Below are 95,573 nucleotides of genomic sequence, written 5' to 3' on the forward strand. Positions count from 1 at the left end.
AGTTTAAGAATCTCACTGAACTGGAAGACGCAATCAGAGACTACATTGAGTATTACAATCAGAATAGAATCAAAATCAAACTAAAAGGACTAACTCCGCTTGAATATCGGAAGCTAGTCCTCAGTTAGCAGCTAATATAAAGTGTCCTAATTTTAGGGTTCACATCATAGCACAATGCTTTTTTACATGCTTTTTCTTACTTTGTACATTATAAATAAACTACATACTATTTATAAAATATAAAAAATGTTCACAAGGTGATCGACTTTAGTATTTAATTTACACAGTACCATTCGTTTTTTAAATTAAACGAAGAACTGCTAGTGAAATCATACCAACTATCACAATGATTAAGAGAGACTTACTAATAATTGCGGAAATAAAAGTTGGCAGTGAAGCCAAAGCGTACTGCATGTTAAGTTGAGGCAAATGACCTGGGTTTGCTATTAATAAGTTACTAAACCAAAGAGCAGCCATTATCACTATAGGCACAAAAGACAAAAATTCAACTAATTTTGGCGGCAAGGTAAATTTTTTCAACAAGACAAATGGTATCACTCTAGATAACAAAGTGGTGATTCCACAGAAAATGATTGTCGTTAAAATGTATTCAGAAGACGACATGCTTTATTACCATTCCTAAACTACAACCAATTAAGGTTACAACTATTACCACTAAATTGCCAGGTAAAATAATTGTCAGTAAATATGTCAGCGCAAAAGAAATCAATATCACAATTATTTGGAGTACTTTATTTAGTTTTTTGTCCCCAATTACTTGCAAATAAAGCAAACCAATAAACATTGCTACTATAGCAAAGTCAAGCCCTAATTTTTTGGGATCAGTTATAAAACTGCCCAATACTGCTCCTAAAAGTGTTCCAACTTGCCAAGTTAAGTAAGAAACAATATTTACTGTATTAAACCAGGTAAAATTTAACTTGTCATTTGTATAATTGATTTTATTCATACTTAGAGCAAAACTTTCATCGGTGAGAAAAGTTCCTATCAAAATATTTCTTTTTAAATTTTCTTGTTTCAAATAACCTGCTACAGTCGTGCTCATAAGAATTACTCGAGAGTTGACCAAGAAAGCGGCTAAAACAATTGAAGCTATTGGGCTTCCCGCAACCAGCATATTCAGAGTGGTTAATTGAACGGATCCGGCATAAATCAGAATAGACATCAAACAAACTTCCAAAGTAGAAAAGCCACTGGCTTTGCCAATAATTCCAAAAGCCGTACTTATGCCAATATAGCCGAAAATTGTTGGAATTGATTCTTTAATTGCAGATTTTTTGGTTAAGTAAGTATCCATTCTTTCACCCTCTTTTGTGAAAAATCATGAAATGATGTGGTAGTTCTACCATGAGTAATGTAGTTAAATTTATCTAAATTATCTCGTAGCTTAACATTTGTTTTTAATTTTTACAACATTATATTTTAAATGGAAATAAATTTTATGTTGCGTGTAAATTATGTAAGCTATAAAATAATTGTATAAAGTCATTAAAATATAAATATTATGTTATTGGTATAATATTTGTACACAAATTTTATTTAGAAAAGGAATATCATGGATTTTAGCACATATGATAAAGAAAGACTGACTAATCAGATAGATTGGTACGATAAAAAGAGCCAAAAAGAAAAAAAGTACTACTGCGCATGTAAAGTGCTCGCACTACTTTTTTCTGCTTCTATACCTGTTTTAGCTTCCTTTGTATTAAAACTTCATTATATTTTAACTGTTATTTCTGTTTTTAGCGCATTAATAACTTTTTTGGAAGGCTTATCGTCACTTAAAAAGTTTCATGACAATTGGATTCAATATCGTTTCATTTGCGAAACACTAAAAAGAGAAAGACAAATGTATTTATATTCAGCTGGTATTTACGATGACCCTGATACAGATAAATTAAAAACTCTGATAGAAAGATGTGAGTCATTAATTTCAAGTGAAAATATTAATTGGACAAACATGAATAACAATGAAAAACCTAGAATCAAATCTAGTCAGAGTACAAAAAATGAGCATAATAAAAAGGATCCCAATTACGAGAAGGTTAAATATTCGAAAACTTATAGGAAATCTTTTTTTCATCGCCAACATTAAGAATTTATTCTTTATATTTTTCATATGTTTTTTCAAAAATATCTTTTTTTACCGGCCATTTTTCACCATCAATGCCCGTTAATATCCAGTCACCAACATTGGCATGCATTACACCTTCATTTGTTTTTATATCGACTGGTTTTTTAGTTTGAAAAGCTTCTACAGGTATTGGCTTTTTGATATATTTCATAGTTAGAATTCTCCTAATAAAAATATTTACGTAATTGTATCACATACAATTTTAACAAAAGCAAGCAAAATTATTTTTGAATAAAACATTTATATTTTTATATTCGATTTTGATTAAAATTTATTTAAAAATAAAAAAGTTCATATTTAAGACCGTAAAATAGCCACCCTAGAGAACAAATCTTCGGAGTGGTTATTTATTTAAAAACACAATTAGATGTTTTCATCATTAATCAAATTACTATTTTTGAAAAAAATCTTACTACTTCTATCAATCTTAAATTGTCCATTTATTCTAAAATTTTGTTTTATGACTGGTTCTATAGCCCTATTAAAAAAAGTCAAATCAACAACTTTATTCATCATTAACTGCTATCAGATTACGCATTAAAACACATATTCAACTATGAAATGCACCTAAAAATTCAATAATTTTTATCTTAAATCTCTGATGAGCGTTTACTAGATAAATTAATTTTGTTTTTTTAAAGTTTGCTGTTAATCCCTTCTAATCAGGACATTTGCCTTTCAAACCTAAGAAAATCAAGTATCTTAAAATATTTTTAGAATCTAAAACGTTAGCTTGACAAGGAATAAAATTCTATAAGTTTATAAAAATTTTGAGTCTGAGGGCTAAATTTATAAGTCGAATCAATACGGATAAATTTATAAAAAGACGCTTGAATCAGGCTTTATTGTTATAAATTTATAAATTGCTGGCGTTTTATTTCAGTGATAAAATTTAACGGAAGGTGAGAATAAAATGAAATTAAAGAAAACATTGGTAATATTAGTCTCTATATTAATATTAGTTGCCACTGGACTGGTCTTTTCTTAAAAGTAGAGGCCAAATATGTAGGGCATAATGCTACTCCCACAGAACTAAGAGGTACTTGGTACGAATATAAAGGGCATAACAAATGGAATCATATAAAGATTACTAAACATGCATTTATACAAAATGGTCAAGTCCTTTGTAGTTTGAATAAAAAAGGATATAAAAAATTACATGTCACGCGTTATAAGCAAAATGGCAGACCCTATTATGTCTTGAATAAGTTTAACTATCATTATCAAGAAGTTGGTTCTTTTTGGTTATCCAAAAGAAAAATTCATGGCAAACGTGTAATGAAATCATATTACAATATGGGATATTTCTCTGTCTGTACAAGAAACAAAATAAAGCATGATTATTCTTATCAAACCAAAGGTAATTATAAGAAACAATTGGGCAAATAGTCAGTTGCCCTCGGACAGTCCTCTTACAACTTTACATATATTTTATTTTATAAAATAACTCTTTTTCAGTTCGTGTTGATAAGGAGTAAATTAAAGAGAATCAAGCTGCTAATAAACTGTTTGATTCTTTTTCTTTTACTTTGTTTTTTGCCAATCTGATCTTGCTTAAAACAAACTTCAGTGCATTTTATCCCAATCATATTTGGTATTCAGATGCGATAGAGTTCAATATCAAGGGACAGAAGACTTACTTGACGCCTATTCTTGACGGTTGCATCCATAAGATTATTTCCTATACCATTTCGTTGCTTAATTCTTAAACTTGCTATCGACATGTTAAGGCAGGCTTCCCTCAGGTATCCAGCATTGGATGGCCTAACTTGTTATACTTAAACGGAAAATGTTTTATGGATTTGAAAAGAAGTTTTAAAAATCTGAATGAACTAATATAATGCAAAAATTCAGACATTGTTCCTGCTTTTTTCACAATATAACTCCAATGAGAATTTTTTATTCTATTGTCTAACTTGCTTTTTATTCAAGCTAATTATCTAAAACTTCATAGAATCAAACTTTATAAGCAAATCTGCTCTCAATATTTAAAAAGCCAGTAAAAGAAATTACTTTTACTGGCTTATCTTTGTATCAGTGTCCTCATGGTCAAATAAATTCATACTTAGTTCTGCATTTAAAAGACTCTGACTTTATGTAAATATTTGTATTGAAATCCAGTTCCAACTATTGCTACCAATGTTCCTAACAGGTTTGCCGCTAACCAATTGATTGAATTGCCCGTGAAAAGACACACTGCAACCCATGGTGCAATGGCTATCAGATAGCCGCGCGCAGCCGTCATTAATAAAGTACCCCACTTAAATCCTTTACTTATATTATTTGTAACAACTTTATTGTGTAAAAACCTTTGAAATAGAACTGTACCCAAAACTATTAAAATAGTAATTAAAACAAATTGCCAAGCTTCAAATTTAACTAAGATGAATTCTTTATAAGAAAAATGATTTGCCAAAAGCGCAAAACCACACGCAATATCAAAGAAAAAGCCTTGGTTGACATAACCCTTTTTGCAAAATTTAATACTAAAATCAACAGCATTTTTGCAGGTCTTGTTTGGTGATTCCTTTTGCCTGTCAATGACTTGATGATTAGTCAGGTAATGATATTGACAAGTTATTCCAATCAAAGCAGTAATTAAGCCAACCAGCAAAGAAATGGAGAGGTTAAATTTTCCCTGAGTATGCATACTAAGAGCTAGTAATGGTGCGTTTCCGATTACAAAAGACCTCACCCCAGTTGAAATCAAACTAGTATTTACAAAATACAATGTCATTTTTTGAGAATCAACCTTGTGTCGCAAGAAGTTTTGATAACGTATTACGCTAATGATTGCAACAACTGCTAACAATACAAACAGCCAGTCAAACCAAATATCAGAAAGTAACAGTGTCAAAAGATAAAGGGTGCCATAAACAACGAGATCACCAACATGGTTAGTAGAATTATCAGCTAAAGCAAAGTTATGTTCATGGTGAGCAATATCACGTATAGCTTCACCCACAGTCTCTTGCTTAGAAGTGTGATTATTATTCATTTTTACCCCCTAAATTACGCCCTAACTTGATAATAATAATTTTAAGTTGGTTTTAATTAAAGTCAAGCTTTCTTTTAAAATAATTACCTTGCTAAAACTAATTTTAATAAAGCTCAAATTCTAAATTTCCTTTAAATTACAAATCTTAAGTTTTGCTCAAGAGTAGATTTTAATTTCTATGCTTTGCCCTGTTACTGTTAAAATACAATCGAATATAAATTATAGGTAGGGATTCGATTTGAATATCAACTTTTGGGTAGCAACATTGTCTGCTCTAATACTAATACTACTTATCTTTAATGTCAGAAATTCACGACGTTTCAATTTATTTGATCACTGGCTTCATCATAAATTAATCAGAAGACGCGACGGAATCGGCTGGCAGATTATTGCATTTATAAACGATCCCAAACTTTTAGTTGTTTTGGATGTATTTCTGGCAAGTTTTTTAATCAGTAATAATGAAAATTTACTTGCTTTTTGGGCATTATTTACTTTAGGCTTTACTGATCTGATTGGTATCTTTTTAAAAAAATGGATGCGCAGAAAACGTCCAATCCTACATTCAGATTTAGAAGAAGGCTATAGTTTTCCAAGTGGTCATGTCCTAGGAAGTACTGTTATGGCTTTAATCATCTGGCGACTTTTTGCAGGACAATTAGGTAATAGACTTTTATGGATTTTGCTGGCAATTTGGCTAATGGTCGTCATTTCTCGTATCAGTCTTAAAGCCCACTTTCCATCAGATATTATCGGGGCTACTTCTCTAGCTGTCTTTTGCTTTAGTATATCTCAACAATTACTTTTAATGGTTATTTAAAAACAACCCCAAACTTTTGGTTTAGGGTTGTTTTTTCCTTTATCGATAATTTTTTAACAATTAAATTATAGGAAACTAAGCATCTTTCCTAACACAAACACTATCACACACAATAATGCAGTGTACCATGCACAATGGGGTAGAGCTTTCTTAAGAATAACTCCTTCTTTACCCTCAAGACCAGTAGCTCCTGTAGCAATTGCGATGTTCTGTGGTGAAAGCATCTTACCAGCAGTAGCACCAACCATGTTAGCAGCTGCCAGCCAGTATGGACTTACTTTCAGCGCGTGGGCAGCTTGTACTTGCAATTCACCAAAGAGAACGTTAGCTGAAGTATCACTACCAGTGATAAAGATTCCTAACACACCGATGATTGGTGAAATTACTGGGTAAAATGCGCCAGTCAAAGTTACGAGACTAACCGCGATGACATCAATCATCCCGCTGTAGCCCATTACTTTGGACAATCCCACAATAGAACAAACCGTGATAATTGTTTTAACCAATTGCTTGATCGTACTGGTCAAAACGGAAAACATTTCCTTAAATGACAAACCTTGAATAGCACCACCAATGATACTTGACAATAAAATCAAAGTACCCGGTGATGACAGCCAGTCAATGTCAACCGGCTTGGCATTTGCACCATTGTAGAAGTGGAAACTAGTTTTGACACTTGCCAGTGCATTATGAATTGCAGGAAACATTGATGAGGTAAAAATGATAAAGCAAAAGACCAAAATGAATGGTACCCAAGCCTTGATTTTATCAGCAGTGGAAATAGGAGCTTTATCGTCCTTTTCAGCACTAGCGGATGCAACTTCATCTTTGCTGCTGTATTTCTTAATAATAATTACTAAACATAGTAAACAAACTATTGAACCTACAATTGATGGTAGTTCAGGACCTAAATATTTAGTAATGAAAATTTCTGGAACCGCAAATGTTAAACCAGCTACCAAGGTGCAAACCAAAACACCTTTTCCTTTAAATGACTTAAGTCCCTTACCTTCAGTCATCATGACCAAAACGAATGGAACTATCATCATTAAAACAAATAATTGTATAGCAATTAAATAACCTAACTCAGTAACTCCTAGACCTGTTACTTTAGCCAGAGTTGTTACTGGCAAACCAACGGCACCAAAAGCAGTAGGAGCAGTATTTGCTACCAAACAAACCACGGCTGCTTTAATAGGACTCATACCCAACATAATTAGGATACTTGCAGGGATCGCTACCGCAGTACCGAAACCGGCAATGGCTTCCAAAAATCCGCCTAATCCCCATGCTAAGATCAATACTAAGAATCTCATATCCTTAGTAATTGAAGTTAACATAGACATTATTGTATCCATTCCCCCTGATTTTCTACTGATATTGTAGATAAACAGAGCGGAAATAATAACATAAATTATTGGCCATAAAGCCATAATTATGCCATCAATTCCGGCAGTAATACTGTTTGAAAACGAAAAGTGGAAACCGACAATACTGAGAATTATTGATAAAGCAAAGCCGATTAAGCACGACAAATCTCCTCGAATGCGAAAAACACCCAAGGAAAGTATCAGCCAAACGATAGGGATGATCGCAAGAACTGTTTTAAGTATATCCATTTTTATTCCTCCGACGAAATCAATTTAACAAGTGCTAAATTAATTTCTCTCACTTTCTAACATAGAACTTGATAAAACTTATTAGACAACACTATATGAGTTTGTGATGTAAGCGCTATCTAATTTCATTATAGCACTATGTAATGCGCTTTTGAAGATGAATTTAACTTCACAAGCTTTTATATTTAAGCGCTTTCATTAACCAACAAAAAAATAGTCCTAACTTTATTAAGCTAGGGCTAAATCACCTTTTTTTATATTCTGTTAGATAGAGAACAAGTGTAAAAAAGGAATTTTTTATTTGCCAAAAAATTACAAATCGTCAAAACCAACCATCAAACTGCCTTCTTCGGCATAAAACGTGCAAAGTCCCCTCATTGAGCGAATTTTGATCTCTGCTTCTGGATAAAGTGCTAAAATTTTTGCTTTTAAACTTTCAGCATCTTTTTCATTTTTACAATGATCAATAATTAAATTACCACCCTTGTATTTCATTTCACTCATTAATTTCAGAACTTCTTTAAAGGCACGCTTTATTCCACGTACTTTTGCTAAAGGCTCTAGCTTACCCTCTTCACTGGCAGTACCTACTACATCAATATTTAAAACTTTAGCGACTTTAGCCACGGCCATATTAACTCGCCCATTGAGTGCTAAATTATGCAGTGATTTTAATACGAACAACAAATGAGTGTGTGTCTTATAATCAGATATTTTTTGTTCCAAATCTACAAAACGAGTTTTGCTATTAACCAATTTCCGAATTTCTTGTAGAATAACTGAAATCTCCGGGCCAGCAGTCCTTGAATCAATCACAATTACATGGCTATCAGGATGATCTTTTTCATATATTTGTTTAGCTTGAAAAGCAGATGAAAAGCTGCCACTAAGTCCACTAGTAATTGTCATCATTATTGCAAATTCAGATCCTTTTAAGGCCTCAAGCCACTCATTAATGCTGGGACAGGAAGTTTTGCCCTCCTCCGTGTTTTTCTCCATGCTGCTAATGAATTCATTGATATCAAGATTTTCGTCATCGACAAAATCTTTTCCTGCAATTGTCATAGTTAATGGCACAACAGTCAGATTTTCATTTGCTCTGTCATTTGCGCCAGAGTCTATTATTAACTTTACTTTATCCATATTTGTGTATCCTTATATAAATAAACTATATATTCAAAAAGATATATAGCTAAATAATAAATCAAATACCAGAAAAAAGCGATAAAAATTTTTTTAATATTTTTTAACATTAGAAATCGGTTACAAATGTTTACATAATCACAAACTTAAGCTAAAATTTGTGATGTAGATATGGAGCGTGTGCTCCACTAATGTATGTACTTATAAAAATTTGTACAGCATTTATTATTTAGGAGGTTTTTAGATGTTAAAATCAGTCATTGAAAATGTTCATGCACTGGAAATCTATGATTCACGTGGTAATCCAACTGTTGAGGCTTTTGTAACCTTATCAAACGGTGTTGTTGGTAAAGCTGAAGTTCCATCAGGCGCTTCAACTGGTGAAAATGAAGCAGTTGAATTACGTGATGGCGGCAGTCGTGTAGGCGGTAAAGGTGTTTCCAAAGCCGTTGAAAACGTAAATACTAAAATTGCTAAGGCATTAAAAGGTCTGGATCCACATGATCAAGCAAACATTGACCGTGTAATGATCGAATTAGATGGCACCCCTAACAAGGCTGAGCTTGGTGCTAACGCTATTTTAGGCGTATCAATGGCTACTGCAGCTGCTGCAGCAAAAGACAGCCACCAACCTTTATATAGATACCTTGGCGGCACTGATCTTGAAATGCCACAAACTTTCCACAACGTTATTAACGGTGGTGAGCACGCTGACAATGGTATCGACGTGCAAGAATTCATGATCACTCCAGTTAAGAAGACTTCTTTCCGCGATGGTTTTGAAAAGATCGTTAACACTTACCATACTTTGAAGAAAGTTCTTGAAGACATGGGTTACGAAACTGGCCTTGGTGATGAAGGTGGTTTCGCACCTAATATGAAGAACTCTGAAGAAGCTTTGCAAGCTTTACACGACGCTATCGTTAAGGCTGGCTACAAGCCTGGTGAAGATATTGCCATTGCTTGTGACTGTGCTGCTTCCTACTTCTACAACAAAGAAGACGGTAAGTACCACTTCGAAGGTAAAGTATTTAACGATGAAGAATTAGCTCAATATTACGACAAGTTACTTGACGAATTCCCAGAATTAATTTCAATTGAAGACCCATACGATGAAAATGATGTTGACGGCATGATTAAGTTTACTCAAAGCCACAAAGACAGAATTCAAATTGTTTTGGATGACTTCATTTGTACTAACCCTAAGCTTTTGACTAAAGCTATTAAGGAAGGTGCCGGCAATGCTTCATTGATTAAGTTAAACCAAATTGGTACTGTTACTGAAACTTTGGAAACTATCCGTCTTTCACGTAAGAACGGGTACAACACCATGATTTCTCACCGTTCAGGTGAAACTGGTGACACATTTATCGCTGACTTCGCAGTTGCAGTTAACGGTGGTCAGCTTAAGACTGGTGCACCTGCTCGTTCAGAACGTGTTGAAAAATACAACCGTTTGCTCGAAATTGAAGAAGATCTTGGTGAAGGCGAGCGTCTAGCTACTTTCCCAGACAGTGTTGACAAAGATTAATTTGTTAGCCTAAAAAAAAGCCTGCATTGCTGCAGGCTTTTTTTGTGCTATTTTTATGGCTAGTCGTCTTTTTGACTAATTGCTTTTAAGTAAGTACTTTCGGAGATATAGTCAATTTTTCTCACGTACTGTCCCTTGTGGTCGATCTTAATATATTGTCTACTTGGATCAAAACCACCTACTCTTTCAATTTTATATGGTAATTTCTTACCAGTATCAGGATTATAGGCCTGAACGTTTAGATAATTTTGCGTATTTTTTGGCACCTGCGCATAACTAATTACTTCTGGAATAGCAGGATCAACTCTATCAATCCAAGAATTATGATCTAATGGAATTTGGTTAGTTATAATCAGAAAAAAGACATAAACTGGAACCAAAAATTTTTCGAACATGGTATCTCCTTCTATCTAACTTTTAGGAATGAACTTTCTTTTGAAATTCTTTTTTGGAAATATATTTAATTTCTTTCACATACTGGCCTTTATGGTCAATTTTAATATATTGCCTGCTTGGATCATAGCCTCCTACTTTTTTTATTTTGTATGGAAGCTTTCTGCCGGTTTTAGAATCATAGGCTTGAACATTAAAATACTTTTGCGTATTTTTTGGTACTTGCGCATAACTATATGTTTCAGGAATCGCAACGTTGAAATAATCTATAATCTCATTGTGAACGAAAAAGGGTAAACAAAATAGAGCTGTGAGCGTTAATAGTGAAGCCACAATAAATTTTTTAACTGACATGAATTCCACCTCCTAGATTAAAAGCGAATAAATTCGAATTTTTTAAAATGATATATTTAAATTTAGGTGTACTAATACACTGCTATACCTATTTTACACTTTTCTATAATCATTTTAAATACAAAATTAAAACAAACTTGCAAATGATAATATTTAATTTGCTAGCAAAAGTCTTATTTTTATGCTACTTTAAATTAAGTATTTATAACTAAGGAAGTAAAATTATGGCTGAAAAAATTACTGGCTTAAGTCAAGCCGAAGCAGATAAACTTCTGCAGAAAAATGGATTAAACGAGGTTCCTGAACCTCAATTCAATTTTTTTAAAGAATTTTTATCCAAGTTATGGAATTTATCAGCATGGATTCTCGAAGCTGCCCTACTTTTAGAGTGTGTGTTAGGAAAATGGATACAATCATTATTTGTGTTATTGATGCTACTTTTTGCTGCATGGAATGGAGCTTCTAAGAAAAAGCAATCAAGGCGAGTGCTGAATAATATTTCACATAAATTAACTCCTACTATTTCTGTTCAAAGAGATGGGGAGTGGCAGAATATTGACTCAAAATACTTAGTCCCTGGTGACTTAATCAGTATGCAAGCTGGTGATGTTTTGGCTGCCGATGTGAAGCTGATTGAGGGACAAATTTCTACTGATGAGAGTTCAATTACAGGCGAAGCAAGAACAGTGCGGAAAAATCCACAAGATACAGCCTTTGCCGGTACTACTGTAACAGAAGGCAATGGCTTAGCAGTCGTCACTGCTACCGGTGCTGATTCTCGTTCCGGTAAGACAATTAACTTAATTAATAATTCTGCAGCTCCTGGTCACCTGCAACAACTGCTAACTAAAATTATTTACTATTTGTGCATTCTTGATGGAATTCTGACCTTAGTAATTGTCATTGCTTCTTTCTTTAAGGGTGGTGACCTGAATAATCTGATTAACATGCTGCCATTTTTAGCAATGATGTTTATTGCTTCAATACCAGTTGCTATGCCTTCCACATTTGCTCTTTCTAACTCGTTTGAAGCAACCCGTTTAAGCAAAGAAGGAGTTTTAACTTCTGATTTGACTGGTATTCAAGATGCAGCAAACCTTAATTTGATTTTGCTCGATAAAACAGGAACAATCACGGAAAATAAAACGGCGGTGGGTCAGTGGACTAATTTCAGTTCAATGAATAATAACGATGTTTTAATATTAGCATCAGCTGCTACGGATCAAAGAAACAAAAAACTCATTGATACTGCGATTGATGAATATGTTAAAAAACAGGGATTAAATATTAAGTCTGCATCAGATTTCACACCTTTTACTTCAAGCACTGGCTATTCAATGGCAAACTGTGATGGTCATAATATTAAACTTGGTTCCTTTAAACAACTTTCGCTAATTGATAAAGACGCTAGCGAAAAGGCAAAAGAAATAGATTTTGGTGCCGGACGTTCAGTAGCTTTATTAATTGACGACAAGTTAGCCGGTGTCTTCATTTTGCAAGATATGGTAAGATCCGACTCTAAAGAAGCTCTTGGAGAACTCAGAAAACGGGGAGTAAAACCGATTATGCTAACTGGTGATAACCAGAAAACTGCTATTGCAGTCGCTAAGCAGGTTGACTTGCAAGGTGAGGTAATTTCTATTCGTGATTTCACTGACCAGACTGATACCAGCAAATTGGCTGGTATTGCGGATGTTTTACCAGAAGATAAATTGCGCATGGTTAAATTCTTCCAGAAAAAAGGTTATATTGTAGGTATGACAGGTGATGGCGTAAATGATTCCCCCGCTCTAAAGCAAGCTGAGGTTGGCATAGCGGTCTCTAATGCTGCAGATGTGGCCAAACGATCTGGTAAAATGGTACTTTTAAATGACGGTCTGTCTTCGATAGTAAAAATACTTGATGCTGGACACAGAGTATATCAAAGAATGACTACCTGGTCCTTAACAAAGTTAGCCAGAACTGCACAATTAACAATGCTTTTAACATTTGGCTACCTTTTCTTTAACTATATTCCAATGGCGCTAAACGCTATGGTTATTTACACAATTATGAATAATATGGTGACAATGATGATTGGTACTGATAGAACCCATATCACCTATAAACCAGAAAACTGGAATATGGCTAAATTAGCTAAAATTGCTTTTTCATTAGCTTTTGGCTGGACAGCTATTGGTATTGCTGGTATTGCCTATCTTAACACGCACGGCTGGGGGCATGGCACTATCTCAACGATGGTTTATGTTTACCTGGTTTTGAGTGCTATGTTTATAGTTTTAATCACCAGAACAAAGAAATACTTTTGGCAAGACTATCCTTCTAAAGCAGTTGGGTTAACACAACTAGGCGATGTGCTGTTAACTGTGATTTTGGCATTGTTTGGTATAGCTATGACAAAAATAAACTGGATGAACCTATTACTTACTTTTGCTATTGCTCTGATTGCGGCAGTTGTTATTGATCTATTTTATCAACCAATAATGAAGAATCGCTAATTTTAAATTTAAATAAAGAAAAACCTGATTGCAGAAATTTTCCGCAATCAGGTTTTTTAAGGTTTACCGATGAGTTCCTGACTTTTCCATCACACCGGTAAAAAGGTTTTGTATATGCTATTTGGTATAATAATTTAGAATAGGAAAAAATAGTTAAATTAATCAGGAAAGTTAATTTTTTAATAAGAGGCGAGCCAATAACAAAGATAGATAATTATTTTGCTAATCGACCCTTGAATCCCCCCTTTCACTGGTTGTACGTTTATAACAAATGCTTTAAATTACATTCGTTATGTTTATATTAATACATAAAATAACCAAAGTAAACAATTTAGTCTAATTTTTTACTTTTAAAGCGCTATTTTGGGTATATTTAAATAACAATTAATCTTTTTTTACTTTTTTAATTCATACACATATGATGTTTCATTAGGACGATAAACACCATGTAACAGGCCAACTTTTGTAAAACCCATTTTTGCAATCAAATGCTGCATTGCTTTATTGTCTTCGTGAGTATCAATTCGAATTGAATCAATATCATCACGATTAACTTTGATATCATTAATTACAGCTTGTAATAGTTTAGTAGCATAACCTTTACCAGAATGTTGAGAATGAATTGCTACACGATGAATAACAACATATTTATCTGTATTGCTTAACCACTTACCATCCAAGTGATCGTATACATGGTCAGGTCCATCTACTATAGCAATTGCACCAACAGTTTCTTTATCCTCAGAAACGGCTAAAAAGGCCCAGCCGTTTTCAATGTCTTCTTTAATTTGACCCTTTGAGGGGTAGTCTCCTTGCCATTGATTGACACCATGTTCAGCTAATTGATTAGCTCCATCTTTTAAAATAGCGATAATTTGGTCAAAATCGGCCATTGTTGCTTTTCTTAATTGCAAATTACTCTATTCTCCTTTTTTGAAATACTGTATCATTATATATACCTGACTTGAGCTTGTAAAAAATTTGGACTCAAAATTCAAAGTTTTTTTCATATTTCAGAAAGCGTTTTTATTGCTCTAAATCATTAAAATTTGCTAAGCCTGAACCAATTGCCCCTTTTATAGCCGGCAAATCTTTTAGATAAAAAATACCCTTTAATAGCTGATTCCGAAATTCAACTATTAAAGAGCATTTTGTGTATATTTATTTTTGAAAACTTGATCCTTAAGATCCAATCAATAAAAATTAAGCACCATGATATTTAACTAGAGAATAGACGTCAAGTCCTGGTAATTTTTCTTTTCCCTTTAAATCAGGTAATTCAATATAAAAACAAGAACCAACTAACTCTCCACCAAGGTTTTCAATTATTTGCTTGCACGCTCTTAAAGTTCCTGCCGTAGCAAGTAAATCATCACAAACTACAACACGCTGGCCAGGTTTAATAGCATCTTTATGAATTTCCAAACTATTTGAACCATATTCCAGGTCATAAGAAGCACGCTCGACCTCCCGCGGCAATTTATGTGGCTTTCTAGCTGGCACAAAACCAATACCTAATTCTGTTGCTACCGGACAACCAACAATAAATCCACGAGCCTCGGGACCGACAATTATATCAGCATTTTTACTTTTAACGTATTCAGCTAACTTGTGTGTAGCTGCCTGAAACAATTTGCCATCCTGTAGCACAGGAGTGATATCCCGAAAGATTATACCTTTGTTCGGAAAATCCTTGACACTTGCAATATGTTTCTCAAAATCGTTTGCCATAAGAAGAAAAACCTCCAAAAACTTAACTTTCTTGCTAAAGCTTATTCGACCTTTATATTCTAACAAATTTTGGGCTTAAAAGCATTAAAAGCAAGAAAAATTAATGTTGCTTTAATTGCCCATTCACGTACATTAGTAATTTTTGACTCGGCATTTGCCGCAATTCGTTTACAAAAGAAATCTGTGACTTGGTAGCTTGAAAATATTTCGAATTTGTTAGTTTATTTTTGACAGGATTATTAACGCCAAATATTTTATTATCTTCTAACTGAATAAAGTTCAGTTCAAAGAATACTCGCAAAATAAAGAGAATGTTATTGTAACTTAATTTTATAAATTTACCGACCTTGCGGTAATCTTGCAGTGTCAGACCAGGGTGAGAGTATATATATTTTAATAAAATTTCAAAATCAGATTTTAGCGGCAAATGTTGTACTGGCAATTGATCTATAAGAAAGTGTAAATAAAGCTGCTCATAATTATTATTCAATGCAAAATCTAGCTCTTTTTGATTACGAGGGACATCAAGCAAGACGGCTACTTCACCTTCACTGTCATAATCATTGACCAATGTAATTTTTGCGGGATCAATATCAAATAAACTAGAAGCAGCGATCTTATTTCTTTTATCAAATAATAGATATCTGTCTGCAAAACCCATCACATATTTTTCATTGCGCAAATCAACCACTGGCTCAGGAACTGCTAATTTTGGTGCAGCAAAAATGATTCCCTTTATAATGCCTTGTAATTTTATTTGATTACGAAAACAATTTTCCTGTAGCTCTATGAATAGCTGATCTATGTAAGGCAAAAGAATTTTTGTAAGGAACTTCTTATTAAATCCTACAACATCAACTTTATTATGGTCTTTACTAATGTTCAATTTGATATGATTTTTCTCTTTACCCATGTAAAAGCAACTGTTAATTTTCGGATGAGTAATACTAAAAATGGGTTTAACATTATCAGTGCCAAAAGGACCGACTTGTTTGATATCAGCTATAATTTTCAAATCCAGATGGGAAAAAGGTAGTTCGCAATCATAATAACGAATGTTTTGATTAAAAGTACCTGTAAAACTGTCCTCAAATGATTTGCGTAACGCAGAAATTTTGCTTTCGGTCATAGACAAGCCACACGCAAAATCGTGACCACCGAATTTAAGAAAAAGTCTATCCTTTAAAGGTTCTAAGGCATTAAAAAGGTTAAAGCCATCTACAGACCTTCCCGAACCTTTGATAATTCCCTCTTCATTCTTTGTCAGAACTATGGTTGGCTTATGAGTTTTCTCAACTAATTTATTTGCAACTAATCCCAAAACCCCTTCATTAAACTTGGGATTATATAAAACTAAAGTTTTATCTCTTTGCCAACCATTATTTTTAATCTGATTAACGCAAGATTGATAAACTTCAGCTGTTAAATTTTTACGTTTATCGTTTAGACCTTCAATCTTTTCTGCTATTTTTTCAGCTTCTTCGTCACTCTCACATAATAGTAAGTCAACGGCTAAACTAGCATTATCAAGTCTGCCAACAGCATTCAATCTTGGTGCAATGTTAAAGCCAACATCTGTTTCATCAATATGTCCTAATTGTAAACCTGCTTTTTTTATTAAAGCCCATAGTCCCGGCCGCTCAGTCTCATTAAGCATTTTTAAACCGCGTTTAACGATAATATGACCTTCTCCGGAAACCTTGACCATATCTCCAATTGTGCCAATCATTGCCAGTTCCAATAATTCTGGCATTGAATCCTGCATTAAAGCTCGGCAAATAGTATAGGCCACTCCAGCACCACAATAATCATCAAACGGATATTTTTGGCCAGGGTAGTTGCAATGCACTAACGCATAGCTTTCAGGAATTTTATCTTGAAATTTATGGTGATCTGTAATTATTGTATCTACACCTTTACTTTTGGCAAAAGCAACCTCGTCAACTCCAGTAATACCGTTATCTACAGTAATGATCAGTTTAGTCCCATCTGCTACAATTTTCTTGTAGGATTCAATATTTGGTCCATAGCCATCTTTAAAACGATCGGGAATGAAAAAATGAACATCGGCACCTAAAATGCCCAATGTTTCAACCATAATAGTAGTGGCAGTGATACCATCTGCATCATAGTCACCATAAATAGTTATTCTTTCTCCTGCATCAATTGCTTGATTAATTCTGTTAACTGCCTTTTTCATGTCATGCATTAGAAAAGGATCAGCCAAATCAGCTTCAGTGGCATTAAACCAAAATTCAATTTTTGCTGCAGTATTTATTCCGCGCAAAGAAAGCAGCTTAGCCGTAATCGGGCTAAGCTGATACTTTTCAATCAATTCCGGAGCTAATTCTTCACCTATACGCTCACGCCATTCAATCATATGTTTAATTCAGCCTTTTATATTTATTTTCTATTTTGAATTTAAGTCATCATCATTCATTTTTAAAACAGCCATAAAAGCATCTTGAGGAATTTCAACATGACCTACAGCTTTCATGCGTTTTTTACCTCTCTTCTGCTTTTCCAGCAGTTTTGCCCTTCTATCAGGATCTCCCGTATGGATTTTCCAAGTAACATCCTTGCGGTAAGGCTTAACAGTGGCACGAGAAATAATTTTTGCTCCAATTGCCCCTTGAATATCAACTTCAAAGTTCTGCCGGGGAATAAGTTTCTTGAGCATTGAGGTCATTTGTCTTGCTCTATTTTGAGCTTCATCCCGATGTGCAATGAAACTAAGAGCATCAACCACTTGTTTATTCAACAGAATATCAATTTTAACTAAATCAGTTGCCCGATAACCCGTAATTTCATAATCAAGTGAGGCATAACCTTTAGTGGAAGATTTCAAATCATCAAAAAAATCATAAATAATTTCGGCTAGCGGCATATTGTAAATTACGTTAACCCGATATTTGTCTAGATAGTCCATTGTCACAAACTCGCCCCGTTTACGTTGACATAATTCCATCACAGGACCGACAAAATCATTCGGAACCATCACTTCCGCTTTAACAAAAGGTTCCTGTACCTCCTTATATTCACCAGCTGAGGGCAAATCAGAAGGATTATCAATTACTTTGGTTGTGCCGTCATTCATAATGGCATGATAATCAACAGAAGGAGCGGTCATAATTAAGTCCAAATCAAATTCCTGTTCTAGTCTTTCTTGGACCACATCCATATGAAGCAAGCCTAAAAAACCGCACCTAAAGCCAAACCCAAGAGCGGTCGAGGTTTCAGGTTCAAACTCCAGAGCAGCATCATTTAACTGCAATTTTTGCAAAGCTTCTTTAAGATCTTCGTATTTAGAATTATCAACGGGATACATACCTGAATAAACCATTGGTGGTATCTGACGATAACCGGGAAGTGGTTCAGCAGTTGGATGCGCAACCGAAGTAATGGTATCACCAACACGAGTTTCACGAACGGACTTAATGTTGGCAGTTAAGTAACCAACATCCCCAGCAATCAAAATATCTTTTTTAACCGGATGTGGACTAGAAACTCCAACTTCAGTAACCTCGTATTCTTTGCCAGTATTCATAATTTTGATTCTGTCGCCAGGTGCAACAGTACCTTCTTCAATCCGTACAGATAAGACAACACCGCGATAGTCATCATATTTTGAATCAAAAATCAACGCTTTTAACGGTGCTTGGAGATCTCCATTAGGAGCTGGGATATCTTTAACTATGCGTTCAAGCAACTCCTTAATTCCTTGCCCAGTTTTACCGGAAACTTCAACAGCGTCGGAAGCATCTAATCCCAACATTTCTGTGATTTCCTCTTTAGCCTGCTCTGGATTAGCTGAAGGCAGATCAATTTTATTTATAACAGGCAAAATTTCCAAGTCATCATCAATTGCTAAGTATGTATTTGCCAAAGTTTGTGCTTGCACACCTTGCGAAGCATCTACAACTAACAGTGCACCTTCACAAGCCGCTAAGGAACGGGAAACCTCATAAGAAAAATCCACGTGTCCCGGGGTATCAATTAGATGAAAAATGTAGTCTTCGCCATCTTGAGCATGATATTTAATTTCTACTGAGTTCATCTTGATGGTGATGCCGCGTTGGCGTTCCAGCGGCATATCATCTAACATTTGGTTTTTTAGTTGTCGTTCAGATACAGTATCAGTCAGTTCTAAAATACGATCCGCAATTGTAGATTTCCCATGATCAATATGAGCAACAATGGAAAAGTTGCGGATATGTTTTTGGTAATCTTGTAATTTTTTAATATCCATAAATAATTTGCACCCTTTACTCTATCTTTACTATTATAACAAAGTAAATGAAACAGTTAAAAGCAATTAAGTAAAAAGTAGAGGTAGTCAAAACTATTTTATTAATTAGATTTGTTTTTCTATTTGATAAAAAATTTGGGGATTTTTGTACTAATTTTATTTGTAAATTATATTTAAAACCTATCTCCTTTATTTAAATAAATCGTTTTGTCAAACTTATTTTGAATCTTCTGATTCAAATTGTGCGCTATCATAAATACCGTAACAGGACTATTAAGAATATTGTTAATTATTACCGCACTATTTTCTTCATCTATTGCCGAAGTACCTTCGTCAATTAACAAAAATTGATTTTCGTGAATCTCTGACCGAGCTAAAACTATTTTTTGCCTTTGTCCCCCAGACACATTCAAATTATTTAAGTTAATAATTGTCTCTTCTTTTGCAGCAAATTTATTAAGGTCCTGATTAAAACAGGTATTTTTAATTACTTGGTTTAGATTTTCTTCTAGATCTTTATTAAACATTGTTATATTGTCCTTGATACTAACGGGAAACAAAACGGGAAATTGAGGAATATAACCTAACTTTAAGTTTTGCGGATTAAGCATGGTTTTATTCTGATCAAAAAAATTCACCGCACCAGTTGTAGGTTTCAATATACCCAAAAGCAATTTAAAGAAAGTAGTCTTGCCACTACCAGAATCACCAATTAATAAAACTTTTTCATGTGGTTTAATAGTGATATCTGGAAAAGTTAGTTTTTGACCGTTAGAAAAAATATAGCTTAAGTTGTGGGTCTGCAAACTTATAGGCTCTATACCCTCTGTTACATCAGTCACTGGAACACGATCTTTGGCAATTTTCTGATTTAATTGACCAGCAGAAGAAATTTGTCCAACTTCATTTGTAAGGCTTTGCATTGCTTCTAACAAATTTGCACTAAAATTTTCAACGGTAACGATCACGCCAAAAGGAATAATTTTCTGTGTAATTAACAGAGCAGTGCCAATCAATAGAAAGAAATTTAACAAAACTGAACTTGCTTTATTCAAAACTGATAAGAATTGCATAGTCTTTGTGCGGTTAATATTTGCTTTTTCCAGTTTTTTCGAGGCTTTTGCCATTACAATTGAAAGTTTTTTTCCAGCCATAAAATTTTGCAAGTCAGTTAATCCATCGAACCAATTTTCTGCAGTTTTTAAATATGACGCGTTAGCTGAAGATAAATTTCGAACAGCTTTTTGCAAGGGTTTTCGTAAAAGGCGCGGGAGCAACAAATTTAAGCTGCCTAAAAATAATACTATTATTAACAAGCTCCAATGAAATGACCAGAGGGCTAAGATAACAAAAAGAATTTGCGCAGCATAATACGGAATATCAGTATAAATGCTCAAAGAAGAGGATTTAATTAAGTTAAGATCATTTGTGAGTATGTTTTGTACTTTATTTGGACTGTGGTGAGCGTAATCATTAAAAAAATGGGCAATAATTTCTGCTCTTACTTGATGATTATATTGTTGAATTTGTTTTTCAATTAAATACTGACACAAATTCATGCCTAAATAACTAGCAAAATATAAAAGTAACACGATTATGCAAAACAAAAGAAACTCATTTATCATTCTTTTGCGAATGAAAGAAAAGATATACGTACTGATATAACTTGTACCAATAACTAAGCCAGAAGTAATAAATTCTAGTAGTAAAATGACTAACATTCTAACTTTATTAGTTGAATACAATCCTTTAAACGTCATAATTAGCTTCACCTCGATTAGGGTCAATATTTATCACTCTATCAAACAATTTTTTAGTATCTTTAGTAAGATTATGAGCAATAACTATAATAGTTTGATCACTATTCAAAAGATTACTAATTATTTTGTTTGTTGCATTCTCATCAATGGCACTAGTAGACTCATCCGCTAAAATTACGGGCTTATTTTGGATCTCGTTACGTGCTAAAACAATCTTTTGTCTTTGACCACCAGAAAGATTATTTTTGTCAACATCAGCCAGCGTTTCTAGGCCAGCGGGAAAGGCAGCCAAATCTGACTCCAACTGAACTGATTTTACATATCTTTCAACAGCTTTATCTAATTTACTATTGAACATGGTAATATTTTCCTTGATAGATACTGGAAATAGAAAATTGTCTTGCGCTAGATAACTTATCTGACTGCGGTCAACTTTAACCTTATTACCCTTTTTATCACAAAAATATATTTGTCCACTGGTAGGCTTTAATTCTGCCAAAAGCAGTTTGAATAAAGTTGATTTACCAGAACCACTTCTACCCTGCAATAGAATCTTCTCGCCCTTCTTGATAGTCATGTCTGGATAGGAAATTTCTCTGTTATTAGGATATTTATACTTTAAACTTCTAGTTTTAATTGTAGAAAAATTTGTTTCATTTGAGTATTCGACCGGTATTTCTCTTTGCAATTTATTTAGTTGTTGGTTAATATTTCTAGTTGACTGCATTCTTGTTAATGCCGTAGTAATAGTCAACGCTGCATTAAAAATACTAGATGCAAAAGTACCTGCGGCAATAATCGTACCGAAAGAAACAATTTTAGCAAAAAATAATATTGTTGCTAGGAAAGTCACAGCTACTTGAGAAAAAGAATTTGCGCAGCCATTAATAAACTGCGCAAGTCCCATGACTTTTTGCCTGTCAACATAAGTCTGCTCCAAATCTGCTCCCTTTTTTGTCAAATAATGATTGAAGGCATCAAATGCCAAATATCGTCTTAATTCAGCCAGACCATTAAACCACTGAAAAATTGTGTTTAAATATTTTTTATTTTGCTCAGAAATTTTTCTAGTCGCTTTATTAGCAGCTTTACGCGTTAATTTTGGTATCAATAAAGTGACAAAGACCAAACAAATCACTAATACAGCTATTGACCAATGAAACATGACTAAAGCAATGGTCGAAGTAACCATTACAAAAAGGGAGCTAAGTATACGCAAAACCTGATTACCATATTGATCGGTTAATAACTGCAAATTATTATTTAAATTATTTATCATTGCTTCTGTAGAATCAGATTCACTATGGAAATAATGCTTAACCAGCTTTTTTCTGATCAAGCCAATATATTGTTGCAGTTGCCTACTGTATAGCCACGTTGCCACAGAATTAATTATAAAGGCCACTAATCCTGTAATTAGACTAACCAAAATAAAGTATAAAAATTGAAAGAAATGACTTTTACTCAGGCTATTATAAGCGAACTTAATAACGTATGAGCTGAAGGCAGAACCACAGCCATAAATTACCACTAGAAATACGATCAAAATTGAATTTAAAACATTTGCTTTTATTAAGTTACTTAATTTCATTTTTATTGCCCATATTATTAACAAATTATTAAATATTTATTACATTATAGCGCGTAAAAATTTAAAATCAATTAAATCAGAAAAAACTATTTCTAGACCAAAAAAAAAGGCATTGAGCTATACTGTGATATGATCCCCAAATTTGTCCTAAATTTGGGGGTCATATCACTGCTCAGTGTCTTTTCATATACATTTTCTTCTTTGTCTTGGTATTATTTATTCTTTATAACTAGACTTTGGTAATTGATGACACTAAATATCCAATTAGTCCCACAAAAAATCATTTTCCCGAACTTAAAGGACTAATCCCATCAAATTTGAAGAATTAGTCCTTTACTTAAACTTTCAATTAATACTAATAATATCTTACAATGCCGTTTTTATCTGGCTTGCCATTCTCTTTAAAAAGTCTCATATAATCTTTGAATTCTTTTTTGGCCCAGCAAGGGGCATTAGATTTAATTGTCAAGCCAGTATCATTTTGATGCCAGTATTTATAACCTTTTGGGCAACTCAACATCATAATTCTCCATTTTTGCAGACCAACATTCACAGTAATAATAGCATATTTTTTACTGCAATTTTTCTTTTAATCTCTCAAAGAATCCTTTTTCCTGTGGTGTTATTGACCCACCACCGGCTTTGACAAAATCAACCAAAGCCTGTTTCTGCTTTTCATTGATTGACTTTGGAATCTGTACTTGAACAGTGGTTATTTGATCACCTTTACCATTGCCACGCAAATATGGAACACCTTCGCCACGCAAAGTAAATTCTTTATTAGGCTGTGTACCAGCAGGAATTTTTAATTTCTTTTCTCCATGCACGGTTTTAACATTAATTTCATCGCCTAAAGTTGCCTGGGCAAACGAGATTGGAACAGTAGTATAAATAGTAGTACCTTTGCGTTCGAAATCTTTTGATGGCTTAATACGATAACTGATATAAAGGTCACCATAAGGACCACCATTTTTACCCGCTTCTCCCTGGCCTTCATAACGTAATTGTTGTCCATTATCTATTCCGGCAGGAATATTAACTTCAATAGTATTTTTGCCATCAATTACGCCTTTGCCGTGACAAGTTTGGCAAGGATGCTCGATAATTACGCCTTTGCCGTTACATTTATCACAAACTGTCTGACGACGAATAACTCCCAACATAGATTTTTGAGTTATTGTCATGTAGCCAGTACCATTACATTTATCACAGGTTATCGGATGCGTTCCTTTTTCAGCACCATTACCTTTACATGTAGGACATGTTTCACTCCGAGTGTATGAAACCTGAGTCTTCTTGCCCGTGATTGCATCCATAAAATCAATTGACAAAGTATAGTCTAGATCTTCACCACGAGTTGGTGCTGTTGGGTTGGCGCGACGCTGATTTGCTCCTGTTGCACCACCGAAGAAATCATTAAAAATATCACCAAAATCACCAAAGCCGCCAAAATCACTATATCCTTGACCTGCACCGCCAAAGCCTCCCTGACCATTGACTCCGGCCGAACCAAATTGGTCATATTGTGCTTTCTTTTGCTGGTCATGCAAAACTTCGTAAGCTTCATTAACCTTCTTATACTTTTCTTCAGCACCGGGTTCATGATTTAAATCAGGGTGGTATTTTTTGGCAAGTTTACGATAAGCAGAGGTAATTTCCTTATCACTGGCATTGCGATCAACACCCAGAACGCTATAGTAATCTTCTTGTGCCATCTATAAGCTCCTTAACTTTACAAAAGAAAAGAACTACTTTTTGGCAGTTCTTTTCTAATTTATTCAATTATAAACCCTTTACTTATCTGGGTCTACCTTATGAAACTCGCCTTCACCTGCGGAACCACTACCTGAATTGCCATCTTGGGAACCAGGATTTTGTGGTCCTGCTTGAGGTCCAGCCTGTCCTTGTGCACCTTGAGCCCCACCATTAGCTTGGTACAATTTGACTGCTAAGTCTTGGGCAACTTTAGACAATTCATCCTTCTTGGACTTCATCTCATCCAAGTTGTTGTCCTTTTGAGCCTTCTTCAAAGCATCAAGTGCATCTTGAACCTTCTTAGTATCATCATCTGATACCTTGCCTTTGACATCCTTCAAAGTCTTTTCAGTTGAGAAGATTAATTGATCGACTTCATTACGAAGATCAACTTCTTCTTTCTTCTTCTTATCCTCTTCAGCATGTTCTTCAGCTTCTTTTTGCATCTTCTTGATTTCTTCGTCAGATAAACCGGATGAACTCTTGATGGTAATCTTTTGTTCTTTACCGGTTCCCATATCTTTAGCAGAAACATTAACGATGCCGTTTTTGTCAATATCGAATGTAACTTGAATTTGAGGAACACCACGTGGAGCGGCAGGAATGTCTGTTAGTTCAAAACGACCTAATGTTTTATCGTCAGCAGCCATTGGGCGCTCCCCTTGCAAAACGTGAACATCAACAGCCGGTTGATTGTCTGCAGCAGTAGAGAAAATTTGACTCTTTGAAGTTGGAATTGTCGTATTCTTTTCAATTAACTTAGTAAATACGCCACCCATGGTCTCAATACCTAAAGAAAGAGGAGTGACATCAAGTAAAACTACGTCCTTAACATCACCAGAAATAACTCCACCTTGAATTGCTGCACCTAAAGCAACAGCTTCATCGGGGTTAATTGAGTGATCAGGCTCTTTACCAGCCCACTTCTTAACTGCATCCTGAACAGCAGGAATACGGGTTGAACCACCATTCAAAATAACTTTATCAATGTCATTAACTGTTAATTCAGCATCTTTCAATGCATTGTCAAATGGAATCTTTGTCTTATCAACTAAATCAGCAGTTAATTCGTCAAATTTCGCTCTAGTTAAATCAGCTTCCAAATGTAATGGTCCAGATTCACCAGCAGAAATAAATGGTAATGAAATATGAGTTGAAGACACACCAGACAAATCTTTCTTAGCTTTTTCAGCGGCATCCTTTAACCTTTGTAAAGCCATTTTATCTTTAGAAAGGTCAACACCATTTTCATCTTTAAAGTTCTTGATCAGCCAATCAATAATTTTATTATCGAAGTCATCGCCACCAAGGTGAGTATCACCGTTAGTTGAAAGTACTTGGAAGACTCCGTCACCTAATTGCAAAACAGAAACATCAAAGGTACCACCACCAAGGTCATAAACCAGAACTTTTTCATCTTCAGCATCTTTATCAAGGCCATATGCAAGTGAAGATGCAGTTGGTTCGTTAATTATTCTCTTAACGTCTAAGCCTGCAATTTTACCGGCATCCTTAGTAGCTTGACGCTGAGCATCGTTAAAGTATGCAGGAACTGTAATGACTGCTTCAGTAACCTTTTCACCAAGATAATCTTCAGAGAATTTCTTGATATATTGTAAAATCATGGCAGAAATTTCTTGAGGAGTGTATGCTTTATCACCAATCTTGACCTTATAATCAGCTTCACCCATATGACGCTTAATTGAAGAAATAGTATTAGGATTAGTAATAGCCTGTCTCTTTGCGACTTCACCGACTTGAATTTCTCCATCCTTGAAAGCAACTACTGAAGGTGTAGTACGGTTTCCTTCTGGATTGGTAATAATTTTTGGCTCTTTTCCTTCAAGAACAGCAACTGCCGAGTTGGTAGTTCCGAGGTCAATTCCGATAACTTTTGACATTGATATGCTTCCTTTCAATTATTGTGCTACAACAACCATCGCTGGTCTTAAAGTACGATCTTTGTACAAGTATCCTTTTTGCAAAACCCGCACAACATGATCTTTTTGATCTTCATTTTCAGCTTCAACTGTTTGGACAGCTTGGTGTAAATTAGGATCAAACTTTTCACCTTCAGCAGTGATTTCACTGATTCCATGATCTTTCATGGCTTTAACCAGAGAATCAAGTGTCATTTGCACTCCCTTTTTAAGCTGCTTTGATGCTTCATCATCAACCTTTGTTGCCAAAGCTCTTTCTAAATTATCCATTGCTGGCAAAACATCTTTAGCTAAAGATTGTGATTCATATTTAATAAGTTGCGCTCTTTCATTATTGTAGCGATTTTGCATATTTTGCATTTCAGCTTGACTGCGCAAGTACTTATCTTCTAAATCATCTTTTTCTTTTTGCAACTGGGTCAAATTGTGTTGCAGTTTGCTTTCCAAAGGTTCGGACTTCTTTTTTTCGTTAGCCTTAGCTTGAGAATGCTTTTTAACTTCTTTTGATTCAGTTGATTCTTTTTGCTCTTTTTTTGAATTTTTACTGTTAATTTCTTCTTTACTCACGGCTAACCTCCTTTATTTAAATCTACCATAATAATCAAGCAACTTTTTAGATAGCTCATTTCTGAAATATTCAAGCAATCCTATCACTTGAGAATACGGCATATTATCAGGGCCAAGTAAAGCAATTATGCCCTTTCCGTGAGGACCAACGCTGTACTCTGCCGTAAGCAGACTATAATCCTTTAACAAATCATTTGATAACTCAGACCCTAGACTTACCCGAACTGGATATCTGTCACTTTTTAAGTTTTGCCTGTTATCCAAAATACTAGAAATTAAGTCATTATGCTCAATCATTTCATATAATGACCGCAAATTAGAAACGTCACTCAAAGAAATATTATTGAGCAAATTAATCTGACCATCGACATACATTTGCTCGCTGGCAGCATCACTGATCACATCTTCAACTAAATCTATTAATTCAGACACATGAGCAGCTTTAAGCTTTTGTCCTAAAGTCTTCTTAAGAAACTCAGGTGTAACCTGATCTAGCGACTTTCCTACTAATTCATCGTTAATCATACGAACGGCACGTTCAATGTCATCACCATGAATATTGTATGGTAAGTTATAAACCTGGTCATGAACATCGCCATCACTGGTACCAAGAATAGCCATAATCTGTCTGCCAAATAAAGGTACTATACGAAATCCGGTAATAGTTAAATCACTATTCTCAGGCCCCTCCGCAAATGCAGTGTAATTTGTTAGGTCAGATAAGATCTTAACAGCTTCCTGTACGATGTCGTTAACTTGATGAAACGGCTGATCAAGCTGATTAATAATTCTTTTATAAACAGAAGATGAAATCTGTAAAGGCTCAACTAAATTGTCAAGATAGTAACGGTAGCCTTCTGTTGAAGGTACTCGACCACTTGACAAATGAGTTTTTTCAATCAAGCCTTTTTCTTCTAAAACCGCCATTTCGTTACGAATAGTTGCACTTGAAACTTTAATAGGTAACTGATTCATGACTGTTTTAGACCCAACAGGATCATGTGTCTGCGTAAAATCATTGATAATTGTTTTTAAAATTAATTCTTGACGTTCGGTCAACATAAATATCGCCCTCACTTTTAGCACTCAAACTTATTAGGTGCTAACAATTAATATGATACTAGCTTTTAGCAGAATGTCAAGTTGAGTGCTAACTTTTTTACAAAAAAACGCTTATCCCCTTTAAAATTGAAATTAACCAATGCCGGCAAAATAAGCTTTGATTTCTGCCTCATCACCACTCATTTGTTTTTTTAATTCTTTTAAGTTATCAAATTTAATTTCGCCACGAGTATACTTATACCATTTAATTACCATTTCTTCATCATAGGCTTCTTGATTAAATCCAAATAAATTCGATTCAATATAAAGCTTTTTACCCTCATTAACAGTTACGTTATAACCCACGCTTGTCATTGAGTCATACCACTTGCCTTTAATCTTGGTTTTAGTAGCGTATACTCCAATTTTAGGAACCACCTTGTCTTGAGACCAAACTAGATTTGCTGTAGGAAAACCCAGTTTATGGCCATTACGTAAACCGTGCCCGACCTTACCGGACATGACATACGGAAACCCTAATAATTTAGCTGCCAATTCCATATTTCCACTGGTAATGGCCCTTTTTATTTCCGTAGAGCCAATTTTTTGGCCATCATAAGACTGTTTTGGAACATCAATAATAGCAAATCTTCCCTTAGCAAACTTAGGGAAATTTTTCATATTGGCAATCTCTTTGGGACCATAAGTGTAGTCAAAGCCGGCTACAACTGTATCAGCATTTAATTTAACAATAATTTTATCTACAAATTCCTGTGCAGTCAGTTTGCTAAATGCCTCATTAAAATGCATCACAAGCAAAAAATCAACTTTTAGTTCCTGCATCTTATAAGCTTTTTCAGACAATGTATCTATATAGCTGACTTCTTTATTTTGATAAATTTCTTTAGGATGTCGATCAAATGTCATTACTACTAATGGTAAATGCTTTTGAATTGCTTTTTCTTTTGCGATTTTGATTAATTCCTGATGACCACGATGAACACCGTCAAAGAATCCTAAAGCAAGGATTATCTTTTGTGGAATAATATTTTCCTTAAACGGGTATGTTAAATGGATAATTTCCATAATAAAACCTTCATTCACTCATTCATTTTGTAAAAGCATTAAATAAGGGCGATACATGGTACCATCTTTTTGATAAATTGCCTTAACTCTATTATTGTATCGTAATGCCACTTTTTTTGCATTCGTTTTCAAAGAAATCGTTGCTCCATTTTTAACTTTGGCCCACAGATCTGTATCAATATCCTCATGAGCATAATTAGTAAAAAAAGAGTCAATTGGTTGAAGTAATTCATTTACCATATCTGGATTTTCTGAAATTTCATTCAATTTAACAGCTTGATCTATATCAAAGCCTGAACTAGAAGTGCGCCGCAAATTTTTCATTACTGCCGGCACACCAAGGTTTGTTCCCAAATCATTTATTAAAGAGCGAACATAGGTTCCTTTGCTGCATTCAATTTTAAAATCAAAAGCTTCTTGACCATTTTCTTTATCAAAAACAGGTTCATTTGTAAGATCGTAAGAAAAAACTTCAACCCGTCTTTTTGGCCTTTCAACTTTAATACCTGCTCGCGCATATTCATATAAATGCTTGCCATTTACTCGGACGGCCGAATAAATAGGTGGTACCTGTTCTATACTGCCCACAAACTCTTGCATAGCTTTTTGAATTTGATGGTGTTTAATTTTACTAGTTATTTTTTTAAATTCTGTTTTTTTGCCACTAATATCGTAACTATCAGTGGCAAAGCCAAAAATTCCCTGACCTACATATTTTTTGTTTTCCTCGTGCATCAATTCAATCAATTTTGTGGCCTGACCAATTGCAATTGGTAGCACTCCCGTAACATCAGGATCTAGGGTACCAGCATGGCCTATTTTTTTAATATGCAGCGCTTTGCGTAAATGATAGACAACGTCTGCGCTTGTCATGCCCTTATCCTTATCTATCACTAAAATACCATTTAACATTTTTTATTACCTAATCATGAAAAAAGCGCCTCACAGCGCTTTTCTTAATTATTGCGATTTGCATCCTGCTTTTTTACTTCAGCGATTAACTGATCAATTTTACTACCATATTTAACTGAATTATCTCGTTTAAAAATCAACTCTGGTACTTTATATACAGTTAGGACTTGCCCCAACAAATGCCTCATCAATCCCTTAGCTTTATTTAAACCAGCAGCAGCTTCTTCTTCTTTTTTAGAATCTTCAGAAAGAATGCTGTAATAAACAGTAGCATATGATAAGTCATTTGTACATTCAACCGCTGTAATTGTTACATCATTAACTCGTGGATCACGAATATTTTTTCGTAAAATTTTCGTTAATTCACGGAGGATTTCTCCTTCAACACGACCTATTCTGTGTTTCATGCTTTCTCCCAGTTGATTTATTCAGGCTTAACTTCCTGTTTTTCTACGGCTTCCATTTCGTCACCAATCTTGATGTCATTATAGCCCTCAATGGTTAAACCGCAATCGAATCCTTGCTTAACAATTTTAGCATCATCTTTAAACCGTTTAAGTGACGCAACTTTTCCGGTATAGATCACAACCCCATCACGAATCAAATTGATTGCAGAATCTTTTGATACGTATCCGGAATCAACAAATGCACCAGCAATCGTCCCAACTTTAGAAACTTTCCAAGTTTCACGTACAGTCAGATTACCAACAACTTTATCTTCATAAGTTGGTTCAAGCATACCCTTCATAGCAGCTTTAACATCATCAATTGCCTTGTAAATAATACTATATAGTCGAATATCTACTCCATCTGCTTCAGCTTGAGATTTAGCAGTAGCGGTTGGACGGACATTAAAGCCAATAATAAAGGCATTCGAAGCTCCGGCTAATGTAACATCCGATTCATTTACTGCTCCTACACCCGCATGAATGATATTAACACGAACGCCTTCGACTTCTATCTTTTCAAGCGATTGTTGTAAAGCTTCTACTGAACCTTGTACATCTGCTTTTAAGACAACGTCTACTTCTTTCATGTTTTCTTTTTTCATCGTGTCAAACAAGTTATCAAGAGTAACATGTTGGACATTTTCACGAGATTGTTGTAAAGCCTGTTGTGCTCTTTGTTCACCAACGCTTCTTGCAGTCTTTTCATCATCAAAGACAACTATCTTATCGGCTGACTCGGGCACATCATTTAATCCAGTAATTTCAACTGGCATTGATGGTGTAGCTTTTTCTACCTGGCGTCCACGATCATTAGTCATCACTCTGACACGACCAAAGCGATTACCGACAACAATAGGATCACCTACTTTTAGGGTTCCTTGTTGAACCAAAAGGTCAGCAACTGGGCCACGGCCACGGGAAAGGCGAGCTTCAATAACAGTCCCAATTGCCTTTTGCGTAGGATCCGCCTGTAGTTCCATGACATCTGCTTGTAAGAGAATCATTTGTAAAAGTTCATCAACATTTTCACCAGTTTTGGCAGAAATGTTTACAAAAATAGTGTCACCACCATAATTTTCCGGAATCAAATTGTATTTCATTAACTGTTCAGTAACATGCTCAGGGTTTGCACCAGGAACATCCATTTTGTTAATTGCGACAATGATTGGTACCTTAGCACTTTTAGCATGGTCAATGGCTTCAACAGTTTGTGGCATAACTCCATCGTCTGCAGCTACAACCAGTACAACAATATCGGTGATTTCAGCACCACGTTCACGCATGTTAGAAAATGCCGCATGTCCAGGCGTATCTAAAAATGTGATTGGCTTATTATCTACTCTTACCTGATAGGCACCAATTTTCTGTGTAATACCACCAGCTTCATGAGCAGAAACATGAGTATGACGCAATCGGTCAAGCAAAGTTGTTTTACCATGGTCAACGTGACCCATGATTGTAACAACTGGTGGTCGCTTAATTTGATGCTTAGATTTCATAGAAGCTGCCATTCTCTTGTCGTAAAGAGTATCAATGTCAGATATATCTTCATGAACTTTTTCTTTGGCATTGATATTATATTCAGCAGCAACTAATTCTATTGCATCTTTATCAAGTGACTGATTTTGATTAGTCATCACACCTAACATAAATAGTTTCTTAACTATTTCAGCAGGTTCACGGTGCAGCAACTTGCCCAAATCTTGAGCATTCATACCAACTTCGTACACCAGTGTTTCCGGTAACGGACGTTCTTTTCTCTGGGTTGGCTGTTTCTTTGGTACCTGTTCGAACTGCTTTTTCTTATTCTTGCGTTTACGCTTTTCTTGATGCTTTGAGTAATTATTGGTACCAAAAGTTTGATTTTTACCTTTTCTGCCAGGTTTACCAGAATTGCGACCGTGACCATTACCACGACGCTTTTCTTCTTTTGCAGGTTCAGGTGCAGCATTTGTATCTAAAGCTTTAGGTTTATTAACTGGACTTGCCTTTTGTGTATTCTTCATTCTGGCTGGCGAAGGCTTAATTATTTTAGGTCCAGTTACCTTAGGAGCTGTAGTCTCGACTTTAACAACTTTATTTTCTGATTTTGAAACATTCTTGTTATCTTCTCCAGAAGATTTTTTGACAGTAGTTTTGTCTTCATCATAAGATTTCTGGACAATCTCACTTTGACGATTTAATTTCTTTTCATCAACACGCTGTTTTTGTTTCAATTGCTTTAATAAGTCTTGTGCTACCGGCTTTGAAGTCCTTTGACTTGGGCTAGTACGTTGCTTATAGCGATCTTGAGCCTGCCTTGATCTATTATTGTTAGATCGGTGAAAGTTGTTGCCTCTCTTGTTGTTCTTGTTACCATTTTTTTCCTCATGCTTTTTTTCGCTTTTACGAATTGAGGTAACGGAAATTTTGATTTTACTGCTCCTTTTTGCGGGTTTCTCTTGCTTTTGCGCGGGAGCGGAGCTACGGAAACTATCTTTTAATTGATTTACTTGTGAATCCTCAAGTGATGACATATGATTTTTAACATCAAGTCCCAAGTCCTTCGCCTTGTTGACCACAGTTTTATTATCGATGCCTAATTCTTTTGCCAATTCATAAATTCTTGTTTTAGCCATCAAATCACACTCCTTCGTCTATTTTTTGTAACAATGCTTTGCAGAAACCAGTGTCAGTAATTCCTAAAACTTTTCGCTTTTTTCCGATCGCTTGAGAAATTTCATTACTAGTAAATTTGTTAATAACAAGTATATTATTTTGTTCCCCAACTTTATAGATCTTTGCAGTAGTATCTGCATGACTATCTTGGGCTAAAATAATTAGTTTTACCTTTTTGGCTTTTGCGTCAATGGAAACAAGTTCAGTGCCTGAAACTAATTTTCCGGCTTTTTGACTTAATCCCAACAAATTTAGTGCTTTTTGTCTATTTTGCAAATTTATTTATCACCAAACAATTCTTTCCTTGCCTTTTGATGGTCAACATATGAGTAAAGCTCTTGGTAAAACTCTTTAGGCACTGTAGCTCCTAAACTACGCTCAATTAAGCCTTTCTCTTGAGCACTTTTGATCTGACTTGGATCAAGAGAAACATATGCTCCCCTACCAGGTTTTTTACCAGTAGGATCAACTGAAATATTCTTTTCTTTGTCGACTACAATGCGTACCAACTCTTTTTTGGGCTGCATAGTATTAGTTAACAAATCTTTTCGCATTGGAATCTTTCTTTTTTTCAAAAGTTTCACCTCTTGCTTTAATTTTCAGTAGAATCTACCGTTTTACTGTCAGTAACGTTTTCTTGATGCTCATCCTCTGAGTCAGTATCTTCAGAAGTTGGCTCTTTGTCTGATTCTTCACTTTCAGCAAAATCGCTGTTTGTTTGTGAAGAATTTGAGCCATCTTCAGCTAAATTATTAGTTTCAGCTTCTTCGTTTTCTTTTTCAGCTTGATCACTGCTTTCATCAACAAATTCTACTTCAGATTCTGGTCTGATATCTATCTTATAACCTGTTAATCTAGCAGCTAAACGTACATTCTGTCCTTTTTTACCAATGGCAAGTGACAATTGATAATCCGGAACAATTACCAAAGCACTTTTTTCCTCGTCCTCATCTCCAAATTGAACAGCAATCACTTCAGCAGGATTCAAGGCATTAGCAATGTAATCTGACGGATCTTCCTCGTATTTAACTACATCTATATTTTCACCGTCAAGTTCATTGACCACATTCTGAACTCTAGCACCTCGCTGTCCAACACATGTTCCTACCGGATCAATATTAGGATCATTGGACTTCACTGCAATTTTGGTTCTGTCTCCTGCTTCACGAGCAATTGAGACCACTTCAACAGTCCCATCATAAATTTCAGGTACTTCCTGTTCAAATAATCTCTTTACCATATCAGGTGCGGTACGTGAAACCGTAATTTGAGCACCTTTTGAATCTGAACCAACATGAGTAACTAGAACCCTGATCTGATCTTGGGGATTATAGCTTTCACCAGGCATTTGATCGTTACGTGGCATTACTGCTTCAACATTACCAATTTTAACATAAACGAAACGATTATCACGTCTTTCAACAGTGCCCGTTATTAATTCATCTTCATACTGTGAGTATTCATCAATAATATGATTTCTCTCTGCCTCACGTAAATGTTGCATAATAACTTGTTTAGCCGTTTGTGTCGCAATTCTACCGAAATTTTTAGGTGCAACTTCGAAACGAATTTTGTCACCAAGTTCATAAGCCCGATTAATTGTCAGAGCATCCTTTAAACTGATTTCCAAACGTTCATCATGAACTTCTTCAACGACAGTCTTTTCAGTCATTAGCTTAAAGTCACCCTTACGTTCATCAAATTCAACTATTACATTCGTTGCCTGATTATAATTTTTCTTATATGCTGCAACCAGTGCTGCTTTTATCGCTTCAACAATTACGTCTTGCTTTATACCCTTTGTTTTCTCGAGAGTAGCGAACGCTTCAAGCATTTCCTTAGACATAAATTTTAATCAACCTTTCTAAAACTCAATTGCGAAACGAATGCTTGCAATTGTTTTACGGGGAAGTGATAAAACTTTCTTTTTAGTTTTTACCTTTATTTCAAGTTCGATTTCGCTATCATTATAAGATTTTAAAGTTCCCTCATATTCTTTTCCACCTTCAACTTTCTGGTATAACTTCACATGCACATATTCATTTAAAGCTTTTTGCCAGTCAGTCTCATTTCTGATTGGCCTTTCGATACCAGGAGAGGAAACCTCTAAAATATAAGGGTCAGGGAACGGATCGGGTTGTATCTGATCAAGCTTTGCAGATAATAATTCACTTAACCCTGCAATTTCATCCATATCAATACCATTTTTTCGATCAACATATATTCTTAAATAGTTTTGACCCTTTTCTTTAACGTATTCTATATCAACAAACTCATCATTGCGTTCTGCAATAATTGGTTTAATTTCTTTAAGAACAGAATCTTTAACTTTCGCCAAGTACTTTCCTCCGTAATAAAAAGAGTGAGCACAAGCGCTCACTCCGAATTATTTATTCGAACTTCTTTAAAAAGTATATCACATTTATATTAATACTGCAAAAGTTTAAAAGAGTGAAAGTTGATTCTGCTCCGGCATTCCATTTAGAACTTCATTATTCTCTAAATAATCCATAATTGACTGGGATACTTTTCCACGGTTTGCCAAGTCTTCTTTTGACAAAAATTTCTGCTCAGTTCTTGCAGCAACAATTTGTTTGGCTGCATTATTTCCCAGACCAGGAACTGCATTAAACGGTGCTAAAATTGTATGCTGATCAATAATTTTAAAATTAGTGGCCTCAGACTGATTAATATCAACCATTTTTATTTTAATACCACGCTCCAAACACTCATTGGCAATTTCTAAGACTGTAAGAAGACTCTTATCCTTGGCAGACGCATCATTTCCTTGATTTTGAATATCAGCCATCGCCTTTTTTACCGTGTTTTTACCATGACTCATAGCTACTAAATCAAATAAATCAGCACGTACTGAGAAATAGGCAGTGTAGTAAATTTCAGGATAGTAAACTTTAAACCAGGCAATTCTTAAAGCCATTAATATATAAGCCGTCGCATGAGCTTTCGGAAACATATACTTGATTTTGAGACAAGACGGAATATACCAGTCAGGAATTTTATCATTTTTCTGTAGAACTGCCATATCATCATCACTTATTCCCCGACCATGACGAACTGATTCCATAGTTGAAAACGCTACTTCAGGTTTAACTCCCCAGTGAATCAAGTCCATCATGATGTTGTCTCTACAACCAATAACATCTTTCAGTTTGCAAGTGCCGTTATTAACAAGCTCTTCAGCGTTTCCTAACCAGACATCAGTACCGTGGGATAAGCCAGAAATTTGCAGTAACTCGGAAAATGTAGTCGGCTTTGTTTCTTCTAACATCCCTCGTACAAATTTTGTACCAAATTCGGGTACTCCTAAAGTACCAGTTTCTGATTGAATTTGCTCGGGTGTTACACCTAAAATTTTAGGACTTGAAAAAAGCGACATTACTCCTGGATCATCGGGTGGAATTGTTAAAGGATCAACACCAGAAAGGTCTTGCAACATTCTAATCATAGTTGGATCATCGTGACCTAGAATATCAAATTTCAAGATATTATCATGAATGGAATGAAAATCAAAATGAGTTGTCAACCACGCAGCATTGACATCATCTGCAGGATATTGTACGGGTGTGAAGTCATAGATATCCATATCATCGGGAACGACAACAATACCTGCAGGATGCTGACCGGTAGTCCTTTTAACTCCACTGACACCAGCTGCTAAACGATCAAGTTCAGCATTACGCAGATTCAATTCTTTTTCTTCATCATAGTGTTTAGCATAACCGTAAGCTGTCTTATCAGCAACAGTGGCAATTGTACCTGCTCGATAAGAATTATCGGGACCAAACATTACTCGAATAAAGTTATGAGCTACCGGCTGATAGTCACCCGAGAAATTCAAATCGATATCAGGAACTTTGTCACCGTGAAATCCCAAAAACGTTGCAAAAGGAATATCTTGCCCATCCTTAACCAGTTCAGCTCCACACTTAGGACATTTTTTATCTGGCAAGTCATATCCAGACCCATATTCACCGTTTTCGAAAAATTTCGAATACTTACATTTTGGGCAACGATAATGGGGTGCCAATGGATTGACTTCGGTTATACCGGACATTGTAGCGACCAGACTTGAACCAACAGAACCACGTGAACCAACTAAATAGCCGTCCTTATTTGACTTAGCCACTAATCTTTGCGAAATCAAATAAATAACCGCATAACCGTTGGAAATGATTGAATTGAGTTCCATATCAAGTCTATCTTGAACAATCTTTGGCAACGGATCCCCATATAACTCATGTGCTTTGTCAAAAGTCAAACGCTTCATTTCTTCATCAGCATTATCAATGTGAGGTGGATAAAGTCCATCTTTAATAGGCGAAATTTCTTCAATTGATTCAGCAATTTTATTAGGATTTGTAATTACTATTTCTTTAGCAATATCTGCACCTAAAAAACTAAAGGCATCTAGCATTTCCTGAGTAGTGTAAAAATGCATGTCAGGCTGTTTTTTGTTCCTGTCAGGATTGCTGCGTTGGGCCGAAATCAAAATAGTACGATATATAGCATCATGTTCTTCCAGATAATGTGCATCTCCTGTGGCAACTACTGGTTTATTTAATTCCTTACCCAATTTGTAAATATTTGTCAGAATTTCTTCAAGTTCTTTTTCATCAGCAATCAAATGATCTTCAATCATAATTGAATAATTTGCTGGTGGCTGAATTTCGAGGTAATCATAAAAGCGTGCCTTCTTACGAGCTTCGTCATAACCTTTTTGCATCATTGCGACAAAAACATCGCCTTCAGAGCATCCAGAACCATATAGCAAGCCTTCATGGTTCTTAACCAAATCTGATTTGGGAGTACGTGGGATCCGATAAAAATCTTTGGTACTTGCAATAGAAACTAGTCTGTACATGTTTTTAAGGCCAGCCTGATTTTTAGCTAGGATAGTCATATGTTGTGGTCGTGCTCTCTTAAACACTTGACCCTGAGCAGCATAATCGTTCATTTTACCTAAATTATCTTCGTGATACTTTTTAGTAAAGGCATCCAAGAGCTTAAACATTAAATAGCCTGTTGCCTCAGCATCTTGGTTAGCCCTATGGTGATGCTCGAGGACAACATTATATTTTTTGGCCAGAGAATCTAGGGTATGTCTGGTTTGTTCTGGATGAAGCAACCGTGATACTTCTAGCGTATCAACTACCGGCTGGGTAATTTCATCTAATTTTGCTCTTCTCAATGCTGCGTTGACAAAACCAACATCAAACTGAACATTATGACCACAAAGGGGACGGTCACCATAAAAATCCTGAAATTGCTTGATAACCACAGCCTCATCATCAGCTGCTCCTACCATTTCATCAGTAATTGAAGTCAAATTAATTGTCTGTTCACTTAACGGATGATGGGGATTAATAAATTTATCAAACCTCTCCAAAACTTCCCCATTTTTCATCTTCACAGCACCGATTTCAATAATGGTATCGTAAACGGATGATAACCCTGTCGTTTCAACGTCAAAAATAACAAATTCACGATCCTTATATGTCATTGAAGCTGGATTAAGAACCAGTAAAGCATGATCATCAATCATATTTGCTTCTAAACCGTAAATTATTTTGACGCCATTCTTTTTACCTGCGTTATATGCTTCAGGGAAGGCTTGAACATCAGCATGGTCTGTAATAGCTATTGCTTTTTGACCAAATTTCTTAGCAGCCATGACAAAGTCAGTTGCGGTATTTGTAGCATCCAGCTGACTCATATTTGTATGTAAATGTAGCTCGACCCTTTTTTCATCACCCTGATATTTTTCAGTTCTGCCAACATGCTCTACAATTTCAAAACAAGAAATATTAAAAACAGTGTCATGACTCCACTGGTCTTCAGCTACTGATCCTTGCATTTTAGCCCAAGTTCCCGGGTTGATTTTTGTCATATTTTCAATTTGCTCTTTATCGGAAACAAACTTTTTAAATGAAATTGAATCAGTATAGTCAGTTATTTCACCTGTAAATATAATTGAACCATTTTTTAATTCTCTACTCGAAATATTAAAAATATTACCTTCTATTACAATATTTCTACTTCCATCAATTACTTCCTTAATTTGAGTTACAGGTAAATTATCATCCAATTTGCGATTGCCATAACGAGTCTTTTTTGTGGGATAGGTTGCTGGTTTTGGCTTTTCTTGTGCTGGAGCCGAATCATATTCTTCCTGCATATTTTGTTCATGTTGCTCTTGCAACTCCTGAAGACTGGCTAAATTATTTTTGGAATTTTCATCATCAATTTCAGTTACAAACTTCAAGTTAAAGAAACCAAAATTTCTCATTTCTTCCGCAAGTTCATCAAGCATTTTTTGCTCGAGCAGTCCATCAACCACTAAATTATCAACCGGAATAATCCAGCGGCCATTTTCTTTTTTAGGCTTATGACTAGAAATAAATTCTCGTGCCACTGGTTGCAAAGCCTGAGAATTTTGCACCGCGAACTGCCAATAGTCAGTTAAATAATCATCTGCTCCATCCTTAGAGCGAACATACAAATGAATATTGACGAAAGAGGAAAAACTAGCAGTTATAGCCTTATTTAAAGCATTAAAAGTTTCAAATTTTAAGGGTGTAGTAAAAAGAACATGGATATCCCACCTGTGTTCTTTAGCGTAAACATCCACGTTCTCAATTTCGCCCTTTTGCAACAAATCATTATCTGCAAATTCTTGCGGAAACTTGATTTGCTCCAATAACCTTAAAAATAGTTTATTTTTATCAGTCACGAAAATTATCCTAACTCTTTATTAATAAAATCGTCTAACTCGGACACTGTCATTTCAGTTGCTTTTTCATCAGTAGGCCGTTTAACTTCGACTACTCCTTCACTGGCTTTTTTACCAACTGTTACTCGCACTGGAGCTCCCAGCAAGTCAGCATCAGCAAATTTAACTCCTGCCCGTTCATTACGATTATCATACAATACATCATACTTAGCACTGTACTTTTCTTCAAGTTTTTGAGCCAAAGTCGTTTGACCTTGATCTTTCATTTTCATTTGAACAATGTGCAGGCTAAATGGTGCAATTTCTTTAGGCCACGCCACGCCATTTTTAGTCAAATGCTGTTCAATCACAGCAGATAAAACTCTCGTGACACCAATACCATATGAACCCATTATAACAGGTTGAGCTTTACCATTTTTATCGAGGAAGTTTGCACCCATAGTTTTTGTATAATAAGTTCCCAGTTTAAAAATGTGTCCTACCTCAATAGTAGTTGTGAATTTTAATGGCAAGTGATCAACTGGATCTGGTTCACCTTCATTAGCAACACGAATGTCACCGAATATGTCTGGAGTAAAATCACGGTTTAAATTCACATTTTTAATTTGGCAACCAGATTTGTTTGCGCCTACAACAACATTATAAAGATTTTTAACAGTATTATCTGCTACTACTTTATCAGCCCAATCAGCATTAACTGGACCAACGCTACCTTTGCCAACGTCGGTTATGTTTGCCAATTCTTCATCAGTAGCGATTCTTATTGAGTCAACATCAAGTAAATGTTTTAATTTTACTTCATTGACTTCTTTATCACCACGGATTAAGACTAGGATATTTTCTTTTTCATTAGCAACGTAAAGCACACTCTTAATAATTCTAGTTGCCGGAATATTTAAAAATTTAACTAAGTCTGAGATACTCTCTTGACCGGGTGTAGCTACTTCTTCAACTTGTTTTAACGGTTCCTCTTCCTGCTTGAACGTATCAATACTGCAAGCCATTTCTAGATTAGCTGAATATGTTCCTGTTTCATTCGTAGCAATGGTATCTTCACCAATGGCAGCTGGAGCTTGAAATTCAGTTGAATTTTTGCCACCCATAGTTCCTGAATCAGCAATAACCGGAGTAACTTTTAAGCCACAACGGTGATATGCAGCTGTAAAAGCCTTTTTCTCATCCTCAAATTGTTGATCAAGCTGTTCTTTAGTAGCCGCAAAGCTGTAAGCATCAAGCATGATAAATTCACGTGATCTCAATAAACCGAAACGAGGCCTGTTTTCATCTCTAAACTTTGATTGAATTTGGAAAAGAGCTATCGGCATTTGTTTATAACTTTTTAAATCTTTTGCGACAATATCAGTAAATGTTTCCTCATGAGTTGGTCCTAGCAGACTTTGACGACCGTGTCTGTCTTTAAGTTTAAACATTTCCGGACCATATTTTTGCCATCTGCCTGATTCTTCCCATAAAGTTGCTGGTAAAAGATCCGGCATTGCCATTTCTGGCACGTTGATTTTTGCCATTTCTTCACGCATTATCTGTTCAGCTTTACTTAGAACACGGTACCCTAAAGGCAAATATGCATAAACGCCTGCCGTAACCTGACGAACATATCCGCCTCGCAGCATCAGTTTATGACTTTCAGCTACAGCATCAGCTGGTGCTTCCTTTAAAGTCGGCATAAATAATTTAGATTGTCGCATTTAAACTCTCTCCCAAATTTATATTTTATTTAATAAAGTAACGGTAAATATCGTTTCCCGTTACAGCAATAATTAACACTAACAGTAAGCCGAAACCTATCAATTCCACCATGGCTTCATGATTTTCAGAAATTGGTTTACCACGAACTATTTCAATAAGGTTAAGCAAAAACTTACCACCATCAAGACCAGGTATAGGAATTAGATTCACTATTCCCAAGTTAATTGAAATCATGGCTAAAAAGGCCAAGATATAGGTAAAACCCATTTGCGAAACCTGTGATGTCTGAGAATAAATGCCCACAGGCCCGGAAAGTTTATTTAAACTAAAATGACGGAATAAGCCACCAACTGCATTGAAAATCATTCCAGTAGTAGAAACAGCTGTATTCCAACCACGTTTAAATTTAGCACCTAGGCTCTCATCACTTTTTGCTCTAATTCCGATTTGGTATACTTTTTGGCCTTGAACTTTAACAACTTTCGGTTGAACGCTTACCACTTTTTTTTGCTTATTTTTGATAACAGAAATATTAATTTTTTTACTTTTATTCTGAGATATTTCTTCCGAAATTTGTTCGAAGGACGTTATTTTGTGACCATTAAGAGCCACAATTTTTGAATCCGGTTCAATTTTTGCAACAGAAGCTGGTGAATTAGGTGTTACTTCAGCTATTTCTGTAGTTGCAGGCCCTGGAACAGTAAATGTCCAAATTAAAAAAACGACAAAACCTAGAATTATATTCATTAATGGTCCAGCAATATTGGTAGCTAGTTTCTGCCACACATTGGCTTCTTGAAACTGTGTATCACGTGGTGCAATAATTAACTCAGTTTTTGAACGATCAATAACCGTTGCATCATGATTGACTTTGTATGTAACTAATCGATCTTCTTCACCATTTTCATATCCAGAAATAAAAAGTTTATCTACCAAATCAAATGCCGTTACTTGTAATGGTATTCCTTCAATCGGTAAATCTGATTCAGAGGCATCAATTTTTACAACTTCTTTCTGTTGATTAAGCTGCAAAACTACTCTCATCCCTGCTGCTAAATCAGTTTCGTCATCTTTACTTGCTAAACGGACATATCCGCCTAGCGGGAGCCACCTAATCGTATAAGTAGTTGGATTGCGTCTAACTTGGAAAAGCTTTGGTCCCATACCTATAGAAAATTCACGCACTAAAATGCCGCACTTTTTAGCAACAATAAAGTGCCCGAATTCATGGACAAAAACTAATATTCCAAATACTACTAAAAAGATAAGTATACCTTTCACAAAAATCCCCCTAGTGTATGATTCCCATCAAAGCAGCAAAAACAGGTAAAACAAAGAGCATGCTGTCAAAACGATCTAAGATTCCACCATGACCAGGCAATATCTTGCCTGAGTCTTTAACACCATAGTATCTCTTATATGCTGATTCAACCAAATCTCCCATTTGTCCTACAATTGATAATACAAGGGCAAAAATAATCATTTCAACTTGTGAATGGTTCAGATTAACAAAGTAAACATAAATTGCGGCACAAATTACAGCACAAATTGTGCCACCAATTGAGCCTTCCCATGTTTTATTAGGACTAATTACAGGCCACAACTTATGTTTACCAATTTTACGCCCGATCATGTAGGCTCCTGTATCTGTCAGCCAGACTACAACAAAAACGTAGCAAAGCAGTGCAAGACCATTGTTTGCGTTTCTAATACTTGCCATGTAATGAAAGCCGGTTCCCACATATAATGATCCTAATGTATAAACCGCTACATCATCAAAAGTAGTTTTATTTTTAGTTAAAACTGTCCAAGTTAGCATTAACATTATCAAAGCAAAATAAATGCCGTATTTTGTCCAATGAAATGGCATTGACTTGAGAAAACTATCAGGAACTGCCCAAATAATGGTGGCCAATAAAGCCAGTAGAAAGTTTACTGAAACCAATATTTGTTTTTTCATTAAAAAGAATTCACTGATACCAACGGCCGCAAACAAAACGGTGAGCCAATCCATCCAAAGTCCGCCAGCTATAACGATAGGAATAAATAAAATTAAAGCAATAACTGCTGTGATTACACGTTGTTTCATATATTTACCTAACTATCCGATTCATCGACTTTACCGAAACGTCGATGACGATTTTGAAAATCAATAACAAATTTTTCTAGATCTTCTCTAGTAAAATCAGGCCAGTTTTTCTCACTAAAAGCAAGTTCTGAATATGCTAATTGCCATAACATGAAATTAGAAATCCTTTGCTCACCAGAAGTTCTGATTAATAAATCTGGATCACTGTATTTACCAAAGCTTGCAGTCATCAATCTCTGCGAAATCATTTTTTCAGAAATTTCATCACTTGTAATACTACCCGTTTCAACAAGAGTTGCAATTTCCTTTACTGCTGTAGTAATTTCTCTTCGTGAACCATAATTAAAAGCAAAGTTCAAAATCAAACCACTGTTATGAGCAGTTTCAGCCATTGCTCTCTGAACTACATCATAGGTTTTTGAAGGCAATTCATTTAAGTAGCCCATAATGTTTACTTTGACATTTTCTTTCATTAAGGTTGGCATAAACTTATCAAAAAAGCGTACTGGCAAGTTCATTAGATATGCTACTTCTTCTTTAGGTCTACCCCAGTTTTCAGTAGAAAACGCGTATAAGGATAAAACTTTGATGCCTAATTGGTTGGCTGCCAATGTTATTCTTTCTACGTTATTCATACCTTCGTAATGACCTGCAATTCGTGGTTTGCCTTGCTTTGTTGCCCAACGACCATTACCATCCATAATGATAGCTAAATGGTTTAACTGATTTTTTTTATCTGCCATTTATTAGCCCTGGGTAATCTCTTTACGTTTTTCTTCTGCAATTTGGTCAATCTGCTTTGTTGCATCGTCAGTAACTTTTTGCACTTTCTTTTCCAAATTGCGCTGTTCATCTTCGGTAATTTCATCATCTTTTTGCTGCTTTTTAAGACTATTCATAGTTTCACGACGAACATTTCTGATTGCTATTTTACTTTCTTCGGCCATTTTATTGACCTCTTTAGCAATTTCTTGACGCCTTTCACCTGTTAATTGCGGAATAACAAGTCGAATGACTTTTCCATCATTTGCTGGCGTTAAACCCAAATTTGAAGCTAAGAGTGCATGCTCAATATCATCGAGACTGTTCTGATCATAAGGTGTAATTAATAACACGCGTGGCTCAGGAATAGTAACACTAGACATTTGCGTTAATGGAGTAGGAGCACCATAATAGTCCACTTTTATTCCATCAAGTAAAGCTGCGTTAGCAACGCCAGCACGAATAGAGCTCAAGTTTTTTTCAAAAACAGTAATTGATTTCTTCATATTATCTTGAGCTTTTTTGATTGCTTCATTATTCATTGTTTTTTCCTCCGATTACTGTTCCAATATTCTCACCCAATACCACTTTTTTAATATTGCCTTCAGTATTAACATTGAATACGATTAGAGGAATGTTGGTATCCATTGAAAGTGAGCTTGCTGTTCTGTCCATGACTTTTAAGTTTTTAGAAATAATATCTAGTTGTGAAAGTTCACTGTATTTTTTGGCATGCGGATCAACTTTTGGATCAGCGGAGTAAACTCCGTCAACTCCATTTTTAGCCATTAGGATCACGTCAGCACCTATTTCTGCAGCTCTTAAGGCAGCAGTTGTGTCAGTTGAGAAATAAGGATTACCAGTGCCACCACCCATAATAACTACGCGTCCTTTTTCCATATGGTGAATAGCTTTTCTCCTAATATATGGTTCTGCTATTTGCCGCATTTCAATTGATGTTTGCAATCTAGTTGGTACACCTACATGTTCCAAGCCATCTTGAAGAGCTAAACCATTCATTATGGTAGCAAGCATTCCCATATAATCAGCTTGTGAGCGTTCCATCCCTAGTTTTGCGCCAGTTTCCCCGCGCCACATATTACCGCCACCACAGACGATACCAATGTCAACTCCCAAATCGTGAACAGATTTAATCTCTTTTGCTAAATGACTAATAACTGTAGGATTTATACCAGTTCCTTCATCACCAGCCAAAGCTTCACCAGAAATTTTCAAAACTATTCGCTTATACTTAACTTTAGTCATGACAACCTCCTCTATTAACTTTAGTTATTCTACCATATAAAAAGGGCAAATGTGGACTTAGAAATAAAAGAGTGGAATTTCTTAAAAAAATTCTTTGAGCTAAAAAGTAACGGGGGAAAACAAAAAATCTCAAAGTTATCTACTTCGAGATTTTCAAAATATAATTAATATTTATTTTCTCTATTAATTTGAAGTAATAAATTATATAGCGATCCGTATAAATTCGAATCATTTCTAAAGTGAGCAGAAATAATTGCCGGTTTAGTCAAAGTATCACCAATAATCGAGTTATAATCATTAACCAGCTTATCATAAGCTTTATTGATACCACTGATTAAAATCGGTTGCGCACTTATGCCGCCACCGACAGCTATTTTATCTAAATCTACTACTGTTTGAATATTAAGAATTAAAGTTGCTACTTTTAAACAATAGTCATTAAAAATTCTAACGGCTTCTTTTTTACCGGACTTAATGGCATCAAAAGCATATAATCCGTCATTTTCATTTTGATGATTAATTTTACGATTAATTGCTTTAACAAAATTCACGCCTGAACCATTACTACCAACGGCACCTGCCATATTTTTAGGGCGGGATAAATTACTAATCATAAAACTTAATTCACCTGCTTGATAATGTGAGCCTCGCAATAAATGACTGTTAATTATAATACCGCCGCCAACGCCGGTTCCGAGCGTAATTGCAGCACAATTCGACTCACCCTTTAAACTGCCTAGCCAATTTTCTGCTAAAACGCTGGCCTTGCCATCATTTATTACCGCTACCGGAATCCTATACTTTTTACCATAAATTTCGGCAAAATCAATTCCGTCCAAAAAAGGTAATGAACCGCCAAATCTAATTTTTGTGTTTTCAATTTTTCCGGGAGAACAAAATGCTAAACCTTTAATATCTGAAATATAATATTTTACAATTTGATCTATTTTTTTCAAAAACTCAGTTTTATTTTTAACAGTAGCAATTTTGTCTTTTTCGATTATATTTCCAGCATAATCCAATTTTGCAAATTTAATTTCAGTTCCGCCAATATCAATGCTTAAATAATTTTTCATTACACTCTTTCATAAAATCACAATAATTACTGCAAACAACCTTATTACATTATCTCAAATATTCACCTTAAACAACTATTTGACATTCAAAATAAAATCAGCCAATAGTTTTATTTCTAGGTCAATGGCACATTCAAATAAACAAAAGCCTGGAAAAGATTTTGCCACTGTAAATCATCTTCAGGCTCTTGACATATGTATTTTACTAATAGCAATAACGTCAACAATAATGAAAAAAGTTTAAATAGCAGGAACGGTAGAGTTATTGTTTAAAAAAGCTAAATAAAAACTAAGAGATCAGCGTTAAATAGATATTAATACTTGCTATTAGTGAAGTGCACCTAAAAAGTTAAACATAAATCTGACCATTATAGAACTCTTAATTAGTCTTTTTAAAAGTGATTTTCTAATGAGTTAACATTGCAATATTATCGACAGCTGTTCTACCTGAATAAATACAATACCCTGCTTCAGAACCAGGAACATTTACACCATAGGTATCACCCACAAGAACAGCTGAGGCATCAGATCCAACGGCATATAATCCAGATATTTGTCTACCATTTTCATCTAAGACTTCATTTTTGCGGTTTACTCTCAAACCACCCATTGTACAATAAGCTCCTACACCCAATTCAAAAGCATAAAAAGGACCTTTTTGGATGGTCTTAAGGTAGTTTGCTGGTTTTTCAAAATCTTCATCTTTTTTTATAAGTGCTAACTGATTATATCGCTTAACTGTTTCTGCTAGTTGAGGCAGGTGCAGTTTTTCAGCCAACTCAGCAATAGAATCAGCTTTAGTCAAAAACGACATGCGCTTTTCCTCAGCTTCAGAAATCATGCTTTTCAACTTATCCAGTCTAGTACGATCTGAAAGTGGTTTTAAACTCCTAGGCAAATTTTTATCAGCAAACTCATCCAGGATATCTTGATCAAATATTGCATATACCTTTTCTTGTCTGATAATAGCATTTCCAGCATGCGCCCATATTCTAAAAACACTTTCGTCAACGAATCTCTGCCCAACTTCATTAACCCAAAGCGGAGCCATTTCACAACTTGCAATACCAATATCTGTTTTCCAAAATTGATATGAGGGAATAGTATCTTCTTTTATTTGTCCTCCAAACATCATTGCCATTCCCATTCCAAATTTTTTAGCGCCAGCATTCCATGCTAATTGAAGTCCTGAACCATCACTTTTTCCAGAATTCATAGGAATAATGCGATTTGCATTAGAATTAAAATACTTTAAAAGCATTTTTCTGTTATTTAAGTAACCGCCAGTAGCCAATATTACCGCTTTAGTCTTAATTTCCTTTTGTTTTTTGGTTGCAAAATCTTCAATAATTACTCCAGTAATATTTCCAGTGCTATTTTGTAGAAGATTAACTGCTGCAGCTGAAGTGAGAAATTCTACACCATTTTTCTCAGAATATGGCTGCAGTGCATCATGAATTGCGTGATTACCCAAGCCTTTAAACATATGCCAGGTATTAAGTCCTGCACCGAGTGTTGCTACACCATCGAATTTAACTCCAATATTATTTAACCATTCAACATTTTTAGCAGACTGCGCAATATAGTCTTTCCATATCATTGTATCTGCCTCAAAATGGGAAAATTGTTGTTCGTCATGCAAAATTTCTTTTTCAGACAGATTGATTCCTTGCTGTTGTTGCATCTTACTATTTACAGCAAATATCCCTTCCACGTAATTGCCTGATCCACCAGTAGTTCGACCTTTCTCAACTACTAATGTGGTTAAACCTTTTTCACCAGAGGCAGCTGCAGCTGCTTGACCAGATAATCCTGCACCAATTACTACTAAGTCATAGTCATTTCTTTTTGATAACATCATGTCTCCTTATTAAAGTAAAAATAAATACTATACGTATGTATGAAAACTCTCTCCATCTATAATATAACTAAAATAATAAATTCAAAAATTTATTTTAGTTCTTATTGTAAAAAACTTCATCGTCTGATTGATATCCTTTTTTGAGTTTATAATAGAAAATATTAGTATCTCAAAATTTTAAAAAATATAAGCTAAAAGAAAGTGAATTTTCAAACTAAAAATGAAAAAGTATTCATATGTATCATTCAAAATTGCAGACATAGGAGACTATTTAAAAGTATTCGCATGCACTGCTGTTATGGCGCAGCCAATAATGTCCTTAATTATGGGAGTGCGACAACCATTTAATATCCAAGATATTTTTGGTATCATATATAACTTATTCAAATACACTGCACCAGCATTTATTTTTGGCATTTTATATACAACAATTCGTACTAACGATATAGCAGGGGATTTTTCATATCAAAAACACTTGCGAGCAAACTGGTCAAATTTGTTTGTTCCCACAATCTGGTGGACTTTGATCTACTTATTGGGATTGCCCTGGCTTCAACAGATAAACAGATTTAATAATTTTAGTTCCTTTTGCTGGCAATTTGTTAATGGTAACGCTGCTCCTCACCTGTGGTATAACACAATGATGTTGCAATTTATAATTTTAATGCCTATTTTCTGGGCTATTAGCCGCTATGTTGGTAACAATGTTAAACGTGGTTTACTAGTTGCCGCTATTACTTTTGTTTTATATTTTGCATGGCTCTGGTTTTATGACTTTTACGTTTTTCATGGTCCACAAGAAAAGAACTGGTATCTGCTAGATCGTATTTTTATTTCTTTCTTTATTTATGGTGTCTATGGTGTATTGGCCTGGCAATTTAGGGACTATGTCAATACGTTTCTATATAAGTTTTGGTGGCTGATCTTAGTTTGTTTTGTTGCATGCTTTTTATGGACTAATTTCGAATTTCACGGATTTGGTCATCCGGTTCTTTTTGCAAATGCCCCATATTATAAGCCGTCTATGACATTTTACTGTTTAGCCGTTATAGCTTTAGTAGCTGCATTATGTTTATTTAATATTAGACACAACTCTAAAACTTGCTTGAAAGTCTTTCACTTTTTAGCAACTTATGCCTATCGAGCATATTTATCAAATGTATTTTGGAATCAACTGATTTGGCAAGGACTAAACATGAATCATCATGCTATTTATCATCCATTCCTTACTTTTTTTGGCACATGGATCCTGACGTGGATACTTTCTTTCACTTCAGCATACGATCTTCATATTTGGTGGTCAAAAGCGAAAAAGTTCTTAAGTATGCTTAGTCTAAAATAACAAATATTTTCAAATAAAAAGCACTTTGACAATAATTAAAACAAAGTGCTTTATTTTTTACTTTTTTACTATAGAAGCAATGCCTGCCATAATATTTAAATATTGCTTTTCATTTTCTACAAAAGAGTCATTGTTAACAATAATATCTGCTATATCCTTTACTTTAAGTGCTCCATGCTTGATTTTGAACTGATCCTTCTTTTTGGTTCGCTCAATTATTTGTTCAAAAGTAAAGTTTTTACCGTTATCAATTGTTTGCTTTTTGTATTCTCTTTGAGCGCGAACTTCAAGAGGCGCTTCAATGTAAATGTTCATCATTTTAGAACCTAGTTCTTTTTTAAGGTAGACACCTAATTCTGAACGGTATAAGCTTTCAATTGATGCATAATGAATATTTTCATCTTGCATTTTACCTATTAAACGGTATAAGAACTCTTTAAACACCTTTTCAGTGTCTTTAGCATAAAGATTGGTGAAATCTTGTTCTGATGGATGTCCAGTGAACTGATAATTGCGTTCTATCATCATTTCTTTTTCTACTGCAATAATCTTCATTCGTTTGATACCAATGCTGTCAAAATAAATTCCAGCAGCTGATTTGCCGCTTTCACTTAATCCGCCTAAAGAAAACAAACCTTTGACAAAATTTTTACGATTTTCATAATCTTGCTCAGTAAATTCCATTTTCACGCCTCCATTAAAAACTAAAAAACTGCCCTGTAAATTAACAGTGCAGTTTTAAAGTATACACGGTGTGCTATTTTTTGCAAGCGATTTCATTAAAATTAGGTAATTTTCATCACAAATTCGGCTCCAGTTGGAGTAGCTATGAAAATAGCACCCACTATCAGTAGGAATCCTGCCACAAAAGCAATTTTCTTTGTTAACTTTGAAAGCTGACCAGCAAAACTAAAATAGATTAGAACCGCTCCAGATATCAAAGCCAAAATCATAACCCAGAAACCCATAAATACCTCCAATTTAATCAATCTAGTAATTGTTTATTTATATTAATTATAAATATAAGCCAAAATAATCATTAAAGGATTCAAAAAATTAAAAGTATAGTAAAATTTAACAAATTTTTCTAATCTTTAATCTTTACGTGAGTTAAGTAAAGAGTTGGTTGCAATTTGATCTTATCTTTTTTAAAGGGATCTTCTAACTTTTTTATGACTGGTTGCTTATCAACAGTAAAGTAAACTTGATTAATCCAATACTTTTTCAAAGTCTTTGCTTTTTACAGTTCATTTTGCGAAATAAAAAAGCTAAGTTCACCATTATCATTTTTTTGTTCTGTGGTTTTAACTTCAATATAACGTGGAGTCACATCGTCCTCGTAGGATAAAATATCATAACCTAATGAATTATCTACTTCAGATTGCAACTTTACTTTTAAATTTCCTAACTTTTTTAAATTCCTAACCTCGTAATTATATACAATTCTTTCTCCTATTTTACCGAGCTTAGAATTTTTCCCTCTTTAATTAAATAATTTATCTTGCTCTTATTAGATTTTAATCTTATTTTTTTGGATGGTTTAGCATATTTCGCAATTTGAACATATACTATCATTGGATTATCATATATTTTTTTACTCATATTTATTTGTTTTTGTTTGTTTTGGGGTTTCAAGAGTGAAATTATTATTTTTTTGTCTATTTGGTTTATCAGATGTGTTTAACTTTTTTACGTTTTTAAATAAATAGTAAAGATAGTTACCATATTCGATGTTAGTCCAGTTCTTAACAATCTTATTCGAATTTTTTATCTCAATTAACTTTTTTTGCATTTCATATATCGAGCTCTTTTTGAAATTAGATTCCGGATAAAACTGAAAAAGAAAGTATGAAAGTGGATTCTTAGAAAAAATGTTTAAATAATTATTTGGATAATAAACAGACAAAATTTTATATTTAAAAATGCTTGACAATGGAATTGAATCAATTTTTTCAATTGACTCTTTGCTATCGTCTGCACCCAATTTTATTATTTCAATAATTGCATTCTTTAATTCGCTGAACGATTCATTTATATTTTTTCTTGCCCAGGCTTTTGTTGTAATGTACTTCTTCTCTTCTTGACTATAATAAATACCGAATTTTTTTGAATTTGAACCTCTGATACTGCCCAATTGAGCTAAATTAAATTCAAGTTGATAGCAAAAGCTATTTTTATTTCCTTTACCAACAACAAAATCGTCTAAATTCATATCATTTTTAATATAACTTTGCGTATATTTATTAACGAAATCGTGTCTTAACCGATTAAGATTTCTGGAATCCCTATTAAATGAATCCAGCATGTAGTCAAACTCTGCCAGTTTCCTCATTATTGAAACCTCATTTCTTGTTAAAATTATTCTCTTTATCAAATGCAGAAAGTTTCTTACTTTAAGGTTATCACTTCTTATCAATGATTTCGCAAGATTTTAGCAAAAAAAGCCCTCACCTATACAGATAAGAGCTTTTAATTGAATAAATTAGAATATTTATCTATTTCATTTGTTCTTTTACTTCAGCAGCAAAGTCTTCTTGCTTCTTTTCAATACCTTCGCCAACTTCGTAGCGCTTGTAGCCGACAACTTCGCAACCTTCTGACTTAGCATATTCAGCAACAGTCATGTCACCATCTTTAACGTATGGTTGGTCTACTAAACAAATTTCACTGAGATACTTGTTTACTCTGCCCTCAACAATCTTAGGAATGATTTTAGCAGGCTTGCCTTCATTTTCAGTTTCCTTAGTGAAAACTTCTTTCTGACGATCAAAATCAGCCTTTGGTACTGAATCCTTGTTCAAGTATTCTGGATTAATTGCGGCAACGTGCATAGCAATGTTCTTAGCAGCTTCCTCACTGTTGCCTTTTAAGGTAACAACTGCAACAATTGCACCACCATTGTGCTTGTAAGCACCAAAGACTTCATCATCATTCTTAGTAATTAGATCAAATCGTCTTAAAGTGATTTTTTCACCAATGACAGCAGTAAGATTAGTAATTTCCTCGCCAATCGTGGAATCACCCATTGGTGATTTTAATGCTTCTTCAACGTTAGCAGGTTTAGCCGCTAAAATAGCCTTGGTCACATCATCAACTAATTTGATAAATTTATCATTAGATGAAACAAAATCTGTTTCAGAGTTAATCTCTACTACAACAGCATTATTTCCTTCAAAAGCATATTCGGCCAAACCTTCAGCAGCAATACGGCCGCTCTTCTTAGCAGCTTTAGCAACACCATTTTCTCTTAAAATGTCAATTGCCTTTTCAATATCACCATCAGCTTTAACCAAAGCCTTCTTGGAATCCATCATGCCGGCGCCAGTACGGTCACGTAATTCTTTTACTTGTTTAGCAGTAATGTTTGCCATTATTTTTCCTTCCAAATAAAAACTTATTAATATTTAAAACTAGTCTTCATCTGAGTCAGAAGTTTCTTCAGCTTCTACTGTTTTTTCTGCATCAGATTCAGTATCTGCTTGTTTTTCTTCTGCACCCTTAGCCATCTCTGCTTCAGCATTGTCATCATCTTGACCTTGCTTACCTTCAATAACAGCATCAGCCATTGCGCCGGAAATCAAACGAATAGCACGAATAGCGTCGTCGTTTGCAGGAATAACTACGTCAACTGGATCCGGATCAGTGTTAGTGTCGACCATAGCTACTACAGGAATTCCTAAAATATTAGCTTCATGAACAGCAATCTTTTCCTTTTTAGGATCGACTACGAATAAAACATCTGGAATTCTAGGCATATCTTCAATACCACCTAAGAATCTTTCCAATTTATCCTTTTCTTTAGTCAAAAGAGAAGCTTCCTTCTTTGGCAATACATCAAATGTGCCATCTTCTGACATTTTCTTTAAATCTTTTAATCTTTGTACTCGGCTCTGGATAGTCTTCCAGTTAGTCAATGTACCACCTAACCAACGTTGGTTAACGTAGTATTGACCAGCACGAGTAGCTTCTTCAGCAATTGAATCTTGAGCTTGTTTCTTAGTACCAACAAAAAGAATAACGCCACCATTTTGAGCAACAGCTCTTACGAATGCATAAGCATCATCTAACATTTTGATGGTTTTTTGCAAATCAATGATATAAATACCATTTCTTTGTGTAAAGATATAAGGAGCCATCTTTGGATCCCATCTTCTAGTTTGGTGACCAAAGTGGACACCGGCTTCAAGCAATTGTTTCATAGAAACTACTGACATATTAACTTCCTCCTATGGTTTTAATCCTCTCAAGCGGTCATTTCAGTATTTCACCATTTGTATGGCACCGAAATACTGATTGCTCTTGATGTTTTTTATACATATGCATAAAGGCATACGTTAAAATAATACTAGATTATTGTTTAAGATGCAAGGTTAAAAGTTAACTTTATGTTCTCTTAAAAATCTTTCCTTCCATAATCTGTTATGGTGCTTAAACCAATATTCCCTTTTAAGCGCCAACTTCTTATCTTTAAACTCTTCGTGGTAAAGCAGTTTGACTGGTCTGCGGGACTTTGTATACTTGGCACCCTTGCCACTATTATGTGCTTTTAGTCGTTTGGATAAATCATCAGTAAAGCCACCGTAGAAGCTATTATCTTTGCATAAGAGTACATAAAAATAATATCTTCTACTCTTTTGCCTTTTTGCTCTATCCGATTCCGTTTCTCTGATTATACGCTGAATTTGAGGAAGATAATTACCGTTTTTATCATGTACCTCAATGGCATCCCTTAATACCAGACCATCGCTACCGGTATGCTTAACTGCTTCAATAATTATTAAATTGCAGTTTTCTCCTCGATGAGAAACATATGGCTGTACAAACTTAATACTAAAATCATGTTTAAGACAAAAATAGGCAATTTCATTTAAACGCTCTGGTCGATGAACCATAAATAATTTGCCTTTCATTTTAAGCAATGCACTGGCTACAAAAATTATTTCTTCCAAATTAATTAAGATTTCATGTCGGGCAATAGCCTTTGCTGGATCAGGATTTATCTTATGATTTTGTGCAACTTTAAAGTAAGGTGGATTCACGACAATTACATCATACGAATCTTTTCTCAAAAAAACTGGAGCATCTTTGACATTTTTTTGAAAAACCTGGATACGATTTTCCATATTATTTAACGCAATAGAACGTTCAGCTTGTGAAGCCACTTCTTCCTGTATTTCAACCGCATCATATTTGGCACGGTTAAAATAAGCCATATACATTGTTGCTGCACAATTGCCAGCACATAAATCCGCTACCTTGGAATTATCTTTAATTGCATCCTTTGCAGTTGCCGCTAAAAGCAGAGTATCTAATGAAAAGCTGAAAGATGATTTGTTTTGGATTATTTTTAAATCATCATTGTACATATAATCAATGCGTTCATTTTTCAATAATTTTTCCATAAAAATTTGTCCTCTCTCGCAGCTTTGTTATAATATTTTACATCAATTGGAGGAAATTATGTTTTATCATTTTATTCGTCCGGTAGCTCGCTTTATAGTTTGGCTATTAAACGGACATTTACACGTTAATCATAAGGAAAGAATTCCCGAAGGGAACTATATCTTGGCAGCACCACATAGAACTTGGTGGGAACCGATTTTATTCGCCTTAGCGGCAAGTCCAAAAGAGTTCATGTTTATGGCTAAAATAGAATTGTTTAAAAATCCATTACTACGGTTCATCTTAAAACACGCTCATGCATTTCCTGTAGACCGTAAACATCCTGGACCTTCAGCCTTAAAAACTCCCATTAATGGATTGAGAAAAGGTAATTATTCCTTAATTATTTTTCCCTCAGGTACCAGGCATTCATCTGAAATGAAAGGCGGCACAATTGCCATTGCCAAATTATCAAACAAGCCTATAGTACCAGTGGTCTATCAGGGTCCACTAACTTTCACTGGTTTATTAAAACGCCAACCCTTAGAAGTTTGTTTCGGGGAGCCATTTATGGTTGACCGTAAAATAAAACTCACTCACGAAAACGAAGCTATGTTAGACAATAAGCTTAAAAAAGCCTGGGATAAAGTTGACTACGAACAAAACCCCAATTTTCATTATCAACCTAAATAAAAAATTACTCTTTAAACATTAGCTCAATGAACAAGTGTTAAAATAAAAATGTAAAAAAGTTAGATGGAGGATTTCAAAATTGTTAGAAAAAAGTTTTTATAGAGCTATGTTAAGCAAGTCTTTTCCCTTCCCTGTCAAAGTAACATACTGGGATGGCAAAAGTGAAGTATACGGAAACGGAACTCCAAATATAGAGATAATTTTTAACGAGAAAATTCCGACTAGTGCTATCTCAAAAAATGCTTCTCTTGCTTTAGGCGAAGCATATATGGATAAAAGAATCGAAATCAAGGGCAGTTTGCAAAAACTAATTTGCGGAGCTTATGAAAGTGCCGGAAGTTTCATGCGGTCCAGTAAATTTCGTAAATTTTTACCAAAAGAAAAACACACTGAAGCACAAAGCGAAAAAGATGTTCAAAGTCACTATGATATCGGTAACGACTTTTATAAATTATGGCTTGACCCTACTTTAACATATTCGTGTGCATATTTTGAAAATGAAAATGATGACCTTGAAACAGCACAATTGAATAAAATCCATCATATTTTAAATAAATTACATCCTGAAAAAGGAAAGACATTACTTGATATTGGATGTGGCTGGGGTACTCTAATGTTGGTTGCTGCCAAAGAATATGGCTTAAAAGTAACTGGTGTAACTCTGAGTGAAGAGCAGTATAAACTTGTGCAAAAGAAAATATACGACCAAAACTTGCAAGATATTGCAGAAGTTAAGTTAGAAGACTACCGCGAGTTGGGAAATGAACAATGGGATTACATTACCTCTGTAGGAATGTTTGAACACGTCGGTAAAGAAAATTTAGGTCAATACTTTGCCGATGTTTCAAAATATTTAAAGAAAGATGGCGTAGCTCTCATTCATGGCATCACACGTCAACAAGGCGGTGCCAAGAACGCTTGGATTAACAAGTACATTTTCCCAGGTGGTTATGTACCAGGGTTAAGTGAAAATATCAGTCATATTGTCGAAAACAACATGCAAATTACGGATTTGGAAATGCTTAGAAGACATTACCAAAGAACATTGGAAATTTGGGATAAAAATTTTAATGCTAAACGGGATCAAATTCAAAAGAATATGGGTGAGCGTTTTACTCGAATGTGGGATTTATACCTGCAAGCTTGCGCTGCTTCTTTTGAATCTGGCAACATCGATGTTGTACAATATCTGATTACTAAAGGACCTTCAGGTAAAAACTTACCAATGACTAGAAGGTACATGTTAAATAAGTAGTATTAATAATTTAATCTACACAAAAAAGCTGACAAATATACTTTGTCAGCTTTTTTTTTTATTAAACGCACATATACACTATGAATTAGGATACGAATTAAGGTTCAAAAATCTTCCCTGGGTTAACAATATAATTAGGATCGAATAACTTTTTAACCTTGCGTAGTAAGTCAGTATATTCTTTACCATAAAAGTCTTCATAGTAATTTGCTCTAGCGTAACCAATACCATGTTCACCAGACATATTTCCATCAAGTGATTTAGCAGTCTTGTATAATTCAGAAATTACTTTATCACTTGTTTTTGCATATTCTTCATCAGTCATATCGTCTGAGCAAAGGTAAATATGCAGGTTGCCGTCTCCAGCATGACCAAAGTTTGGAATTCTAATGTTCAATTCCTTCTCTAGCTCTTCAATTCGGTCTAAAACTACAGGAATGTGGTTGATTGGAACACAGACATCAATTTCATCCATCTTTGGTGTTGAGTTTTGAATAGCAAGCAATAACTCTTCACGACATTTCCAAATCTTCTTAGCTTCATCAGAATCAGCACTCAATACAATTGCCTTTTCCGCTTTAAACGGTTTAACAACTTCTAAAGTTTCGTCAAGTTCTGCTTTCCATTCATCTTCCGTAAAGGCGTCAATTCCAATGATAATGAAACCATCACCATGCTTAATCGGAAATTCGTCTTTAGCGTATGTTTCCCAGAGTTTAACAACTTTACGTCCCATAAATTCAACAGTAGTTGGTACAACTCCAGATTTCAGAATAGCTGGTACTGATCTAATAGCGTCATTCAAAGTTGGAAATGGAATAATGGCATTGATAGATTTGTGAGGTCTTGGATATAAACGAATTGTAACTTCAGTTACAACACCCAAAGTTCCTTCTGATCCAATAATTAAATCTTTTAGTGAATAGCCTGAAGACGATTTAACTGCTTTGGAGCCAAATTTATATAATTTTCCGTTAGTCAAAACTACTTTGATCTCACGAATGTGCTCTCTGGTAACGCCATATTTGATAGCTTTGAGTCCACCTGCATTTGTGGAAACATTACCACCAATAGTTGCCCAGTGCATGGCTGGAGCAGGCATATACATGAAAGGCTTATCAGCTAAATATTCGTCCAAGTCTTTCAATCTTAATCCTGCTTGAACAGTCATAGTCAAACTTTCTGGATCATATTCCAAAACCTTGTTCATTTTGATCATGTCAAGTGAAATTCCGCCATCAACAGCAAGGTTAGCTCCCATTAAACCAGTTGAATTTCCCCTTGGAACCAAAGGTATTGAATGATCACTAGCGTATTTAACAACATTCATTACCTCTTCATTGCTTGTTGGTTGAATTACCAAATCTGGCATAGCTTTGACTGTACCAAATTGGTCATGATCCCAGTGCTTAGTAGGTTTAGTAATAAACCTTTCTGGATCTGAAATGAACTTGCTTAGGTTATCCAAGTCAGTTTGATTAATTTTATGATATTCCATTATAATTCCCTTCTTACTAAAATCATAATTTAGCTACTGCTAACATGATAAATTTACTCTTTAATGTAAACGCTGTCAATACTAAATATAAAAAAGCACAAAGTTTTTAGCTTTGTGCTTTTTTTCACTTTTGGCTATTCTGTAAGGTATATAAATTATAATAATAACCTTTTTGTGAAAGAAGTTTCTCGTGATTGCCTCTTTCCACAATTCTGCCATCATTCAATACAATAATTTGATCTGCATCAACAATAGTTGAAAGCCTGTGCGCGATAGCCAAAGTTGTGCGACCCTTGCGCAATCTCTTCAATCCTTGTTGAATCAGCGTTTCAGTTTCAGTATCAACATTTGCAGTGGCCTCATCCAGAACTAATATCCTAGGATCCGTCACCAAAGTACGAGCAAAAGATATTAGTTGCCTTTGGCCTTGACTAAACTCACTTCCGCCTTCACCTACTTTAGCATGGTACTTTCCAGGGAGATTCTCAATAAAGCCATCTGCCTGAACAGTTTCGGCAGCCTTTTTTATTTGCTCATCAGTTATGTCCTTGTTATAAAGGCGAATATTGGAATTAATATCTCCGTAAAACATAAAGGGCTCTTGCAATACCAATCCAAGTTTTTTGCGCAGTTCTGCTTTAGGATATTTTTTGATGTCAACACCATCAATTAACACTTCACCTTTATAAAATTCGTAAAAACGCATCATTACGTTAATAATCGAACTTTTACCCGAACCTGTATGTCCGACTATGCCTAAAGTTTCTCCGGGATTAACTGTGAATGAAATATCATGTAAAATTTCGTTTTTACCATCATATGAAAAACTTACGTGCTTAAACTCAATCTTTCCTTGATTAATTGTTAATCCTGCCTCAGCTTTTTGTTGTGGTTCGTAATCAGTATTATCTAAAATCCGAAAAATTCTTTTGCCTGCTACAATACCATCTTGGAAAAAAGTCATTTGATCCATCATATTGGCAATTGGATTAAAAAACTGTGAAATATATTGTGAAAATGCATAAACCACACCAGCTGGCACAAAGGTTTCCCTTAATGGAAAGCCAAAATACATTAAAGTTAATGCTAATGCAAGTGAATATAGCAAACTAGTTAAAGGTGACAACAAAAAGGAATTAAGATTAATCATATCGAAACGTGTTTTCATTAAGGCAGAGTTTTCACTTTCAAAATGATTAGTCATACGCCCTTCCTGCTTAAATTGCTGGATTAAAGAAACCCCTTCTATTGATTCATTTAAGTTAGTATTAATGCGACTTAGTCGCTCGCGATAACTACGGTAAAGTTTCGAACTTCTTTTAGAATATTGCCAAATAATCACTAAAAGTAAAGGCAAAAAAGCAAGAACTATAAATCCAGCCACTACATTGGTAGAAAACATCGCTACCATAGCCGAAATAATTGAGAAAAATGAAATTACTACACTTGATAATACAGTCAGAAAATTGCTCAAAGTCATAGTATCATTTGTTACTCTTGAGACTATTGAACCAGCTGGAGTTTGATCAAAGTAGCGCATTCCTAATGTATGCAACTTTTTATAAAGTTCAGAACGCAAGCCTTCAAGCGATTTTTCTGATCCTAAAGCAAAAAAGTACTCGTAGGTAAATTGCAAAATTCCTTTGACAATGGAACCAAATGCGTACAGAAAACCAGCGAATAAAATTATTTGTGTTGTAACATCAGCTTTACTCAAAAAATTATCTAAAAAATACTGTAAACCATATGGCAGTAAAACGTTAATTACACTTACTAAAAAAGCACCAATACCTGCAATGATCATTTCATTTTTAAAATGCATCACAAAACGCATCAAGCGCTTAAAAATGCTAAGTTGCTCTTTTACAGGAATTTCTTGAGACCAGACTGATTGGAATGAGTTTTCATCGTCCATTGGAGTCACCTACCTTGTCTTCTAATTCTTGTCTTTGCCACATATCAGCATACCAACCATTTAATTTCAGCAGCTGGTCATGAGTTCCTCGTTCAACAATTCGACCATTTTTTAGGACTAAAATTAAATCAGCATTCATTACTGATGTAAGTCTATGCGTAGCAATTAAGGTTGTTTTGCCTTTTCGTTCTTTTTTCAATGAATGTAAAATAGCCATTTCAGTCCTTGCATCTACTGCTGACAATGCATCATCTAAAACTAAAATTTGACTTTGCTTCAGCAAGGCTCTGGCAATAGACATGCGTTGTTTTTGTCCACCGGAAAGTGAAACGCCATTTTCGCCGACCAAAGTATTGTAGCCACCAGGCATTTGTAAAATATCATTATGCAAATCACTTTTCTTGGCCGCAGAAACAATAGCACTTTCATTACTGTCTGCTTTTGAAAAAGCAATATTTTTTTGAATACTTGTTGAAAATAAGTAATTATCTTGAGGCACATATGAGATTTGGCGTAGTAAAACGTTAAGCGGGATCTCCCTGATATCATGTCCATTTAAGGTGATATGACCATTATATTTATCAAATTCCCTTAGTAAAAGCTGTATGATAGTTGTTTTTCCAGCCCCTACTTTACCAACAAGACCCAGAGTTTGCCCCGTCTTTAACGTAAAGTTGATATTATCTAATACTTGAACTTTCGGTTCATCTGGATATGCAAAATATTTAACATGATAAATAAGATCTCCAGCAATATCTTTGGCAGATAATTTTTGATCAGCATTTTTGTCAGTGATTTCAGATTTTTCTTCTAATAGTTTTTCAATACGATCGTAACTTGCGCTTCCACGCTCTAAAATATTAAAAAGATACCCAATCGCAAACATTGGCCAGACCATATTGCCGATATATGCTATAAATGAGACTAACTGGCCTATAGTGAGAGCTTTGTTAAAAACTAGCATTCCGCCATAAATAATAGTTATTGTATATGTCAAACCAATTAGAAATGTACCTAAAGGATCAAACATGGAATCCCATTTAAAAACTTTTTTATTGATTTTGATAGTATCGTCTATCATTTGATTGAAAGCAGCCGTATCTTCTTTTCCCTGTCCAAAAGTTTTCAAAACTTTTATACCAGAAACAGATTCTTGAGTTTTATTGTTTAATTTGGAAAAGGCTGCTTGAGATTTATCAAAAGCATCATGTAGTCTATCTCCTAATTTCCATGCCCCCCAAGCCAAAAAAGGCAAAGGCAAAAGAGCTACAAGTGTTAAACGCCAATCAACAAAAGCAATCATGGCCACCATAGTAGATACGCTCATTATGAGTGAATCTACTAAAGTTAAGACACCTTCACCTGCAACTTCCTGAACAGCCGAAACATCATTTGTGGCGTGAGCCATCAAATCACCAGTTCTGTGACGTTGATAAAAAGTGCGATCCATAGCCATGAAATGACGAAATAATTTTGATCTTAACTGCAGTTCCAGTTCAGCCGCTCCACCCCAAATTTGACTACGCCAAAAATAGCGGAAGCCATAGAGTAGCAAGGCCGCTAAAACGATAGCCATAATCAGTAGACCGTATTCCTGCCAACTAATATGTCCTTTATCCAATTGATCAGCCATTAGGCCTAAAATCCTCGGTGGCACCAAGTTCACAACTGAAGTCAGTGCCAAAAATGTAATACCAATTAGGTAACGCTTTTTTTCTTTTTTAAAAAACCAGCCTAATTTAAAAAATATACCCATTATTCACCTAAAAATTCAGTAAAAAAGCGGAGAGTCTATTCTCCGCCACACTATTTCAATCTAGTAAGTTTTTATTTTTGGTGCTTCATCATGTTCATCACTTGGTTTACCTTCTTAGCTGAAGGCTTTTGGCCCATTTGAGACATCATGGCAACAATCATATCTTCACTGATTGGCGGATTATCCTTAAAATATTTTTTCATATATGCTCTGGCACCATAAAAGCCTCCTACAAGTCCTAATATTAATGCTATAACAATCAGAAAAATCGCTAATCCTAAGTTCATAAAATAATCACCTCAATTTGTCCAATAGGTATATCTTACCTAAAAATACAGTAAAATTAAAGATCAAAGTTAATCTTTTCTTAAACCTTTTTTTCTTTGAGCTTTTTTCGCTATTTCAGAAGTAATTTCTTTGCCATTTTTATCAATTATCACTAAATTCTCTACATCTTGTTTAAAGCCTGCTCTAAAGTTCTTAATAAATTCCTGATGTAATTTTTTTCGTTCTATTTCCTCGTCTTCTGTTAGTCCAACAGATTCCTTTTTATGATATAGTTCATTTATTCGATTTATTAGTTTTTTCTCAAGATCTTCATTCATTTTTAGCACCTCTCTTAAAAAAGTCTACATTATTATTTATAATAAAAAAAGTTTAAAATTTTCAGAACGCTTGTTTGTACTATACCAAATTATCTGCTAGAATTAAAGGTATTAAAGACGTTTATAATACTGGAGATAACTATGACTACAAAACAAAACAACAAGCAGTTGCAAATTTTACGCTACATATATGAAACGGTTGAAGATAGGGGCTTTCCCCCAACTGTGCGAGAAATATGTCATGCTGTAGATTTATCTTCCACTTCTACTGTACACGGTCATTTATCAAGGCTTGAAAACAAGGGCTTAATAATAAAGGATGCTACAAAACCAAGAGCATTAGAAATAACCGATGAAGGAAAAAAAGCAATTGGTGTCCAACCAAAAGAAATTCCAGTTGTTGGTGACGTGACTGCTGGTCAACCTATTTTAGCTGTTGAAGATATAGAAGACTATTTCCCTTTGCCTCCTGATTTAGCAAATGATGCTGGCGATCTCTTTATGTTAAGAGTACATGGAGAAAGTATGATTAATGCTGGAATTTTAAACGGAGATAATGTAATTGTCCGCAAACAATCTTCAGCTATTAACGGTGAAATTGTAGTAGCAATGACAGATGAAAATGAAGCAACTGTAAAACGATTTTACAAGGAAAAAGGTCACTATCGTTTACAGCCTGAAAATGATACGATGGCACCGATTATATTGTCAAGCGTCCACATTTTAGGTAAAGTAGTAGGGCTATACCGCAACACTATTATTTAATATTTAACAAAAGAGCTTTATAGCATTATTGGGATAAACAAAAATTATTTTTTACGAGTTTCAATAATGCTTTTTTCTGCAAAGTTTCTTTTACTTCTGCCAATACTTTTTTCTGCATTTTTAATTTGTTTATTTTTGCAGATATAACGGCGATTTTATCCGTAATTAACTTTAAGTTTTGTGTACGTTGCTTTTCAGTACTACACGACTCATCGTGTAGTTTTTTATGTCCTTTATTTCTTGAAGCGAAAATCCTAAGTCTTGGAACTCTTTAATTGCTTCAAAAATATCAGTTTCGTTTTCAGTAAACCAATAGTTTCTTCCCTTACGACCAGGATTTAATAAGTTTAAATAGATATAATGTCTAACTGTATCAGGTGTAGTATTTTCCTTTTGAATAAATTCTTTCAAATACATAATTATCTCCTTGACATAGTGTCGACCCCAAATGCTTAAATTTTAGCAGGAGGTATAAAAATGTCATATCTAACAATCTGTTTAACTATTATATATGGTGTTCTCATGATTAGCGCCAGCTTTTCATCTTTTACTAGTTTGCCAATTTGGCTAATCATGATCAACGTCTTGTCCGCATTAGGCATTATTGCCGGAAGTTTTCTAAAAAAACAACTTTTAACTACTATATTTCTAGTAGCAGTTTTACTTACCGCTCTAGCAAATGGTATTTTTCTTTACGGACAAATCACTTGGTCTCACTGGCTTATTAGACTAATTTTGACTATTATTTTGATTTGCTTGAACTTTAAGTATTTTTAGATATTTATCTAGCAAAATTCCTATTAGCAGTCAAGCGTAACGTCTCAAAATACTGTCATAATGGCAAGAAATTGACTTTCCACAACTAATGCTTTAAATCAATTCACAATCTTTATATTGAAATTATACTTAAAAATGCTTTTTCTAAAGCCTTTATGTTATTTGTTTGTGAATAATAACGCTGTTTCACTTAGGTTCCACAGCAGTAATTTTTCACAAACTTGGTTAAATTTTACTAATGATATTGGCAGCTAAATTAATTGCTGCTTCATGAGCATCCCTACCCCAGCCTCTGTCATCATGATTTTCTAAATCTTTAAGTGAATCGGCTGTAAATAATATTTGTGCAAAATCTGCCTCTCTGAATTGTGCACACGCAGCCATTGCTGCACACTCCATCTCTACACAAGAGGCTCCCAACTCTTTAGCCTGCTTTACTTTCTTGACAGTTTCCCTAAAGAAGCCATCAGTTGTCCAGGTAGTTACTTCTTCAACCTTAAGACCTTCTTCTTTCAGCAATTTTTTGGTCTTAGTTAAAAACTCTGACTTTAAGTCAATATACGTTCCTGGTTTCATATAATGAAAGGATGTGCCCTCGTCTCTAATAGCTTTTGTAGGCACTAGAAAATAGTTCTCTGGTAAATCAACTAAGCAGCCTGCTGATCCGATTGCTAAAATTTGTTTAACACCATAGGTTATTAACCAATCTAATAGCTCTACAGCAGCTGCAGCACCTATCTTTGCCTGACAAAAAGTAATTTTTTGTCCGTCTAAATCAACCTCATAAATTGGAGTTTCTCCTTCGAAGCAGTCAAAGAATCCAAGCTTTTATGAGGATAACGAGCCAAAAAATCACTGATTACAGCAGGAGTTAAGAATGCAAACAGCAGCTTGGGCTGAAAATGAAAGTTATTAATTTCTTGTTCGTGATCTGGCTCTAAAACAGCCCTCGGATCAGGATCAAAAGTTAACAAAAATGGTTCTTTCATAATTCTCCTCCTCAATAAAAATATATTGCTAAAGATTTTAACATAAACAAAAAAGAGAATCATCCCTTTTGGAAATGATTCTCTTTCACTTAAGCGTGAATTAACGACGCTTTTCTGCAATTCTAGCAGACTTGCCGTGACGATCACGTAAGTAGTAAAGTTTAGCACGACGTACACGACCGTGACGCAATACTTCAACCTTGGCAACACGTGGATCGTTTACTGGAAAAGTACGCTCAACACCAACACCAGATGCGATCTTACGTACAGTGTAACTGGCACCAATGCCAGTTCCCTTACGCTTGATAACTACGCCTTCAAACATCTGAATACGTTCATGTGAACCTTCGACAACACGCACGTGTACACGAACTGTGTCACCTGCACGGAAGTCAGGAATATCGTCACGTAATTGTTCTTTGGTTAATTCTTGAATTAATGGATCCATTTTTATTTTCTCCTTCTCCGGCATTCATTAGCGTTTTCTACGTCAGCGGAACACCCCTAACTATTAGTGCAAAATAAATTTACACCTCAGTTATACTAGCAAAATTAACAGCTAAAATCAAGTTTGATCTTTTTCCTGCTTTATTTCCGTTAACATTCTCTTTTCTTCTTTACTTAAATTATAATTTTCAAGTAAATCCGGTCTGTACAAGTAGGTTGCGCGCAAAGCTTCCTTATGCCGCCACTCATCAATCTTTTGGTGATTTCCAGATGTTAATACTTGTGGTACTTTCTTTCCTTCAAAATCTTCCGGTCTGGTATATTGTGGATATTCCAGCAAACCGTGAGCAAAGCTTTCTTCCACCGGTGAGGCATCATTTCCCAAAATTCCTGGCAGCAGTCTAACAGTAGCATCTATCATACTCATTGTGGGTAATTCCCCACCAGTTAAAACGTAATCACCAATTGAAACAGTTTCATCAGCTAAATCATAGATGCGTTGATCAAAGCCTTCATAATGACCACAAATAAAGGTGAGATTTTCTTCATGAGACCAATTTTGGGCCATTTTTTGATTAAAAGTTTTACCCTGTGGCGCAGTAATGATTACTTTGCCCTTATTTTTAAGTGAATCAAGGGCTTTCTTGATCGGCATAACTTGCAAAACCATGCCAGCGCCACCACCATAAGGACTATCATCAACGTGATGGTGTACATCAGTGGTAAAATCGCGAAAATTTACTAAATTTAGCTGCCATTTATCATCTTCAAGACCTCTTCCAAGCATTGAGGTCGTCAATGGCGTAAACATATCAGGAAAAAGCGTTAATACATTAATCTTCATTACGTAACCCTTCTAAGAGTTCTACGAAAACTTTTTTGTGAGCAATGTCTATTTTTTTGACTACTTCATCAATATAGGGAATTAAGTATGTGTTGCCATTCTCTTCAGTAATTTCCCATACATCGTTCGCACCTGGAGTTTCAATACCAGTTATTTTACCTAGTTCAGTTTCGGAATGATTATCTATCACTTTACAGCCTAGAATATCGCGATAATAATATGCGCCATCTGGAAGTTCATGTTGATTTTGCTCACTAACAACTAAAGTTTCGCCAATTAATTTCTTAGCACTATTAATATCAGTGATCTCATTAAATTGAACTAGCCAAAACTGTTTAAAAGGCCTGCTGCTTTTAACCGTCAACTTTTTTTGTTGATTAGCTTTTAAGGCCAATTCTTGCTTAGCAGCAAAGCGTTCTTCCGGAAAATCCGTAATCAAAGCAACTTTTACCTCTCCCTTAAGACCATGGGTAGATAAAATACGCGCAACATCATAAAATTGCATAGTATCTCCTACTTAAAGAAAAAAGTTTGAAGCAGTCAACTTCAAACTTTTAACAAACGATTCACTATTTATTGAATTTGGAATCATGCAGTTTCTTCATTAAACCTGCACCTGAAAGAAGTGAACGTACAGTATCTGAAGGTTGTGCACCTTTCTTCAACCATTCGAAAATCTTGTCTTCGTCTAATTTCAATTCCTTAGGAACTGAAACTGGATTATAGTAACCGACTTCTTCAATAAAACGACCATCGCGTGGCATTCTGGAATCAGCTACAACGATTCTATAAAATGGCTTTCTTTTAGCACCCATACGGCGCAAACGAATTTTTACTGACATAAATTTATTCCTCCTAAAAGTTACGTTAAATAATATAGCACTTTTTTAAAAGGGTGTAAAGTGTTTTTACTTAACAGGTGATTTTTTATGAATGATATCTCTTGACCTTCATCCGTTTTTTCTTATTTTTCTTAAATTTCTTACCCATATGTTTCATAGCCATCCGGCCCATTGGAGAATTCATTCCTGGCAAATTATCCATTCCCTTAAAATTACCCTTGGTAATTTTGCTCATCATATCGCGCGCCTGTTTAAATTGCTTAATCATTCTGTTGACTTCAACTACAGGTCGACCAGATCCAGCAGCTATTCTTCTTCTGCGACTAGGATTAAGCAATTCCGGATTTTCTCGCTCTTCCTCTGTCATTGATGAAATAATTGCTTTCACATAAACAATTTGTTTTTTATCAAAGTTAACATTCTTAAGCTGGGGATTATTTGCCATTCCCGGAATCATCTTCATCAGCTGGTCAAGTGGACCCATTTTCTCAACTTGCTCAATCTGATCAACAAAGTCGTTGAAATCGAAAGTATTTTCTTTCATTTTTTCAGCAACTTCTTCAGCTTTTTTGGCATCATAATCCTGCTGAGCTTTTTCAATCAAAGTCAGCATGTCACCCATGCCTAGAATTCTAGAAGCCATACGATCAGGATAGAATTGTTCCAGGTCGGTCAATTTTTCACCTTGACCGGTATAAATAATTGGCTTGCCGGTTACTGCCCTAATGGATAATGCAGCACCACCACGAGTATCACCATCTAGTTTGGTTAAAATAACTCCAGTGATGTCTAAACGTTCATCAAAACCTTTAGCTACATCTGTTGCAGCTTGACCAGTCATGGCATCTACTACCAGCAAAATATTATCTGGTTGGGCAACTTCTTTGACACGTTCAAGTTCCTCCATTAATGGTTCATCAATTTCCAAACGTCCAGCGGTATCAATAATGACATAATCATTTTTATTTTTATCAGCTTGGTGTAAGCCGTCTTGCACTATTTGAGCTACGTCTTTTTGATCTTTTTCACTATAAACAGGAACTTTTAGCTGGTCACCAATTTGCTGCAATTGATCAACAGCAGCTGGACGATAAATATCACCAGCAATTAGCAATGGTCTTGCTTTTTCTTTTTGTATTAATCTGTTTGCCAGCTTACCAACTGTGGTAGTTTTACCTGTACCTTGTAAACCTACCATCATTATTATTGTAGGAATATGTTTAGATTTATTGAGGGAAACCGCGCTTTCACCCATCATCTTGGTTAATTCATCATTAACTATCTTGATGACTTGTTGGCCTGGATTAAGACTTTCCTGAACTTCTTTTCCGAGAGCTTCTTGCTTTATTTTCTTGATAAAATCTTTAACAACTTTAAAGTTAACATCAGCTTCCAGTAATGCCAGTCTAATTTCGCGACTGGCACTATTGATGTCATCTTCTGAAATTTTCCCTTTACCTGTTAAATTCTTTAAGGCCTTTTGAATTCTTTCGCTTAAATTTTCAAATGCCATCGAATTACTCTCCCCTCAGTTGATTTATTAGATCAGTAGTTATTTGTAAAGCCTGGCTTGACTTGCTTTTTTTGAGTGCGACTACAACTTTTGCTAGTTTGTCTTCGATCATATTGTAATCTCTCTGCATATGTAAATTGTCTTCGTAATTTTTTAACAATTTGCGACAGCGACGTAAATTGTCGTAAACTGCCTGACGTGAAACATGATGATTGATAGCTATTTCTCCTAAGGACAGGTCGTTATAATAATAATCTTCAAAATAACTCTGCTGACTCTTAGTTAAAAGACCACCATAATAGGCATATAAATCACCCAATATTTCATTTTTTTCGAGTTCATCCATTACACTCACCTTGAACAAGTATAGCAAAAATGTCAGGAATTGACGATCTTGAAAACCAAAATTTAATTAAAGGTATACTAATGCTTTATTGCTTTTCTCAATAAGAATCTGTATCATAAATTTAATCAACTTTTAGGGATTTTACTAACATAGATATAGAATAACCATTCTTGAAAGTTATCTGATTAGACAGTACACGAATAAATATTAATTTTGTATCGTCTTTTTATTTTGAGTAATCAAACTGTTTTGAAAAAATATTTAAAAGCGTTACACTACACATATTGTTTAAAACAAATTTTACTATATAAAATGTAAGTTCGCACTCAAGTTGTTACCCGTGTGAACTTTTTAAATGGTAGATTTCTTTCAAACAGAATGCTAAACAAAGCTAAGGAGCAATTCAGTGTGAATTTATGGAAATTAATGAATCGAAAAGAAGATCCAGATATTTATCAGGAAAAAGATGGTCACTTAGTCAGAACACTAAAAGTTCGTGACTTTTTGGCTCTGGGTGTAGGAACCATCGTTTCAACCTCGATCTTTACATTACCAGGAGAAGTTGCAGCACTGCACACAGGACCCGCTGTAGCCCTGTCATGTGTTATTGCATCTATAGTGGCTGGTCTTGTTGCCTTTGCCTATGCAGAAATGGCAGCCGCAATGCCCTTTGCAGGATCAGTTTATTCTTGGATCAATGTTATATTTGGAGAATTTTGGGGCTGGTTTTCTGGTTGGGCTCTTTTAGCAGAATACCTAATCGGAATGGCATTTATTAGCTCTGGTTTGTCTGCTAATCTTCGTGCATTGATAGCACCATTAGGCTGGAAATTACCTGCTGCCTTAGCCAATCCTTTAGGCATAAATGGAGGAATGTTTGATTTAGTTGCATTACTAGCTATTTTGCTGGCAGCATTTTTGGTCAGTTTTGGAGTGTCTAAAGCTTCCCGAGTCGAAAATGTTTTAGTGGTAGTCAAAGTTTTAGCAATTTTGCTTTTTGTTGGCGTTGGCTTGACAGTTATTAAAAAAGCTAATTTTATTCCATTTATACCATCATACCGTGCAACAGCTCATGGACCTTTTGGAGGTTGGCAAGGCATTTACGCCGGAGTTTCCATGATCTATATTTCATTCTTGGGCTTTGATACCATTGCATCAAATTCTGCAGAAGCTATTAACCCGCAAAAGACTATGCCACGGGGAATTATCGGTTCGTTGCTAATAGCAGTTATTTTATTCGTAGCCGTCAGTTTAGTTTTAGTTGGAATGGTACCTTATCACCAATATTTAAATTCAGCTGAGCCAGTTGGATACGCTTTAAGAAAAACAGGTTTCGGACATATTGCCACTATCGTTCAGTCTGTTGCTATTTTAGGAATGTTTACCGCTTTGATTGGTCTTTGTATGGCCAGTTCTCGTTTGGTATATTCATTTGGTCGCGATGGTATGATTCCTAAAGTACTTGGTAAATTGAATAAAGAACATCGACCAGCAAACTCATTATGGACAGTTGCAGTTATTGCAATTATTATTTCTGCATTTATTCCTTTCTCATTCCTGTCACAATTGGTTTCAGCTGGAACTCTGATTGCCTTTATGTTTGTTTCTCTGGGAATCTATCGCTTAAGGCCACGCGAAGGAAAAGATATTGTAGATCCAGCTTTTAAAATGCCTTGGTATCCTGTGCTGCCATTTTTAGCGTTTCTCGGTTCTTTTGTTGTTTTCTGGGGATTAGATATACAAGCAAAAAAGTACATGCTAATATGGTCACTAATTGGTGTCTTTATTTATTTAATTTATGGCATTCGTCATTCTGCTATGAATAAGAAAATGCGTAAATAGCACATCTCAAAAATAAAAAAGTCTGGAAATTTTCCAGACTTTTTTAATACAATTAGATTTAAAGATTTTCATCCATATTGAACGTTAATTTTGACATATTGATTGAATCAATCATCATCTGAGCCCAAAGCTTTTCAGAACGCTTTCTAGTATAGGCAACAGTCTCTTGATTGGCCTTGGTTAGATATGAAGTTAATTCAGTCCCTGATTTATCACCAGCTATTTCGATAATCTTATGCACACGACGACGATAGTATTGATTAAGTTCATTTAGATAATCAGTATCGAGTTGAACAAACTGTGGGTAATGCGTTTCTACAAGTGCTGCCAAGGATTTGTAGTACCACCAAGCATCATTAAGATTATATTCCATTGATGTGTTATTGTAAGAAGGATCAGTATCATTCATATTAGCAAAGAATGGTACAAAAGGCGTGAAAGCTGGCCCACCAATACAAAGCCACATTATTGCTGCTTTGTCAGAGTCAACATCATTTCTAATCTGTAAAATGTGGGAATTTTGCGTTCTATTTAAACCAATTGGACGGAAACGATGCTTCTCTTCTTCCGTGCCTTTACCAAAAGGATCATACGGAGTGTTTTGGTAATGGCTACCAAGCACAAATTCAATGTCTTCTCTGGTAATTTTCTTAGCTGCTCGACGAATAAATGGCAAGTCCCCATCTGTTGGATCTTGTTCAATTTCAGGATTAAAATATTTTTGACCGTACCACACGCGGTTAGTATTATAAAACCTATCTTGCTGACTATAAGTACCAAAAATATGACGAAAATTCCAACCTTGATGATCAACATTTAAGTGATGATCGGCAACAAATTCCTGAATTCCCTCGCTCCACATAAAGTTTTTTGTGTCAGCAAAATCTACTTGTTCAATAGAAACCCTATTTGCAGCAATTGCATAAGCATCATCTGGAATACGTTGTGCTACCCAGTGATGACCTGTGACAATTTCCATATACCAGATCTCATTTTTGTCACCAAAAAGAACTGAGTTACCTGCTGGTGAACCATATTTAGCTATCAGTTTGCCTAAATATTCAACTCCATTTCTAGCAGAATGAATATAAGGTAAAACAACTGACTGCATGCAATCTTCATCAAGACCATCTTTTACCAGTGGATCATATGCGAGTGCTCTCTCATTACCATAAGTTGATTCAGTACAAGACATTGCCACATTTCCTTGATTAATACCACTCTCATCGTAATAACCACGGTTTTTGTAATCAACATTTGGTACAGCAGGAACGGCCTGAGCATTTTCAGGCAAGTCTAATTTAAACTTATTCAACCATGACTTAATTTTGCGACCTGATTCATTTTTTGCAGCGGGTCTGATAATAAATTTTTGCGGTGTAATTGGACGAAAAGTATCGTCATTACGAGCAATCATGGTTGAACCGTCAACTGAAGCCTTTTTACCTACTAAAATTGTTGTACATGCACTGTATTCTTTCATTAAATAAAAATAACTCCCTTTAAAAAATCTATTCTTAAATTAAATCATGAAATAATCCGACTGCATAGTTTGCGGCATCAAAATCAGCCAAATCGGTAGCTTTTTCACCCAAACCAACTAATTTCACCGGCAATTTCATCTCATTTCTAATTGCTAAAACGACTCCGCCCTTTGAAGAGCCGTCCAATTTTGTCAATACCAATCCAGTTAATTTGGTAGTCTTATCAAAATCCTTAGCTTGAAGGAGTGCATTTTGACCAGTTGAGCCATCTAAAACTAATAGAGTTTCTGTTGGTTCTTCTGGCGCTTGCTTTTTAATTGTCCGTTCAATTTTTTCCAGCTCATTCATTAAATTCTTTTTATTTTGTAAACGACCAGCAGTATCCACTAATAAATAATCATAATTTTCTTTAAGAGCTTTATCAGTCGCATCATAAACAACTGAAGCAGGATCAGCTTGTTCCTTTCCAGTTACTACTGGAACACCGACTCTTTCGCCCCATTCTGATAATTGTTCAACTGCACCAGCTCTGAAAGTATCTGCTGCTGCTAAAAGAACTGACTTCCCTTCATCTTTAAATCTTTTAGCCAATTTACCAATTGTTGTGGTTTTGCCCGCGCCATTTACACCTACAAAAAGATAAATATTCGGCTTACCATCGTTATGAGACTTTAATTTTTCATTTTCGGAATTACCACTTTGGTCATAAAGATTAACTAATTTTTCAACAATAACTTTTTTCAAATCATCTCGCGACTTGGCTTTCTGCAATTTTGCTTCATCTCGCAGTTCGTCAGTCAATTCTTCGGCAGTCTCGTAACCGACATCAGATTCAATTAGCAGCTCTTCCAAGTCATCAAAGAAATCTTCGTCAACAGTCCTGAACTGGGCAAAAAAGCGATTTAATCGAGCCCCAAAGCCCTGATTAGTTTTCTCTAAACCTTTTTCATATAATTCAGTTTCATTTTGCTTTCCGTTATCAGTCTCATCCTCAGTTTCTTGCTCTAAAGATTCTTCTTCCTGAAAAGCTGTCGAATTTTCGTTTTCTGATTCATTCTTTTCTGAAGTTTGTTTTTCTTCAGAGATTATCTCTTCCTTGTTTTCTATCTTCTCAGAAGATTCTTGCTGCTCTTTTTCTGACTGATTCTGCAAGTCATCAGCAGCTTTACTATTATCTTCACCAAATAAAGATTTTTTTATCTTATCAAATAAACCCACTGTTATTTCACCTCATTTTTTAATTCTTTTAATGATACGGACAATACCTGTGATACGCCTGATTCTTGCATGACAACACCATAAAGTTGGTCTGCTTTTTCCATTGTTCCTCTTCTATGTGTTATTACAATAAATTGCGTATGCATATCATATTCTTCTAAGAAATGTGCAAAGCGTGTGACATTTGCATCATCAAGTGCTGCCTCTACTTCATCCAGTACACAAAATGGTACCGGCTTAACTTTGAGCATAGCAAAAAGCAATGTAATTGCTGTCAACGCCCTTTCTCCACCTGATAATAAGCTTAGTTTTTGCAACTTTTTACCTGGCGGTTGAGCAATAATCTCAACCCCTGTGTTCAATAAATCTTCAGGATTAGTCAAAACTAATTTGGCACTGCCACCTCCGAAAACCACCGGAAACAATTCAGTAAAACTATGGGCTACCTCTGTAAAAGTTTTACTAAAGCGAGTACATACTTCTTGATCAAGTTCTGACATCGATTTTTCTAAATTATCTCGGCCCTTTAACAAATCATTTTGTTGTGCATTAAGAAAGTCGTAACGTTTTTTGACATTTTCATATTCTTCAATTGACTTTAGATTAACTGGACCAATGTCCGTAATAGACATGCGATGCAATTTCACATCCTTTTGAAGTTTTGTCCTATTGGTCTCGTTATTTTCTGTTTCGGCTTGATTCAATGCGGCCTCATATGTTAGTGAATATTCCGTATTCAAAGTATCTAAACGTTGATCTATTTGGCTATTCAACTGTGCTATTTTCACAGAAAAATCTTTTTGTTCAGCAGCAGCATCTTTACGAAGTTCATAATTACGACTCGCTACCTGATCAAGCTGATTAATTTTAGCATCATACTGTCCTAATTTAGAACTTAAAGTATTAAGTTGTTCCTGCAAATTTTTCTTTTTTGCAATGCCCTCTTTATTTTCGTGTTCAAAATTCTTCTTCTTTTCGACACCAAGCACATCATTTTCATCAAGTTCTTTCAACTTTTGGGACAAAATATTAATTTGATTTTGATGCTGCTTTAATTCATTCTTTTTATCGGATTTTTGCTTTAAAACGTTTTCCAACTTATTAGCATAAACCGCTATTTGCGGATCAAGTTCGCTTAACTTTTCCTGAACCTCTTGATTCAACTCCGAAAAGTTCTTAATACGTAATTGCAATTCACTAATATCTTGTTTTTGCCGAAGAATTTTCTCCTGCAGTTCTTCCTTCTTTTTTTCAGCAGACTTAATCTTGTTCTTAGTTTCAGCAATTTCCTGGTTGCGTTCTTGCTCTTGTTGTTCAAACAAACTATTCGCAGCTTTTAACCTGCTCACTTCTTTTTCCTGGTTTTGATACGAAAGAACCGCTTCAGCTAATTCTTGTTTAAGATTTTGAAACTTCGAGGTCATTTCATTCAACTGCTGAGTTAAAATTTCGTTCTTGCTCACAGCATCAGCTAACTGAGACTGCTCATTCTTAATTTTTGCTTGCAAATCATTAATATTTTGTCTTAATTGACTCAGCTCAGCAGTTGTTTGAAGTGGGGAATTGCTTTTTTGATTACGCACTCCTCCTGTCATTGAACCACCAGGTGAAATAACATCTCCGTCAAGAGTCACGATACGATAACGAGAAATTCTCTGTCGTATCTTCATAGCATTGCTTATTGTGTCAACTATGATAGTATTTCCAAGGAGATAATTAATTGCAGGCGCAATATCTTGATTAGGTAAACTTTTAACTATTTCGCTAGCAATACCTTGAAATCCGGAAAAAGAAGAAATTGTATTGATAGTTGAAGTTGGTATTGTATATTCTCTTAAACCGTCAAGAGGAAGAAAAGTAGCACGACCCGCATGGTTTTCTTTTAATTTATTAATAGCATCCCGAGCATCCAGTTTTGATTTAGTAACTAAATCTTGAACCCCATTTCCTAATGCTGTAGCCATTGCAGCTTCATATTTAACAGGAAAGGTAACTAATTCTCCCACTGCTCCAACTACTCCAGGATAAGCGGATATATTATTTAAAACGTTTTTGACTCCGTAAAAATAGCCTTCATGACGTTTGCGTATATTTTCCAAAGCTTCATAACGCGCATTTAATTGACTAAAACGTTGTTTTTTGGTCGTTAACGATTCTTGAAGCGACGTCAAAATTTTTTGGCTTGTTTTTTGCTCCCTAGTAAGATCGGCAATCTTCTGCTTTTCAACCTGACAGTTTTCTTTAAGTGTTTTTCCTTCAGCCTTAAGCCGTTTAAGCTCAGTTGTTTCTTTTTTTAGTTCTTCTACAACATTTTCTGTTTGAAGTTGGCTATTATCCGAAAGTTTTTTCAACTCCGAGTTTAAATAAACTATTTTATTATTGTTAGAAGTTTGATCTTGTAAAAATTGAATATAATCTGCCCTAAGCTGCTCCAAATCTTGGTTTAGCTGTTCAGGATCTTCTTTTAACTGCGCACAGAGTTCAGTTCTTTTATTATTTAGCTTCTGTTGCTCATTTTTTAAATTACTCTCCTTTTCAAGCAGATTAATCTTATCATTTTCACTAGCTGATAATTGTTTTTTTAATTCAATCAACTCAGTTTGGTATTCTTTTTTTGTCGCTGCACTATATTGTTTAGACTGTTCCGCAACTTGCAAATTGGTATTAATTTCAGAAAGCTTTTTGGTTAAAGAAAGTAAATCATTTTGAATGTTATCTCTTTGATTATTTAAAGTTTGATATTCTTTTCTTTTGTTTGCCACAGCTGCTTGAGAATCTTTTACTTCTCGATCCAGCTTCGATAAAAGAGCCTGATTCTCGTCAGCTTTCTCCTGTTCTTCGTCCTTTTGGCTATCTAAATCCTGAATTTCAAATGCTAATAAAGTTTTTAGTTCACGATCCAGGCCTTTTTTCTGAAACTGATATTCTTTAGCTAAAGAACTTTGTTCGTGAAGCGGTTCAATTCTCTGCTCTAACTCTTTGACAAGATCGTTGATGCGCACTAAATTGTCAGTTGTCTGTTCCAACTGAACTTTTGCTTTTTCTTTTTGTCTCTTAAAATGAAGTACACCAGCTGCTTCTTCAAATAATGAACGTCTTTCTTCCGGGCGTGAATTTAGTATTTGATCTACCCGACCTTGGGAAATAATTGCTAAACTGTCCTGTGAAATTCCAGAATCCAAAAACAGAGCACGCACATCACGTTGTCTGACACTCTTTTTGTTGATTAAATACTCATTATCTCCTGACCTTAAAATCCGTCGAGTTATAACAACTTGATCTTCCTTAAAATTTAGTTCGTGTTTTTTATTGTTAAAAATCAGAGAAACTTCTGCATGATTTGTCGGCTGACGGAATTCACTTCCGGCAAAAATGACATCTTTCATGTTTGAACCACGCAATGATTTAGCACTTGATTCGCCCATGACCCATCTGATCGCTTCAGTAATATTACTTTTACCACTACCATTGGGACCAACTATGCCAGTAATACCGGTGTCAAATTTAATTTTTGTTTTTTCGGCAAAGGATTTAAAGCCGTCAATTATCAGTTCTGTTAGTGGCACACACTCATCTCCCTAATTGAGCTTACCTAGAGCTGTTTTTGCAGCTTCTTGTTCAGCGGCTTTTTTATTGTGACCTTGTCCCTTAGACAATACTTTCCCATTAACAACTAGCTGGACAGTAAAACTGGAAGGCATTTGTTCTTCTTTTAAAACTTCATACTCAATCTTAACAGGCCCATCTTGTTGCAACAATTCTTGTAAGTCTGTTTTGTAATCTCTTGAAGCATCGAATTTGCCAGCATCAATTAATGGATATACTGTTAAACTTAAAAAATGCTCGACTGCTTCCATGCCTTGATCAAGAAAAAGCGCACCGTTAAAAGCCTCAAAAACATCTTCTAAAAGAGTTTTGCGAGAACGTGCACCTGCTTTTTCCTCACCATGACCTAGATTAATCTCAGCCGGGAAACCAAATTTTTGAGCAAATTCTGCAAATCCTTCAGTATCAACGATATTTGATCGCATTCTAGTTAATTCGCCTTCATTTAGATTTCTAAAATTACGGTAGAGATAATCAGAAATTGCTAATTCCAAAACTGCATCCCCCAAGAATTCCAGTTTTTCATAATCCCGAACACCATCTTCAGGGTGTTCATTAGCATAAGAAGAATGAGTAAAAGCCTCTTCTAATAGTTTAGGATTGTTAAATCTAATTTTGTATTTTGTATCTAATCGTTTAATGAATTTGGTACTGACCATTTTTTCAACTCCTTAACAATCTAAATTATACCAGTTTTTAGCGTTAAAAAAGAAAACTATTGTCCTCAAATGACAATAGTTTTCTAATTTACATTATCAAATAACTTTATTTAATATAACCGACTTTGTACCATATTGGGTGACCGTTATTTGTTTCAGAAGGTTTTAGTGATAAACCAGTTAATTTATTATTAACCGCTTTAATTTTATATGCATTAAAAACAGGTATGACATAAGCCTGGTCAAACATATACTGTTGCCATTCATGAAATTTTTCAACACGATATTTATGGTTAAATGCTTTAGCAGAGTCAATTTCTTTAATCAATTTGTTATTTTCTGGAGTAACAAATCTGGTATAGTTTGCTGGGCCACCTTCACTATATAATCCATTAGGTGATGGTTCCGTAGAAAGACCCCAAGCTCCAAGAAACATGTCTACTTGAGGATTATCGTTTTGAACTTTATCATAAAATGAGTTACGTTCTGTCAATCGACCATTTAAAAGACCTACATTTAACCCAATTTTATGCCACTGCTGCAAGTAATTTTGTATAATTGGTCCTTGTGTAGCATCACCCGACATGGCTAAAAAGTTAATTTTTAGAGGTTTACCATTGGGCTGAACGCGCCATTTGCCTTTTTTCTTATAACCAGCCTTATCTAATAGTTCATTAGCCTTTTTTAAGTTATAAGAAAATCCTTTAACATTTTTATTATATACATCACCATATTGCTTTGGTATTAATGTTGGAATCCTGAAACTCAGATTATTATTATACCGCTTATTGACATCCTCTACATTCATCGCATACCCAATAGCTTGCCTTAAGGCTTTATTATTCATTTTACTATGAGGATTCATAACATTTTTACCTTTTTTAGCGTCAAACTTGCCGACCTTAAATCCTAGGTATGAGTAATATAAAGGAATTTCTGCAATAAATCTCACATCTTTAGTATCTTTTACTTGTTTCCACTGAGCATTAATAACTTGAGCAATATCAAACTTATGTGATTTAATTGCCTGAGAAGTTGAATTAGGAGAAACAACTTGGTAAATAATTTTATCCAGTTTTGGTTTGCCTTGCCAATAGTATTTGTTTGGTACCCATGTAGCTGACTGTCCACGAACTAGTTTATCTAACTTATAAGGTCCAAAATACATTGGTCTTTTTCTAACTTTATCTGAGGATTCGAGCTTACTAAAAGGTACATCCTTTAAATAGTGATATGGTGAAGCTGATTCCCAATAATAGTCATTACCACTGAAGGCCATTCCTGGTGTCATATAGGAAAAATGCAATATCATTTTGCGACCATTATCACCGTCCGGTAATTCAATTCCTGAAATTTTTTTAGCTTTGCCCTCATGATATTCTTTCATTCCTTTCAGAACTTCCATTTTAGTAGAATATCTTTGAGCTTTAGTATTTTTATTAGCCAATATTTCATATGGATATGCCATATCCTTAGCAACTACTTGTTTGCCGTCTGACCATTTAACACCTTTTTTGATTGTAATAGTAATAGTTTTGTTTTTTTGATCCAGCCTCATTGTTGCCGGGCCTTTATCATTTATTTTGTAGTTATCATCTGTATAAAACAAAGATTCTTCACCTGGCGAAGCAACATCTGCATCAGTCGCAGTTACGCTTAATTCATCAGTAAATATTCCTGTAAAAGGCGTATCTGTTTCAACGGCAACTCTAACAGTTCCTCCTTGCTTTGTTTCCTTTTTTGGCAAAGCATTTGGAAATTTACTTGCTTCCTTCGAACTGTCCTCATTATTGCTTTTATTTCCTTTATTACAACCAACCAGAGCCATGGCGCATGTGGCTATAATACCGATGGAGCATAAAAAATTTTTTTCTTTCATCTTTCTTCTCTCCTTACAAAAGTACAAACACGATTTAAAACCTAAATAAAATAATAACAAAAAAGATTAGAAAAACAAAGGTTTTATTAATTATTAATTAAAATTTTATACAAAATACCATTATTTTTTAGCAAAAATAAAAATCAAGTTTAAGAAAGTTGATTAGCTCTATAATTTATCCTGACTTATCCATGTGTAAGCTGTTAATTAGTTTTCTGTTGTATTAAAAAGAAGAGCATCGCATAGCATGCGTGCGTAGATCACCAATGTCTACAACATGCTTCAGATGTTTTATGAAGCTTTAGCTACCAAAGATCTGCAGTCAAAAAAGTCATTCATGCTAAAGAAGATATTTGCTGGCAAATGTTCCAAACACTGCTCACTTTTAAGCATAATCTAAGAGCAGTAACTAACAGGATAACATCGAATTATTCCAGCAGTTGCTTAGAAGGCTTTAATCGCAAAGTCAAACAAATTGAGTGTACAGCTTTTGGCTACGCCAATTTTTCCAATCTGCTATCCAGGATTAGATTGGCAGAAAACAAGGTAAAAGAAAAAGAACCAAGCAGTTTATTTGCTGCTTGATTCTCCTCATTTAATCTTTGTTAACAGAATTTGACCAAAAAGCCAGTTTTCTAATCTACTTTGGTAAATATCTTTTATTTAGTGTAAGCAACTTTATACCAAAGTGGGTGTCCGTTGTTTTGCTGTGATGCATTTTGTGAATAGCCAGTAAGCTTACTGTTGACTGCATCAATTTGGTATGCGTTAAATACAGGAACAACAAAAGCTTGATCAAACATATATTTTTGCCATTCGTGGAATTTGTTGACACGGTATTCATGGTTAAATGCCTTTTGAGAGTCCATTTCCTTGATTAACTTCGTGTTTTCAGGTGTTACAAAACGGGAATAATTGGACATTGTACCTTCACCGTACATTTGTTCCTGGGAAGGCTCTGTTGAAAGACCCCAAGCTGCCATGAACATATCAACATCCGGTGAATCGTGTTGCACTTTATCATAAAATGAATTAAATTCAGTCAGTCTTCCACCAACTAATTTAACATTCAGGCCAATCTTATTCCATTGTTCAATATAATTTTGCATTATTGGTTGTTGAATAGAAGTACCAGACATTGCCATGAAGTGAATAGTTAACGGTTTACCATTAGGTTGTACACGCCATTTTCCTTTCTTCTTATAACCAGCTTTATCTAGAATTTGATTTGCTTTCTTAAGGTTGTAAGTATACCCTTTAATGTTTTTATTAAAATAGTCACCAAATTGTGCTGGAATCAAAGTCGGAATCTGGAAACTTAAGCCGTCTGTATAATGCTTGTACACAGCATCAGTATTCATTGCATAAGCCATAGCTTGACGTAATGATTTATTATTCATTTTGGCATGAGGATTCATTACATTCTTTGATTTTTTATTGTCCCACTTACCAACTTTAAATGCCAAATAACTATAATATAAAGGAATCTTAGCGACAAATGTCACATCTTTAGTATCCTTAACTTCTTTCCATTGACTATTAGTAACTCTGGTGATATCAAATTTATGATTCTTAATTGCTTGCGAAGCGGAATTTGGTGAAACCACCTGGTAAACTATTTTGTCTAATTTAGGTTGACCGCGCCAATAATACTTATTTGGTACCCAAGTAACTGATTGACCACGAACAATTTTTTCGAGTTTATAAGGACCAAAGAACAACGGCTTTTTTCTCAATTTATCAGATGATTCTAATTTTGCAAAAGGAATATCTTTTAAATAGTGGTAGGGAGCAGCTGATTCCCAAATGTAGCCATTACCACTATAATACATACCAGGTTTAAGTTCTTTGCAATGTAAAACTACGACTCGTCCATCTGGACCATCAGGCATTTCAATTCCCGAAATGGTTTTTGCTTTACCTTCATGATACTCTTTCATACCATTAATAATATTGAACTGGCTTGCATATCTTTGGGAATTTGTTGCTTTATTAGCAATAATTTCATATGCAAACTCAACATCTTTTGCAGTAACTTGTTTACCGTCTGACCATTTAACACCTTTTTTAACAGTAATAGTAGCAGTATTTGCTTTGCGATCAAGTTTGAGAGTAGCAGGACCTTTATCGTTTATTTTATAGTGGTTATCGGTGTCAAACAATGATTCCTGACCTGGACTTGAAACATCTGCGCTTGGTTGATCCATTTGCAATTCTTCATTGAAGACTCCAGTAAATGGTGTATTAGTTACTTCTGCAACTTTAATTGTTCCACCCTTTTTAGCAGTCTTAACTGGGGTTTGAACTGGAAACTTGCTGGCAGTTTTAGCCCCTTCATTACTAGTAGTGTTGTTCTTTCCACAAGCTGCTAAAGCTAATGCAGCTGTTGATACAATACCAACTGAAGCCCAAATTTTTCTTGTTCTCATAATACATGTCTCCTTCATAATACAAAGTTAATAGTATTTTGGAATCAAGTTAACAGATAAATATTAGCATTTATCATTAAAATTGCAAGGCTAAAATTGTCTCTAATACTATATAAACATATAATATTTGAAAAGATAAATTATTTTATCAAAAGAGTATTTTATAATTAAATTTAACTAAAAATCAAAACAAAAAACTAATTGCGTTATTTTCGCAATTAGTTTTTTTTCTAATTAAATATTAACTATTTTTTGTAGCCAACTTCATACCAAAGAGAATTACCATGAGTAGGTTTAAGACTATATCCAGTTAACTTGTTATTAACTGCTGTGATAGCATAACTATTCCTAGTAGGAATAATGAATGCTTGATCAAACATATATTTTTGCCATTCATGGAATTTCTCTACACGATACTTATGATTGAAAGCCTTTTGAGAGTCAAGTGAATTCAATAATTTGGTTTGTTCTGGAGTCACAAAACGTTGATAATTGAATGGTGAACCTTCAGCAAAGAAATCAGCAGGTGATGGTTCTGATGACATACTCCAGCCAGCCATAAACATGTCGACAGATGGATCGTCATTTTTAATCTTATCGAAGAAAGAGTTAGCCTCAGCCAAACGACCACCAACTAAGGAAACATTCAAACCAATTTTATGCCATTGTTGAATGTAGTTTTGAATGATTGGACCTCTAGTGGCATCGCCTCCTGCAGCCAAAAGATGAATTTTAAGCGGCTTACCATTAGGTTGTACACGCCATTTGCCTTTCTTCTTGTAACCAGCTTTGTCAAGCAATTGATTTGCTTTCTTTAAATTGTATGTATAACCCTTTATATCACTATTATGATAATCACCAAACTGTGGTGGAATTAATGTCGTTACATGGAAGGTCAAGCCACCAGTATATTTCTTATATACAGAAGAAATATTCATGGCATATCCAATAGCTTGTCTAAGAGACTTGTTATTCATCTTAGCATTCTTATCCATGACATTCTTGCTGTGCTTTGCATCCCATTTACCAACTTTAAAGCCAAGATAACTATATTGTAGCGGAATTTTAGCGACAAAATTTACACCTTTGGTGTCTTTAACTTGTTTCCATTGTGTGTTAATAACATCAGCTATATCAAACTTATGGCTCTTGATTGCTTGAGAAGTCGAGTTCGAAGAAACAACTTGCGAAACTACTTTATCTAATTTTGGCTTGCCACGCCAGTAGTACTTATTAGGAACCCAAGTTACTGACTGACCTCTTACGACCTTAGAAACTTGATAAGGGCCAAAATAAAGTGGCTTCTTTCTAATTTTATCAGATGAATTTAATTTGCTGAAAGGAACATCCTTTAAATAGTGGTAAGGAGCTACAGCCTCCCAAAAATAGCCGTTACCACTGTTATACATTCCTGGCTTTAATTCCTTAAAGTGTAAAACGGCCGTTCTGCCATTTTCACCGTCAGGCATTTCAAACCCAGAAATTGTTTTAGATTTTCCTTCATGGTACTCTTCAAGTCCCTTTAAAAAAGCCAGTTGACTGGTATATCTTTCAGATTGAGTAGCCTTATTGGCAATAATTTCGTATGCATACTCATAATCTTTAGCAGTTACCTGCTTACCATCTGACCATTTAACACCCTTTTTAATGGTAACAGTCACTGTCTTGTCCTTTTTATTAATTTTCATTGTGGCAGGACCCTTATCATTAATCTGATAAGTATCATTTACATCAAATAATGATTCGGCACCTGGAGCGACAACATCAGAGTCAGTTTTAGTAGTGGACAATTCTTCAGAGAAAATACCGGTGAAGGGTGAATCACTTTCTATAGCTAATTTAACTGTTCCACCTTGTTTAGTTTCCTTTTTAGGTACTTCAATTGGAAACTTACTTGCTTTTTTTGCTTCATTTGTGTTGCCGTTATCTGCACTTTTACCACATGCAACTAACGATAACGCAGCAGCAGTTATGACTCCCACAGAGCCTAATAATTTCTTACTTTTCATAGCCTTTAACTCCTTTATCATAGCAACTTAATGGCTTTTCTCAGAACAAGTTAATAATTTAATATTAACATATTAAATTAGAAAATCAATAGATAAAATTAATTTAAAACTAATTCTTTTCATATATATGAATAGGATTATTTAATCAAAATTTTAGTCCATATAAAGTCAACAAAAACTTTGAAAGCAGTTATATTCCTTTATGTAAATTGTAATAGCATATTAAAGTGGAAAAAAAACCTGAAATGAAAGATTTCATTTCAGGGTCTTACAATTTTAGTTTTACTTTAAAAAGTTTATCAATTTTCTCTTTGTCTTGCATCACCAGCACGTGACAATGCCCTTCCGACATAATTAATACTTAGAGAAATTACTAATAATAAAATTGTGGCAGGAAGCCAAAGCCAAGGTCGACTAACAACATTAACCGGATCATTTGCAAATCCAATTAAAGTACCAAGAGAAGGAATAGTCGGCGGCAATCCGTAGCCAATGTACTCTAGCGTAGTTTCGATTCCGATATTACCTGCAATCATTAGAACTACATCAATAATTACCATGGAAGTAATGTTAGGCAAAACTTCTCGAAACATGATTTTTAAATCTGACGAACCTGACGTTTTTGACGCTAATACATAATCACGCTCTCTTTGAGACAATACAAATGCTCTGAAATACCTTGCTGTACTTGTCCAGCCAAAAAATGAAATTATTAGCACTAAATTCACTGGGGTATAGTGAGGTATAACACTAACTAAAACTATTTCAATAGGCATTGCAGGTAAAACTTGAATAAAGTCAACTATTCTCATTATGATAGCATCAATATAACCACCGTAATATCCTGAAATTAATCCGACCAGAAGTCCGACTGATTCACATATTACAGTAACTCCTAAACCAATGAGAATAGAATTGCGACTACCCATAATAAGAAGATTAACTATATCACGACCACCATCATCAGTTCCAAGGAAATGACCGGCTGTTCCCCAACTGTAATAAGCATCAATTATATTTGTTTCAGAAACTTTATCGGCATTTAAAAACAGTGATCCGCCGAAAGTCAATAATAAGATTAGAACAATTAATATAAAAGCTGTTAACGCAATTTTATCCTTCACAACTTCTCTTACAATCACTCTGAACCCTGAAGTTGGAGAAGAAACTTTCTCTTTTTTAACTTTTTTAGTTAAAGTACTTTTTTTATTCTCAGTCATATGTTTCTCCTCTTTACTTTATTCTAATCCTTGGATCAACGATGCTCATGATAATATCAGACAATAAATTACCAAGCAACGTTAAAAAGCCAAATATCAATATTAAAGCTGTTAAAGTGGTGTAATCACGTTGACCAATTGAATCCAGGAACAGTTTACCCATGCCAGGATAACTGAAAACCGATTCTACGATCATAGATCCACTAAGAAGTCCAGTTATCACAGTACCAAAAGAAGAAGCAATTGGCAAAAGGGAGTTACGTAAAATATGTTTATTGAAAACAACTTTTTCTGGCACGCCCTTACTATGTGCTGTACGAACATAATCCTCAACTTTGTTATCTACAATTCCCGTCCTTAAATATTGCACGACAGATGTTGTAGTAATTAGTGCAACTAGTGTACCTGGTAAAATAATATGATAAATTTCACTACCCAAAGTACCCCAAAAACCGGATGCATTTGGTGAAATTGAACCTGAGATTGGGAACCAGCCCAAAGTAAAACCAAATAACCATATTCCTAGTATATAGAAAACAAAAGGAGGAACAGCCAAGGTAATATAATTAAAAATTTGAACAGCTTGATCTTGCCACTCATCTTGGTGACGACCAGCACTAATACCCATAGGGATGGCAATAGAATAACTGATTATAGTAGAAAATAAAGATAACCAAAAAGTATTCACAGCCCGATCTGCAATTAATGAAGTAACAGGTACATGCTGAATATAGCTTGTACCCAAGTCTCCTTTGAAAAGATTGCCAACCCAACGCGCATACTGCACAGGTACAGGGTCATATAATCCAGCTGCTCTTTTTAACGCCTCAATTTGTTTAGGATCAGTATTTGGGTTAATTTGACCTGAAAATGGATCACCTGGCATCATTTTAGCTAAGAAAAAGACCAAAATACTTAAAATAATCAATTGCGGGATCATAATTAAAATTCGTCTTAAGACCGTTTTCCACATGGTTATGCCCCCTCCTTTTCATTTTTCTTTTCTTCATTTAATTCATTTTTCGGTAAAGCCACTAAATGTTTGCCAGAAACTTGTTGCAATGGGAACACACGACCATCTTTGTCATACCACTTGCCTTGATCATTTTGAAACTCTTGTTCAACTTCTTGACGGTGTTTCTTATGCTCATCGCGATGTTCAACATCAACTTGTGGTATTGCGGAAAGCAGCCTTTTAGTATAAATATGCATTGGATGCTTGTAAATGTCTTCCCTTGAACCAATCTCAACCAAGCGACCACGGTGCATAATCGCAAGATTCTCCGACATATGCTTTACCACACCAAGGTCGTGAGAAATGAAAAGATAGGCAATATTATATTGTTGCTGAATATGCTTCATAAAGTTTAAAACTTGTGCCTGCACAGACAAATCCAAAGCACTAGTAGGCTCATCAGCAACAATTAAACGAGGATTAGTTGCAACCGCACGAGCTACGCCAATTCTTTGTCTCTGTCCCCCAGAAAATTCATGAGGGTATTTGTAAATTGAATCGCTAGGCATACCAACAATATCCAGCAGCTCTTGAACTCGATCACGTTCTTGATCTGTAGTTAAATTTTCAAAATTTCGAATTGGTTCAGCAATAATATCTTCAATTCTTTTTCTCGGATTTAAACTCGACATTGAATCTTGAAAAATCATTTGAACGTCTTTATTGTAGTTGAGTTTATGCCTATTTTTGGCCTTAGTAATATCTACACCCTTATAAATAATGCTGCCACTAGTCACAGGCTCAACACCAACAATGGCCTTACCAGTAGTTGACTTGCCTGATCCAGATTCACCAATTAAACCATAGGTTTCACCTTCATTAATAGTAATACTAATATCGTCAACTGCTCTGACATAGTCAGTAATCCGGTTCCAAAAACCTGTTCGTATGGGATAATGAACTTTTAAGTTTTTTACTTGTATGATTTCTTTAGCCATAAACTACTCCCCACCTACTTCATCTTGAAAGTGGAACGTCTTCCAGCAAGTACATCTTACCCAGTGACCAGGCTCAACTTCATGCATTACTGGGTTCTCTTCATGAGCACTGGCAGGAATCCATGGAATTCTAGCAGCAAATCTGTCGCCTTTTCTAGGCATATTTTGCAATGATGGAACCGTTCCTTGAATAACGTGCAAATCTTCTTCCTCATCTTCAGATTGAGGCATTGAATTTAACAAGGAGCGAGTGTATGGGTGCAGTGGATGCTCAAAGACAGTTTTTACATCGGCTTTTTCTACTATCTGCCCACCATACATAACTGCAACTTGATCAGCAGTTTCAGCAACTACCCCTAAATCGTGAGTAATCAAAATAATACCAGATTGAGATTGCTTTTGAATATCTTCAAGCAGATCCAAAATTTGAGCTTGAATAGTAACATCCAAAGCGGTAGTAGGCTCATCTGCAATGATAATTTCGGGCTTACATGCAATTGCCATAGCAATCACGACCCTTTGTCTTAATCCCCCTGATAGCTCAAAAGGATACATTCGAAAAGTTTCTTCTGGTTTTGGCATACCTACTTGATTGAATAATTCAATCACACGATTATAACGCTCTTTTTCATTCATATCTGTATGATAATAAAGCGTTTCAGCTACCTGATCGCCAACACGCATCAGCGGATTTAAACTAGCCAATGGATCCTGAAAGATCATGCCAATTTTGTCTCCACGTATTTTGTTAAACAAGTTTTCATTTAATCCAACTAAATTTAACTCATTATATAGAATATCCCCAGTTACTTTCGTATTTTTATGGTCGTACAAGCCGATAATACTCGATGCAATTGTACTCTTACCACAACCAGATTCACCTACAATAGATAAAATTTCATTACGCTTCAACGTTAAATTAATATCATCTGCAGCATCATAAAACTTTCCATTTAAACGATATGCAGTATGCAAATGCTGGATATCTAGCAAGAGATCACTTTGTTTTTCCAAAGGTCATTTCCCCTCTCAAATCTTCAATGAATTTATTAAAGATATTTAATAAATTTATTTAATTTCTAATTATAACCGTGAAACATTTTGTATGCAAATTAATAATGAATATTTTTTTGTTATTTTTGGTGATCTGCAACATAATTAACTGCATCACCAACTGTTTTAATTTTTTCTGCATCTTCATCAGAAATCTCGGCGCCGAATTCATCTTCTAGTTGTAAAATGAATTCCACTAAGTCAATGGAATCAGCGTCCAAATCACTAGTGAAATTAGTTTCATCAGTTATCTTTTCTTTATCAACTTCAAAATTATCTGCTAATATATCTCGAATTTTGGTAAAAATTTCTTCTTTACTCATGTCTTTACTCCCTATTTTCAACTGCAAATTCTGCTTTAAAATTATCAATTATTTTTTCCTGTAAAATTTTATCAATTTGTTTAATTGTAAAATAAACAGCACGCTGACCTGAGCGACCATGTGTTTTGACTACAGGAGCATTGACTCCGAGTAAAACTGCGCCACCATATTTGTCAACATCAAATTTTGAAACTAACCCTTTTAATGCCTTTTTTATCATTAACGCACCTAATTTAACAAAAGGTCCGTTATCGAGCAAGCTTTGCTTCAAAAGATGTATCAAAACACCTGAAGTTCCTTCAATGTTTTTTAAAACTGCATTACCAGTAAAACCGTCTGTTGCGACTACATCAGCTTTACCCACTAATAACTCATTTCCTTCTATATTACCAATAAAATTAAGTTTGCTTTCCAATAGCAACTGGTATGCTTTTTGATGAACATCATCACCTTTATCACTCTCGGATCCATTATTAAGAAGACCAACACGAGGATTTTTAACTCCTCTTACTTTTTCTGCATAATATGAAGCCATTTTAGCCCAGGCAAGCAGGTATTCTGGTTTACTTTTGGCATTGGCACCAACATCAATCATATTGAAACCATCATCGGAATTTTTTACAGGCAATGTTGGCATGAATCCCGGACGGGCCACACCTTTAATTCGTCCTATTATAAATATGCCACAAGCTAAAATAGCTCCAGTATTACCTAATGAAAAAAGTGCATCAGCTTTGCCCTGCTTCACAAATTGTGCTGCCACGACAAGTGACGAATCTTTTTTAGATCTAATTGCCTTAACTGGTTCATCTTCATCTAAAATAATTTCAGAAGTATTGACTACTTGTGTGCGACTGCTATCACTTCCCAATAATTCTTTTATTTTTTTTTGATCGCCAAAAAGTATGAATTTTGTCTCGGGTAAGTCCTTTTTGGCTCGTAATACTGCTTTAATAATTGCTTCAGGGGCATTTTCACCACCCATAGCATCGATAGCAATAGTTCTCATTGTATCCTCAACCTTTACTATGTTCTCTTTTGCTGTAATTGTTTATATTCTATCACTTGTTTTAAAGTTTTATTTTCTGATTTTTGCAAGAGAGGATCAAGTTTAATTAATTTTCTAGCCTCTTTTTGTGCTACTACCATAGTATCGTAGTTATTAACTACATCACCAACTTGAAATTCAGGCAGACCAGATTGAGCTTTACCAAAAATATCTCCTTCTCCCCGCATTTTTAAATCTTCTTCAGCCAATTTAAAACCGTCTGTTGTTGATGCCACTATTTTCATACGAGCTTTACCTGCCTGTGTGTTAGGATCAGCCAAAAATATGCAATAACTTTGAGTCTTACCTCTCCCTATTCGCCCTCTTAACTGGTGTAGCTGACTAATTCCAAAACGATCAGCATTATAGATAACCATCATATTAGCGTTTGCCACGTCAACACCAACTTCAATCACACTGGTAGCAACTAAAATATTAATTTCTCCAGCTGCAAATTCGGACATAATTTCATCTTTTTTATTACCAGGCATTTGACCGTGAAGTAATGCTACTTTTTCATCAGGAAAATCTTTACTGAGATTATCATAAAGCTGTTCTGCATTTTTTAAATCTAATGCTTCTGATTCTGTGATCAAAGGTGTTACAGCATATACCTGAAATCCCTGCTTTAATTGCTCGCGCATTAGCTGATAAACCTGATCCATTTGGGTGCTCGTTTTCCATGAAGAAATTACTTTTTTTCTTCCTGCGGGGAGATGTCGTATTTCAGATATAGACATGTTGCCATAAACCGTTAATGCCAGAGTTCTGGGAATCGGGGTAGCAGTCATAGAAAGAACATCAGGCAAATTTCCTTTATTAATTAAAGATTGCCGCTGATTAACACCGAACCGGTGCTGTTCATCGATAATTACTAATCCTAATTTTTTAAAAATTACGTTTGATTGAATTAAAGCATGCGTACCTATCACAACATTAATTGTGCCATCGGTCAATTCTGTATAAATTTCTTTTCGTTCCAAAGCTTTCGTAGAACCTGTTAGCAGCGCACATCTTACACCTAGAGGCCTTAGCAATTCATCAATCTTTTTAAAATGCTGAGTCGCTAATATCTCTGTAGGAACCATCAGTGCAGCTTGAAAGCCAGCAGTTACAGCCGCAAAAATTGCATATACTGCAACAATAGTCTTTCCTGAACCCACATCGCCTTGTAAAAGACGCTGCATTTGTCTGGATGAAAACAGGTCTGCAAAAATTTCGTTGATAACCTGCTTTTGATCCGTGGATAATTCAAACGGCAAAGATTTAGTCAATTTAGCAACTTCCTTCAGGTCATATTTCTTGGGAATCCCTTTGTTTTGTGGATTGACTTCAGTTAACTGAGCTAGTTCAGTTTGAAAAATAAAGAATTCTCTAAAAATAGCACTTCTTTTTGCAATCTGGGACTCATTAAAATTTTGCGGGTGATGCATTTTTTGTACAATATTTTTTTCAGGAAGCAAACGATATTTTCGTCGAATATCCACTGGAACAACGTCATCAACAGCCGGCAAATATTCATCTAAAGCAATATTAATGAAATCAATTAATTTTTTTTGCCTTAAATGCCGGTTAACGGAGTAAATTGGAGCCATGCCACTATCATTTTCTTTGGCTGCAATGAATTTAAAACCCGCTAAACTTTGTCTTGAGATATTGTATTTGCCATAAACTGCAACTTCTTTACCCACCTCAATTTTTTCTTTCAACCAAGGTTGATTAAAAAAATTGACCATGACTACATCATGGTCAATTCTCAATTTAAAACTAAGTCTGCTCTTTTTGTAGCCAAATCTGCTTACAAAGGCTTCAGTGGCCACAACTCCCTTTAGCATTACCTTTTGACCATCCATGATCTGGTCAAGTGGAATCGTTTGAAGTTCATCATAGCGAAATGGAAAATAATATAACAAATCATAAATGCTATATATTTCTAAGCTTCCAAGTGCTGCAGCAGTTTTGGTTCCAACTCCTTTTAAATCAGTAACAGGTGCAAATAATTCCTTTGCGTACATAATTATTCAACAGAAATCAGAAAATTATATACAGGTTGTCCACCATCATGAAGTTCAAATTCAAGATCATCATGCTTCTCTTTAACAGCATCTATCAGTTTTTGAGCTTCTTTCTTGTTAGAATCTCTTCCAAACATTACAGTAACGATTTCAGAATCTTCATCCAACATTTTTTCAATCATTGAAGAAGCTGCAGTGATTATATCAGTTTTAGCCACTTTAATTTCTCCATCAATAATTCCTAAATAATCGTCTTGATGGATCTCAATCTCATTAATTTTGGTATCACGATTTGCTTTGGTAACTTCCCCAGAAACAACAGTATCAAGAGCGTCAGTCATGTTTGCAACATTGTCATCAAGAGAATCGTCCGGATCAAATGAAAGCATGGCTGTCAAGCCTTGTGAAATGGTTTTAGTAGGGACAATGCCGACTGGGATGTCGCTCACCTCAGCTGCTTGCTTCGCTGCCATAATAATGTTGCCATTATTCGGCATCACAATTGCTTTTTTAGCACCTGATTTTTTGATTGAGTCAATAATATCCTGCGTTGAAGGATTCATAGTTTGACCGCCAGAAATAATGCGGTTAACACCTTCACTTTCAAAAAGTTTGCGAATTCCGTTACCAGAAGCAACAGCTATTACGGCAAAATCAACATTCTCCTGATTTTCTTCACTGTTATTTACTATTGTTTCGTGTTGAATCCGCATATTGTCAATTTTAATTTTTCCCAATTGACCAAATTGGCTGCCGTACGCAAAAATAGCTCCAGGGTGTTCAGTATGAACATGAACTTTTGCCACTTCTTCATCTGAAACTGCCAAAAGTGAATCACCTAACTGAGATAAATGCTCCCTAAATTCATCTAAATTAAAAGTTTTCTTATTAGGAACATCAGCAGTTAAATCAACCATGATTTCGGTACAGTAGCCATTAGCAATATCCTGAGTAGAAAGTTGTGATTGTACAGATTGATGATGCATGGCATTTATCATTTCATCCATTTCACCTTCATCAGGTTGGTACCGGTCAGCAAATTCTTCACCTAAAAGGCCTTCTAAAAAGCCCTCATATATGAAGAGTAAGCCTTGGCCTCCTGAATCAACTACACCAACTTGCTTTAAAACAGGTAATAAGTCAGGAGTTGTCTTTAACGCTTTTTTAGCACCTTCAACAATCGCCTTCATAACTTCTTCAACATCATCGGTTTCATTGGCCTTATTGGCACCTTCTTGTGCACCAATCCGAGCAACAGTCAAAATAGTTCCTTCAACTGGCTTCATTACGGCTTTATAAGCTGTTGCAACCCCATTTGAAAAAGCATTGGCCAACTCTTGTGCATTAAGAGTTTTCATGCCTTGAGTTGCCTTATAAACTCCTCTAAAGAGCTGAGAAGAGATTACCCCACTATTACCACGAGCACCCATCAACATCCCTTTAGCAAGGCTTTCTGTCAAATCACCCACACTATTACTAGTATTTTGGGCAACAGCTTTAGCGCCACTTTCAATAGTTAAATTCATATTTGTTCCAGTGTCTCCATCAGGAACAGGGAAAACGTTCAAAGAGTTAATAAACTCTGCGTTGCGACCAAGTCTATGCGTAGCGACGCGAACCATATCTCTAAATTTTTTACTGTCTATTTCCTTTAAAACCAATATTTCTACCCTCCGCTTGAGTTATTCATCAAGCACTTTAACACTTTGAACGATGACATTAACAGCTTTAGTTTCAATTCCAAGTTGATTTTTCAAATTGAATTTAACACTATCTTGTACGTTGCGACTTACCTCAGATATTTTTAAACCATAGCCGACTATTATATAAACATCAACCGTAATCTTATTATCCTCAGACTTAACAACAACACCGCGCTTATAATTTGCTCGATTCAATATTCCATCGAAGCCATCACGGATAGCATTTTTTGAAGCCATGCCGACAACACCGTAGTTAGATGTAGCTGCGCTACCAACAACAGTTGCAATCACTCCATTTGAAATATCAATCAAACCGTTTTTTGTTTTGATTTTTACAGCCATGTTTACCTCCGTATCATTGTTCTCATATTATGAATCTATTTTATCATAGTAATCAAGTTTAAATGCAAAAATCCCTTCTTAAAAAATACTTTTGCAGTTGCAATGTTCTTAAACTTATGCTATCTTAATTTAGTATGAAAACACAATAAAGGAGGTTTAGCAAATGGCAAAAGATTATATCACTGGCAAAAAGACCACTTTTGGTAATACACGTTCACACGCACTGAATTCATCACGTCGTGCGTGGAAGCCAAACCTTCAAAAAGTTCGTATTCTTGTCGATGGCAAGCCAAAGCGTGTATGGGTTTCAACTAAGACATTAAAATCTGGTAAAGTTACCCGTGCCTAGCGTAAAATAAAAAAGTTTTTAAAGCAGAAGTTTTCTTCTGCTTTTTTATTTCCCAAAATCTGTTTAAAAGTTTATGTTTAAATAGAGATATTCTTATTGCTCTTTCAATTAATTTTCAAGTCAAAAAAAGACAAGTTATAGTCTGTAGTTTTACTTGAAGGTATTGTTTTTAGCTAACCTCATTGGCAAATCTTTCATTTCAATTTTTTATATATTCTGCTATTAATAAAAGATGATGTTGCCGATACACTTCTCATTGCAACAATTTACTTATATAAAATTTGTTAATTTTAAGTTTTATCAAGCATAACAAAGGCAGTATCTCCACCAATGTAAATCTTTTTTTACTCATCAAAAAGGATACAAATCATACCAATCTTTCAATTTTTTTAATTATATAATTTGTTTTGGAGCTTGCCACTATTAGTGGAAATCATAGCAGCAAGATAATTGAGGAGATATACCAAAAATATTTATTAACTTATAACAACTTGTTCCAAGAGATATAAAAAAACAGCAGTGAATGAAGTTAACCCCCGGAATTGAAGTGCTCCATAATAGTTAGACATTAATCTGACTATTAGGAGCACTTTTTTCATGACTAAATATTCAACTACTTTGAAAATGGAAATTTGCAGTAAATACTTATCCCACCAAACCTCTTTAGCTAAACTAGAACGCGAATACGGCATTGATCATACCGAGATTAG

85 protein-coding genes and 2 pseudogenes are annotated in these 95,573 nt (G+C 35.0%); 14 read left to right on the plus strand and 73 right to left on the minus strand.

Annotated elements, in window-relative coordinates:
• A partial coding sequence (locus F5ESL0261_RS05695; protein WP_147446222.1) for an IS3 family transposase occupies positions 1–128 on the plus strand: 128 nt, incomplete at its 5' end.
• A 172-nt stretch (positions 129–300) separates the two neighbouring features.
• Here F5ESL0261_RS05695 and F5ESL0261_RS05700 read toward each other — a convergent pair.
• Together F5ESL0261_RS05700 and F5ESL0261_RS05705 are read right to left on the minus strand one after the other, a co-directional pair.
• A complete protein-coding gene (locus F5ESL0261_RS05700; RefSeq protein ID WP_109586376.1) occupies positions 301–624 on the minus strand; it encodes an AzlD domain-containing protein in 324 nt (107 codons plus the stop codon).
• On the minus strand, positions 611–1,318 hold the full coding sequence (locus F5ESL0261_RS05705) for an AzlC family ABC transporter permease (protein WP_122052533.1): 708 nt from the start codon (positions 1,316–1,318) through the stop codon (positions 611–613). The genes F5ESL0261_RS05700 and F5ESL0261_RS05705 overlap by 14 nt, the downstream gene beginning before the upstream one ends.
• Before the next feature lie 258 nt (positions 1,319–1,576).
• On the opposite strand from F5ESL0261_RS05705, the gene F5ESL0261_RS05710 reads away from it, so the two are divergent.
• Positions 1,577–2,116, plus strand: coding sequence for a DUF4231 domain-containing protein (locus F5ESL0261_RS05710; RefSeq protein WP_122052534.1), 540 nt, complete (start codon positions 1,577–1,579; stop codon positions 2,114–2,116).
• Between the two features lie 4 nt (positions 2,117–2,120).
• Here F5ESL0261_RS05710 and F5ESL0261_RS05715 read toward each other — a convergent pair whose 3' ends face one another.
• Complete coding sequence (locus F5ESL0261_RS05715) at positions 2,121–2,306, minus strand: hypothetical protein (RefSeq protein ID WP_034979591.1); 186 nt, start codon at positions 2,304–2,306, stop codon at positions 2,121–2,123.
• 980 nt (positions 2,307–3,286) lie between these two features.
• On the opposite strand from F5ESL0261_RS05715, the gene F5ESL0261_RS10095 reads away from it, so the two are divergent.
• Positions 3,287–3,544, plus strand: a complete 258-nt coding sequence (locus tag F5ESL0261_RS10095) for a hypothetical protein (RefSeq protein WP_147446235.1) — start codon at positions 3,287–3,289, stop codon at positions 3,542–3,544.
• Between the two features lie 209 nt (positions 3,545–3,753).
• Here F5ESL0261_RS10095 and F5ESL0261_RS10270 read toward each other — a convergent pair whose 3' ends face one another.
• A complete protein-coding gene (locus tag F5ESL0261_RS10270; protein WP_255409679.1) occupies positions 3,754–3,879 on the minus strand; it encodes a hypothetical protein in 126 nt (41 codons plus the stop codon).
• Between the two features lie 353 nt (positions 3,880–4,232).
• Positions 4,233–5,153: a hypothetical protein gene (locus F5ESL0261_RS05720; protein ID WP_122052535.1), complete on the minus strand. Its 921-nt coding sequence runs from the start codon at positions 5,151–5,153 to the stop codon at positions 4,233–4,235.
• Positions 5,154–5,397: 244 nt separating this feature from the next.
• Here F5ESL0261_RS05720 and F5ESL0261_RS05725 point away from each other — a divergent pair, with 244 nt between their 5' ends.
• On the plus strand, positions 5,398–5,973 hold the full coding sequence (locus F5ESL0261_RS05725; protein ID WP_370448902.1) for a phosphatase PAP2 family protein: 576 nt from the start codon (positions 5,398–5,400) through the stop codon (positions 5,971–5,973).
• A 65-nt stretch (positions 5,974–6,038) separates the two neighbouring features.
• On the opposite strand, the gene F5ESL0261_RS05730 is transcribed toward F5ESL0261_RS05725, so the two are convergent.
• Positions 6,039–7,592 carry an L-lactate permease gene (locus F5ESL0261_RS05730; RefSeq protein ID WP_223901654.1) on the minus strand — a complete coding sequence of 518 codons (1,554 nt, stop codon included), beginning with the start codon at positions 7,590–7,592 and terminating at the stop codon, positions 6,039–6,041.
• 312 nt (positions 7,593–7,904) lie between these two features.
• On the minus strand, positions 7,905–8,735 hold the full coding sequence (locus F5ESL0261_RS05735; protein WP_045928190.1) for a DegV family protein: 831 nt from the start codon (positions 8,733–8,735) through the stop codon (positions 7,905–7,907).
• A gap of 244 nt (positions 8,736–8,979) precedes the next feature.
• Between F5ESL0261_RS05735 and eno the strand changes: the two genes are divergently transcribed.
• The gene (eno, locus tag F5ESL0261_RS05740) at positions 8,980–10,266 is read left to right on the plus strand and encodes a phosphopyruvate hydratase (RefSeq protein ID WP_045928191.1); all 1,287 of its coding nucleotides are present in this window, start codon (positions 8,980–8,982) and stop codon (positions 10,264–10,266) included.
• Between the two features lie 59 nt (positions 10,267–10,325).
• Here the strand turns inward: eno and F5ESL0261_RS05745 are convergent, their stop codons facing one another.
• Complete coding sequence (locus F5ESL0261_RS05745) at positions 10,326–10,661, minus strand: YxeA family protein (protein WP_122052536.1); 336 nt, start codon at positions 10,659–10,661, stop codon at positions 10,326–10,328.
• 22 nt (positions 10,662–10,683) lie between these two features.
• A complete protein-coding gene (locus F5ESL0261_RS05750; protein ID WP_122052537.1) occupies positions 10,684–11,013 on the minus strand; it encodes a YxeA family protein in 330 nt (109 codons plus the stop codon).
• Positions 11,014–11,237: 224 nt separating this feature from the next.
• Between F5ESL0261_RS05750 and F5ESL0261_RS05755 the strand changes: the two genes are divergently transcribed.
• The gene (locus tag F5ESL0261_RS05755) at positions 11,238–13,511 is read left to right on the plus strand and encodes an HAD-IC family P-type ATPase (protein WP_122052538.1); all 2,274 of its coding nucleotides are present in this window, start codon (positions 11,238–11,240) and stop codon (positions 13,509–13,511) included.
• Between the two features lie 395 nt (positions 13,512–13,906).
• Here the strand turns inward: F5ESL0261_RS05755 and F5ESL0261_RS05760 are convergent, their stop codons facing one another.
• The 28 genes from F5ESL0261_RS05760 to F5ESL0261_RS05890 all read right to left on the minus strand — a co-directional run bounded on the left by F5ESL0261_RS05760 (position 13,907) and on the right by F5ESL0261_RS05890 (position 48,759).
• Entirely contained in the window at positions 13,907–14,425 is a 519-nt protein-coding gene (locus F5ESL0261_RS05760; protein WP_084600339.1) for a GNAT family N-acetyltransferase, read from the minus strand.
• A gap of 289 nt (positions 14,426–14,714) precedes the next feature.
• Entirely contained in the window at positions 14,715–15,242 is a 528-nt protein-coding gene (locus F5ESL0261_RS05765) for an adenine phosphoribosyltransferase (protein ID WP_045928194.1), read from the minus strand.
• Between the two features lie 100 nt (positions 15,243–15,342).
• Complete coding sequence (gene recJ / locus F5ESL0261_RS05770; RefSeq protein WP_122052580.1) at positions 15,343–17,619, minus strand: single-stranded-DNA-specific exonuclease RecJ; 2,277 nt, start codon at positions 17,617–17,619, stop codon at positions 15,343–15,345.
• A gap of 33 nt (positions 17,620–17,652) precedes the next feature.
• Complete coding sequence (gene lepA, locus F5ESL0261_RS05775; RefSeq protein ID WP_122052539.1) at positions 17,653–19,491, minus strand: translation elongation factor 4; 1,839 nt, start codon at positions 19,489–19,491, stop codon at positions 17,653–17,655.
• Positions 19,492–19,664: 173 nt separating this feature from the next.
• Positions 19,665–21,251 carry an ABC transporter ATP-binding protein gene (locus F5ESL0261_RS05780; RefSeq protein ID WP_122052540.1) on the minus strand — a complete coding sequence of 529 codons (1,587 nt, stop codon included), beginning with the start codon at positions 21,249–21,251 and terminating at the stop codon, positions 19,665–19,667.
• Positions 21,241–22,842 carry an ABC transporter ATP-binding protein gene (locus F5ESL0261_RS05785; protein ID WP_122052541.1) on the minus strand — a complete coding sequence of 534 codons (1,602 nt, stop codon included), beginning with the start codon at positions 22,840–22,842 and terminating at the stop codon, positions 21,241–21,243. Before F5ESL0261_RS05785 ends, F5ESL0261_RS05780 begins: the two co-directional genes overlap by 11 nt.
• Before the next feature lie 355 nt (positions 22,843–23,197).
• A complete protein-coding gene (locus tag F5ESL0261_RS10165; RefSeq protein WP_199699943.1) occupies positions 23,198–23,362 on the minus strand; it encodes a hypothetical protein in 165 nt (54 codons plus the stop codon).
• A 52-nt stretch (positions 23,363–23,414) separates the two neighbouring features.
• Positions 23,415–24,557, minus strand: a complete 1,143-nt coding sequence (gene dnaJ / locus F5ESL0261_RS05790) for a molecular chaperone DnaJ (RefSeq protein ID WP_122052542.1) — start codon at positions 24,555–24,557, stop codon at positions 23,415–23,417.
• A 78-nt stretch (positions 24,558–24,635) separates the two neighbouring features.
• Entirely contained in the window at positions 24,636–26,498 is a 1,863-nt protein-coding gene (dnaK, locus tag F5ESL0261_RS05795) for a molecular chaperone DnaK (protein ID WP_109586389.1), read from the minus strand.
• An 18-nt stretch (positions 26,499–26,516) separates the two neighbouring features.
• Entirely contained in the window at positions 26,517–27,104 is a 588-nt protein-coding gene (grpE, locus tag F5ESL0261_RS05800) for a nucleotide exchange factor GrpE (RefSeq protein WP_122052543.1), read from the minus strand.
• Positions 27,105–27,116: 12 nt separating this feature from the next.
• The gene (hrcA, locus tag F5ESL0261_RS05805) at positions 27,117–28,166 is read right to left on the minus strand and encodes a heat-inducible transcriptional repressor HrcA (RefSeq protein ID WP_109586390.1); all 1,050 of its coding nucleotides are present in this window, start codon (positions 28,164–28,166) and stop codon (positions 27,117–27,119) included.
• A gap of 132 nt (positions 28,167–28,298) precedes the next feature.
• A complete protein-coding gene (ribF, locus tag F5ESL0261_RS05810; RefSeq protein ID WP_122052544.1) occupies positions 28,299–29,231 on the minus strand; it encodes a riboflavin biosynthesis protein RibF in 933 nt (310 codons plus the stop codon).
• A gap of 18 nt (positions 29,232–29,249) precedes the next feature.
• The gene (gene truB / locus F5ESL0261_RS05815; protein ID WP_122052545.1) at positions 29,250–30,143 is read right to left on the minus strand and encodes a tRNA pseudouridine(55) synthase TruB; all 894 of its coding nucleotides are present in this window, start codon (positions 30,141–30,143) and stop codon (positions 29,250–29,252) included.
• A 44-nt stretch (positions 30,144–30,187) separates the two neighbouring features.
• Complete coding sequence (locus tag F5ESL0261_RS05820) at positions 30,188–30,550, minus strand: ribosome-binding factor A (protein ID WP_045928204.1); 363 nt, start codon at positions 30,548–30,550, stop codon at positions 30,188–30,190.
• Positions 30,551–30,567: 17 nt separating this feature from the next.
• Positions 30,568–33,210, minus strand: a complete 2,643-nt coding sequence (gene infB / locus F5ESL0261_RS05825) for a translation initiation factor IF-2 (protein ID WP_122052546.1) — start codon at positions 33,208–33,210, stop codon at positions 30,568–30,570.
• A 4-nt stretch (positions 33,211–33,214) separates the two neighbouring features.
• Positions 33,215–33,526: a ribosomal L7Ae/L30e/S12e/Gadd45 family protein gene (locus F5ESL0261_RS05830; protein WP_045928206.1), complete on the minus strand. Its 312-nt coding sequence runs from the start codon at positions 33,524–33,526 to the stop codon at positions 33,215–33,217.
• 2 nt (positions 33,527–33,528) lie between these two features.
• Positions 33,529–33,825: an RNase P modulator RnpM gene (gene rnpM / locus F5ESL0261_RS05835; protein WP_122052547.1), complete on the minus strand. Its 297-nt coding sequence runs from the start codon at positions 33,823–33,825 to the stop codon at positions 33,529–33,531.
• Between the two features lie 17 nt (positions 33,826–33,842).
• A complete protein-coding gene (gene nusA, locus F5ESL0261_RS05840; protein ID WP_122052548.1) occupies positions 33,843–35,096 on the minus strand; it encodes a transcription termination factor NusA in 1,254 nt (417 codons plus the stop codon).
• 18 nt (positions 35,097–35,114) lie between these two features.
• Positions 35,115–35,588 (minus strand): ribosome maturation factor RimP, encoded by a 474-nt coding sequence (rimP, locus tag F5ESL0261_RS05845; RefSeq protein WP_122052549.1) that lies wholly within the window; start codon positions 35,586–35,588, stop codon positions 35,115–35,117.
• A gap of 105 nt (positions 35,589–35,693) precedes the next feature.
• A complete protein-coding gene (locus tag F5ESL0261_RS05850) occupies positions 35,694–40,001 on the minus strand; it encodes a PolC-type DNA polymerase III (RefSeq protein ID WP_122052550.1) in 4,308 nt (1,435 codons plus the stop codon).
• Between the two features lie 5 nt (positions 40,002–40,006).
• The gene (locus F5ESL0261_RS05855) at positions 40,007–41,707 is read right to left on the minus strand and encodes a proline--tRNA ligase (protein ID WP_122052551.1); all 1,701 of its coding nucleotides are present in this window, start codon (positions 41,705–41,707) and stop codon (positions 40,007–40,009) included.
• A gap of 25 nt (positions 41,708–41,732) precedes the next feature.
• Entirely contained in the window at positions 41,733–42,989 is a 1,257-nt protein-coding gene (rseP, locus tag F5ESL0261_RS05860) for an RIP metalloprotease RseP (RefSeq protein ID WP_122052552.1), read from the minus strand.
• Positions 42,990–42,999: 10 nt separating this feature from the next.
• Positions 43,000–43,797 carry a phosphatidate cytidylyltransferase gene (locus tag F5ESL0261_RS05865; RefSeq protein ID WP_122052553.1) on the minus strand — a complete coding sequence of 266 codons (798 nt, stop codon included), beginning with the start codon at positions 43,795–43,797 and terminating at the stop codon, positions 43,000–43,002.
• Between the two features lie 8 nt (positions 43,798–43,805).
• On the minus strand, positions 43,806–44,540 hold the full coding sequence (locus tag F5ESL0261_RS05870) for an isoprenyl transferase (RefSeq protein ID WP_122052554.1): 735 nt from the start codon (positions 44,538–44,540) through the stop codon (positions 43,806–43,808).
• A gap of 3 nt (positions 44,541–44,543) precedes the next feature.
• On the minus strand, positions 44,544–45,101 hold the full coding sequence (frr, locus tag F5ESL0261_RS05875; RefSeq protein WP_122052555.1) for a ribosome recycling factor: 558 nt from the start codon (positions 45,099–45,101) through the stop codon (positions 44,544–44,546).
• A complete protein-coding gene (gene pyrH / locus F5ESL0261_RS05880) occupies positions 45,094–45,825 on the minus strand; it encodes a UMP kinase (RefSeq protein WP_045928215.1) in 732 nt (243 codons plus the stop codon). The genes frr and pyrH overlap by 8 nt, the downstream gene beginning before the upstream one ends.
• Before the next feature lie 164 nt (positions 45,826–45,989).
• Positions 45,990–46,901: an ROK family protein gene (locus tag F5ESL0261_RS05885; RefSeq protein ID WP_122052556.1), complete on the minus strand. Its 912-nt coding sequence runs from the start codon at positions 46,899–46,901 to the stop codon at positions 45,990–45,992.
• A 406-nt stretch (positions 46,902–47,307) separates the two neighbouring features.
• Positions 47,308–48,759 carry an FAD-binding protein gene (locus F5ESL0261_RS05890; protein WP_158595199.1) on the minus strand — a complete coding sequence of 484 codons (1,452 nt, stop codon included), beginning with the start codon at positions 48,757–48,759 and terminating at the stop codon, positions 47,308–47,310.
• 223 nt (positions 48,760–48,982) lie between these two features.
• Here F5ESL0261_RS05890 and F5ESL0261_RS05895 point away from each other — a divergent pair, with 223 nt between their 5' ends.
• Positions 48,983–50,104: an acyltransferase family protein gene (locus tag F5ESL0261_RS05895; protein ID WP_122052558.1), complete on the plus strand. Its 1,122-nt coding sequence runs from the start codon at positions 48,983–48,985 to the stop codon at positions 50,102–50,104.
• A 57-nt stretch (positions 50,105–50,161) separates the two neighbouring features.
• On the opposite strand, the gene F5ESL0261_RS05900 is transcribed toward F5ESL0261_RS05895, so the two are convergent.
• The 7 genes from F5ESL0261_RS05900 to F5ESL0261_RS05930 form a co-directional block, all read right to left on the minus strand.
• The gene (locus F5ESL0261_RS05900; RefSeq protein ID WP_046332236.1) at positions 50,162–50,788 is read right to left on the minus strand and encodes a hypothetical protein; all 627 of its coding nucleotides are present in this window, start codon (positions 50,786–50,788) and stop codon (positions 50,162–50,164) included.
• A gap of 101 nt (positions 50,789–50,889) precedes the next feature.
• The gene (locus F5ESL0261_RS05905; protein WP_046332237.1) at positions 50,890–51,072 is read right to left on the minus strand and encodes a hypothetical protein; all 183 of its coding nucleotides are present in this window, start codon (positions 51,070–51,072) and stop codon (positions 50,890–50,892) included.
• Positions 51,073–51,344: 272 nt separating this feature from the next.
• Positions 51,345–51,560, minus strand: a complete 216-nt coding sequence (locus F5ESL0261_RS05910) for a DUF3883 domain-containing protein (protein ID WP_122052559.1) — start codon at positions 51,558–51,560, stop codon at positions 51,345–51,347.
• 138 nt (positions 51,561–51,698) lie between these two features.
• Positions 51,699–52,436, minus strand: coding sequence for a hypothetical protein (locus tag F5ESL0261_RS05915; RefSeq protein ID WP_122052560.1), 738 nt, complete (start codon positions 52,434–52,436; stop codon positions 51,699–51,701).
• Positions 52,437–52,599: 163 nt separating this feature from the next.
• Complete coding sequence (gene tsf / locus F5ESL0261_RS05920; protein ID WP_034981620.1) at positions 52,600–53,475, minus strand: translation elongation factor Ts; 876 nt, start codon at positions 53,473–53,475, stop codon at positions 52,600–52,602.
• A 39-nt stretch (positions 53,476–53,514) separates the two neighbouring features.
• Positions 53,515–54,318 (minus strand): 30S ribosomal protein S2, encoded by an 804-nt coding sequence (rpsB, locus tag F5ESL0261_RS05925; RefSeq protein ID WP_109586409.1) that lies wholly within the window; start codon positions 54,316–54,318, stop codon positions 53,515–53,517.
• 156 nt (positions 54,319–54,474) lie between these two features.
• Positions 54,475–55,506 (minus strand): GIY-YIG nuclease family protein, encoded by a 1,032-nt coding sequence (locus tag F5ESL0261_RS05930; RefSeq protein WP_122052561.1) that lies wholly within the window; start codon positions 55,504–55,506, stop codon positions 54,475–54,477.
• Between the two features lie 58 nt (positions 55,507–55,564).
• Here F5ESL0261_RS05930 and F5ESL0261_RS05935 point away from each other — a divergent pair, with 58 nt between their 5' ends.
• Entirely contained in the window at positions 55,565–56,179 is a 615-nt protein-coding gene (locus F5ESL0261_RS05935) for a 1-acyl-sn-glycerol-3-phosphate acyltransferase (protein ID WP_122052562.1), read from the plus strand.
• A 79-nt stretch (positions 56,180–56,258) separates the two neighbouring features.
• A complete protein-coding gene (locus F5ESL0261_RS05940) occupies positions 56,259–57,434 on the plus strand; it encodes a cyclopropane-fatty-acyl-phospholipid synthase family protein (protein WP_122052563.1) in 1,176 nt (391 codons plus the stop codon).
• A gap of 97 nt (positions 57,435–57,531) precedes the next feature.
• Here F5ESL0261_RS05940 and F5ESL0261_RS05945 read toward each other — a convergent pair whose 3' ends face one another.
• From F5ESL0261_RS05945 to F5ESL0261_RS05965, 5 genes are all read right to left on the minus strand, one after another.
• Entirely contained in the window at positions 57,532–58,932 is a 1,401-nt protein-coding gene (locus F5ESL0261_RS05945) for an FAD-binding oxidoreductase (RefSeq protein ID WP_034981609.1), read from the minus strand.
• 124 nt (positions 58,933–59,056) lie between these two features.
• On the minus strand, positions 59,057–60,847 hold the full coding sequence (locus tag F5ESL0261_RS05950) for an ABC transporter ATP-binding protein (RefSeq protein WP_122052564.1): 1,791 nt from the start codon (positions 60,845–60,847) through the stop codon (positions 59,057–59,059).
• Positions 60,837–62,603, minus strand: a complete 1,767-nt coding sequence (locus F5ESL0261_RS05955; RefSeq protein ID WP_122052565.1) for an ABC transporter ATP-binding protein — start codon at positions 62,601–62,603, stop codon at positions 60,837–60,839. The genes F5ESL0261_RS05950 and F5ESL0261_RS05955 overlap by 11 nt, the downstream gene beginning before the upstream one ends.
• A gap of 71 nt (positions 62,604–62,674) precedes the next feature.
• Positions 62,675–62,890, minus strand: a complete 216-nt coding sequence (locus F5ESL0261_RS05960) for a YneF family protein (protein ID WP_034981600.1) — start codon at positions 62,888–62,890, stop codon at positions 62,675–62,677.
• 69 nt (positions 62,891–62,959) lie between these two features.
• Complete coding sequence (locus tag F5ESL0261_RS05965) at positions 62,960–63,208, minus strand: DUF896 domain-containing protein (protein WP_045928229.1); 249 nt, start codon at positions 63,206–63,208, stop codon at positions 62,960–62,962.
• 141 nt (positions 63,209–63,349) lie between these two features.
• Between F5ESL0261_RS05965 and lexA the strand changes: the two genes are divergently transcribed.
• Positions 63,350–63,973 (plus strand): transcriptional repressor LexA, encoded by a 624-nt coding sequence (gene lexA, locus F5ESL0261_RS05970; RefSeq protein WP_045928230.1) that lies wholly within the window; start codon positions 63,350–63,352, stop codon positions 63,971–63,973.
• Positions 63,974–64,144: 171 nt separating this feature from the next.
• On the opposite strand, the gene F5ESL0261_RS05975 is transcribed toward lexA, so the two are convergent.
• Complete coding sequence (locus F5ESL0261_RS05975; protein WP_109586416.1) at positions 64,145–64,390, minus strand: MerR family transcriptional regulator; 246 nt, start codon at positions 64,388–64,390, stop codon at positions 64,145–64,147.
• A 60-nt stretch (positions 64,391–64,450) separates the two neighbouring features.
• Between F5ESL0261_RS05975 and F5ESL0261_RS05980 the strand changes: the two genes are divergently transcribed.
• Positions 64,451–64,750 carry a hypothetical protein gene (locus tag F5ESL0261_RS05980; protein WP_122052566.1) on the plus strand — a complete coding sequence of 100 codons (300 nt, stop codon included), beginning with the start codon at positions 64,451–64,453 and terminating at the stop codon, positions 64,748–64,750.
• A 225-nt stretch (positions 64,751–64,975) separates the two neighbouring features.
• On the opposite strand, the pseudogene F5ESL0261_RS05985 reads toward F5ESL0261_RS05980, so the two are convergent.
• The 7 genes and pseudogenes from F5ESL0261_RS05985 to ylxM form a co-directional block, all read right to left on the minus strand.
• A pseudogene (locus F5ESL0261_RS05985) lies at positions 64,976–65,742 on the minus strand (nucleoside phosphorylase).
• Between the two features lie 97 nt (positions 65,743–65,839).
• Entirely contained in the window at positions 65,840–66,187 is a 348-nt protein-coding gene (gene rplS / locus F5ESL0261_RS05990) for a 50S ribosomal protein L19 (protein WP_038523030.1), read from the minus strand.
• A gap of 117 nt (positions 66,188–66,304) precedes the next feature.
• Positions 66,305–67,030, minus strand: coding sequence for a tRNA (guanosine(37)-N1)-methyltransferase TrmD (gene trmD / locus F5ESL0261_RS05995; protein WP_122052567.1), 726 nt, complete (start codon positions 67,028–67,030; stop codon positions 66,305–66,307).
• Complete coding sequence (gene rimM, locus F5ESL0261_RS06000) at positions 67,020–67,535, minus strand: ribosome maturation factor RimM (protein ID WP_122052568.1); 516 nt, start codon at positions 67,533–67,535, stop codon at positions 67,020–67,022. Before rimM ends, trmD begins: the two co-directional genes overlap by 11 nt.
• A 64-nt stretch (positions 67,536–67,599) precedes the next feature.
• On the minus strand, positions 67,600–67,872 hold the full coding sequence (gene rpsP, locus F5ESL0261_RS06005) for a 30S ribosomal protein S16 (protein ID WP_122052569.1): 273 nt from the start codon (positions 67,870–67,872) through the stop codon (positions 67,600–67,602).
• 85 nt (positions 67,873–67,957) lie between these two features.
• Positions 67,958–69,385, minus strand: coding sequence for a signal recognition particle protein (gene ffh, locus F5ESL0261_RS06010; RefSeq protein WP_122052570.1), 1,428 nt, complete (start codon positions 69,383–69,385; stop codon positions 67,958–67,960).
• Between the two features lie 4 nt (positions 69,386–69,389).
• Positions 69,390–69,731 carry a YlxM family DNA-binding protein gene (gene ylxM, locus F5ESL0261_RS06015; RefSeq protein ID WP_034981574.1) on the minus strand — a complete coding sequence of 114 codons (342 nt, stop codon included), beginning with the start codon at positions 69,729–69,731 and terminating at the stop codon, positions 69,390–69,392.
• 408 nt (positions 69,732–70,139) lie between these two features.
• On the opposite strand from ylxM, the gene F5ESL0261_RS06020 reads away from it, so the two are divergent.
• Positions 70,140–71,573, plus strand: a complete 1,434-nt coding sequence (locus F5ESL0261_RS06020) for an APC family permease (RefSeq protein ID WP_199699944.1) — start codon at positions 70,140–70,142, stop codon at positions 71,571–71,573.
• 58 nt (positions 71,574–71,631) lie between these two features.
• On the opposite strand, the gene F5ESL0261_RS06025 is transcribed toward F5ESL0261_RS06020, so the two are convergent.
• The 5 genes from F5ESL0261_RS06025 to F5ESL0261_RS06045 all read right to left on the minus strand — a co-directional run bounded on the left by F5ESL0261_RS06025 (position 71,632) and on the right by F5ESL0261_RS06045 (position 80,419).
• Complete coding sequence (locus F5ESL0261_RS06025; protein WP_122052571.1) at positions 71,632–73,056, minus strand: C69 family dipeptidase; 1,425 nt, start codon at positions 73,054–73,056, stop codon at positions 71,632–71,634.
• A 34-nt stretch (positions 73,057–73,090) separates the two neighbouring features.
• Positions 73,091–74,275 carry a signal recognition particle-docking protein FtsY gene (ftsY, locus tag F5ESL0261_RS06030; RefSeq protein WP_122052572.1) on the minus strand — a complete coding sequence of 395 codons (1,185 nt, stop codon included), beginning with the start codon at positions 74,273–74,275 and terminating at the stop codon, positions 73,091–73,093.
• 2 nt (positions 74,276–74,277) lie between these two features.
• Positions 74,278–77,841: a chromosome segregation protein SMC gene (gene smc / locus F5ESL0261_RS06035; RefSeq protein ID WP_122052573.1), complete on the minus strand. Its 3,564-nt coding sequence runs from the start codon at positions 77,839–77,841 to the stop codon at positions 74,278–74,280.
• Positions 77,842–77,853: 12 nt separating this feature from the next.
• The gene (rnc, locus tag F5ESL0261_RS06040; RefSeq protein ID WP_045928242.1) at positions 77,854–78,540 is read right to left on the minus strand and encodes a ribonuclease III; all 687 of its coding nucleotides are present in this window, start codon (positions 78,538–78,540) and stop codon (positions 77,854–77,856) included.
• Positions 78,541–78,646: 106 nt separating this feature from the next.
• The gene (locus F5ESL0261_RS06045; RefSeq protein ID WP_045928243.1) at positions 78,647–80,419 is read right to left on the minus strand and encodes an oligopeptide ABC transporter substrate-binding protein; all 1,773 of its coding nucleotides are present in this window, start codon (positions 80,417–80,419) and stop codon (positions 78,647–78,649) included.
• A gap of 324 nt (positions 80,420–80,743) precedes the next feature.
• Here F5ESL0261_RS06045 and F5ESL0261_RS06050 point away from each other — a divergent pair.
• Positions 80,744–81,004 (plus strand): annotated as a pseudogene (locus tag F5ESL0261_RS06050) (transposase); the annotation flags it as partial.
• A 74-nt stretch (positions 81,005–81,078) separates the two neighbouring features.
• Here the strand turns inward: F5ESL0261_RS06050 and F5ESL0261_RS06055 are convergent.
• The 11 genes from F5ESL0261_RS06055 to F5ESL0261_RS06105 form a co-directional block, all read right to left on the minus strand.
• Positions 81,079–82,848 carry an oligopeptide ABC transporter substrate-binding protein gene (locus F5ESL0261_RS06055; protein ID WP_045928244.1) on the minus strand — a complete coding sequence of 590 codons (1,770 nt, stop codon included), beginning with the start codon at positions 82,846–82,848 and terminating at the stop codon, positions 81,079–81,081.
• 245 nt (positions 82,849–83,093) lie between these two features.
• The gene (locus tag F5ESL0261_RS06060; RefSeq protein ID WP_109586425.1) at positions 83,094–84,857 is read right to left on the minus strand and encodes an oligopeptide ABC transporter substrate-binding protein; all 1,764 of its coding nucleotides are present in this window, start codon (positions 84,855–84,857) and stop codon (positions 83,094–83,096) included.
• Positions 84,858–85,156: 299 nt separating this feature from the next.
• Complete coding sequence (locus F5ESL0261_RS06065) at positions 85,157–86,077, minus strand: ABC transporter permease (RefSeq protein ID WP_122052575.1); 921 nt, start codon at positions 86,075–86,077, stop codon at positions 85,157–85,159.
• A gap of 13 nt (positions 86,078–86,090) precedes the next feature.
• Complete coding sequence (gene opp4B, locus F5ESL0261_RS06070) at positions 86,091–87,050, minus strand: oligopeptide ABC transporter permease (RefSeq protein ID WP_045928247.1); 960 nt, start codon at positions 87,048–87,050, stop codon at positions 86,091–86,093.
• A 2-nt stretch (positions 87,051–87,052) separates the two neighbouring features.
• The gene (locus F5ESL0261_RS06075; RefSeq protein ID WP_045928248.1) at positions 87,053–88,030 is read right to left on the minus strand and encodes an ATP-binding cassette domain-containing protein; all 978 of its coding nucleotides are present in this window, start codon (positions 88,028–88,030) and stop codon (positions 87,053–87,055) included.
• A gap of 3 nt (positions 88,031–88,033) precedes the next feature.
• Positions 88,034–89,044, minus strand: coding sequence for an ABC transporter ATP-binding protein (locus tag F5ESL0261_RS06080; RefSeq protein ID WP_045928249.1), 1,011 nt, complete (start codon positions 89,042–89,044; stop codon positions 88,034–88,036).
• A 119-nt stretch (positions 89,045–89,163) separates the two neighbouring features.
• Entirely contained in the window at positions 89,164–89,406 is a 243-nt protein-coding gene (gene acpP, locus F5ESL0261_RS06085) for an acyl carrier protein (protein ID WP_122052576.1), read from the minus strand.
• Positions 89,407–89,410: 4 nt separating this feature from the next.
• A complete protein-coding gene (plsX, locus tag F5ESL0261_RS06090) occupies positions 89,411–90,415 on the minus strand; it encodes a phosphate acyltransferase PlsX (protein WP_034981542.1) in 1,005 nt (334 codons plus the stop codon).
• Between the two features lie 17 nt (positions 90,416–90,432).
• Positions 90,433–92,469: an ATP-dependent DNA helicase RecG gene (recG, locus tag F5ESL0261_RS06095; protein WP_122052577.1), complete on the minus strand. Its 2,037-nt coding sequence runs from the start codon at positions 92,467–92,469 to the stop codon at positions 90,433–90,435.
• A gap of 2 nt (positions 92,470–92,471) precedes the next feature.
• Positions 92,472–94,130: a DAK2 domain-containing protein gene (locus tag F5ESL0261_RS06100; RefSeq protein WP_122052578.1), complete on the minus strand. Its 1,659-nt coding sequence runs from the start codon at positions 94,128–94,130 to the stop codon at positions 92,472–92,474.
• 21 nt (positions 94,131–94,151) lie between these two features.
• Positions 94,152–94,514 (minus strand): Asp23/Gls24 family envelope stress response protein, encoded by a 363-nt coding sequence (locus F5ESL0261_RS06105; RefSeq protein WP_034981534.1) that lies wholly within the window; start codon positions 94,512–94,514, stop codon positions 94,152–94,154.
• 163 nt (positions 94,515–94,677) lie between these two features.
• Here F5ESL0261_RS06105 and rpmB point away from each other — a divergent pair, with 163 nt between their 5' ends.
• On the plus strand, positions 94,678–94,863 hold the full coding sequence (gene rpmB / locus F5ESL0261_RS06110) for a 50S ribosomal protein L28 (protein WP_034981532.1): 186 nt from the start codon (positions 94,678–94,680) through the stop codon (positions 94,861–94,863).
• The last annotated feature ends 710 nt before the right edge of the window (positions 94,864–95,573 follow it).

The sequence above is a fragment of the Lactobacillus sp. ESL0261 genome (assembly GCF_003693025.1).
GTDB classification, from domain to species: Bacteria; Bacillota; Bacilli; order Lactobacillales; family Lactobacillaceae; genus Lactobacillus; species Lactobacillus kullabergensis.

What these genes read in the sequence shown, in the direction of transcription:
- plsX (WP_034981542.1), bottom strand. Translation starts at nt 90,415, where the DNA reads ATGAGAACTATTGCTATCGATGCTATGGGTGGTGAAAATGCCCCTGAA.
- F5ESL0261_RS05950 (WP_122052564.1), bottom strand. Translation starts at nt 60,847, where the DNA reads ATGGACGATGAAAACTCATTCCAATCAGTCTGGTCTCAAGAAATTCCT.
- nusA (WP_122052548.1), bottom strand. Translation starts at nt 35,096, where the DNA reads ATGTCTAAGGAAATGCTTGAAGCGTTCGCTACTCTCGAGAAAACAAAG.
- rnc (WP_045928242.1), bottom strand. Translation starts at nt 78,540, where the DNA reads ATGGTCAGTACCAAATTCATTAAACGATTAGATACAAAATACAAAATT.
- F5ESL0261_RS05785 (WP_122052541.1), bottom strand. Translation starts at nt 22,842, where the DNA reads ATGAAATTAAGTAACTTAATAAAAGCAAATGTTTTAAATTCAATTTTG.
- F5ESL0261_RS05930 (WP_122052561.1), bottom strand. Translation starts at nt 55,506, where the DNA reads ATGGAAAAATTATTGAAAAATGAACGCATTGATTATATGTACAATGAT.
- F5ESL0261_RS05720 (WP_122052535.1), bottom strand. Translation starts at nt 5,153, where the DNA reads ATGAATAATAATCACACTTCTAAGCAAGAGACTGTGGGTGAAGCTATA.
- F5ESL0261_RS05765 (WP_045928194.1), bottom strand. Translation starts at nt 15,242, where the DNA reads ATGGCAAACGATTTTGAGAAACATATTGCAAGTGTCAAGGATTTTCCG.
- F5ESL0261_RS06055 (WP_045928244.1), bottom strand. Translation starts at nt 82,848, where the DNA reads ATGAGAACAAGAAAAATTTGGGCTTCAGTTGGTATTGTATCAACAGCT.
- F5ESL0261_RS05905 (WP_046332237.1), bottom strand. Translation starts at nt 51,072, where the DNA reads ATGGGTTTCTGGGTTATGATTTTGGCTTTGATATCTGGAGCGGTTCTA.
- F5ESL0261_RS05865 (WP_122052553.1), bottom strand. Translation starts at nt 43,797, where the DNA reads ATGAAACAACGTGTAATCACAGCAGTTATTGCTTTAATTTTATTTATT.
- F5ESL0261_RS10270 (WP_255409679.1), bottom strand. Translation starts at nt 3,879, where the DNA reads ATGTCGATAGCAAGTTTAAGAATTAAGCAACGAAATGGTATAGGAAAT.
- dnaK (WP_109586389.1), bottom strand. Translation starts at nt 26,498, where the DNA reads ATGTCAAAAGTTATCGGAATTGACCTCGGAACTACCAACTCGGCAGTT.
- F5ESL0261_RS05960 (WP_034981600.1), bottom strand. Translation starts at nt 62,890, where the DNA reads ATGAACTTAGGATTAGCGATTTTTCTGATTGTTATAGCATTAATATTA.
- F5ESL0261_RS05885 (WP_122052556.1), bottom strand. Translation starts at nt 46,901, where the DNA reads ATGAAAAATTATTTAAGCATTGATATTGGCGGAACTGAAATTAAATTT.
- opp4B (WP_045928247.1), bottom strand. Translation starts at nt 87,050, where the DNA reads ATGTGGAAAACGGTCTTAAGACGAATTTTAATTATGATCCCGCAATTG.
- F5ESL0261_RS05820 (WP_045928204.1), bottom strand. Translation starts at nt 30,550, where the DNA reads ATGAAACACAGAATAGGTCGTGTTGAAGGAGAAATCCTCCGTGAATTA.
- F5ESL0261_RS05780 (WP_122052540.1), bottom strand. Translation starts at nt 21,251, where the DNA reads ATGACGTTTAAAGGATTGTATTCAACTAATAAAGTTAGAATGTTAGTC.
- F5ESL0261_RS06045 (WP_045928243.1), bottom strand. Translation starts at nt 80,419, where the DNA reads ATGAAAGAAAAAAATTTTTTATGCTCCATCGGTATTATAGCCACATGC.
- F5ESL0261_RS05895 (WP_122052558.1), top strand. Translation starts at nt 48,983, where the DNA reads ATGAAAAAGTATTCATATGTATCATTCAAAATTGCAGACATAGGAGAC.
- F5ESL0261_RS05710 (WP_122052534.1), top strand. Translation starts at nt 1,577, where the DNA reads ATGGATTTTAGCACATATGATAAAGAAAGACTGACTAATCAGATAGAT.
- F5ESL0261_RS05735 (WP_045928190.1), bottom strand. Translation starts at nt 8,735, where the DNA reads ATGGATAAAGTAAAGTTAATAATAGACTCTGGCGCAAATGACAGAGCA.
- lepA (WP_122052539.1), bottom strand. Translation starts at nt 19,491, where the DNA reads ATGGATATTAAAAAATTACAAGATTACCAAAAACATATCCGCAACTTT.
- truB (WP_122052545.1), bottom strand. Translation starts at nt 30,143, where the DNA reads ATGTTAAATGGTATTTTAGTGATAGATAAGGATAAGGGCATGACAAGC.
- dnaJ (WP_122052542.1), bottom strand. Translation starts at nt 24,557, where the DNA reads ATGGCACAAGAAGATTACTATAGCGTTCTGGGTGTTGATCGCAATGCC.
- ylxM (WP_034981574.1), bottom strand. Translation starts at nt 69,731, where the DNA reads ATGGATGAACTCGAAAAAAATGAAATATTGGGTGATTTATATGCCTAT.
- pyrH (WP_045928215.1), bottom strand. Translation starts at nt 45,825, where the DNA reads ATGACTAAAGTTAAGTATAAGCGAATAGTTTTGAAAATTTCTGGTGAA.
- F5ESL0261_RS05755 (WP_122052538.1), top strand. Translation starts at nt 11,238, where the DNA reads ATGGCTGAAAAAATTACTGGCTTAAGTCAAGCCGAAGCAGATAAACTT.
- F5ESL0261_RS05715 (WP_034979591.1), bottom strand. Translation starts at nt 2,306, where the DNA reads ATGAAATATATCAAAAAGCCAATACCTGTAGAAGCTTTTCAAACTAAA.
- F5ESL0261_RS05700 (WP_109586376.1), bottom strand. Translation starts at nt 624, where the DNA reads ATGTCGTCTTCTGAATACATTTTAACGACAATCATTTTCTGTGGAATC.
- F5ESL0261_RS05855 (WP_122052551.1), bottom strand. Translation starts at nt 41,707, where the DNA reads ATGCGACAATCTAAATTATTTATGCCGACTTTAAAGGAAGCACCAGCT.
- ffh (WP_122052570.1), bottom strand. Translation starts at nt 69,385, where the DNA reads ATGGCATTTGAAAATTTAAGCGAAAGAATTCAAAAGGCCTTAAAGAAT.
- rpmB (WP_034981532.1), top strand. Translation starts at nt 94,678, where the DNA reads ATGGCAAAAGATTATATCACTGGCAAAAAGACCACTTTTGGTAATACA.
- F5ESL0261_RS06060 (WP_109586425.1), bottom strand. Translation starts at nt 84,857, where the DNA reads ATGAAAAGTAAGAAATTATTAGGCTCTGTGGGAGTCATAACTGCTGCT.
- ribF (WP_122052544.1), bottom strand. Translation starts at nt 29,231, where the DNA reads ATGGAAATTATCCATTTAACATACCCGTTTAAGGAAAATATTATTCCA.
- infB (WP_122052546.1), bottom strand. Translation starts at nt 33,210, where the DNA reads ATGGCTAAAACAAGAATTTATGAATTGGCAAAAGAATTAGGCATCGAT.
- acpP (WP_122052576.1), bottom strand. Translation starts at nt 89,406, where the DNA reads ATGAGTAAAGAAGAAATTTTTACCAAAATTCGAGATATATTAGCAGAT.
- hrcA (WP_109586390.1), bottom strand. Translation starts at nt 28,166, where the DNA reads ATGTTGACCGAACGTCAAGAATTAATTTTAAAAACAATTATCAATGAT.
- F5ESL0261_RS05705 (WP_122052533.1), bottom strand. Translation starts at nt 1,318, where the DNA reads ATGGATACTTACTTAACCAAAAAATCTGCAATTAAAGAATCAATTCCA.
- F5ESL0261_RS05945 (WP_034981609.1), bottom strand. Translation starts at nt 58,932, where the DNA reads ATGGAATATCATAAAATTAATCAAACTGACTTGGATAACCTAAGCAAG.
- eno (WP_045928191.1), top strand. Translation starts at nt 8,980, where the DNA reads ATGTTAAAATCAGTCATTGAAAATGTTCATGCACTGGAAATCTATGAT.
- F5ESL0261_RS05870 (WP_122052554.1), bottom strand. Translation starts at nt 44,540, where the DNA reads ATGGCAGATAAAAAAAATCAGTTAAACCATTTAGCTATCATTATGGAT.
- tsf (WP_034981620.1), bottom strand. Translation starts at nt 53,475, where the DNA reads ATGGCAAACATTACTGCTAAACAAGTAAAAGAATTACGTGACCGTACT.
- F5ESL0261_RS06075 (WP_045928248.1), bottom strand. Translation starts at nt 88,030, where the DNA reads ATGGCTAAAGAAATCATACAAGTAAAAAACTTAAAAGTTCATTATCCC.
- F5ESL0261_RS06065 (WP_122052575.1), bottom strand. Translation starts at nt 86,077, where the DNA reads ATGACTGAGAATAAAAAAAGTACTTTAACTAAAAAAGTTAAAAAAGAG.
- F5ESL0261_RS05980 (WP_122052566.1), top strand. Translation starts at nt 64,451, where the DNA reads ATGTCATATCTAACAATCTGTTTAACTATTATATATGGTGTTCTCATG.
- F5ESL0261_RS06105 (WP_034981534.1), bottom strand. Translation starts at nt 94,514, where the DNA reads ATGGCTGTAAAAATCAAAACAAAAAACGGTTTGATTGATATTTCAAAT.
- rimM (WP_122052568.1), bottom strand. Translation starts at nt 67,535, where the DNA reads ATGCAATTTTATGATGTTGCGCGTATTTTATCTACCCATGGTCTTAAG.
- F5ESL0261_RS05975 (WP_109586416.1), bottom strand. Translation starts at nt 64,390, where the DNA reads ATGTATTTGAAAGAATTTATTCAAAAGGAAAATACTACACCTGATACA.
- recG (WP_122052577.1), bottom strand. Translation starts at nt 92,469, where the DNA reads ATGTACGCAAAGGAATTATTTGCACCTGTTACTGATTTAAAAGGAGTT.
- F5ESL0261_RS05890 (WP_158595199.1), bottom strand. Translation starts at nt 48,759, where the DNA reads ATGTTATCAAAAAGAAATGACTATGACTTAGTAGTAATTGGTGCAGGA.
- F5ESL0261_RS05915 (WP_122052560.1), bottom strand. Translation starts at nt 52,436, where the DNA reads ATGAGGAAACTGGCAGAGTTTGACTACATGCTGGATTCATTTAATAGG.
- F5ESL0261_RS05750 (WP_122052537.1), bottom strand. Translation starts at nt 11,013, where the DNA reads ATGTCAGTTAAAAAATTTATTGTGGCTTCACTATTAACGCTCACAGCT.
- F5ESL0261_RS05730 (WP_223901654.1), bottom strand. Translation starts at nt 7,592, where the DNA reads ATGGATATACTTAAAACAGTTCTTGCGATCATCCCTATCGTTTGGCTG.
- F5ESL0261_RS05745 (WP_122052536.1), bottom strand. Translation starts at nt 10,661, where the DNA reads ATGTTCGAAAAATTTTTGGTTCCAGTTTATGTCTTTTTTCTGATTATA.
- F5ESL0261_RS05900 (WP_046332236.1), bottom strand. Translation starts at nt 50,788, where the DNA reads ATGGAATTTACTGAGCAAGATTATGAAAATCGTAAAAATTTTGTCAAA.
- F5ESL0261_RS10165 (WP_199699943.1), bottom strand. Translation starts at nt 23,362, where the DNA reads ATGTTGAGTTGCCCAAAAGGTTATAAATACTGGCATCAAAATGATACT.
- F5ESL0261_RS05965 (WP_045928229.1), bottom strand. Translation starts at nt 63,208, where the DNA reads ATGAATGAAGATCTTGAGAAAAAACTAATAAATCGAATAAATGAACTA.
- F5ESL0261_RS05935 (WP_122052562.1), top strand. Translation starts at nt 55,565, where the DNA reads ATGTTTTATCATTTTATTCGTCCGGTAGCTCGCTTTATAGTTTGGCTA.
- F5ESL0261_RS05955 (WP_122052565.1), bottom strand. Translation starts at nt 62,603, where the DNA reads ATGGGTATATTTTTTAAATTAGGCTGGTTTTTTAAAAAAGAAAAAAAG.
- rpsP (WP_122052569.1), bottom strand. Translation starts at nt 67,872, where the DNA reads ATGTCAGTAAAAATTCGTTTGCGCCGTATGGGTGCTAAAAGAAAGCCA.
- trmD (WP_122052567.1), bottom strand. Translation starts at nt 67,030, where the DNA reads ATGAAGATTAATGTATTAACGCTTTTTCCTGATATGTTTACGCCATTG.
- lexA (WP_045928230.1), top strand. Translation starts at nt 63,350, where the DNA reads ATGACTACAAAACAAAACAACAAGCAGTTGCAAATTTTACGCTACATA.
- frr (WP_122052555.1), bottom strand. Translation starts at nt 45,101, where the DNA reads ATGAATAATGAAGCAATCAAAAAAGCTCAAGATAATATGAAGAAATCA.
- rplS (WP_038523030.1), bottom strand. Translation starts at nt 66,187, where the DNA reads ATGGATCCATTAATTCAAGAATTAACCAAAGAACAATTACGTGACGAT.
- rpsB (WP_109586409.1), bottom strand. Translation starts at nt 54,318, where the DNA reads ATGTCAGTAGTTTCTATGAAACAATTGCTTGAAGCCGGTGTCCACTTT.
- F5ESL0261_RS06025 (WP_122052571.1), bottom strand. Translation starts at nt 73,056, where the DNA reads ATGAAAGAATACAGTGCATGTACAACAATTTTAGTAGGTAAAAAGGCT.